Origin of the sequence: Arthrobacter sp. YAF34, from assembly GCF_052113245.1 — a bacterium.
Taxonomy (GTDB): domain Bacteria; phylum Actinomycetota; class Actinomycetes; order Actinomycetales; family Micrococcaceae; genus Arthrobacter.
In genome coordinates this window covers 114,243-226,687 of sequence record NZ_JBFRCV010000009.1, presented here as the reverse complement: position 1 = coordinate 226,687, position 112,445 = coordinate 114,243, and the positions used below count along the sequence as shown (strand labels likewise).

97 protein-coding genes and 1 tRNA gene (1 of these 98 only partly in view) are annotated in these 112,445 nt (G+C 67.6%); 64 read left to right on the top strand and 34 right to left on the bottom strand.

Annotated features, from left to right (window positions below; all coding sequences use genetic code 11):
- On the top strand, positions 1 to 561 hold a 561-nt coding region (locus tag AB4Y72_RS13145; RefSeq protein WP_441426589.1), incomplete at its 5' end, for an HNH endonuclease signature motif containing protein.
- 136 nt (positions 562 to 697) lie between these two features.
- Here the strand turns inward: AB4Y72_RS13145 and AB4Y72_RS13140 are convergent.
- The gene (locus tag AB4Y72_RS13140) at positions 698 to 1,006 is read right to left on the bottom strand and encodes a hypothetical protein (RefSeq protein ID WP_441426588.1); all 309 of its coding nucleotides are present in this window, start codon (positions 1,004 to 1,006) and stop codon (positions 698 to 700) included.
- Between the two features lie 50 nt (positions 1,007 to 1,056).
- Here AB4Y72_RS13140 and AB4Y72_RS13135 point away from each other — a divergent pair, with 50 nt between their 5' ends.
- The 4 genes from AB4Y72_RS13135 to AB4Y72_RS13120 all read left to right on the top strand — a co-directional run bounded on the left by AB4Y72_RS13135 (position 1,057) and on the right by AB4Y72_RS13120 (position 3,519).
- Positions 1,057 to 1,254, top strand: coding sequence for a sigma factor-like helix-turn-helix DNA-binding protein (locus AB4Y72_RS13135; protein ID WP_441426587.1), 198 nt, complete (start codon positions 1,057 to 1,059; stop codon positions 1,252 to 1,254).
- Positions 1,255 to 1,377: 123 nt separating this feature from the next.
- On the top strand, positions 1,378 to 1,896 hold the full coding sequence (locus AB4Y72_RS13130) for a hypothetical protein (protein WP_441426586.1): 519 nt from the start codon (positions 1,378 to 1,380) through the stop codon (positions 1,894 to 1,896).
- 36 nt (positions 1,897 to 1,932) lie between these two features.
- Positions 1,933 to 2,463, top strand: a complete 531-nt coding sequence (locus AB4Y72_RS13125) for an 8-oxo-dGTP diphosphatase (RefSeq protein ID WP_441426585.1) — start codon at positions 1,933 to 1,935, stop codon at positions 2,461 to 2,463.
- A gap of 135 nt (positions 2,464 to 2,598) precedes the next feature.
- Positions 2,599 to 3,519 carry a hypothetical protein gene (locus tag AB4Y72_RS13120; RefSeq protein ID WP_441426584.1) on the top strand — a complete coding sequence of 307 codons (921 nt, stop codon included), beginning with the start codon at positions 2,599 to 2,601 and terminating at the stop codon, positions 3,517 to 3,519.
- Positions 3,520 to 3,600: 81 nt separating this feature from the next.
- Here the strand turns inward: AB4Y72_RS13120 and AB4Y72_RS13115 are convergent, their stop codons facing one another.
- The 4 genes from AB4Y72_RS13115 to AB4Y72_RS13100 all read right to left on the bottom strand — a co-directional run bounded on the left by AB4Y72_RS13115 (position 3,601) and on the right by AB4Y72_RS13100 (position 7,876).
- Complete coding sequence (locus AB4Y72_RS13115) at positions 3,601 to 4,740, bottom strand: bifunctional 2-methylcitrate synthase/citrate synthase (protein WP_441426583.1); 1,140 nt, start codon at positions 4,738 to 4,740, stop codon at positions 3,601 to 3,603.
- 61 nt (positions 4,741 to 4,801) lie between these two features.
- Positions 4,802 to 5,704, bottom strand: coding sequence for a methylisocitrate lyase (prpB, locus tag AB4Y72_RS13110; RefSeq protein WP_441426582.1), 903 nt, complete (start codon positions 5,702 to 5,704; stop codon positions 4,802 to 4,804).
- A complete protein-coding gene (locus tag AB4Y72_RS13105) occupies positions 5,704 to 7,224 on the bottom strand; it encodes an MmgE/PrpD family protein (protein WP_441426581.1) in 1,521 nt (506 codons plus the stop codon). The genes prpB and AB4Y72_RS13105 overlap by 1 nt, the downstream gene beginning before the upstream one ends.
- A gap of 10 nt (positions 7,225 to 7,234) precedes the next feature.
- A complete protein-coding gene (locus tag AB4Y72_RS13100) occupies positions 7,235 to 7,876 on the bottom strand; it encodes a GntR family transcriptional regulator (protein ID WP_441426600.1) in 642 nt (213 codons plus the stop codon).
- 187 nt (positions 7,877 to 8,063) lie between these two features.
- On the opposite strand from AB4Y72_RS13100, the gene AB4Y72_RS13095 reads away from it, so the two are divergent.
- A complete protein-coding gene (locus tag AB4Y72_RS13095) occupies positions 8,064 to 9,974 on the top strand; it encodes an AMP-binding protein (RefSeq protein ID WP_441426580.1) in 1,911 nt (636 codons plus the stop codon).
- A gap of 186 nt (positions 9,975 to 10,160) precedes the next feature.
- Here the strand turns inward: AB4Y72_RS13095 and AB4Y72_RS13090 are convergent, their stop codons facing one another.
- Positions 10,161 to 10,880 carry a response regulator gene (locus tag AB4Y72_RS13090; protein WP_441426579.1) on the bottom strand — a complete coding sequence of 240 codons (720 nt, stop codon included), beginning with the start codon at positions 10,878 to 10,880 and terminating at the stop codon, positions 10,161 to 10,163.
- Positions 10,877 to 12,658, bottom strand: a complete 1,782-nt coding sequence (locus tag AB4Y72_RS13085) for a sensor histidine kinase (RefSeq protein WP_441426578.1) — start codon at positions 12,656 to 12,658, stop codon at positions 10,877 to 10,879. Before AB4Y72_RS13085 ends, AB4Y72_RS13090 begins: the two co-directional genes overlap by 4 nt.
- A gap of 136 nt (positions 12,659 to 12,794) precedes the next feature.
- Here AB4Y72_RS13085 and AB4Y72_RS13080 point away from each other — a divergent pair, with 136 nt between their 5' ends.
- The 10 genes from AB4Y72_RS13080 (at position 12,795) to AB4Y72_RS13035 (ending at position 22,734) form a co-directional block, all read left to right on the top strand.
- Positions 12,795 to 14,153 carry a cation:dicarboxylate symporter family transporter gene (locus tag AB4Y72_RS13080; RefSeq protein ID WP_441426577.1) on the top strand — a complete coding sequence of 453 codons (1,359 nt, stop codon included), beginning with the start codon at positions 12,795 to 12,797 and terminating at the stop codon, positions 14,151 to 14,153.
- Positions 14,154 to 14,477: 324 nt separating this feature from the next.
- Complete coding sequence (locus tag AB4Y72_RS13075) at positions 14,478 to 15,377, top strand: ParA family protein (RefSeq protein ID WP_441426576.1); 900 nt, start codon at positions 14,478 to 14,480, stop codon at positions 15,375 to 15,377.
- An 8-nt stretch (positions 15,378 to 15,385) separates the two neighbouring features.
- Positions 15,386 to 16,252 (top strand): segregation and condensation protein A, encoded by an 867-nt coding sequence (locus AB4Y72_RS13070; protein WP_441426575.1) that lies wholly within the window; start codon positions 15,386 to 15,388, stop codon positions 16,250 to 16,252.
- Between the two features lie 41 nt (positions 16,253 to 16,293).
- The gene (gene scpB, locus AB4Y72_RS13065; protein WP_441426599.1) at positions 16,294 to 16,947 is read left to right on the top strand and encodes an SMC-Scp complex subunit ScpB; all 654 of its coding nucleotides are present in this window, start codon (positions 16,294 to 16,296) and stop codon (positions 16,945 to 16,947) included.
- A gap of 130 nt (positions 16,948 to 17,077) precedes the next feature.
- Positions 17,078 to 18,316: a pseudouridine synthase gene (locus AB4Y72_RS13060; RefSeq protein ID WP_441426574.1), complete on the top strand. Its 1,239-nt coding sequence runs from the start codon at positions 17,078 to 17,080 to the stop codon at positions 18,314 to 18,316.
- Between the two features lie 2 nt (positions 18,317 to 18,318).
- Positions 18,319 to 19,425 carry a prephenate dehydrogenase gene (locus tag AB4Y72_RS13055; RefSeq protein ID WP_441426573.1) on the top strand — a complete coding sequence of 369 codons (1,107 nt, stop codon included), beginning with the start codon at positions 18,319 to 18,321 and terminating at the stop codon, positions 19,423 to 19,425.
- Positions 19,425 to 20,213 carry a (d)CMP kinase gene (cmk, locus tag AB4Y72_RS13050; protein WP_441426572.1) on the top strand — a complete coding sequence of 263 codons (789 nt, stop codon included), beginning with the start codon at positions 19,425 to 19,427 and terminating at the stop codon, positions 20,211 to 20,213. Before AB4Y72_RS13055 ends, cmk begins: the two co-directional genes overlap by 1 nt.
- A gap of 67 nt (positions 20,214 to 20,280) precedes the next feature.
- Positions 20,281 to 20,961: a lysophospholipid acyltransferase family protein gene (locus AB4Y72_RS13045; protein ID WP_441426598.1), complete on the top strand. Its 681-nt coding sequence runs from the start codon at positions 20,281 to 20,283 to the stop codon at positions 20,959 to 20,961.
- On the top strand, positions 20,958 to 22,508 hold the full coding sequence (gene der, locus AB4Y72_RS13040) for a ribosome biogenesis GTPase Der (RefSeq protein WP_028275909.1): 1,551 nt from the start codon (positions 20,958 to 20,960) through the stop codon (positions 22,506 to 22,508). Before AB4Y72_RS13045 ends, der begins: the two co-directional genes overlap by 4 nt.
- Before the next feature lie 149 nt (positions 22,509 to 22,657).
- Positions 22,658 to 22,734 (top strand) — tRNA-Pro (locus AB4Y72_RS13035).
- An 87-nt stretch (positions 22,735 to 22,821) separates the two neighbouring features.
- Here AB4Y72_RS13035 and AB4Y72_RS13030 read toward each other — a convergent pair.
- Positions 22,822 to 23,691, bottom strand: a complete 870-nt coding sequence (locus AB4Y72_RS13030; RefSeq protein ID WP_441426571.1) for an Fpg/Nei family DNA glycosylase — start codon at positions 23,689 to 23,691, stop codon at positions 22,822 to 22,824.
- 194 nt (positions 23,692 to 23,885) lie between these two features.
- Between AB4Y72_RS13030 and gcvH the strand changes: the two genes are divergently transcribed.
- The 5 genes from gcvH (at position 23,886) to AB4Y72_RS13005 (ending at position 27,110) form a co-directional block, all read left to right on the top strand.
- Positions 23,886 to 24,272 carry a glycine cleavage system protein GcvH gene (gene gcvH, locus AB4Y72_RS13025; RefSeq protein ID WP_441426570.1) on the top strand — a complete coding sequence of 129 codons (387 nt, stop codon included), beginning with the start codon at positions 23,886 to 23,888 and terminating at the stop codon, positions 24,270 to 24,272.
- A gap of 158 nt (positions 24,273 to 24,430) precedes the next feature.
- Entirely contained in the window at positions 24,431 to 24,907 is a 477-nt protein-coding gene (locus AB4Y72_RS13020; RefSeq protein ID WP_120954889.1) for an FHA domain-containing protein, read from the top strand.
- Between the two features lie 17 nt (positions 24,908 to 24,924).
- Positions 24,925 to 25,647 (top strand): transcriptional regulator FtsR, encoded by a 723-nt coding sequence (gene ftsR / locus AB4Y72_RS13015; protein ID WP_441426569.1) that lies wholly within the window; start codon positions 24,925 to 24,927, stop codon positions 25,645 to 25,647.
- Entirely contained in the window at positions 25,647 to 26,150 is a 504-nt protein-coding gene (locus AB4Y72_RS13010; protein ID WP_120954887.1) for a bifunctional nuclease family protein, read from the top strand. Before ftsR ends, AB4Y72_RS13010 begins: the two co-directional genes overlap by 1 nt.
- Before the next feature lie 363 nt (positions 26,151 to 26,513).
- Positions 26,514 to 27,110: a MerR family transcriptional regulator gene (locus AB4Y72_RS13005; protein WP_441426568.1), complete on the top strand. Its 597-nt coding sequence runs from the start codon at positions 26,514 to 26,516 to the stop codon at positions 27,108 to 27,110.
- Positions 27,111 to 27,252: 142 nt separating this feature from the next.
- Here the strand turns inward: AB4Y72_RS13005 and AB4Y72_RS13000 are convergent, their stop codons facing one another.
- The gene (locus AB4Y72_RS13000) at positions 27,253 to 28,131 is read right to left on the bottom strand and encodes a ParA family protein (protein WP_441426567.1); all 879 of its coding nucleotides are present in this window, start codon (positions 28,129 to 28,131) and stop codon (positions 27,253 to 27,255) included.
- 333 nt (positions 28,132 to 28,464) lie between these two features.
- Here AB4Y72_RS13000 and AB4Y72_RS12995 point away from each other — a divergent pair, with 333 nt between their 5' ends.
- Positions 28,465 to 31,860 carry a pyruvate carboxylase gene (locus AB4Y72_RS12995; protein ID WP_441426566.1) on the top strand — a complete coding sequence of 1,132 codons (3,396 nt, stop codon included), beginning with the start codon at positions 28,465 to 28,467 and terminating at the stop codon, positions 31,858 to 31,860.
- Between the two features lie 115 nt (positions 31,861 to 31,975).
- Here AB4Y72_RS12995 and AB4Y72_RS12990 read toward each other — a convergent pair whose 3' ends face one another.
- Positions 31,976 to 33,796 (bottom strand): AMP-dependent synthetase/ligase, encoded by a 1,821-nt coding sequence (locus AB4Y72_RS12990; protein WP_441426565.1) that lies wholly within the window; start codon positions 33,794 to 33,796, stop codon positions 31,976 to 31,978.
- Positions 33,797 to 34,030: 234 nt separating this feature from the next.
- Here AB4Y72_RS12990 and AB4Y72_RS12985 point away from each other — a divergent pair, with 234 nt between their 5' ends.
- Positions 34,031 to 35,122, top strand: a complete 1,092-nt coding sequence (locus tag AB4Y72_RS12985) for an ROK family glucokinase (RefSeq protein WP_441426564.1) — start codon at positions 34,031 to 34,033, stop codon at positions 35,120 to 35,122.
- A gap of 22 nt (positions 35,123 to 35,144) precedes the next feature.
- Here the strand turns inward: AB4Y72_RS12985 and AB4Y72_RS12980 are convergent, their stop codons facing one another.
- The 3 genes from AB4Y72_RS12980 to AB4Y72_RS12970 are packed head-to-tail and all read right to left on the bottom strand — an operon-like array spanning position 35,145 to position 37,574.
- Complete coding sequence (locus AB4Y72_RS12980; RefSeq protein WP_441426563.1) at positions 35,145 to 35,975, bottom strand: hypothetical protein; 831 nt, start codon at positions 35,973 to 35,975, stop codon at positions 35,145 to 35,147.
- Positions 35,968 to 36,762 carry an alpha/beta hydrolase gene (locus AB4Y72_RS12975; RefSeq protein ID WP_441426562.1) on the bottom strand — a complete coding sequence of 265 codons (795 nt, stop codon included), beginning with the start codon at positions 36,760 to 36,762 and terminating at the stop codon, positions 35,968 to 35,970. The genes AB4Y72_RS12980 and AB4Y72_RS12975 overlap by 8 nt, the downstream gene beginning before the upstream one ends.
- The gene (locus tag AB4Y72_RS12970; protein ID WP_441426561.1) at positions 36,759 to 37,574 is read right to left on the bottom strand and encodes an alpha/beta hydrolase; all 816 of its coding nucleotides are present in this window, start codon (positions 37,572 to 37,574) and stop codon (positions 36,759 to 36,761) included. Before AB4Y72_RS12970 ends, AB4Y72_RS12975 begins: the two co-directional genes overlap by 4 nt.
- A 113-nt stretch (positions 37,575 to 37,687) precedes the next feature.
- Between AB4Y72_RS12970 and AB4Y72_RS12965 the strand changes: the two genes are divergently transcribed.
- Together AB4Y72_RS12965 and AB4Y72_RS12960 are read left to right on the top strand one after the other, a co-directional pair.
- Complete coding sequence (locus tag AB4Y72_RS12965) at positions 37,688 to 38,434, top strand: lysophospholipid acyltransferase family protein (protein WP_441426560.1); 747 nt, start codon at positions 37,688 to 37,690, stop codon at positions 38,432 to 38,434.
- Positions 38,435 to 38,522: 88 nt separating this feature from the next.
- On the top strand, positions 38,523 to 39,914 hold the full coding sequence (locus AB4Y72_RS12960; RefSeq protein ID WP_441426559.1) for a class II 3-deoxy-7-phosphoheptulonate synthase: 1,392 nt from the start codon (positions 38,523 to 38,525) through the stop codon (positions 39,912 to 39,914).
- Positions 39,915 to 40,062: 148 nt separating this feature from the next.
- Here AB4Y72_RS12960 and AB4Y72_RS12955 read toward each other — a convergent pair whose 3' ends face one another.
- Both AB4Y72_RS12955 and AB4Y72_RS12950 read right to left on the bottom strand, forming a co-directional pair.
- Complete coding sequence (locus AB4Y72_RS12955; protein WP_441426558.1) at positions 40,063 to 42,234, bottom strand: protein kinase domain-containing protein; 2,172 nt, start codon at positions 42,232 to 42,234, stop codon at positions 40,063 to 40,065.
- Positions 42,235 to 42,364: 130 nt separating this feature from the next.
- A complete protein-coding gene (locus tag AB4Y72_RS12950) occupies positions 42,365 to 43,765 on the bottom strand; it encodes a LysM peptidoglycan-binding domain-containing protein (RefSeq protein WP_441426557.1) in 1,401 nt (466 codons plus the stop codon).
- 305 nt (positions 43,766 to 44,070) lie between these two features.
- On the opposite strand from AB4Y72_RS12950, the gene AB4Y72_RS12945 reads away from it, so the two are divergent.
- Complete coding sequence (locus AB4Y72_RS12945; RefSeq protein WP_441426556.1) at positions 44,071 to 44,424, top strand: Rv2175c family DNA-binding protein; 354 nt, start codon at positions 44,071 to 44,073, stop codon at positions 44,422 to 44,424.
- 200 nt (positions 44,425 to 44,624) lie between these two features.
- On the opposite strand, the gene AB4Y72_RS12940 is transcribed toward AB4Y72_RS12945, so the two are convergent.
- A complete protein-coding gene (locus AB4Y72_RS12940) occupies positions 44,625 to 45,719 on the bottom strand; it encodes a polyprenyl synthetase family protein (protein WP_441426555.1) in 1,095 nt (364 codons plus the stop codon).
- Positions 45,716 to 46,243 (bottom strand): hypothetical protein, encoded by a 528-nt coding sequence (locus AB4Y72_RS12935; protein WP_441426554.1) that lies wholly within the window; start codon positions 46,241 to 46,243, stop codon positions 45,716 to 45,718. Before AB4Y72_RS12935 ends, AB4Y72_RS12940 begins: the two co-directional genes overlap by 4 nt.
- Before the next feature lie 247 nt (positions 46,244 to 46,490).
- Here AB4Y72_RS12935 and dinB point away from each other — a divergent pair, with 247 nt between their 5' ends.
- The 23 genes from dinB (at position 46,491) to dnaE (ending at position 74,446) form a co-directional block, all read left to right on the top strand.
- A complete protein-coding gene (gene dinB / locus AB4Y72_RS12930) occupies positions 46,491 to 47,717 on the top strand; it encodes a DNA polymerase IV (RefSeq protein WP_441426597.1) in 1,227 nt (408 codons plus the stop codon).
- A 316-nt stretch (positions 47,718 to 48,033) separates the two neighbouring features.
- The gene (locus AB4Y72_RS12925; RefSeq protein ID WP_441426596.1) at positions 48,034 to 48,402 is read left to right on the top strand and encodes a DUF3040 domain-containing protein; all 369 of its coding nucleotides are present in this window, start codon (positions 48,034 to 48,036) and stop codon (positions 48,400 to 48,402) included.
- Positions 48,403 to 48,805: 403 nt separating this feature from the next.
- Entirely contained in the window at positions 48,806 to 49,234 is a 429-nt protein-coding gene (mraZ, locus tag AB4Y72_RS12920) for a division/cell wall cluster transcriptional repressor MraZ (RefSeq protein WP_090956633.1), read from the top strand.
- Positions 49,235 to 49,432: 198 nt separating this feature from the next.
- The gene (gene rsmH, locus AB4Y72_RS12915) at positions 49,433 to 50,431 is read left to right on the top strand and encodes a 16S rRNA (cytosine(1402)-N(4))-methyltransferase RsmH (RefSeq protein WP_441426553.1); all 999 of its coding nucleotides are present in this window, start codon (positions 49,433 to 49,435) and stop codon (positions 50,429 to 50,431) included.
- A complete protein-coding gene (locus tag AB4Y72_RS12910; protein ID WP_441426552.1) occupies positions 50,428 to 51,135 on the top strand; it encodes a hypothetical protein in 708 nt (235 codons plus the stop codon). The genes rsmH and AB4Y72_RS12910 overlap by 4 nt, the downstream gene beginning before the upstream one ends.
- Before the next feature lie 45 nt (positions 51,136 to 51,180).
- Positions 51,181 to 52,983, top strand: a complete 1,803-nt coding sequence (locus AB4Y72_RS12905; RefSeq protein WP_441426551.1) for a peptidoglycan D,D-transpeptidase FtsI family protein — start codon at positions 51,181 to 51,183, stop codon at positions 52,981 to 52,983.
- A 161-nt stretch (positions 52,984 to 53,144) separates the two neighbouring features.
- On the top strand, positions 53,145 to 54,815 hold the full coding sequence (locus AB4Y72_RS12900) for a UDP-N-acetylmuramoyl-L-alanyl-D-glutamate--2,6-diaminopimelate ligase (RefSeq protein WP_441426550.1): 1,671 nt from the start codon (positions 53,145 to 53,147) through the stop codon (positions 54,813 to 54,815).
- A 6-nt stretch (positions 54,816 to 54,821) separates the two neighbouring features.
- Entirely contained in the window at positions 54,822 to 56,417 is a 1,596-nt protein-coding gene (locus tag AB4Y72_RS12895; protein WP_441426549.1) for a UDP-N-acetylmuramoyl-tripeptide--D-alanyl-D-alanine ligase, read from the top strand.
- Positions 56,414 to 57,523: a phospho-N-acetylmuramoyl-pentapeptide-transferase gene (gene mraY, locus AB4Y72_RS12890; protein WP_441426548.1), complete on the top strand. Its 1,110-nt coding sequence runs from the start codon at positions 56,414 to 56,416 to the stop codon at positions 57,521 to 57,523. The genes AB4Y72_RS12895 and mraY overlap by 4 nt, the downstream gene beginning before the upstream one ends.
- Complete coding sequence (gene murD / locus AB4Y72_RS12885) at positions 57,505 to 59,106, top strand: UDP-N-acetylmuramoyl-L-alanine--D-glutamate ligase (protein ID WP_441426547.1); 1,602 nt, start codon at positions 57,505 to 57,507, stop codon at positions 59,104 to 59,106. Before mraY ends, murD begins: the two co-directional genes overlap by 19 nt.
- Positions 59,107 to 59,108: 2 nt before the next feature.
- On the top strand, positions 59,109 to 60,623 hold the full coding sequence (gene ftsW, locus AB4Y72_RS12880; protein ID WP_441426546.1) for a putative lipid II flippase FtsW: 1,515 nt from the start codon (positions 59,109 to 59,111) through the stop codon (positions 60,621 to 60,623).
- Positions 60,624 to 60,633: 10 nt separating this feature from the next.
- Complete coding sequence (locus tag AB4Y72_RS12875; protein WP_441426545.1) at positions 60,634 to 61,803, top strand: UDP-N-acetylglucosamine--N-acetylmuramyl-(pentapeptide) pyrophosphoryl-undecaprenol N-acetylglucosamine transferase; 1,170 nt, start codon at positions 60,634 to 60,636, stop codon at positions 61,801 to 61,803.
- A gap of 4 nt (positions 61,804 to 61,807) precedes the next feature.
- The gene (gene murC / locus AB4Y72_RS12870) at positions 61,808 to 63,208 is read left to right on the top strand and encodes a UDP-N-acetylmuramate--L-alanine ligase (RefSeq protein WP_441426544.1); all 1,401 of its coding nucleotides are present in this window, start codon (positions 61,808 to 61,810) and stop codon (positions 63,206 to 63,208) included.
- Complete coding sequence (locus AB4Y72_RS12865) at positions 63,201 to 64,097, top strand: cell division protein FtsQ/DivIB (RefSeq protein WP_441426543.1); 897 nt, start codon at positions 63,201 to 63,203, stop codon at positions 64,095 to 64,097. The genes murC and AB4Y72_RS12865 overlap by 8 nt, the downstream gene beginning before the upstream one ends.
- Positions 64,098 to 64,418: 321 nt before the next feature.
- Positions 64,419 to 65,636 (top strand): cell division protein FtsZ, encoded by a 1,218-nt coding sequence (ftsZ, locus tag AB4Y72_RS12860; RefSeq protein WP_120954863.1) that lies wholly within the window; start codon positions 64,419 to 64,421, stop codon positions 65,634 to 65,636.
- A 126-nt stretch (positions 65,637 to 65,762) separates the two neighbouring features.
- Positions 65,763 to 66,515: a polyphenol oxidase family protein gene (locus AB4Y72_RS12855; RefSeq protein WP_441426542.1), complete on the top strand. Its 753-nt coding sequence runs from the start codon at positions 65,763 to 65,765 to the stop codon at positions 66,513 to 66,515.
- On the top strand, positions 66,508 to 67,233 hold the full coding sequence (locus AB4Y72_RS12850; protein WP_441426541.1) for a YggS family pyridoxal phosphate-dependent enzyme: 726 nt from the start codon (positions 66,508 to 66,510) through the stop codon (positions 67,231 to 67,233). Before AB4Y72_RS12855 ends, AB4Y72_RS12850 begins: the two co-directional genes overlap by 8 nt.
- Before the next feature lie 87 nt (positions 67,234 to 67,320).
- A complete protein-coding gene (locus tag AB4Y72_RS12845) occupies positions 67,321 to 67,851 on the top strand; it encodes a cell division protein SepF (protein WP_441426540.1) in 531 nt (176 codons plus the stop codon).
- 137 nt (positions 67,852 to 67,988) lie between these two features.
- Positions 67,989 to 68,297, top strand: coding sequence for a YggT family protein (locus tag AB4Y72_RS12840; protein WP_441426539.1), 309 nt, complete (start codon positions 67,989 to 67,991; stop codon positions 68,295 to 68,297).
- Between the two features lie 162 nt (positions 68,298 to 68,459).
- Positions 68,460 to 69,155: a DivIVA domain-containing protein gene (locus AB4Y72_RS12835; RefSeq protein ID WP_441426538.1), complete on the top strand. Its 696-nt coding sequence runs from the start codon at positions 68,460 to 68,462 to the stop codon at positions 69,153 to 69,155.
- 138 nt (positions 69,156 to 69,293) lie between these two features.
- On the top strand, positions 69,294 to 69,872 hold the full coding sequence (gene lspA, locus AB4Y72_RS12830) for a signal peptidase II (protein WP_441426537.1): 579 nt from the start codon (positions 69,294 to 69,296) through the stop codon (positions 69,870 to 69,872).
- Positions 69,865 to 70,839, top strand: a complete 975-nt coding sequence (locus AB4Y72_RS12825) for an RluA family pseudouridine synthase (protein WP_441426536.1) — start codon at positions 69,865 to 69,867, stop codon at positions 70,837 to 70,839. Before lspA ends, AB4Y72_RS12825 begins: the two co-directional genes overlap by 8 nt.
- Before the next feature lie 49 nt (positions 70,840 to 70,888).
- Positions 70,889 to 74,446 (top strand): DNA polymerase III subunit alpha, encoded by a 3,558-nt coding sequence (dnaE, locus tag AB4Y72_RS12820; protein ID WP_441426535.1) that lies wholly within the window; start codon positions 70,889 to 70,891, stop codon positions 74,444 to 74,446.
- A 102-nt stretch (positions 74,447 to 74,548) separates the two neighbouring features.
- Here the strand turns inward: dnaE and AB4Y72_RS12815 are convergent, their stop codons facing one another.
- Entirely contained in the window at positions 74,549 to 75,007 is a 459-nt protein-coding gene (locus AB4Y72_RS12815) for a flavin reductase family protein (RefSeq protein WP_441426595.1), read from the bottom strand.
- Positions 75,008 to 75,205: 198 nt separating this feature from the next.
- On the opposite strand from AB4Y72_RS12815, the gene AB4Y72_RS12810 reads away from it, so the two are divergent.
- The 3 genes from AB4Y72_RS12810 to nrdR all read left to right on the top strand — a co-directional run bounded on the left by AB4Y72_RS12810 (position 75,206) and on the right by nrdR (position 77,923).
- Positions 75,206 to 75,802, top strand: coding sequence for a hypothetical protein (locus tag AB4Y72_RS12810; protein WP_441426534.1), 597 nt, complete (start codon positions 75,206 to 75,208; stop codon positions 75,800 to 75,802).
- A gap of 104 nt (positions 75,803 to 75,906) precedes the next feature.
- Positions 75,907 to 77,292: a histidinol dehydrogenase gene (gene hisD, locus AB4Y72_RS12805; protein WP_441426533.1), complete on the top strand. Its 1,386-nt coding sequence runs from the start codon at positions 75,907 to 75,909 to the stop codon at positions 77,290 to 77,292.
- A 127-nt stretch (positions 77,293 to 77,419) separates the two neighbouring features.
- Entirely contained in the window at positions 77,420 to 77,923 is a 504-nt protein-coding gene (gene nrdR / locus AB4Y72_RS12800) for a transcriptional regulator NrdR (protein WP_441426532.1), read from the top strand.
- A gap of 205 nt (positions 77,924 to 78,128) precedes the next feature.
- Here the strand turns inward: nrdR and ppgK are convergent, their stop codons facing one another.
- Entirely contained in the window at positions 78,129 to 78,932 is an 804-nt protein-coding gene (ppgK, locus tag AB4Y72_RS12795; RefSeq protein ID WP_441426531.1) for a polyphosphate--glucose phosphotransferase, read from the bottom strand.
- Positions 78,933 to 79,037: 105 nt separating this feature from the next.
- Entirely contained in the window at positions 79,038 to 79,916 is an 879-nt protein-coding gene (gene map / locus AB4Y72_RS12790; RefSeq protein WP_441426530.1) for a type I methionyl aminopeptidase, read from the bottom strand.
- 117 nt (positions 79,917 to 80,033) lie between these two features.
- Here map and AB4Y72_RS12785 point away from each other — a divergent pair, with 117 nt between their 5' ends.
- Together AB4Y72_RS12785 and AB4Y72_RS12780 are read left to right on the top strand one after the other, a co-directional pair.
- Positions 80,034 to 80,198: an SPOR domain-containing protein gene (locus AB4Y72_RS12785; protein ID WP_441426529.1), complete on the top strand. Its 165-nt coding sequence runs from the start codon at positions 80,034 to 80,036 to the stop codon at positions 80,196 to 80,198.
- A gap of 172 nt (positions 80,199 to 80,370) precedes the next feature.
- A complete protein-coding gene (locus AB4Y72_RS12780; protein ID WP_441426528.1) occupies positions 80,371 to 82,404 on the top strand; it encodes an alkaline phosphatase family protein in 2,034 nt (677 codons plus the stop codon).
- A gap of 51 nt (positions 82,405 to 82,455) precedes the next feature.
- Here AB4Y72_RS12780 and AB4Y72_RS12775 read toward each other — a convergent pair whose 3' ends face one another.
- From AB4Y72_RS12775 to panB, 3 genes are all read right to left on the bottom strand, one after another.
- Entirely contained in the window at positions 82,456 to 83,214 is a 759-nt protein-coding gene (locus AB4Y72_RS12775; RefSeq protein WP_441426527.1) for an MBL fold metallo-hydrolase, read from the bottom strand.
- 22 nt (positions 83,215 to 83,236) lie between these two features.
- Complete coding sequence (locus AB4Y72_RS12770; RefSeq protein ID WP_441426526.1) at positions 83,237 to 83,626, bottom strand: PLDc N-terminal domain-containing protein; 390 nt, start codon at positions 83,624 to 83,626, stop codon at positions 83,237 to 83,239.
- Positions 83,627 to 83,911: 285 nt separating this feature from the next.
- Positions 83,912 to 84,862 (bottom strand): 3-methyl-2-oxobutanoate hydroxymethyltransferase, encoded by a 951-nt coding sequence (gene panB / locus AB4Y72_RS12765; RefSeq protein WP_441426525.1) that lies wholly within the window; start codon positions 84,860 to 84,862, stop codon positions 83,912 to 83,914.
- A 261-nt stretch (positions 84,863 to 85,123) separates the two neighbouring features.
- Between panB and glnA (AB4Y72_RS12760) the strand changes: the two genes are divergently transcribed.
- The 5 genes from glnA (AB4Y72_RS12760) to AB4Y72_RS12740 all read left to right on the top strand — a co-directional run bounded on the left by glnA (AB4Y72_RS12760) (position 85,124) and on the right by AB4Y72_RS12740 (position 90,951).
- Positions 85,124 to 86,464 carry a type I glutamate--ammonia ligase gene (gene glnA, locus AB4Y72_RS12760; RefSeq protein ID WP_441426524.1) on the top strand — a complete coding sequence of 447 codons (1,341 nt, stop codon included), beginning with the start codon at positions 85,124 to 85,126 and terminating at the stop codon, positions 86,462 to 86,464.
- Between the two features lie 9 nt (positions 86,465 to 86,473).
- Entirely contained in the window at positions 86,474 to 89,485 is a 3,012-nt protein-coding gene (locus AB4Y72_RS12755; RefSeq protein WP_441426523.1) for a bifunctional [glutamine synthetase] adenylyltransferase/[glutamine synthetase]-adenylyl-L-tyrosine phosphorylase, read from the top strand.
- Between the two features lie 141 nt (positions 89,486 to 89,626).
- Positions 89,627 to 90,043, top strand: coding sequence for a VOC family protein (locus tag AB4Y72_RS12750; protein WP_441426522.1), 417 nt, complete (start codon positions 89,627 to 89,629; stop codon positions 90,041 to 90,043).
- A 49-nt stretch (positions 90,044 to 90,092) separates the two neighbouring features.
- On the top strand, positions 90,093 to 90,608 hold the full coding sequence (locus AB4Y72_RS12745; RefSeq protein WP_441426521.1) for a GNAT family N-acetyltransferase: 516 nt from the start codon (positions 90,093 to 90,095) through the stop codon (positions 90,606 to 90,608).
- Positions 90,609 to 90,750: 142 nt separating this feature from the next.
- Positions 90,751 to 90,951, top strand: a complete 201-nt coding sequence (locus tag AB4Y72_RS12740; RefSeq protein ID WP_441426520.1) for an AsnC family protein — start codon at positions 90,751 to 90,753, stop codon at positions 90,949 to 90,951.
- 126 nt (positions 90,952 to 91,077) lie between these two features.
- Here AB4Y72_RS12740 and glnA (AB4Y72_RS12735) read toward each other — a convergent pair whose 3' ends face one another.
- Positions 91,078 to 92,502: a type I glutamate--ammonia ligase gene (gene glnA / locus AB4Y72_RS12735; RefSeq protein WP_441426519.1), complete on the bottom strand. Its 1,425-nt coding sequence runs from the start codon at positions 92,500 to 92,502 to the stop codon at positions 91,078 to 91,080.
- A 283-nt stretch (positions 92,503 to 92,785) separates the two neighbouring features.
- Here glnA (AB4Y72_RS12735) and AB4Y72_RS12730 point away from each other — a divergent pair, with 283 nt between their 5' ends.
- Positions 92,786 to 93,223 carry an RDD family protein gene (locus tag AB4Y72_RS12730; protein WP_441426518.1) on the top strand — a complete coding sequence of 146 codons (438 nt, stop codon included), beginning with the start codon at positions 92,786 to 92,788 and terminating at the stop codon, positions 93,221 to 93,223.
- A gap of 447 nt (positions 93,224 to 93,670) precedes the next feature.
- On the opposite strand, the gene AB4Y72_RS12725 is transcribed toward AB4Y72_RS12730, so the two are convergent.
- From AB4Y72_RS12725 to lipB, 4 genes are all read right to left on the bottom strand, one after another.
- Positions 93,671 to 94,033 carry a DUF3817 domain-containing protein gene (locus AB4Y72_RS12725; RefSeq protein WP_441426517.1) on the bottom strand — a complete coding sequence of 121 codons (363 nt, stop codon included), beginning with the start codon at positions 94,031 to 94,033 and terminating at the stop codon, positions 93,671 to 93,673.
- 260 nt (positions 94,034 to 94,293) lie between these two features.
- On the bottom strand, positions 94,294 to 95,043 hold the full coding sequence (locus tag AB4Y72_RS12720; protein WP_441426516.1) for a DUF4191 domain-containing protein: 750 nt from the start codon (positions 95,041 to 95,043) through the stop codon (positions 94,294 to 94,296).
- 90 nt (positions 95,044 to 95,133) lie between these two features.
- Positions 95,134 to 96,141 carry a lipoyl synthase gene (gene lipA / locus AB4Y72_RS12715; RefSeq protein WP_441426515.1) on the bottom strand — a complete coding sequence of 336 codons (1,008 nt, stop codon included), beginning with the start codon at positions 96,139 to 96,141 and terminating at the stop codon, positions 95,134 to 95,136.
- On the bottom strand, positions 96,138 to 96,806 hold the full coding sequence (gene lipB / locus AB4Y72_RS12710; RefSeq protein ID WP_441426514.1) for a lipoyl(octanoyl) transferase LipB: 669 nt from the start codon (positions 96,804 to 96,806) through the stop codon (positions 96,138 to 96,140). Before lipB ends, lipA begins: the two co-directional genes overlap by 4 nt.
- Positions 96,807 to 96,913: 107 nt before the next feature.
- Between lipB and AB4Y72_RS12705 the strand changes: the two genes are divergently transcribed.
- Positions 96,914 to 98,929, top strand: coding sequence for a protein kinase domain-containing protein (locus AB4Y72_RS12705; protein ID WP_441426513.1), 2,016 nt, complete (start codon positions 96,914 to 96,916; stop codon positions 98,927 to 98,929).
- Here the strand turns inward: AB4Y72_RS12705 and AB4Y72_RS12700 are convergent.
- On the bottom strand, positions 98,926 to 99,819 hold the full coding sequence (locus AB4Y72_RS12700) for a TIGR01777 family oxidoreductase (RefSeq protein WP_441426512.1): 894 nt from the start codon (positions 99,817 to 99,819) through the stop codon (positions 98,926 to 98,928). The genes AB4Y72_RS12705 and AB4Y72_RS12700 overlap by 4 nt on opposite strands.
- Before the next feature lie 74 nt (positions 99,820 to 99,893).
- On the opposite strand from AB4Y72_RS12700, the gene AB4Y72_RS12695 reads away from it, so the two are divergent.
- Complete coding sequence (locus AB4Y72_RS12695; protein WP_441426511.1) at positions 99,894 to 103,487, top strand: S41 family peptidase; 3,594 nt, start codon at positions 99,894 to 99,896, stop codon at positions 103,485 to 103,487.
- 177 nt (positions 103,488 to 103,664) lie between these two features.
- On the opposite strand, the gene AB4Y72_RS12690 is transcribed toward AB4Y72_RS12695, so the two are convergent.
- The 5 genes from AB4Y72_RS12690 to AB4Y72_RS12670 all read right to left on the bottom strand — a co-directional run bounded on the left by AB4Y72_RS12690 (position 103,665) and on the right by AB4Y72_RS12670 (position 109,825).
- Complete coding sequence (locus tag AB4Y72_RS12690; RefSeq protein WP_441426510.1) at positions 103,665 to 104,093, bottom strand: OsmC family protein; 429 nt, start codon at positions 104,091 to 104,093, stop codon at positions 103,665 to 103,667.
- 236 nt (positions 104,094 to 104,329) lie between these two features.
- Entirely contained in the window at positions 104,330 to 104,680 is a 351-nt protein-coding gene (locus AB4Y72_RS12685) for a hypothetical protein (RefSeq protein ID WP_091256485.1), read from the bottom strand.
- Between the two features lie 100 nt (positions 104,681 to 104,780).
- Positions 104,781 to 106,514: a 2-oxoglutarate dehydrogenase, E2 component, dihydrolipoamide succinyltransferase gene (sucB, locus tag AB4Y72_RS12680; protein WP_441426509.1), complete on the bottom strand. Its 1,734-nt coding sequence runs from the start codon at positions 106,512 to 106,514 to the stop codon at positions 104,781 to 104,783.
- A gap of 125 nt (positions 106,515 to 106,639) precedes the next feature.
- Positions 106,640 to 108,025 carry a dihydrolipoyl dehydrogenase gene (gene lpdA, locus AB4Y72_RS12675; protein ID WP_441426508.1) on the bottom strand — a complete coding sequence of 462 codons (1,386 nt, stop codon included), beginning with the start codon at positions 108,023 to 108,025 and terminating at the stop codon, positions 106,640 to 106,642.
- 273 nt (positions 108,026 to 108,298) lie between these two features.
- A complete protein-coding gene (locus AB4Y72_RS12670) occupies positions 108,299 to 109,825 on the bottom strand; it encodes a leucyl aminopeptidase (RefSeq protein ID WP_441426507.1) in 1,527 nt (508 codons plus the stop codon).
- Between the two features lie 361 nt (positions 109,826 to 110,186).
- On the opposite strand from AB4Y72_RS12670, the gene AB4Y72_RS12665 reads away from it, so the two are divergent.
- A complete protein-coding gene (locus AB4Y72_RS12665) occupies positions 110,187 to 111,122 on the top strand; it encodes a proteasome assembly chaperone family protein (protein WP_441426506.1) in 936 nt (311 codons plus the stop codon).
- Positions 111,123 to 111,160: 38 nt separating this feature from the next.
- Positions 111,161 to 112,445: the 5' portion of an MFS transporter gene (locus AB4Y72_RS12660; protein ID WP_441426505.1), read on the top strand. It continues 47 nt past the right edge of the window; the window shows 1,285 of its 1,332 coding nt (coding positions 1-1,285); the start codon lies at positions 111,161 to 111,163; the stop codon falls past the right edge of the window.

Below are 112,445 nucleotides of genomic sequence, written 5' to 3'. Positions count from 1 at the left end.
ATCGGCCGGACCCGCTACCGCCTCACCACAGCCCTGCGGCAGTGGCTCCGGCTCCGCGACGGCCGATGCCCGTTCCCCGGCTGCAACAACCCCTCCCTGGACAACGACGCGGACCACCTCCTGGCCTGGGCCGACGGCGGCACCACCGGAATCACCAACCTCGCCCAGCCCTGCCGCAAACACCACAGGCTCAAACACTCCTCCGCCTGGACACCCACCGGAGCCAGCAAGAACCACCCGCCCGGCTGGATTTCACCCTCCGGGCGGCACTACCGCAGCGAACACCAGGACTGGGAACCACCCCACTGGCCCGATCTCCTCACGGAACCGGACACCGACCCGGACCCAGGACGGCCCGCAGACCCGGGACACGACGGCGAACCGGAGCCGCCGCCCGCGGATCCCGGACCTCATCCCGACCTGCCCCTGCCGCCGGACCCCTTCCCCAACTGGCACCACTTCACCGCAGGCCACCCATTCCCCGCCGCTGACGCCGGCGGCCCGGACGGGCTAGCGGCGCTGGACACCTCGTTGGAAGAGTGCCCGCTCCAACCGGTCTGATCGATCACTGTTGTAAGCCGGGGAGAGCTGGCCCGCGCAAGAGATGCCTATTAGGACATCCGGCCAGCTTCCTCGCTCCGGTAAATATTCTTTGGCCGCGGGTGTAAGAAAAAACCCTGACCGGGACACTTGGTCTTCAGGAAGAAGTCATCCGATGTTCGGGGGAAGCACCATGTTGGCTGCCAAAGAGCAAGCGTTCATTGATCTGCACACTCAGCACTCCACGGGGGTATACCGCTACATTGCCTACCGAATCAGTGACCAGCACCGTGCCGAGGAACTGGCTGCGGACCTTTTCCGGATCGCCTGGGAAAAACAGTTGACGGAGCCCCCCGGCATCGGCTGGCTGCCGGCAACCGCCCGGAACGTGCTGGGCAATGAGTTCAAACGCCGTCGCCGCCGCCAGGAACTCGTTGAACGGCTGCAGGACGAGGCCCGCAACCATGCCCCGGCCCCGGCCCCGGGCCCGAGCCCGAGAATGAGGATCGCGGCGCCGTGGCGGACGTCCTGGCCCGGCTCCGGGAGCGGGACCGCGAGGTCCTCATGCTCAGCTACTGGGACGAGCTGACCACCGCTGAACTTGCCCAGACTTTGGGATGTTCTTCTTCCGCCGCTGCGGTGCGACTGCACCGGGCACGCCGGGCATTCGCGAAAGCCGCACCGGCCCATCTCATGCCCGAACGGAAGGACTAGCCATGGACCGCATCGAACAGCTCATGAAGGACGCTAAACCGCGGGTCGGCGCGCTGGGCACAGCACCGGGAAGCGAGTCCGCCCGCTCGATTGTCTTTTCCGCGGGATCCGAACGTAGTCCGGATGGCGGGGCGCGCTCCGGCGCCGCGCAATACTGTGCGCCGGGCCTACTCCGAGTTCCTCAGGCACCCCAACGGCCTCTTCCGCGCCGGCGACGCCCGCTCCGGCAACAACCGCGGCCGCAGCCTTGAGCACCGGCGGCGTCGCGTGGCCATGGCCAACGTCGACCAGCAATTCAACGACCAGGTACGGGCGATCAAGGCGGAACCCGCCGCCGAACGGCACTATTACACGGTGCTGGGCTGTGCCGACGGATGGCTCGCCTACTCAATTTCCGATGAAGGCATCCGGGCGCCCAAGCTCGACGGCGGCAATGGCTGGTACAAGATTGCCAAGCTGCAGAACGGCCGTTTCCTCTGCGATGTCCGGCAGGAGTGGGCCTACGTCTTCAACTGGGAGTTCCAGGCGACGAACAATCAGGGACTCACTGCGCAGCAGGCGATGGACAAGGAATTCGCGGCAAGGGGGATTCCGGTCAAACTCCGGCCCCAGCTGGTGGGCGACCGGCCGGCAGCCCAGTAGGTCCGGCGTGAGGCGGCAGCTATTAAGGTGGAACACATGAACCTCACCCCAGTCACTCTCTGCTTCCCGCTCCGTGACGCAGAGACAGGCACCGAGGTACTGCTTGGCCTGAAAAGGACCGGCTTCGGCTTCGGCAAGATCGTTGGCATCGGCGGCCACGTGGAGCCGGGGGAGAGCGACGCCGAGGCCGTGGTCCGCGAGGTCTGGGAAGAGGCCGGCATCGTGGTGCTCCAAGAGGACCTGGCCCACGCCGGCGTCGTCGAGTTCATCTTTCCCGCGCGGCCCGACTGGAACATGTCGTGCCGGCTCTTCACCACCCGGCGATGGGAAGGTGAACCCGCCGAGAGCCCGGAAATCACCCCCGAATGGTTCGCAGCCGCATCGCTTCCGCTGGAGCGGATGTGGCAGGATGCGGGGCACTGGCTGCCCCCGGCGCTGGCAGGCGAAACGATCGACGTCGTCGTGGTCCTCAACGAGGACAACGAGACCGTGGCGTCGGTCCGGATCCCTCGACGCCGAAGTGGGCGCGGCTTCCGCGCCGCTGACTTCCGCGAGTCGAAATCGTGATGGCGGGAATGCCAGGAATACCGGGAATGCCGCGGCCTGGCCAGTAACCTATGGTTTGGAACATCGAGCCGCGGCAATCCACGCACGTCCATCGCACACCGGCGAGCGGCACTCGGGCCATACTGGGGGCACGGCATGAACGCAAACAATTACGACCTTCCGGGCGGGGATCCTTCGGGCGACCGGCCGTCTACGGGCAGCGGGGCACGCCGGCGCTGGCCGTGGGCGGCCGCACTCGTCGCCCTCGCCGTTGCGGCCGTGGCCGGTGGCGTTGCCGTAGCCGGAAACATGGGGCCCGCGAACCCGGCCCCCGCAGCGGCCTCGACGGCCTCAGCGCTGGCGCCGTCCGAGTCCGCTGCCCCCACGACGTCGATCGTTGCGACGTCCGCGGCCGCGTCACCGACGGCAGAGTCGCCTTCGCCGTCCGCTTCCGCGTCGACCTCCCCAACGGCCGATCCGGCGACTCCGGCGCCTTCCGCCGGGGCCTGGCGGACCTTTACCAGCGCCAATGCGAAGGTCAGTTTCGACTACCCGGCCACCTGGCGTGCCTCCGAGGCAGCGGCCGGGGCTCCTGGTTACGAGGGCATCGCTGTTGACGTTGCCGACGAAGCCGGAGTGGTGGTGGCGTCCTTAAACTTCGGTCCCTCCGGGGGAATCGGCGGCGCGTGCCAAGGCGAGGTTCCCTACGCGGTGCTTGACTCCGTTGAGGTCAACCTCCCGCACCAGGCTGCAAAGGGCTCTGTCACGCCGAGGTTCGCCTTCCGTGCCCTCCAGGAAGCGGGCCACGTTACGGCGTCGTTCGGACTGACGGATACCCCGGCCGGGCGCAACGGCACCACCTGCATGTTCTACAACGTCGTCACCGGGCCGCCCGAGTCGCCGCTCTACTCCTTCGCCGATGCCTTCCAGGTCAACGTCGGAAGCAGGGAGGACGACCCCAAGCGCAGGGGAGCCAAGACGTTCCCCTCCATGGACGCGGCCCGGGCCTATATGCAGACCCCGGAATACCTGAACGCTAAGCGCATGATCACCTCGCTGAAATTCAACGAGGACTAGCAGGCCACGACCAGGCAGCAAACAAGCGCGGGCCGTCCACCTTTCCCAAGGTGGACGGCCCGAGTTTGTTGCTGGCAGCTACTACGGCAGGTGCCGTTCCTCCACGCCGTTGTACTCGCTCAGCGGGCGGATCAGGGAGTTCGATTCCAGCTGCTCCATGATGTGCGCCGTCCAGCCGGTGATGCGGCTGGCGACGAACAGCGGGGTGAAGGTGGGGGTGTCAAAGCCCATGAGGTGGTAGGTCGGCCCGGCCGGGTAGTCAAGGTTTGGCTTGATCGCCTTGGCCTCGTCCATCGCCGTTTCCAGGCCGTTGTAGAGGCCCAGCAGCTCCGGTCGGCCGTAGTGCGCGATCATCTTGTCCAGGGCGGCCTTCATTGTGGGAACCCGCGAGTCGCCGTGCTTGTAGACACGGTGGCCGAAGCCCATGACCTTCTTCTTGTGGGCCAGGGCGTCTTCCATCCAGGCCTTGGCCCGTGTGTGGGCCTCCTCGAGCGATTCCTCCTGCCGGATGCCGATCTCGTCGAACGTGTGCATGACGGCCTCGTTCGCGCCGCCGTGCAGCGGTCCCTTGAGCGCACCGATCGCCCCGGTCACAGCCGAGTGCAGGTCCGAGAGGGTGGACGTGATGACCCGGGCCGTGAAGGTCGAGGCGTTGAACGAGTGTTCGGCGTAGAGGATCATCGAGACGTTAAACGCCTCCACGACCTCCTGTACCGGTTCCTCGCCAAACGCCATCCAGAGGAAGTTCGCCGAGTAGCCCAGGTCATCGCGGGGCGGCACGGCTTCCTGGCCGTGCCGGCGTCGCTGGTCGTAGGCCACGATTGCCGGCATGGCCGCGAACAGGTCAATCGCCTTGGCCATGTTGGCCTCCCGCGAGGAGTCCTCGGCGAGCGGGTGCCGTGCGCCCATGACGGAGGCCGCAGTCCGGCAGACATCCATCGGGTGGGAGGTGGTGGGCAACGCGTCGACAACCTGTTTGACCACCGGGTCGATCGCGCGGCCGGCGCGTTCGCGTGCCGTGAACTCTGCCAACTGCTCCGCGGTGGGCAGCTCGCCGTTCCAGAGCAGGTAAGCGACTTCCTCGAAACTGCACTTGGCGGCCAGCTCCTGGACGGGATAGCCGCGGTAGAGCAGCGAGTTGGTGTCCGGGTTGACCTTTGATACCGCGGTGTAGTCCACCACGACGCCGGCGAGGCCCTTCTTAATGTCCTGTTCAGCCATGCTGAAACTCCTTTTTCCTAACGCCTGTATACCGGCACGTGCCGGGGGTTCCATGCGGGGCTTACTGACCTGGGATCTGGAAATTAAAGACTCCGGTGTCAAAGCGGTTGTAAGCCTCATAATCAACGAGATCGTACAAACGCGCACGGGTCAGCATGCTCCCGACCTGTGCCTCTTGAGTTCCGTCGGCCTTAATCGATTCCAGAGTACGCTCCGCAGCCCCCATGGCACTACGGAGCAGCGTCACCGGATAGATCACTATATTGACCCCGACGCCGGCGAGCTCATCCACCGTGAACAGGGCACTCTGGCCGAATTCGGTCATGTTGGCCAGGATGGGGACGTCGACGGCGTCGCGGATCGCCTGGAACTCGCTCAGGTCCTTCATCGCCTCGGGGAAGATCGCGTCCGCGCCGGCCTCCACTAGCGCCCTGGCCCGGTCCTGGGCGGCCTGGAGACCGTCCGTTGCCCGGATATCGGTCCGGGCCATGATCAGGAAGTTCGGGTCGCGCCGGGCGTCCGCCGCCGCACGGATCCGCTTCGTGGCGGTCTCGAGGTCCACCACATTCTTGCCGTCGAGGTGGCCGCAGCGCTTCGGGTTGAACTGGTCCTCGATATGGCAGCCGGCCAGGCCGGCGTTCTCAAGTTCCTGGATGCTGCGGGCCACGTTCATCGGTTCGCCGAAGCCTGTGTCAGCGTCCACAATCGACGGCAGATCGGTCATCCGGGCGATCTGCCCGGCTCTGGTGGCCACCTCGGTCAGTGTGGTCAGCCCGATGTCGGGCAGGCCGAGGTCGTTGGCCAGGACGGCGCCGGAGATGTACACCCCGGCGAAGCCCTTTTCCTCGATCAGCCGCGCGGAGAGCGGGTTGAACGCGCCCGGGAATTGCTGGATGGTGCCGGAGGCCAGGAGCTCGCGGAACCGGATCCGCTTCTGCTCCGGCGTGGTCTTCGAATACAGCATTAGAAGAGTCCCTTCGGTGCTGCGGCGAGGTCGATCACGCCGTCGGCGGCCTGGATGTTCAGCTGGTCCAGCTCGCCGGCCGCGAGCTCGGGGAGCCGGGCAGCCGCGGCGAGGAACCGCTCGATTTCCTCGTCCGCCACGAGGCCGGCGGCGAGGGTGCGGAATTTGTTGATGTACTGCTCGCGCGCGAACGGCCGGGCGCCCAGCGGGTGCGCGTCGGCGACGGCGATCGACTCGGTGATGACGGTGCCGTCCTTCAGTGTGATCACCACGGTGCCGCCGAACGCCTTCTCGGCGATGTCCAGGGAGTGGTACCGCCGGGTCCACTCGGGATCCTCCACCGTGGTGACCTTGTGCCACAACTCCACGGTGTCCGGGCGGCCGGCGCGTTCCGGGGCGTAGGAATCGACGTGGTGCCAGGCGCCGTCCTGCAGGGCGACGGTGAAGATGTACGGGATGGAGTGGTCCAGGGTTTCGCGGCTGGCCGTGGGGCTGTACTTCTGCGGGTCGTTGGCGCCGGAGCCGATCACGTAGTGCGTGTGGTGGCTCGTCTTGATCAGCACGGATTCGACGTTGGCGGGGTCCGTGACCTCGGGGTGTTCGCCGTGCAGCTTCCGGGCCAGGTCGATCCACGCCTGTGCCTGGTACTCGGCCGAGTGCTCCTTGGTGTAGGTATCCAAGATGGCGCGCTTGGCCTCGCCGGCCTCAGGCAGCGGCACCATGTAGGAAGCTTCGGGGCCGTCCAGCATCCACGCGATCACGCCGTCTTCGCCCTCGTAGATCGGCACGGGGGAGGTCTGGCCGCGCATGGCGCGGTCCGCGGATTCGACCGCCATCTTGCCGGCGAACGCCGGGGCGTGGGCCTTCCAGGTCGAGATTTCGCCCTTGCGGGACTGCCGGGTGGCGGTGGTGGTGTGCAGGGCCTGGCCGACGGACTGGAAGATCGTCTCGACGTCGAGACCCAGCAGGGTGCCGATGCCGGCGGCCGCGGACGGGCCGAGGTGCGCCACGTGGTCGATCTTGTGCTTGTGCAGGCAGATGGCCTTGACCAGGTTGACCTGGATTTCGTAGCCGGTGGCGATCCCGCGGACCAGGTCCTGGCCGCTGGCGCCGACGTGCTGGGCGACGGCGAGGATCGGGGGAATGTTGTCCCCCGGGTGGGAGTAGTCCGCGGCGAGGAAGGTGTCGTGGTAGTCGAGCTCGCGGACCGCGACGCCGTTGGCCCAGGCGGCCCATTCGGGGGAGACCCGCTCCTCGATGCCGAAGACCTTCGAGCCCTTGCCGCCGGTGGTGGGGCCGTGGGTGAGGGCCTGGGCGCGGGCGGCGACGATCGGGGCGCGGTTCAGCGAGGCGATCGCCACGGAGGCGTTGTCGATAACGCGGTTGATCACCATGTCGGTGACCTCAGCGGTGACGTCCACAGGATCCGCGGCAACTTTGGCGATCTTGTAGGCGAGCTGGTCCTCGCGGGGCAGGTTTTCCTCGCTCTTGTAAACGCGGACGTGGTGTTCCTTGACCATGGTGCTCCTTCTAGTGAGGTGTATGCGTGGCTTTGACGTGGGAAAGGCTGCGGTGCAGGTGAAGTGTGGTGGCGGCCTCGGCCAGTCGCGGGTTGCCGGCGGCGATCGCCTCGGCGATGGCCGCGTGCTCGGCGGCGGCGGCGGTGAGCCGGGCGGCGTCGTCGGCGGCGAGGCGCCGGACGCGTACGAGGTGGACGCGAAGGCTGCGCATGGCCTGAACGAGGTACGCGTTGGAGATCGCGGCGTCGATGGCCGTATCGAGCCGCCCCACCAGCTCGTAGTAGTCGTGCAGGGCCGGCTCCTGCCCGCCGATCAGTTCCGGGGCCCGGAGCAGCTCGCACCGGAGCGCCTCGAAGGTCGCCGGGTCGCCGCGCTCGGCGGCCAGGGCGGCGGCCTTCCCTTCGAGGGTTTCGCGGAGTTCGAACAATTCATCGATGTCGTCGAGGGAAATGTCGGTCACGACGACGCCGCGTCCGCCCGCCGTCGTCGTCAGTCCCTCGGCCGTGAGCCGGCTCAGTGCCTCCCGCAGCGGAGTGCGGGAGATGCCCAGACGCTCCGACTGTTCAACTTCGGCAAGAACTGTTCCGGGCAGCAGGCGCCACTCGATGATGTCGTCGCGCAAGGCCCTGTAGGCCTTGTCACTGGCGCGCATGCTGCCTCCTTCGATGGCGGCCCGGTAGTGGTAACTATCAATCAGTGTATACACGCAGGGGCGCCTTGCCCAGCACCGCGCGGCTTCAGTGCAGAAAAGGGGCACTTGTGTATACAGAGGCCTTGTCGTTGCGGTCGGCCGCGGTCTACCATGGGGGCATCACACCGTCGTGGACAGGATGCATGTCATGGTCAGCAAGAGCTACCGGCCCACCTACGAACGTAGCCTGGAACAGCCCGCAGAATTTTGGCTGGAGGCCGCACGCGGAATCTCCTGGTCCGCCCCGCCCCGCCAGGCCCTCGATGCCAGCCGGGCGCCGCTCTACGACTGGTTTCCCGACGGCGTCCTGAACACGTGCTACAACGCCCTTGACCGGCATGTGGCCGAGGGCCGGGGCGCGCAGGACGCCCTGATTTACGACTCCGCGATGCTGGGCGTTCAGCAACGCTTCAGCTATGCCGAACTCACGGAGCTCGTGGCCCGGTTCGCCGGGGTGCTGCGCCGGGCCGGTGTCGGCCGGGGTGACCGCGTAGTGATCTACATGCCGATGATCCCCGAGGCCGCGATCGCGATGTTGGCCACCGCCCGGCTCGGCGCCGTGCACTCCGTGGTCTTCGGCGGCTTTGCCCCCAAGGAGCTCGCCGCCCGCATCCGGGACGCCGCTCCCGCCGCGGTAGTGACCGCGTCCGGCGGCATCGAGCCGTCCCGCCGGATTGAATACCTGCCCGCCGTCGCTGAGGCCCTCGGCATCGCCGGTGCCCCGGACACCCCCGTGCTGGTCAAGGCCAGGGACGGCTTCGCCTCGACGGTGGCCTCCATGGCGGCCGAACACCCCGGATGGCTCGACTGGGACGCCGAGATGGCCTCCGCGGAGCCCGCAGCGCCGGTGGACGTCAAGGCCACGGATCCGCTGTACATCCTTTACACCTCGGGCACCACCGGCTCGCCGAAGGGCGTGGTGCGGGACAACGGCGGCCATGCCGTGGCCCTGAAATGGACCATGGAAAACATCTACGACGTCGCGCCCGGAGACGTCATGTGGACCGCCTCGGACGTCGGCTGGGTGGTGGGGCACTCCTACATCGTGTACGGGCCGCTGCTGGCTGGCGCCACCACGGTGCTGTACGAAGGCAAACCCGTGGGGACTCCCGACGCCGGCGCGTTCTGGCGGGTGATCCAGGACCACAAGGTCAACGTCTTGTTCACGGCTCCCACCGCGCTGCGTGCCATCCGGAAAGCCGACCCCGAGGCGGAACTGCTCGGCAAGAACGACGTCTCCAGCCTGCGGACGCTGTTCGCGGCCGGCGAGCGGCTGGACACCGACACCTTCCACTGGGCTTCCCGGGTCCTGGGTGTCCCGGTGGTTGACCACTGGTGGCAGACCGAGACAGGCTGGGCCATCTGTGCCAACCCCCGTGGCCTCGACGGGCTGCCGATCAAGGCAGGCTCGCCCAGCGTCCCGATGCCCGGGTTCCGGCTCACCATCGTGGACGGAGCGGGCGAGGAGGTCGAGGCCGGCACCGAGGGCAACATCGTCCTAGGCCTGCCGCTGCCGCCCGGTACCCTGACAACGCTCTGGCGCAACGACGAACGCTACATTTCCTCGTACCTGCAGGCGTTCGAAGGCTACTACGCCACCGGAGACTCCGGCTACCGGGACGGCGACGGCTACGTCTTCGTCATGGGCCGCACCGACGACATCATCAACGTCGCTGGACACCGGCTCTCCACCGGCGCCATGGAACAGGTGATCGGCCAGCATCCGGCCGTCGCCGAATGCGCCGTGATTGGCCTCGCCGACCCGCTCAAGGGCCAGCGTCCCAGCGGGTACGTGGTCCTCAAATCCGGGGTGGACGTGCCCGAGGACATCCTGGTCAAGGACCTGGTCGCCTTGGTCCGGCGCGACATCGGCGCCGTGGCGGACTTCAAGCACGTCACGGTCGTGGAGGCCCTGCCCAAGACGCGGTCCGGCAAGATCCTGCGCAAGACCATGCGCCAGATCGCCGACGGCGAGAACTACGTGGTGCCGTCCACGATCGAGGACGCCGGCGTGATCGACCGGCTGCTCGGAACCCTTCGCCCCACCGCCACGGAGTGACCGGGTCCGCCTGACCGGCCGGCAGGGTCAGCCGCGGCGTCACGCACGGCAGGCTTTTGGATCCCGGTGCCGGTCGCGACGCCGTGAGTCCGCCGGCGGTGCGCTGGGTCCGTCCCGAAACTCTGCGTTGCGTGACGCCGTGCGGGTCGGTGGCGGGGGAGTGCGGCCCGCATCTGGGGCCGGAGTTTACGACGGCGGCCGGTTCCAGCGGTATTCGTTCTCCGGCCGCCCGGGCGTGCCGTAGCGCGCCGCGCGGGAGACTGTTCCGGCGTCGGCGAGGTGCTCGAGGTAGCGCCGGGCCGTGACCCGGGACATGCCGAGGGCCGTCATGACCTCGGTGGCCGACACCGCCCCCGCCTGCCGTTTGATGAAGTCCTGGACGGATTCCAGGGTGGACTCCGCCAGGCCCTTGGGCAGCGACACTTCGGAGGGGGCCCGCAGGCTTGCGAATGCCTGATCCACGTCCCTTTGCGAGGCGCCGGCTCCCGCCGGTCCGGTCCGGGGAGACGCCAGCTGCTCGCGGAACTGCCGATAGCTGGCGAGCTTGTCCGCGAACGTGGCATACGTGAACGGCTTGATCAGGTATTGGACGACGCCGGTGGACACCGCGCTGCGGACGATGTTCAGTTCCCGCACGGCGGTGATGGCGATGATGTCGGCGAAGAGTCCGGCCGCCCGCATGCGGCGTGCGATGTCCAGGCCGTGCAGGTCCGGAAGGTTCATGTCCAGCAGGACCAGCTCCACCGGATTGCCTGCTGCGGAGAATTCCGAAAGGAGGCGAAGCGCGGACTGCCCGTCGGGGGCGGAGCCGGCCAAGGTGAAACCCTCAAGCCTGCCGATGTACGCGGCGTGCGCCGCGGCGGCGATGGGCTCGTCCTCGACGACGAGCACCCGGATGTCGCTCATGGCTGTTCCTCTGGTGTGACGGGCAGTGTTGTGACCGGCAGTGGTGTGACCGGCAGTGTGACACGGAACAGTGCCCCGGCCGGGCTCGTGATTGTCATGGTACCGCCCAAGCGCTGCACCGCCTGGCGGACCAGGGCCAGTCCCAGGCCCCGCCCGAACGGGCCCGGGGCCTTCGTGCTGAAGCCGTGGCGGAACACGTCCTCCACGGCCCCCGGGTCGATGCCGGGGCCGCTGTCCTCCACCGTGATCTCGAGGGCGGACCCTGTGGTCTCGACGGTCAGCTCCACGAGCCGCGGCGGCGGCGCCTCGGCCGCTGCGTCGATCGCGTTGTCCAGCAGGTTCCCGAGGATCGCCACGAGGTCCTGCACGGCCAGACCCGTCACGGCCGTGGAGCCTGACGTGTTCAGGCTCAGTTCGACGCCGCGCTCATGGGCTTCGGCGGCCTTGCCCATGATCAGGGCGCCGAGTACCGGCTCCTCAATGGAGCGGACGAGGTCGTCCGTCAGCCGTTGGCTTAGTTCCAGATCCTTGGTGGCGAAGTCCAGCGCCTCTGGTGCCCGGCCCAGTTCCATGAGCGAGACGATCGTGTGGAGCCGGTTGGCGTGTTCATGGGTCTGGGCGCGCAGAGCGTCCGAAAGCGTGCGCATGGTTTCCAGTTCGCTGCCGAGCGATTCGATTTCGGTGCGGTCCCTGATGGTGGCCACCGTGCCATAGACAGGAGTGCCATAGACAGGAGCGCCCCGGACGGAAGTGCCGGCGCGAGTGCTGTCGGCGGGAGTGCCGGCGGCGGGGGCGGAAGCCGCTCCCCGCTGGCGGGTTCCGGCAGAGGGAGGCCCCACCGCCGGGCCCTGGTTGACCACCAGGATCCGGGAACCGGTCAGATGAATCTCATCGAGCGCGGTCCGCCCGGATTCGAAGAGTTCCTTGAGGCTGGGTGGCAGCGGCAACGCTGCAAGGGACGGTGCGTTCCGGCGCCTGCCTGCCGTGGCGCCCGGGGCTTCCGTGCCGGCAGCCGGTCCGCCGTCCGAGGACTGCTTCGGCAACCCCAGGAGTTCGGCGGCCTGGTCGTTGTACATCACCACGTTGCCCTTGGGGTCGATGAGGATCACGCCCTCGCGCACCGAATGCAGGACCGATTCGTAGTAGGCGAATAGCTGGCCCAGTTCCTCGGGTCCCCAGCCCCGGGTCACCCGGCGCAGGTACCTGCCCAGGAGCCAGGATGCCGCCCAGCCGGCCGCCAGGAGCGTCAGGGCGATAGCCAGCAGCGCCGGCAGCCTGCCGGAGACCGCGACATCCACGGTCCTGACCGTGACGCCCGCGGCCACGAGGGCGCGTACTTTTCCGTTCGCGTCCTTGACCGGGGCGATGGTGCGCACCGACGGGCCGAGAGTGCCGGCCACGACCTCCGTAAACACCTGTCCGTTGAGGGCCTCATTGATCGAGCCGATGTACGGCTTGCCCAGTTCCTCGTTGCGGGGATGGGTCCACCGCGTCCGGTCCGGGGCCATGATCGTGATGAAGTCCGCGCCGGCATCCTTCGTGATCTTCAGGGCATAGGGCTGGAGCAGGGGCGACGGGTCGGCGGCGCTCGCCGCCTGCAGCACAAAGGGAGCGTCGGCTACGGCGGTGGCAATGCCCGCCATCCGGCGGCCGGCCTCGTCATAGGCGCGGTCGCGAGCGTCCACGAACGCGGCCGTGCCGACAATGGCGGTCAGGGCCACCATGAACAGCAGCTGGGCCACAAACAGCCTGCGGGCGATGCTCCAGCGGTGGATCATCAACACCTTTCCATGACCAATATGAACGCAAGGGTGATGCGCGTCACCCCGTCATCAATGATGGGGGTACACACAAGAACGGACATTGATGGGGCCCTCGGCCGCATCAATGTCCAGCCTATCCAAGGAGAACACCATGGCCTCTCAACGAGGAGAGTCAGCGGCACCGGCCGTGGCGCCGGTCAAGAAGCGCAAGGGGCTGGACAAGTCCCACTACCTTTACATCGCAGTCATCGTTGCCGTGATCGCAGGCGCCCTCGTCGGGCTGCTCTTCCCCGAGCTCGGCAAGTCCCTCAAACCGCTGGGCGACGGGTTCATCAAACTCATCAAGATGATGATCGGGCCGGTGATCTTCTGCACCATCGTCCTGGGCATCGGCTCCATCGCCAAGGCAGCCACCGTCGGCAAGGTCGGCGGCCTGGCCCTCATCTACTTCATGGTGATGTCCACCTTCGCCCTGGCCATGGGCCTGGTCGTCGGTAACCTGATCCATCCGGGGGAGGGCCTCAACCTGGCCCCCTACGATCCGAACAAGAAGGCGGCTGCCGACAGCACCGTCGATTTCCTGCTTGGCATCATCCCGGGCGACATTCCCGTCCTGCCGACACTCCTCGCCGCGATCCTGGTCGGCTTCGCCCTGCAGAAGATGGGCCCGCAGGGAACCCCGATCCTCAAGGCCGTCGGTTACGGACAGGCCCTGGTGTTCCGCATCCTCATCATGATCATGTGGCTGGCCCCCGTCGGCGCCTTCGGTGCGATTGCCGCCGTCGTCGGTGCCACCGGCGTGCAGGCCATCTTCAGCATGTTCACCCTGATGGCCGCCTTCTACATCACCTGCGCCCTGTTCATCGTCGTGATCCTCGGCGGCCTGCTCAAGGTGGTCTCCGGCGTCAGCATCTTCCGGCTCATGAACTACCTGGCCCGCGAATACCTGCTGATCTTCTCCACCTCCTCCTCCGAAGCGGCGCTGCCGCGCCTGATCGCGAAGATGGAACACCTCGGCGTGTCCAAGCCCGTCGTGGGCGTGACGGTCCCCACCGGCTACTCCTTCAACCTCGACGGCACGGCCATCTACCTGACCATGGCCTCGCTCTTCGTCGCCAACGCCATGGGCACGCCGCTGGACCTGGGCGCCCAGATTTCCCTGCTGATCTTCATGATCATCGCCTCCAAGGGTGCCGCCGGCGTCACCGGTGCCGGACTCGCAACCCTGGCCGCCGGACTCCAGTCGCACGCGCCGCAGCTCCTGGGCGGCGTAGGGATGATCGTCGGGATCGACCGCTTCATGTCGGAAGCGCGCGCCCTGACCAACTTCACCGGCAACGCCGTGGCCACGGTGCTGATCGGCACCTGGGTCAAGGAGATCGACGGCGGCCGGGTGGACCGTGTGCTCGCCGGCGCTGAGCCGTTCGACGAGGAGACCATGCTCGCCGCCCACAGCCCGGCCCGGGAGCCGCAAGCCGAACCGGCACCGGCCGCCCCCGCCTACGCATAAACGGGCCCGCCTGCCCCGAGAACCACCGAAGACCACGGAAGACTGCCCGGACGCCCGCCAGCGCCCGGGCAGTCTTGTGCCGGGCAGTCTTTTGCCGGGCACGGCAGTGCCCCCCAACACCCCGGTCTGCGGCATCCATTCCCTCGCCGGCCTCAACCTTCGACTTCTACCGGAAGGTCAAGGCTCAGATGACGGAGGTTGTCAAGGTCCGCCGAATACCGTGTCGGGCGCTGTAACCTTGGGAGGAAACACGCTCGGCTCCGGAGCCCAGCGGGAGCAACACCAGGCACGACAATCACCGTCATCGAAAGTGTGGATAGATACGTGAGCAGCGAACAGGGTTCAGCAACTCTGGAAGGCACCGAACTCGATCTGGAAGACGCCGTCATGGGCCCCACCGGGCGGCCCCATCACGACTTTCCGGAGCCTGCGCCGCTGTCCTCCCATGGTCCTGCACGGGTCATCGCCATGGTGAACCAGAAGGGCGGGGTGGGTAAGACCACGTCCACCATCAACCTCGCCGCAGCCCTGGCCGAATACGGCCGCCGCGTGCTTTTGGTCGACTTCGATCCGCAGGGCGCCCTGTCCGCCGGCCTCGGCACCAACCCGCACGAGCTCGACCTCACCGTGTACAACGTGCTGATGGACCGCAAGGTGGACATCCGCGACGCCATCCAGAAGACCGGCGTGGAGAACGTGGACCTGCTGCCGGCCAACATCGACCTCTCCGCCGCCGAGGTGCAGCTGGTCAACGAGGTGGCCCGCGAGCAAGTCCTGGACCGGGCGCTGAAGAAGGTCGAAGACGACTACGACGTCGTCCTGATCGACTGCCAGCCTTCCCTCGGCCTGCTTACGGTCAACGCCCTGACCGCCGCACACGGCGTCATCATCCCGTTGATCTGTGAATTCTTCGCCCTCCGGGCCGTGGCGCTCCTGGTCGAAACCATCGACAAAGTCCAGGACCGCCTCAACCCGCGGCTGCAGGTGGACGGCGTCCTCGCCACGATGTACGACGCCCGGACCCTGCACGGCCGGGAGGTCATCGCCCGCCTGGTGGAGGCCTTCGGCGACAAGGTCTTCGAGACCGTGATCAAGCGCTCCATCAAGTTTGCAGACGCCACGGTGGCCGCCGAACCCATCACCACCTACGCGGGCAACCACGTCGGTGCCGACGCGTACCGCCGACTGGCCAAAGAGCTGATTTCGCGCGGCGGCGCGCCCTAGGCAGGAGCGTGGCAGCCGCCTCCCCGCCGGTGGAGCTCGACGCACCTGCGGATCCCGCAGCCCGGGCCGGAAAGAAACCCGCATTCGAAGTGCGGCTGGCCAACTTCACCGGCCCGTTCGACCTCCTGCTCGGCCTCATCTCCAAGCATCAGCTGGACATCACCGAGGTGGCCCTGTCAACGGTCACTGACGAATTCATCAAGTACATCCGGGGCCTGCAGCAGCTGGGGGAGGAGTGGGCCCTGGACGAGGCCAGCGAATTCCTCGTGATTGCGGCGACGCTCCTGGACCTTAAGGCCGCCCGGCTGCTGCCCGCCGGCGAGGTAGAGGACGACGAGGACATTGCCCTGCTCGAAGCCCGCGACCTCCTGTTCGCCCGGCTGCTGCAGTACAAGGCGTTCAAGCACGTGGCCGGGATGATCGGTTCCACGCTCGGGCACGAAGCGCGGCGGTATCCACGGCAGGTTGCCCTGGAGGGGCACTTCGCGGCCCTGCTTCCGGAATTGCTCTGGCGGCATACCCCGGAGCAATTCGCATCCCTGGCCGAGAAGGCGCTCAAACCCAAGGAGGCGGCCCCCACGGAAGTGGGACTGGCGCACTTGCACTCCGCGCCGGTGAGCGTCAAGGAACAGGCCGAACTGCTGGGAAGCCGGTTGCGGCTGGGTCTGCCGCTGACGTTCCGGGCGCTGATCGCCGACGCCGAGTCCACCCAGGTGGTGGTGGCGCGGTTCCTGGCCCTGCTTGAGCTGTTCCGCGACCGCGCCGTCGGCTTTGACCAGCTGTTGCCGCTGGGGGACTTGACCGTGCGCTGGACGGCCGATACTCCTGAGTGGAGCTCCGACAACCTGAGTGAAGAATATGAGGACCAGCCGTGAACGACCCATGGCCTGACGCGCAGACCGGCGCTGAGCCCGGCCTGGCGGCACCTGCCGGCGAGGACACCGCACCGGACGTCTCCGGGTTGCCCGGCGGCGCCCGCGCGGCCCTCGAGGCCGTGCTGATGGTGATCGACGAACCTGCCACCGCCGCGGCCCTGGCAGCGGGGCTGAACCTGACGGTCGACGTCGTCGAGTCCCACCTGGCTGAACTGCAGCGGGAGTATAACGGCTATACTGTTAATGCCCCGGATGCGGACGTCGCCAGTTTCAACGGCAACAATGCCGCCCCCCGGGGTTTTGAATTGCGGAATATCGCCGGAGGCTGGCGTATCTATTCACGCGCGGAGTTTGCCGAGATTGTGGGCGGGTTCGTGCTGGAGGGACAGACAGCCAGGCTGACGCAGGCGGCGCTCGAAACGCTCGCCGTCATCGCTTACCGCCAGCCCGTTTCGAGGGCGCGGGTGTCTGCAATTCGAGGAGTCAATGTTGACTCTGTCGTGCGGACGCTGACGCAGCGGGGGCTGATCGAGGACTCGGGAACTGATCCCGAATCCGGTGCAATCCTCTACCGCACGACATCGTATTTCCTTGAGCGGATGGGGATCGGCTCGGTGGCTGAATTGCCGCAGCTTTCCCCCCACCTTCCAGGTCTGGAAGGCATCGAGGAATTTTACGACGCGGGAACAATGTAGGCAGTATTTAATGCAGAATCTGTGCAGGCACAACGTCTGCGCACGAGTATCCACCGGGCAGAACAAGTTGCCCGGCCGGCGGGTGTTGTCGGGAGACAGCGGCCGCAGGCCACCAACGTAAGGACGGGTCATGACACAGGCGGGACGCCAGGGTTCACCACGTAACGGTTCGGGACGCAACAGCGCCGGACAAAACTATGCCGGGAAAAACCCGGCGCAAAGCGGTTCAGGCCGTGGCGCGCAGGGCGGCAGCCGCGGCGCCCAGGGCGGCGCCGGCTACAAGGGCGGCGGAGACCGCCCCTTCAAGCACCCCAAGCCGCGCGAAGAGGCTTTCATCGATCCGGACCTTCAGGGTCCCGACGGCGCGCCGTCAACGGGCCGCCCGGCTTCGGGCGACTGGAAGTCCAAGGCGCCCTCCGGCAAGGAAGCTGCCCGCAAGGCGGCCGCCCGCAAGCCCGGCTTCGGCAAGGCCCCCGGCACGCCCGGCGCCCTCAAGCCCAAGCCGCGCACCGGCGCCGCCAAGTTCGCCGGTCCCCGCGCCTTCGGCAGCGAACGCTTCGGCCAGAACCTCGGACCGGTGCGCAAGCCCGCCCGTAACCGCGGACCGCGCCGCGAGGTGCCGCAGTCTGAGCTGCACGACGCCGACGGCATTCGCCTGCAGAAGGTCATGGCCTCGGCCGGCGTCGCCTCACGGCGCGTCTGCGAGGAAATGATCGCCGAAGGCCGCGTCGAGGTCGACGGCCAGGTTGTCACCGAGCTCGGTGTGCGCGTCGACCCGAAGACGGCCGTGATCCACGTCGACGGCCTGCGCATCCAGCTGGACGAAAACATGGTCTACATGGTCTTCAACAAGCCCAAGGGCGTCGTCTCCACCATGGAGGACCCGGACGGCCGCCCGTGCATCAGCGACTTTGTCCGCAACCACCACGGCGAACGCCTCTTCCACGTGGGCCGTCTCGATGTCGCCACGGAGGGGCTGCTGCTCCTGACGAACGACGGCGAGCTCGCCAACCGTCTGACCCACCCGTCCTACGAAGTCCCCAAGACCTACCTCGTGCAGGTCCGCGGGCCGTTCCCGCAGGGCGTTGGCGCCGAACTCAAGGCCGGCGTCGAACTCGAGGACGGGATCGCCTCGGTGGATTCCTTCAAGCTCGTCGACTCGACTCCCGGCCACGTGCTGATCGAGGTCGTGCTGCACTCGGGCAAGAACCGGATCGTCCGGCGCTTGTTCGACGCTGTCGGGTTCCCCGTGCTGCGCCTGGTTCGCGTCAAGGTTGGTCCCATCGGACTGGGCGACCAGCGCCAGGGCAGCATCCGCAACCTCGGCAAGCAGGAAGTCGGCCACCTGCTGGCATCCGTGGGCCTGTAACCATGTCCGCCTTTCGCACGCACGGCCGCGGCCACTTGAACGGGCCCGTGGTCATTGTGGGCTCCGGGCTCCTGGGCACCAGCATCGGGCTGGGGCTCCGGGGGCGCGGAGTGGCGGTGTTCCTCTCGGACCCCTCGCCGACCAACCAGGCCGTCGCGGTCGACATCGGCGCCGGCCTGCCCCTGGCGCGCCTCGAAGGCGAGCCGGAGCTCGTCGTCGTGGCTGCGCCGCCGGACGTCACGGCGGACGTCGTTGCCAAAGCGCTGCAGGATTACCCTGCCGCCGTCGTGGTGGACATCGCGAGCGTGAAAACAGCCATCCTGGCCGATCTGCGCAGCCGCGGCGCCGACCTGGGCCGATACGTGGGAACCCATCCGATGGCCGGGCGCGAGAAATCCGGCCCCGTGGCCGCCCGCGGCGAGCTGTTCACGTCCATGCCGTGGGTGGTGTGTCCGGCGGACGAGACTCTTCCCGAGTCCCTCCGGGTGGCGCGTGCGCTGGCCGGTGACCTCGGCGCCGTCGTGTCCGAGTTCGCCGCCGACGAACACGACGAGGCCGTGGCGCTGGTCTCGCACCTGCCTCAGGTGATGTCCTCGCTGGTGGCCAGCCGCCTGCAGGGCACGCCCCCGCATGCGCTGTCCCTGGCGGGCAACGGGCTGCGGGACGTAACCCGCATCGCCGCGAGTGATCCCACGCTCTGGGTCCAGATCCTGGGCGCGAACGCGGACAAGGTCGTGGAGATCCTGCACGGCGTCCGCGAGGACCTCAACCGGCTGATCGGCACCCTGGAAGCCCCGACCGCTCCCGGCGCGAGGCTGGACCTCGCCCAGCTGATCAGCGAAGGCAACGCCGGCCAGTCCCGGATTCCGGGCAAGCACGGCGGACCCCCGCAGGCCTACGCGTGGCTGACGGTCCTGGTGGATGACACACCGGGGCAGATCGCGAAGCTCCTGACCGAGATCGGCGAAATCGGCGTCAACGTCGAAGACCTCCGCCTCGATCACTCGTCGGGACAGAACGTAGGCATGGTGGAAATTTCCGTCCTGCCCAACAAACATGACCTCTTGATAGAGGCGCTCAACGACCGTGGATGGCGGGTACTCCAGTAATGACCCAAGAACTCATCGAAACGGTGGACGTGCTCCGCCCCGGGAAAAGCCTCGTCGTCGCCATCGACGGCCCTTCCGGTTCGGGCAAGTCCAGCGTCAGCAAGGAAGTGGCCCGCCGGCTGAAACTGGCCTACCTGGACACCGGCGCCATGTACCGCGCCCTGACGTGGTTCTGCGTGGAGAACGGCACGGACCTGGACGACGCAGCCGCCATCGAGGCCGCGTCCAAGGCGTTCCCGCTGGAAATCAGCACCAGCCCGGCGGATGAGTATGTCCGCGTCGCCGGGAACGACGTCACGCTGGCCATCCGGGAGCCCGCCATTTCCGCGGCCGTCAGCGCCGTCGCCACCGCCCTGGGCGCGCGCACGGAACTGATCCGCCGGCAGCGCGAACTGATCGAAAAGCACCACCGCCGCATGGTGGTGGAGGGCCGGGACATCACCACCGTCGTCGTGCCCGGGGCCGAGGTGCGGATGCTGCTGACCGCCAGTGAAGAGGCCCGGCTGCGCCGCCGCGGCATCCAGCTGGGCGGCAGCCAGAACGCAGAGCAGCTGGCAGCCCAGGTCACCCACCGCGACGCCAAAGACTCCACCGTGGTGAACTTCACCACGGCTGCGGACGGCGTCGTCACCCTCGACTCCTCGGAGCTGGACTTCGACGAGACAGTTCAGGCCGCCCTCGACATCGTGGACACCGTGATCAACCACACGGTTGGCCAGCAAGGCAGCCCGCAGCCGACCGCGGCGAAGCAGCCCACCCTCCAGCCCCGGGCCGCGCACGGTGACTGAAGGGCGCAGTCCGGAGCGGGTGCCGGCGTTGCATCCCGGCCGCTGGACCACCGCGTGGAGCCGGCCCGTGGGCTGGCTCCTGGACCACGTCGTCTACCGCACCTCCGTCAGCGGACGGTCCAATGTCCCGGCGGCCGGACCCGTGATCTTCGCGGGCAACCACATCAGCTTCCTCGACGGGCCCGTCATGTTCGGCGCCGCGCCCCGGCCCATGCACATCCTGGTCAAGCAGGAGATGTTCACCGGGTTCCTTGGCCGGGTACTCACGGCGTCGGGCCAGCTGCCGGTGGATCGCCGCGGCGACCGCAAGGCGCTGACGGCGGCCCGCAGCCTGCTCGACGCCGGACGGTGCGTCGGGATCCTGCCCGAAGGCACCCGGGGGAGCGGCTCGGCGGCCTCGATCAACAATGGGGTGGCGTGGCTGGCGCTCAACTCGGGCGCCACAGTGGTCCCCGTGGCCATCCTGGGCACCAGGGTCGGCGGGGAGCACCTGGACACGGTTCCCGCATTCCGCCGGCGGCTGCACGTCAGTTTCGGCGGGGCCATCAACGTCAGCCGCAGGCCCGGCGAGACCGGCCGTGTTTCAATGGACAGGGCGGGAACCGAAATCCGGGCCGCGCTGGCGCGCCACGTCCAGGACTCAGTCCAAAGAACCGGGCAGCCGCTGCCCCACGCGGAATCCCCGCACCAACGTCATAGAGCAGTAGCCGGGACGCCGGCAGATCACCACCTAAGGAAAGTGCAATGAGCGATACGACTCAAACCTCCGGCAATTTTGGCGCCGGCGAAGACGAATACACGCCCACCGGCACCGACCAGGTGGCTGAGAACCTTGCCGCCCTGGACGACGACGAGGCGGAGCTCCGCGCTGCGTCCCTTCGGGCCGGCCTGGACGACTACGAGCTGGACGAGGACGACGCCGCCCTGCTGAGCGGCCACTTCGACGACGAGGACTTCGACGGACCGGTCAAGCTGGATCCCGTCCTGGCCATCATCGGCCGGCCCAACGTGGGCAAGTCCACCCTGGTCAACAGGATCCTGGGCCGCCGAGAGGCAGTGGTCGAGGACACCCCCGGCGTCACCCGCGACCGCGTCATGTACTCGGCGAACTGGAACGGCCGCAACTTCACCGTGGTGGACACCGGCGGCTGGGAACACGATGCCCGCGGCATCCACGCCCGGGTGGCGGAGCAGGCCGAGATGGCCGTGGAGCTCGCGGACGCCGTCCTGTTCGTGGTCGACTCCGCCGTCGGCGCCACCGCCACCGACGAAGGCGTCATGAAGATGCTGCGCAAGTCGAAGAAACCGGTCATCATGGTCGCCAACAAGGTCGATGACTTTGCCCAGGAAGCCGACTCGGCGACCCTCTGGGGCCTGGGCTTCGGTGAGCCGTACCCCGTCTCGGCCCTGCACGGCCGCGGCGTGGCCGACCTCCTTGACCACGTCATGGACACGCTTCCGGAATACTCCCTGATCGAGGGCCTCGAGCGTTCCGGCGGTCCCCGCCGTATCGCCTTGATCGGCCGCCCGAACGTCGGCAAGTCCTCGCTGCTGAACAAGCTCGCCGGTTCCGAGCGCGTGGTGGTGGACAACACCGCCGGCACCACCCGGGACCCGGTCGACGAATTCATCGAACTCGGCGGACGCACGTGGCGCTTCGTGGACACCGCCGGCATCCGCCGCCGCCAGCACATGGCCCAGGGCGCAGACTTCTACGCCTCGCTGCGCACCCAGAGCGCGCTCGAAAAGGCCGAGGTCGCCGTCGTGCTTCTGGCCGTGGACGAAGTGCTCAGCGAGCAGGATGTCCGCATCCTGCAGCTCGCCGTCGAATCCGGCCGCGCGCTGGTCCTCGCGTTCAACAAGTGGGACCTCCTCGACGACGAGCGCCGCCGCTACCTGGAGCGCGAAATCGAGCAGGACCTTGCCCACGTGGCCTGGGCGCCGCGGGTGAACATCTCGGCCAAGACCGGCTGGCACAAGGACCGGCTCGTCCCGGCCCTGGACACCGCCTTGGAAAGCTGGGACAAGCGCATCCCCACGGGACGCCTCAACGCGTTCCTGGGCGAACTCGTGGCCGCGCACCCGCACCCGGTCCGCGGCGGCAAGCAGCCCCGCATCCTGTTCGGCACGCAGGCGTCCAGCCGGCCGCCGAAGTTCGTCCTCTTCACCACCGGGTTCCTGGATCCGGGATACCGGCGCTTCATTACCCGCCGGCTCCGGGAGACCTTCGGTTTTGAAGGCACCCCGATCGAAGTCAACATGCGTGTACGCGAAAAGCGCGGCAAGAAACGTTAATTCCGACACACCGTGGCGGTGACAGCATGAAATTGTCACAGGCACCCTCCGGAATCGTGTAAGCTTTTGGAGGTGGTTCGGCCGGACTGCTTGGAAGAAAGCCTGGAGAGAAACCAGGACGACTTACCAGCGGAGAACGGCGGAACCAGCGGGCTGTAGCGCAGCTTGGTAGCGCACTTGACTGGGGGTCAAGGGGTCGCAGGTTCAAATCCTGTCAGCCCGACCAACAGAAAGTACCCCGCCATTCCTGATCAGGGAATGGCGGGGTTTTCTGTTTCGGCGCCTATGTCAAAAGCGGCTATGTCAAAAGTGCCTATTTCAAAAAGCGCGACGTCCGCCGGTCAGCCAGGATCTTTCCCTTGGTCTGACAGGTGGGACAGTACTGCAGGGCGGTGTCCGCGAAGGAAACCTCGCGAACGGTGTCGCCGCACACCGGGCACGCCTGGCCGGTCCGACCATGGACCCTCATCTGGCTCCGCTTGGTGTCCTTGAGCTGATTCGGCGCTTTGCCGTGGGCTTCCTCCACTGCCGTTCCCAGAACGGTGTGGATGGCGTCGTAGAGACGCTGGACCTCCGTCCGGTCCAGGGACTTGGCGAGGGCGAAGGGTGAAATCCTGGCGGCGTGCAGGATCTCGTCACTGTAGGCGTTGCCGACGCCGGCAATCACGCTCTGGGTTCTCAAGAGCCCCTTGACCTGCTGGGAACTGGACCCGAGGATGTCGGCCAGGGCATCGACGTCGAAGCCTGGACTGAACGGGTCCGGTCCGAGCGCCGCGATCCCGGGAACGTCGGACGGATCCCGGACCACATAGACGGCCAGGCCCTTCTTCGTGCCGGCCTCGGTCAGATCCAGGCCGCGCGGCCCGGGCCCGCCGGAAAAGTTCAGTCGCGCAGCTATGGGGCCGTGGCCCATCCGGAGTTGGATATCGGTGGGCGAGTCGGTGAAGCGGATCCATCCGGCTCTTGCCAGGTGGAAGACGAAATGCAGTCCGTCCGCGTCCAAGCTGATGAACTTGCCAAACCGCCGGACTCCGGTGACCACCTCGCCCTCAAGCCCGGAAAAGGGTGGATCCGCCGTCTTGAGCACCGCGAATGAAACGATCTGGACTTTCGTCACCACGGCACCGCGCAGCTGGGTGTCCAGAAACGCCGCCAGGGCCGCAAGCTCCGGGAGTTCGGGCATTGGCTAGCCCGCTTCCGCTGTGCCGCCGGGACTGCGGGTGACCCGTTTCCTGACCGGAGTCCGCGCATTTTCCGTCATCGGATCATCATTACAGACTCCTCCCGGGCCCGGCCGGATATGCCTATACTTTTCAGCGGCGGGCAGTTCGATTGGCCGCCGTTGACATTGGTGATTGACCCGATGAAAGGCCCATCATGAGCATCATTCCCGAAGAGCTGTCCTACACCGCGGAACACGAATGGGTTTCGGCCCCCAACGCCGACGGGGTTGTGCGCGTCGGCATCACCGATTTTGCCCAGGACGCCCTTGGGGATGTCGTTTACGCCCAGATGCCGGAGGTGGGTACCACCATCAAGGCCAACGACGTGGTCGGAGAGGTCGAGTCGACCAAGAGCGTCAGCGACATCTATGCCCCGGTTGCCGGTGAAGTGGTCTCCCGCAACGAGGCCCTGGACACCGATTCCGCCCTGATTAACTCGGATCCGTACGGTGAGGGCTGGCTGATCGAAATTAAGCTCGCGGAAGCCGACGCTGTCGAGTCGTTGCTCAGTGCATCCGAGTATGAACAACAGGTAGGCTAAAGGCAGAGGTCCTTGTGACCGGGTCGCTGGGGATTGTTGTTGGGATAAAAAAACAAAGCCGCGCCCGGGCGGAAGGATTTCTACCGGGACTGCGAGGCTTTTCCGGACGACATGCGTTGTTTGCAGGGGGGACACCTGCAGCGAATGAGGAGGACTCAATGTTTGGGCACGAACGGAACGACACCGGTGACGGTTACGGCACGGGTGGAGTGAAAGCTTCGGAGACCACGTCGATCAACCTCACTCCGGTGCGCGATGAACCCGACTTCACGCCGAAGCTCTCCACCGAGGAGCGGGCTGCTGTTGAGGCGCTTCCCTTCGGCTCGGCGCTGCTCGTCGCGCACAGCGGCCCCAACGCGGGCGCTCGGTTCCTGCTGGACTCCGACGTCACGACGGCGGGCCGGCACCCGGACGCCGACATCTTCCTCGACGACGTCACCGTGTCCCGCAGGCACGTTGAGTTCCGCCGCACCCCGCGCAGCTTCGAGGTAGTGGACACCGGGAGCCTCAACGGCACCTACGTCAACCACGACCGCGTCGATTCGGTGGAGCTGAAGTCCGGCAACGAGGTCCAGATCGGAAAGTTCCGCCTCACCTTCTACCTGAGCCCTGCCCGCGCAGCAGGCAACGTCTGATTCCGGGGTAGTTGCCTGTGGCCACGGCACATGCGGACCGGCGCGGACCCCAGGTTCTGAACATCGGGGAAGTCCTGGCTCAATTGAGCGACGACTTCCCCAGCATGACGGCGTCAAAAATCAGGTTCCTGGAGGAAAAGGGCCTCATTAACCCGCGCCGGACGCCTGCCGGCTACCGGCAGTATTCCGAGAACGACGTCGAGCGGTTGCGTTTCGTCCTGTCCCTGCAACGGGATCAGTACCTGCCGTTGAAGGTCATCAAGGACTACCTGGACGCGATCGACCGCGGCGAACGGCCGGAGAACCTGCCGGCCGGCGTCACGGTCTCCCCGCGGATCGTCTCCGAGGAACTCGCCACCGAGCTGCAGAACCGCGCGCGCCGGCTCAGCGAGGAACAGCTCCGGACTGAATCCGGGGCGAGCGTCCCGCTGCTGGAGTCGCTCCTGAGTTACGGCCTGATCGGCCACGTCAACGGCACGTTCGACGAACACGCCCTGCAGGTGGCGCGCGCGTGCGTCCAGCTGGAAAGCCATGGCCTGGAACCCCGTCACCTGCGGCCCTTCCAGGCGGCCGCCGACCGGGAATTCGGACTCGTGGAACGCGCCGTGGCCACGCTGACCTCGCGCAAGGACGCAGCCTCCCATGCCCGCGCCGCCGAGGCGGCCCGGGAAATCAGCGACCTCTGCCTGTCCCTGCACCAGGCGCTGGTCCACGACCGCATCTCAAGGATGGACATCTGATGATTGAGGTGGAGATTGTGGGCGTGCGGATCGAGCTGCCGTCCAACCAGCCGCTGGTCCTGCTCAAGGAAATACATGGTGAGCGGCACGTGCCGATCTGGATCGGGACGCCGGAAGCCAGTGCCATCGCCCTGGCCCAGCAGGGGGTCGTCCCGCCCCGGCCGATGACCCACGACCTCCTGGTGGACGTCGTCGAGGCCCTTGGCCACACCATCGTCAGCGTCAACATCGTGGCGGTGGAGGACAACATCTTCTACGGGCAGCTGCAGTTCGAGAACGGCACGACCGTCAGCTCCCGGGCCTCGGACGCCCTGGCTCTGGCACTGCGCGCCAAGTGCCGGATCTGGTGTGCCGATGCCGTCATGGACGAGGCCGGCGTGCGGATCACCGAGCACGACGAGGGCGAGGACACCCACCCGGGGCCGGCAGTGGATGAAGAAGGGGAACTGCGGCGCTTCCGCGAGTTCCTCGACGACGTCGAACCCGAAGATTTCGCGGGCTGAACCGCGACCGGCGTGACTGGTGTCACTGAGGCAGCTGAGGTGGCTGAGGCCGCCGGGGAACCTGTGCCACGTGGGGTTTTTGAGGCGTCCGTGACCGTTGAGGCAGCGCCAAAGGTTAAAGCGGAGAATGAAACTTTCGACACGCCCCCGGAATAGCCCCAACGTCTTTGACCTTGGGCCCCGGCAGGCCTAACGTCGGAGGTACAAGTTCCCATTGCATACGGTAGCCGCGCAAGTCACACTGGAAAGTGCAGCCCCGGCTGAATTACACGGGTGGAGTCTTCCTCCCGAGTCATGCAGCCACTCACATACATTGCTGCCGATGCAACTAACTCAGGGGAACTCACGACAAGGAGGGTCCACGTGAGTCCGAAAGGCGAAGCAGGCGAGCTCAAGCAAGCCGTGACGGCTGGCGTGGCTGTGCCCGCCAGCGGTGCCCAGGGCCTGCTGTTCACCGAGGATCTTCCCGTTCTGGACGAAGACGCGGGCTACCGCGGCCCTACGGCCTGTAAGGCGGCGGGTATCACGTACCGCCAACTCGACTACTGGGCCCGCACCGGACTCGTGGAGCCCGCAGTCCGCGGCGCGGCCGGCTCCGGCTCGCAGCGGCTCTACGGCTTCCGGGACATCCTGGTCCTCAAGGTGGTCAAGCGGCTTCTGGACACGGGCGTGTCCCTGCAGCAGATCCGCACCGCTGTTGAGCACCTGCGGGAACGCGGAGTCGAGGACCTTGCCCAGATCACGCTCATGAGCGACGGGGCAAGCGTCTACGAGTGCACCTCGGCGGACGAAGTAATCGACCTTGTCCAGGGCGGCCAGGGGGTGTTCGGCATCGCCGTCGGCCGTGTGTGGCGCGAGGTGGAAGGCAGCCTCGCAGCCCTACCCAGCGAACACGCCGCGGACCAGTCCTTTCCGGACGACGAACTGAGCAAGCGCCGCGCAGCCCGCAAGATCAGCTAGCGCAGACACCACCAGGAATCCTGGCCCTGCCACAGGCTCCTGCCATTGCAAACAACGCGGGGTCACTTAAAGCCCATATTCCCCTTCGGGACGGGCGCTAAGTGACCCCGCGTTGTTGTATGCGGGCCCGGGAGCGGGCGGCTTAGCGCTGGCTGCGGTTCCGGACCGAGCCCGCCGGAACCAGGCCGCCGGGGTTCAACAGGTTCTGCAGCAGGGCATCGAACAACGCGGCTGCGTTCTTGGCGGAGTCTCCCGGCCAGTGGTGGATGGAGTGCGCGGCGCCCTGGATCTGCTGCCAGTTCGCTTGCTCCGGAATGTGCGGACTGAGCAGCAGCTGGCCGAACATGGATTCCATCTCCGCGAGCCGGAACGTGTGCTCCGCGGAGCCGCTGCGCACGCGGTTGGCGACGATGCCGGCGGGGGACAGCCGGGGGGCAAATTCCTGCCGGAACAGCTGGATGGCACGCATGGTGCGCTCCGTTCCGGCGACGGAGAAGAGCCCGGGCTCGGCCACCAGGGTCACCTTGTCGCTCGCGGACCACGCCATCCGGGTGAGGCCGTTCAGCGAAGGCGGGCAATCAACCAGGACCAGCTCATAGTTCTCGGCACCGGCCAGGACCGTGGAGAGCCGGCGTAGGTCACGGCGGCCGAGGTCGGGCCGGTCATAGATGCCGGTGTAGGCAGAACCCACGGCGACATCGAGAACGGCGGGTGCGGAGGCCGGCGTTGCGCTGCCCGGGCGCGTCGTGCCGTGCGCGCCGCCGTTGGTCCGGGCATGTTCCACCCAGCCGCTCGGAACCACATTGTCCGCCAGATGGGCGCGCCGGGGCGACCTCAGCATCCTGCCGATATCGAGCTGTTCGTCCGGGCTTACGCCCAGGGCGGTGCTGGCATCTGCGTGGGGGTCAAGGTCGACGACGAGGGTGGGGATGCCTGCGGCCAGTGCCGCCGACGCCAGTCCGGTGGTTACGGATGTCTTGCCGACACCGCCTTTGAGGCTGCTGATGCTCACTACTTGCACTTGAAAAACCAATACCTAACGCCGGTTGCCGAGACGGGGTCGTGCCGGCTCCTGCGTTCTTCGGAGCCGGGGCGTGCGTGCGCCACCCATCCCTCATCATATGTTGATGCTCCGGCGAAACCTGTTTCATCCCGCGCCGGGGCGGGAGAACGTCGCCAACCGGACAAGCCAACCGGACAAGGCGGGGGCCGCACGCCAAGCCGGAGACACTCCCCATCGCCGCGTCCGTGACGGATAATGCTGTGACGGTGGCCACAATGATTTGTGTTTCCCCACACGGGTCTTAGACACTGTGAGCACTTACCGATACGCCCGCGATGATGCAGGAGAAGTATGTTTTCTAAGATACTGGTGGCCAACCGCGGTGAAATCGCGATTCGCGCGTTCCGAGCGGGCTACGAACTGGGCGCCAAGACCGTCGCGGTGTTTCCCCATGAGGACCGCAACTCGATCCACCGCCAGAAGGCCGACGAAGCATATCTGATCGGCGATGAAGGACACCCGGTCCGTGCGTACCTCGACGTTGACGAGGTAGTGCGCGTAGCCAAGGAGGCCGGGGCGGACGCGATCTACCCCGGCTACGGCTTCCTCTCCGAGAACCCGCGCCTGGCGCGGGCCGCGAAGGAGGCCGGCATCACCTTCGTCGGCCCGCCGGCGGAAGTCCTGGAACTCGCGGGCAACAAGGTCGCCGCCCTCGAAGCCGCGCGCAAGGCCGGCGTCCCCGTGCTCAAGTCCAGCCAGCCCTCCAAGGACCTGGACGAACTGATCGCGGCTGCGGACGAGATTGGCTTCCCGATCTTCGCCAAGGCCGTCGCCGGCGGCGGCGGGCGCGGCATGCGCCGCGTGGACACCCGCGAAGCGCTGCCCGACGCGCTGCAGGCTGCCATGCGCGAAGCCGACGCCGCGTTCGGGGACCCCACGATGTTCCTCGAGCAGGCTGTCCTGCGCCCGCGGCACATCGAGGTCCAGATCCTGGCCGACGCCGAGGGCAACATCATGCACCTCTTCGAGCGTGACTGCTCCATCCAGCGCCGCCACCAGAAGGTAGTGGAGATCGCACCGGCCCCGAACCTCGACGAAGGCATCCGGCAGGCACTGTACCGGGACGCGGTGAAGTTCGCGAAGGCGCTCAACTACGTCAACGCCGGCACCGTCGAATTCCTTGTCGACACGGTCGGGGAGCGCGCCGGCCAGCACGTGTTCATCGAAATGAACCCGCGCATCCAGGTCGAGCACACCGTCACCGAGGAAGTCACCGACGTCGACCTTGTCCAGGCGCAGCTGCGCATCGCCTCAGGCGAAACGCTCGCGGACCTGGGCCTCTCGCAGGACAGCGTCCAGCTCAAGGGCGCTGCGCTGCAGTGCCGCATCACCACGGAGGATCCGGCCAACGGCTTCCGGCCCGACGTCGGCAAGATCACCGGCTACCGCTCTGCCGGCGGCGCCGGCGTGCGGCTCGACGGCGGAACCGTCTACTCGGGCGCGGAGATCAGCCCGCACTTCGACTCCATGCTGGTCAAGCTGACCTGCCGGGGCCGCGACTACCCGGCCGCCGTCGCCCGTGCCCGCCGTGCCCTCGCCGAATTCCGCATCCGCGGCGTGTCCACCAACATCTCCTTCCTGCAGGCGGTCCTGGACGATCCCGACTTCGTCGCCGGGAATGTTGCCACCTCGTTTATCGACGAACGGCCCCAGCTGCTGAGCGCGCGGGTCTCCGCGGACCGCGGCACCAAGCTGCTGACCTGGCTCGCCGAGGTCACGGTCAACAAGCCCAACGGCGAACTGACGGTCCACACGGACCCGGCGGACAAGCTTCCGGCCCTCGATAGCGCCGAGGCCCGGCCGGGGTCCCGGCAGCGGCTCCTGGAACTCGGACCGGAACGGTTCGCCCAAGCCCTCCGGGCGCAGGACGCCGTGGCCGTCACTGACACCACGTTCCGTGACGCGCACCAGTCCCTGCTCGCCACCCGTGTGCGCACCCGCGACCTGGTCGCGGCCGGACCGGCCGTATCGAAGCTGCTCCCGGAGTTGCTGTCGGTGGAGGCCTGGGGCGGGGCGACCTACGACGTCGCCCTGCGTTTCCTCGGCGAAGACCCGTGGGACCGGCTGGCGGCGCTGCGCAAGGCACTGCCGAACCTCTGCCTGCAGATGCTCCTCCGCGGCCGCAACACGGTCGGCTACACGCCCTACCCGGAAGAGGTCACGGTGGCGTTCGTCAACGAGGCCGCCGCCACGGGCATCGACATATTCCGCATCTTCGACGCCCTCAACGACGTCAACCAGATGGCCCCGGCCATCCGGGCCGTCCGCGAGACGGGTACCGCCGTCGCCGAGGTTGCCCTCTGCTACACCGCGGACATGCTGGATCCGGAGGAGACGCTCTACACCCTGGACTACTACCTGGAGCTGGCGCAAAAGATCGTCGACGCCGGGGCGCACATCCTCGCGATCAAGGACATGGCCGGTCTGCTGCGCCCTGCCGCCGCAGCGCGGCTCGTCACAGCCCTGCGTGAGCGGTTCGACCTTCCCGTCCACCTGCACACCCACGACACCGCAGGCGGCCAGCTGGCCACTCTGCTCGCGGCCGTGGACGCCGGCGTGGATGCGGTGGACGTGGCCTCGGCCTCCCTGGCCGGAACCACCAGCCAGCCCTCGGCCTCCGCCCTGGTCGCCGCGCTGGCCCACACGCCGCGCGACACGGGACTCAGCCTCGCGAATGTCTGTGCCCTCGAGCCGTACTGGGAAGCCGTCCGCCGGGTCTACGCACCGTTCGAATCAGGACTCCCCGGCCCCACGGGCCGGGTCTACCAGCACGAGATCCCCGGCGGCCAGCTATCCAACCTGCGCCAGCAGGCGATGGCGCTGGGCCTTGGCGAGCGTTTCGAGGCGATCGAGGACATGTACACCGCGGCGGACCGCATCCTCGGCCGGCTCGTGAAGGTCACGCCGTCGTCCAAGGTGGTCGGCGACCTCGCGCTGCACCTCGTGGGACTCAACGCCGATCCCGCGGACTTCAATGAGAACCCGCAGAAGTACGACGTCCCGGACTCCGTCATCGGGTTCCTCTCCGGTGAGCTCGGCGACCCGCCCGGCGGCTGGCCCGAGCCCTTCCGCACCAAGGCGCTGCAGGGCCGGACCGTCAAGGTCCGCGACGTCGAGCTCAGCGCCGAGGACAGCGCCGCGCTCCAAGGTGATTCCAAAACCCGTCAGCGCACCCTCAACCGCCTGCTGTTCGCCGGTCCCACGAAGGACTACCTGAAGAGTGTGGAGTCCTACGGCAACCTTTCGGTGCTGGACACGCGCGACTACCTCTTCGGGCTGCAGCGCGGGGCGGAACACGAGATCGAGCTCGAGAAGGGTGTCCGGCTGATCGCCTCGCTTGAGGCCGTCTCGGAGCCGGACGAGAAGGGCATGCGCACCGTCATGTGCACGCTCAACGGCCAGTCCCGGCCCGTGGTGGTCCGCGACCGTTCCGTGGTGAGCAACGTCAAGGCCGCCGAGCGTGCGGATGCTTCCCAGCCGGGCCAGGTGGCCGCCCCGTTCGCCGGAGCCGTCACGCTGACAGTCAAGACCGGTGACACGGTCAAGGCCGGCGACACGGTCGCCACGATCGAGGCGATGAAGATGGAAGCGTCCATCACGACGCCCGTGGCCGGGACCGTGGCGCGCCTCGCCGTCGGCGCGATCGAACAGGTCCAGGGCGGGGATCTGCTGCTCGTCATCGAATAGCAAAACGGCAGCGTCTGATAGCTGTCCTTCACCAGCAACGCGGGGTCACTTCCGGCCCATCAGGCTTTCTCTGATGGGCGCGGAGTGACCCCGCGTTGGTTTAAGCGCGGGTGCTTCAGGCGAGGGTGGGGCGCTTGGCGCTGTACATTTCCTCGATCACCGTCTCGAAGTCCTTCAGCACTTGGGCGCGCTTGACCTTCATGGAGGGGGTCAGGTGCCCGGAGGCCTCAGTGAAGTCGGCCGGCACGATCCGGAACGACTTGATCGCCTCGGCCTGGGACACGGACTGGTTCGCGTGGTTGATGAGCTCCTGTACCGCAGCCTTGACAGCCGGGTGTTCCGCGGCCTCGGCCAGCGACGTCGATCCCGGGAGCCCGTGGCGGCCCAGCCAGCCGGGGAGCGCCTCTTCGTCCAGCGTGACCAGGGCGCCGATGAACGGGCGGTTGTCGCCGACCACCAGCACCTGTGAGACGAGCGCGTCCGCCCGGATCTGGTCCTCCAGCAGGGCAGGGACCACGTTCTTGCCGCCCGCGGTGACAATGATTTCCTTCTTGCGCCCGGTGATGGTCAGGAACCCCTGCTCATCCAGCTGGCCGATGTCGCCGGTACGGAACCAGCCGTCGGCAAAGGCATCGGCGGAGAGGTCATCGCGCTTGTAGTAGCCGCGCATGACGCACACGCCCTTGGCGAGGATCTCGCCGTCGTCCGCGATCCTGACGGCGTTGCCGGGAATCGGGGCACCGACGGTGCCGATCCTGATCAGATCCGGGGTGTTGACCGTGACGGGGGCCGTGGTTTCGGTCAGGCCGTAGCCTTCCAGGATCTGCAGGCCAATGCCCTGGAAGAAGTGGCCCAGCCGTTCGCCGAGCGGGCCGCCGCCGGAAACGGCATGCGAGATGTGACCGCCCATGGCGTCCCGCAGCTTGCCGTACACGAGCTTGTCGAACACCATGTGCTTGAGCTTCAGCACCGGCCCGACCTTGCCGGCCTGCCGGGCCCGGGAGTATTCGATGGCGGTGTCCGCGGCGCGGTGGAAGATGGCGCCCTTGCCGCCGTCCTCGGCCTTGGTCAGGGCGGAGTTGTAGACCTTCTCGAAGACGCGCGGCACGGCGAGGATGAAGGTCGGTTGGTAGCTTTGCAGATCCGGCAGCAGGTTCTTGATGTCGGGGGTGTGTGCCACGGTGACGCCGGCGGCGACCGCCAGCACGGAGATGAAGCGTGCGAAGACGTGGGCCAGCGGCAGGAACATGATGGTCCTGGCCTGCTCGTGGACGATGGTGCCCAGCGACGTGGCCAGGGCGTTCTCGGACAGCTCCACAAAGTTGCCGTGGGTCAGCTCGCAGCCCTTGGGCCGGCCGGTGGTTCCCGAGGTGTAGATAATCGTGGCGGTATCCGTCAGGGACGCCTGCGCGCGCCTGACCTCCAGCTCGGCGTCGCTAATGCCGGCTCCCGCCGAGCGGACCTCGTCCAGGCCGTTGCCCTCCAGCTGCCAGACATGCCGCAGGGCCGTGAGACCTTCGGAAGTGGCCGCCTGCCGGATGATGTCCTCGTGGTGCGCGGATTCGCCGAACGCGGCCACGGCACCCGAGTCGCCGAGGTTCCAGGCGACCTGCGAGGGGGAGGACGTCTCGTAGATCGGGACGGAGATGGCGCCGGCAAACCAGATCGCGAAGTCGATCAGCGCCCACTCGTAGCGGGTCCGGGACATGATGCCCACGCGGTCGCCGGCAGCCACGCCACTGGCCATGAGGCCCTTCGCGAGGGCGGAGACGTCGGCCAGGAAATCCGTGGCGCTGACGTCCTGCCACCGGCCCGCCGCGTCGAGCCGCGAGAACAGCGCCGGGTTGGAGGCCTTGGCCGCCTGGCGCACCACGAGGTCGGTGACGTTGGTGTCCGGATCGGCATTCACCAGGGGCGGGACAATGATTTCTCGCACGACAGCTCCTTTGGTATCCATAGGCCCGCAACGGGTAGGGCTAAGCCTAGTCTGCGGTCCCGCGAAGGTGTGTTCTGCGACACCTACTGGCCAGTAACTTTACGGTCGGGCCCGCCGTTCCGCCAGTCGGACCGCCGGAGGCGCCCGCGGCGGGGCATCATTCGGGGCCGTCGTGCGGGGTCATGCTGCCGGCCTTCGCGGCAGCGCCGGTCCCGGCTAATAGAATGGGGGATCATGCAGACACCAACACCCGGCCGGCAGCCCGGTTTGCGCCGCCGCGCCGCCGCCTGGCGGAGCAGGACCCTCGCCGGAGCGTCGGCCGGCTCGGCCGGGCATGACATTCGTTCGCAGCTCCGGCTGGGCCGCAAGGGCCTGGCAATCGGGGTCGACATCGGCGGAACCAAGGTTGCCGCCGGGGTGGTCGATGCGGAGGGACGGATCCTCAGCCAGGCGAAACGCTCCACCCCGGGCAGCGACCCGCGAGCCGTGGAGCAGGTCATTGTCGAACTGGTCGAAGAACTGGGTGCCGGGCACCGGATCTGGTCCGTAGGGATCGGCGCCGCCGGCTGGATGGACCTCGACGGCGCCACCGTCCTCTTCAGCCCGCACCTGGCGTGGCGCAATGAACCCCTGCGTGATAATTTGCAGCGGCTGCTGCGCCGCCCCGTCCTGCTGACCAACGACGCCGACGCCGCCGGCTGGGCGGAATGGCGGTTCGGCGCCGGGCAGGGACAGAGCCGGCTGGTCTGCATCACCCTCGGCACGGGGATCGGCGGCGCCATGGTGATGGACGGGCGGCTCGAGCGGGGGCGCTTTGGTGTGGCAGGGGAGTTCGGCCACCAGATCATCATGCCTGGCGGTCAACGCTGCGAGTGCGGCAACCGTGGCTGCTGGGAGCAATACGCCTCCGGGAATGCGCTGGGCCGCGAGGCCAGGGAACTGGCTGCCGCGAACTCCCCGGTGGCCCAAGAGCTGCTCAAGGCTGTGGACGGCGACGTAGGACGCATCACGGGCACGATTGTCACGGAGCTGGCCAAGGCCGGCGACCCGACCTCTCGCGAACTCCTCGAGGACGTCGGGGAATGGCTTGGCCTGGGCCTGGCGAACCTTGCGGCGGCGCTGGATCCCGGGAAATTCGTGATCGGCGGCGGACTCTGCGACGCCGGCGAGCTCCTCGTGGGCCCCGCCCGGAAGTCCTTCGCGCGGAACCTCACCGGCCGCGGCTTCCGGCCCGCGGCGGAAATCGAACTCGCGGCCCTCGGGCCCAACGCGGGACTGATCGGCGCCGCCGACCTCTCCCGGGTCAGCAGCCGCATGCACACCTAGCGCCGGGGAACGTCCTTGGCAGCTAGACGCGCGCTCCGTCGTCGTTTTCGTCCTTCTCGCCCGGCAGTTTCATGATCAGGAACACCACGGAGGCGGCGAACGCGGCCACCATGGCAAGAATGGCCAGGAGCGGGGCTGACCGCCAGAACATCGCCGAGAGCACCAGCAGAATCGGCCCGCCCACGGCGCCGATCCAGGCAAGGACAGTCATCGGGTCCGCGCCCGCAAGGCTGGGAGGCTCCTCCGGGACGAACGCGCCGTCATCGTCGTCGGGCTCGTAGTCGCGGGGCCCGGGGGTGGTGTCCGGTACTTCGTTGCCGCCCCCCGCCGGCCTCCCGGCGGCGGGGGAGAGCCGTTCCTCGGCGGAGAGCTCGATCGGCGCGGTACCGGCGAGACCCAGCGGATCGAAATCACTGAACGTCCAGGCGGCCGGTGCGCCGCGGGCACCGTCTGTACCGCGGGCACTGTCTGTACCGCGGGCACTGTCTGTACCGCGGGCACTGTCTGAATCGAGGGCACTGTCTGCGCCCTCCGGCCCGGCGGCCGGGCCGCCCCGGGGTGTCTCGTATCCGGCTGTCCCCACCTCTTCCAGCCGGGCGACAAGGTCCAGCCAGACGGCGTCGTCATTGGCGGACAGCGCGTCCGCAGCGGGCGTCTCATCGGACTCCTGGTGCTGGGAGTCCTGGGGTTGGGAGTTATGGTGCTGGGAGTCGTGGGGCTGGGGCCCGTGCTGCGGGAGGTCGCCGGAGGCAGGGGCGGGGGCGCCCGCCGCGGGGAGGTCGGGTGAGGCATCGCCTGCGAGGTCCGGATCCGGTGTTTCAGGGTCCGGGACAGTGGGCTCGGGCTTAGTCATTGGCCGTGTCCTTCCGGTCCGCCTTGCGGCCGGCCGCGGCCGCCGCGGACCGGACAAACTCGGCGGTGCCGCTGAAGATCTCGGCCGCGTCGTTATCCATGGTGGCCACGTGGTAGCTGTTTTCCAGCGAGACCACCTCCAGCGGGGCCTTGGTCAACCCGCGGCGCAGCGCCACCATGCTGGACTCGGACACCACGTGGTCCACCGAGGACCGGTACACCCGCACGGGGGCGGTAATGCGGGGCAGCAGGCGCACGGTGTCCTTGAACATCTTGTTGAGCTGATAGGCCGCGGCCACCGGAGTCCGCGGATACGCGCCCTCATCCATGTCCGGTTTGAGGATGTCATTGGCGATCGCCGGGGTGCTCTTGAGGACGTATTTCAAGATGCCGGCCAGCGGGGCGCGCCGGTCATCGATGACCAGCCCGGGGTTGACCGCCACCACTCCTGCCACGCGCCGGGTCGCCGCGATCCGCAAGGCCAGGGTGCCGCCCATGGACAGGCCGGCCACGACCACGACGTCGCATTCCTCCGCCAGCTCAAGATAGGCCGCGTCCAGGGCCGCGTGCCAGTCCTGCCAGCGGGTCCCGGCCAGCTCCTGCCAGCTGGTTCCGTGCCCGGGCAGGAGGGGCAGCCGGACGGCGTATCCGGCGCCGGCCAGCGACCGTGCCCACTCCCGCACGCTGTGCGGGCTGCCGGTGAAGCCGTGGGAGACCACGACGCCGGTCCGGAGGCCGGATCCGGTGAACGGGCTGCTGAACGGCGAGTGGTCCGGGAGGATGCTCATAAGGTCTCCAAGGGGGCGGTGGGCGGCATGCTGGACCGTGTGTGAGTGGAGTTGGCGTGCTCAAGGAAGAAGCGGACTGATTCCTCAAAGAGTAGCGGCGCATCGGCGTCCAGCGTGGCAACGTGCCCGCTGCGGGGAAGGCTGACCACCCTGAGATCCCGCGATCCGAGGCGGCTACGCAGGAGCTCCAACGACGACGGCGGGACCACGGCGTCGATGTCCGACTTGAAAACGAGGGCCGGTGCCTGCACGGCCGGCAATTCCCGCAGGGTCGCGGCGAACAGCCGGCGCAGCTGGTGGACGGCCGCCAGCGGCGTCAGGGAATAGTCGCCGTCGTCGGTGGCTGGCACGCTCGAGTTCTCTTCTTGGATCGGTGTGGTGGTGCGCTGGAAATACTTCAGCAGTCCGACCACCCGGACCCTGCGGTCGTAGAAGCTCAGGCCCGGGTTTACTACTGCCACGCCGGCCACCGTGTGGCGGGCCGCGGTGCGCAGGGCTATGGTGCCGCCCATGGACAGCCCGGCGACGTAGCAGTGGCTGGTCCGGTCGGCCAGATCCAGGTACGCCGTCTCAAAGCTCGCGTACCAGTCCTGCCAGCGCTGCCGGGCGAGGTCGCGCCAGTGGGTGCCGTGCCCGGGAAGCAGCGGCACCGACACCGCGAAGCCCTGGTCGGCAAGGTGTCGGGCCCACGGCAGGACGCTGAGCGGGCTCCCCGTGAAGCCATGGCAGATGGCCACGCCGGTCCGGGCATTGGCGCCGTGACCGGGGTAGCTGAAAGCGGCGGGCGCCGGGGAAGTATGGCTTTCCGTCATGAGCCCATCGTGTCACCCTTAGCGGCAAAACTCACTAGAGTAAGGTGTCCATTGAAGTCCTGGCCGGACCCGTTTTGGGCGGCCGGCCAGCCGCCTTCCGGAGAGGTCACCGAGTGTTCTATTGGTTCATGAAGACGTTTGTCCTGGGGCCGGTGTTGAAGCTGCTGTTCCGGCCCTGGGTCAAGGGCCTCGACAACGTCCCGGCCGAGGGCGCCGCGATCCTGGCTTCGAACCATCTCTCCTTTTCTGATTCGATCTTCATGCCGGTCATGGTGCCGCGGCCGGTCGTGTTCCTGGCGAAATCCGAGTACTTCACCGGCACCGGAATCAAGGGCAGGCTGACGGCGGCCTTCTTCCGGCTCACCAACCAGCTCCCCATGGACCGGTCAGGGGGCGCGGCATCCGCGCAGTCCCTGGACGCGGGCATGGGCGTACTCAAGAACGGCTCGCTCCTGGGCATCTATCCGGAGGGGACACGCAGCCCTGACGCACGCCTCTACCGCGGCAAGGTGGGCGTTGCCCGCCTCGCGCTGCAGGCCCGTGTGCCGGTCATTCCGGTGGCGATGATCGGAACGGACAAAGTACAGCCGATCGGCAAGCGCGTGCCCAACATCCGACGCATCGGCATCATCTTCGGTGAACCGCTCGACTTCGGCCGCTACTACGGCATGGAGGATGACCGGCTGATTCAGCGTTCGGTGACCGACGAGATCATGTATGAACTCATGCGCCTGTCCGGTCAGGAATACGTTGACGAGTACGCCTCGGTGGTGAAACTCCGACAGACGGGTAAAGCCCAGGAGGCGGACAGGCCGACGGCGGCAGGGGAGGACGGCCCGGACGCTCCGGAGAGCGCCTGACGTGTTGCGCGGGTGCCATGTGACGGGATCCGGGCTGTCAATGACAGGCGGGGCCGCCGAACCCGGACGGGACAACTATCCTTAGAAGGTGACCGAGCTATCTGAGAAACCAGTTTCCCCGCTGACCAGCACCGCCCAGAGCGGCGCCGCCAACTATCCCGGACTGGACAACTGGCGTGAACTCCCGGCGTCGCAGCAACCCACGTGGTCCGACCCGGCGGTCTTCGAGGCATCCGTCAAGGAACTGTCCGTCCTGCCGCCGCTCGTGTTCGCCGGCGAAGTGGACATTCTGCGCGAACGGCTTGCCGCCGCCGCGCAGGGCAAAGCGTTCCTGCTCCAGGGCGGCGACTGCGCCGAGACCTTCGAGGCCGCCACGGCGGACAAGATCAGCGCGCGCGTGCGCACCATCCTGCAGATGGCCGTGGTCCTTACCTACGGTGCGGCCATGCCGGTCATCAAGATGGGCCGGATGGCGGGCCAGTTCGCCAAGCCGCGTTCCTCCAACGACGAAACCCGGGACGGCGTTACCCTCCCGGCGTACCGCGGAGACATCGTCAACGGCTACGACTTCACGCCCGAGTCCCGTGCGCATGATGCCGGCCGGATGCTGAAGGCCTACCACACCTCTGCTTCCACCCTGAACCTGATCCGGGCCTTCACGCAGGGCGGCTTCGCGGACCTGCGCCTGGTGCACCAGTGGAACAAGGGCTTCACCGAGAACCCGGCGCACGCCCGCTACGAGTCGCTGGCCCGTGACATCGACCGGGCCATCAAGTTCATGTCCTCCTGCGGCGCCGACTTCGAGGCCCTCAAACGCGTGGAGTTCTACGCGAGCCACGAGGCGCTGCTGCTGGACTACGAACGGGCCCTGACCCGCATCGATTCGCGCACCGGGCTGCCGTATGACACCTCGGCCCACTTCCTGTGGATCGGGGAACGGACCCGCGAACTGGACCACGCGCATGTTGATTTCCTCTCCCGCGTCCGCAACCCGATCGGCGTCAAGCTGGGACCGTCGACGAGCGGGGACGACGCCCTGCGCCTGATCGACAAGCTGGACCCGGAGCGGGAGCCCGGCCGGCTCACCTTCATTACCCGCATGGGTGCCGGGAACATCCGCGAGAAGCTTCCTGCGATTGTCGAGCGCGTCACCGCCTCCGGGGCGCAGGTCCTTTGGGTCACCGACCCCATGCACGGCAACACGGTCACGTCGCCAAACGGCTACAAGACCCGCAATTTCGACGACGTCATCGACGAAGTGCGCGGATTCTTCGAAGTCCACCACGCGCTCGGTACCGTTCCCGGTGGCCTGCACGTGGAGATGACGGGCGACGACGTCGCCGAATGCCTCGGCGGGGCAGACCCGATCGACCAGGAAGCTTTCCTGGACCGCTACGAATCAGTCTGCGATCCGCGCCTGAACCACATGCAGTCGCTGGAGATGGCGTTCCTCGTGGCCGGCGCCCTCTCCAAGCGCTGAGGCCCGTTGCCCTGACTGAAGCCCTGAACAAAAAAGCTCTGCCCGGCGGTACCCGCCGGGCAGAGCTTTTTTGTGCAGCAACCCGGTCCTGGGCACAGTGACGGGTCCCGGCAGAGCCCCGGGAGAGCCCCGGCAGCGCGGGGAAGGGTCAGACCACGGTGAGCGTGATGACCGATCCCTCCGGCACATTCGTGTCTACCGGATCCTGGGCGCGGACTGTCCCGAAGAAACCGCCCAGGATGTTGTCTACCTGGACCTTGAACCCGAGGTCCTTCAGGGCCTTCTGGGCTTCCGAGGACTGTTTGCCGATGAAACTTGGCACGTGGATGAGCTTCGGGCCCTTGGAGATGATGAGGGTGACCGATCCGCCCTTGGTCAGGTTGCCGGAGGCAGGATCCTGGGCCACCACCGAGCCTTCCGGGACCTTGGGGTCATTGACTGGGTTGGGGGACACCGCGGCTTTCAGCCCGGCGGCCTCGAGGGCATCGACGGCGGCACCCTGCTCCTGGCCGCGGACATCCGGAACCGGAATGGGGTGGGGGCCCTTCGAGACCGTCAGTCCCACCGGCGTGCCGTGCTTCGCCGGGTTTCCGCTGCGGGGAGCCTGGCCGAGGACAGTGCCGGCGGGGGCCGATTCATCGAACTTCCCGGCGACCGGGCCGAGAGCCATCTTGGCGCCGTTGAGGGACTTCTTGGCCTCGTCCAGGGTCTTGCCCGTGAGATCCGGCAGCGGAAACAGCTCCGGGCCCTTGGAGACGGCAAGTGACACCGGCTGGAACTTTCGGATGACCTCACCGGCGGTCGGGTCGGATCGGACCACGTGGCCCGGCGAGACGTCGTCGTCGTAGACATCCTTGACCGTCGACTGGAACCCGGCAGTGCGGAGCAGATCCTGGGCCTCCGCAACTGTCTTGTTGGCCACCGGCGGCACCGTTCCGGGCGATCCCGGCCCCATGCCGAAGAACCAGCCGGCGACGGCGGCCAGCAGCGCCGCGACCACGAGCAGGACAATCCACAGCACCCCGCGGCGTCGTGGGTTTCCTGCGTGGAGGGTCCTGGTGGGCGTGGCGGCGGCCCGTTGGCGCGCTTTCTCTTCGTCCCGGTCCAGTTTGCGCTGGGCGCGTTTGCTGGGGGCGGCCGCCATTTCCCCGTCCCCGTACCCAACCTGGCCCGGGTAGGCCGCCTCCTCCGGCGCGGACAACGGACCGTACGCGGGACGCTGCGGGGCATTGGACATCACGGTGGTCGGGTTGGAACCCTCGCGGGCAATCATCTCGGTGGGCTGCTGCAGGCTGCCGTACGTTTCCGTCGGCTGCTGGAGCCTGCCGTACGCTTCCGTGGGCCGTTCCGACGCGGCCGGCACGTACGCCGTCTCCTGTGCGCCCGAGGCCGGGCTTCCCGGGGGCCGGACCGGCCGGGCGGCCACGGCCGGCAGCGCGCTGATGATGGCCGCAGGCGGCTGAAGGTCCAGTTCGGCGTCGTTGAGGTTTGTTCTGATGTGCCGGAGTTCGGACAGGAGCGCGTTCCCGTCGACGGGGCGCTTGTCCGGGTCCCTGTCCGTGCACCATTGGACGAGTTCGTCGATCTCCGCGGCCAGCCCGGGCACCTCCACCGACGGAGCATCCACGGTGGAGTTGACGTGCTGGTAGGCGACCTGGATGGGCACGTCACCGTCGAACGGCTGGCGGCCGGTGATCATTTCGTAAAGCATGATCCCCACCGAGTAGATGTCGCTGCGGGCATCTGCCTGCTTGCCCAGGACGAGCTCGGGGGAGAGGTAGGCGACGGTCCCGATCAGGGCGCCGGTGCTCGTGGAGGTTGAGATAGCGCGGGCCAGGCCGAAATCGCCCAGCTTGATCCGCCCGTCGTCGGCGATCAGGACATTCTCCGGTTTGATGTCCCGGTGGATCATGCCTGCGGCATGCGCGGCGCCCAGGCCCTCGACGACCGGATCGATCAGCGCCAGGGCCAGGCGCGGGGAAAGGGCGCCCTTGTCGTTGAGGACGTCCCGCAGAGTGTGTCCCTTGATGTACTCCATGACGAGGTAGGCGAGGCGGCCGTCCTCGCCCTGGTCCAGGACGCCCACCACATGGGGGTGGGACAACCTGGCCGCGGCTTTGGCTTCGCGTCCCAGCCGGTCCAGGAACTGCGGGTCATCGGCCAGATGGGGATGGAGCACCTTCAGCGCGACGTCACGCTCGAGGCGCTGGTCCGTGGCGAGGTACACCGTGGACATTCCGCCGCGGGCAAGCCTGGATTGAACCCGGTAGCGGTTGTCCACCAGGTTCCCGACGAGAGCGTCCGACACGTATTCCTGCACCTTACAATCGTAGTCGCTGGACGGAAACGGGCCCGAATCGACATGCGATCCGGGCCCGTAGCCCCACACCCCCAGGACGGGAGTGCGTGCAGGAGTCAATGCGGGCGGCGCCGCCGCTGCGCGCGGGAGGTCAGCTGAACAGCCGCTTGTTGGCCTTGATGGCGGCAACGTACGCCTTCGTGTCATCAAACATGCCGTTCTTGCTGACCGAGTACTGGCCCTGGTAGTAGCCGGCAACAGCGTGGTCGAGGTCGGAGCACGTGCGGACCAGCTGGCGGATGATCGCGATGCCGGCCGTGGCGTTGTCGTACGGGTCCAGCAGGTTCAGCTTGCGGCCCACGAGGTCCGAGGCCCACTCACCGGAGGACGGGATCACCTGCATGGTGCCGATCGCGTTGGCCGGTGACACGGCGCGCTGGTTGAAGCCCGATTCCTGCAGGGCAAAGGCCAGCGCCAGGCTGGCGTCCACGCCCATGCGGCGTGCCGTGTCGGCCACGATCGACTTCATCTGTTCGCGGGTGGGAACCGGGGAAGCGTTGAGCAGCGCCTTGTTCTGGTTGGCCGAGCTGACCACGGCTGCCGGGTAGCTGAACCCGAGGAACGTGCTGGGCACGAGCGGCGTGGTGGCGGCAGGCGAAGTCGAGGCCGGCGCGATCGTCAGCGCGCCGGGAATGACGAGCTTCTGCCCCGGGTAGATGATGCTGGACATCGTCAGCCGGTTGGCGGACAGGACGTCCGAGAGCCTGACGCCGTTGCGCGCCGCGATGCCCGAAAGGGTGTCGCCGGACTTGATGGTGTAGGAGCCCGATTTCGCCGGCGTTGCGGGCACTGCGGTGGCGGCCGGTTTTGCGGCCGGGGCGGAGGGAGCGGACGTGCTGGCCCCGCCCACCTTGACCTTCTGGCCGGGGTAGATGATGGAGCCCATGGTGAGCCCGTTCCATTTGAGGACCTGGGAAAGCCCGACGCCGTGGCGTGCGGCGATCGCGCCCAGGGTGTCGCCTGACTTGACGATGTAGACGCTCCCGCCTGAGGCGGAACTAGCAGGGGCGGGAACAACGGGCGCGGGCTTAGCGGCAGCGGGCCGGGCGGCCGGCGCGGCCGTCGCCGGACCGGTGAGCCTGATCTTCTGGCCCGGATAGATGATGGTGTTGGCCCGCAGCTTGTTCAGCTTGAGGACGGCATTGGTGTCCAGGCCGTACCGCCGGGCCACGGCGCCGACGGTGTCGCCGCGGGCGATCGTGTAGACGGCGGGAGCAGCCGGCTTCGCCGGGCGCAACGCGCTTGGCACGGTTGCCGGGACGGAGGCTGCGGGGATCAGGGCCGCATTGAGGGAGGCTGCCACTTCCGCCTTTGCCTGGGCCCGCATGGCCGCTGCAAGGGTTGCCGGGACGGCGCGCGCCCGCGGCTCGGCCGCGGCAGGCTGGGCGATCGCCAGCGAGGACAGGACGACGGCGGGCAGCGCCGCCGTCGTCGCCGCGATCAGCGGCAGGCTGGGCCGCGCGTGGTGCTGTGGCGAACGTGACGTTGTCATTCGAAAGATCCTCTTCTCAGCGGCAACGCTGCGGTCTGGCCGGTACAACTGGTGTTACCAGTGTGACAAAAGTTATAGCTGTTACAAATGTGATCTATGTGAATCTCTCATGAATTGGGAATTAGTACAAGAACTGTTTGGCATTCCGCAATCCCGATTTCGGCAGAATGCCTGCCCGCGGGCGCGCCGGGGGAGTGCCCGGTAGGCCGGTGCGGGCCCCGCGGGACCGAATGACTGCGGCCGCGGCCGTCATCTCTCCGGCCGTCGACTAGGCGGCGGGGCACCGCGCGTGGCAATCTTTATCCGTGAGTAATGTAGAAAGCCTCGTGGGCGAATGGCTGCCCCTGCCCGATGTTGCACAGCTTCTTAACGCATCTATTACCAAGGTCCATGCCCTCCTGGACGAGCGTGCGCTGGCGGCCATCAGAATCGGGGACCGACGCATCCGTTCCGTACCGGCGGCTTTCATCCAGGACGGCCACGCAGTGGAGAGCCTTAAGGGCACCATCATTGTTCTCTCGGACGCCGGATACTCGGACGAGGAACTGATCACCTGGCTCTTCACCCCGGACGAGTCCCTGCGCGGCCGGCCGATCGACGCCCTGCGGGAAGGGCGCAAGACCGAAATCCGGCGCAGGGCACAGTCCTTGGCCTGGTAGGGGCCGGCCGCCAGCATCCTCTAGCCGGCCGCACCCCCTTGGGACGTGCCGTTGCGGGCCGTGTACAGCGTTTGTCGCCGTGCACGGCCCGCGGCGTATGGTCCGGCTACCGGATCTCCCGTGCGGCTGCGGGTGGCCGGTCTCTTCGGCCTCCGGGACCCTGTCCGGGCCCCTGGGGATGGGCTCAGCGGGTGGTGGGCTCAGGCGGCGCGGCTGACAGTGGCCTCCGCCAGCTTGCGGAGCGCCGTCTTGGGCAGCTCCTCCAGCGGCAGCAGGTCCAGGGCGGCGTAGGCCGCCTTGCCGAACTCGTCAATGAGCACTTCCGTCGCCTGGAGCGCGCCGCACTCCACGATGATGCGGCGGATCTCCGCGATGTCGGAGTCGCTCAGATCGGGGCTGCCGAGCTTGGCGTCGATGAACTCCGATTCTGCCGGCGAGGCCTGGTCCAGGGCGAACGCCACCAGGACCGTGCGCTTGCCTTCACGGAGATCGTCCCCGGCAGGTTTTCCGGTGGTGACGGGGTCGCCGAAGACGCCAAGGACGTCGTCGCGCAGCTGGAACGCCTCGCCCAGCGGCAGGGCAAAGGCGGAGTAGCCGCGGAGCAGCTCGTCGCCGGCGCCGGCCAGGGCTCCGCCCAGCGCCAGTGGGTGCTCCGTGGAGTACTTGGCGGACTTAAACCTGATGATGGACTGTGCCCGGCTGACCGCACCGGCCCGGTCCCGCCGGGGCCCGGCAACTTCTTCCAGGATGTCCAGATACTGCCCTGCCATCACTTCGGCCCGCATGAGGTTGAAGATCAGCCGCGCCGGGCTGCCGGAAGCGGCACGGTGTCCGATTTCAGTGAAGGATTCCTCGCTGAAGGACAAGCAGAGGTCACCTGTAAGGATGGCGGCCGCGTGGCCAAACCGCTCACTGTCCAGCGCCCAGCCCTGGGTCTCGTGCAGTTCGCTGAAGCGGCGGTGCACGCTGGGGCCGCCCCTGCGGGTATCCGAACGGTCAATGATGTCGTCATGGATCAGGGCTGCGGCCTGGAACAGCTCCAGGGCCGAGCCCGCCGTCACCACCTCGGCCGCCCCGGCCTCCCCGCCGGCGCCGCGCCAGCCCCAGTAGCACATGAGGGCCCGGAGGCGCTTACCGCCCGTGACCAGATTCGAGATCGAACCCATCAGCGGATCGATGTCCTGTGAGATTGCGGACATGACGGCCTGGCGGCTGGTCAGGAAATCCGTGAGCTTGCCGGCGACTGAGGCGACGAAGTCCGCCTGCTCGAGCCGCAGCTGTTCGGCGAGGGTCACTTGACGGACTCGGCAGCGACGTTCGCGCCGATCGTGAACGTGGACAGGCCGCCGGTATCCATGACCGAGATGTTGACTGTCTCGTTGTCCCCGCGCAGGAAGTCCTTCGAGGGAAGGGTGCCCACGGATTCGCCGGGGACGGCCTTGAAGCCCTGTGCCTTAAGCCCCTTCGTGTAGAACGCCAGCACGTCGGCCGCGGGGGCGGAGATGCTGCCGACCAGGGCCACGGTGGCGGGCACCGTGGTCTTGTCAAAGCTGCTGGACACCAGTTTGGCTCCGGGCATGACAGGCAGCAGCTTCTGCGGGAAACCGGGAACCAGGGCGCCGACCGTGGCCGAGGTGCCGGGCTGCGCGGAAGGGCTTGGCTGCGCCGTCGTGGAGGACTGCGGCGATGCTGCCGACGTCGATACCGACGACGCCGCCGAGGCTCCGGGGCCGGCAGGCGTGCATGCGGTCAACGCCAGTAACGTGCCCGCCGCCGCGATGGCCGCTGCGGCACGTTTGTGCTGTCCAAATACCTTCACAGGGATTTTCCTCCTGGTGTTGATGCGGAATCAGCCTCCAGTTTAGTCAGTCCCCGGGCATAGGATTGAAGGCGTGGGGACGGATGCAGACAAACAGCAGGGCGAAGAGAGCAGAGAACCGTACAGAAGACCGGGCACAGAACCGTACCGAGAACAGCACAGAGCGCAGCCGGTTGTGCGCCCTAATGTACAGCCCCGGACACCAGCTCAGGCCCATGCCCAGGCTCAGCTCCCGTCGACCCGCCAACTGGATCTCCCGTCCTATGGACGACTCAGCGAGGACGCGCTGCGCGAACTGCGGCGCAGCAGCATCCTGCACGTGGACATGGACGCGTTCTTCGTCTCGGTGGAGCTGCGCAGCCGTCCGGAGCTAAAAGGAAAGCCCGTCATTGTGGGGTACCCGGCAGACCGGTCGGTGGTGCTGTCAGCGTCCTACGAGGCCCGGGCCTTCGGCGTCAGATCGGCGATGCCCATGGTGGTTGCGGCACGCATGTGTCCGTCGGCGGTCATCATCGAGCCCCGCCATAAGCTCTACTACGAAGTTTCCGGACAGATCATGGGCATTTTCGGGTCCATCACCGACCTCGTGGAGCCGCTCAGCGTCGATGAGGCGTTCCTTGACGTCGGGGGAGCCATCCGGCGTCTCGGTCCGCCGCGGGAGATCGGCGAGCTGATCCGGGCCCGCGTTTCGCGGGAACTCGGGATCACGGCCTCGGTGGGAATCGCCGCGAGCAAATTCGTGGCCAAGATCGCGTCCACCCGATGCAAACCCGATGGGCTGCTGCTGATCCGGCCCGAGGATACCGTTGCCTACCTGCACAGCCTTCCCGTCGGCGCCTTGTGGGGAGTGGGCGGCAAGACCGTGGACGTTCTGGCCCGGAGGGGGATCCGGACGGTGGCGGATGTCGCGGCCTCGCCCCTGCCCTCTCTGCGCAAGCTCCTCGGCGCCGCCGGGGAGCACGTCTACCGGCTGTCCTGGGGCATCGATCCGCGGCCCGTGACTCCGGTCCGGCTGGAAAAGAGCATCGGGGCCGAGGAGACCTTCGCTACGGATACCGCGGATGAAGCCCTGCTCCATCGGGAACTGCTGCGGCTTTCGCACCGGACGGCGGAGCGCCTCCGCGGCGCCGGCATGCACGCCCGCACGGTGGCGCTCAAGCTGCGGTACGCGGACTTTTCCACCATCACCCGCAGCCGCACCGTGAGCACCCCGATCGACAGCGCCCAGCTGCTCTACGCCGTCGCGGTCCAGCTCTTGGAATCCGTGGGCGACCGGCCCATGCCGGTCAGGCTCGTGGGCATCCGGGCGGAACAGCTGGAAGTGGCCGCCGACGCCCCGCTCCAACTCAGCCTGGACCGCCGGGACGACAACTGGCGGGCCGCTGAACAAGCCCTCGATGCGGTCACCCGCAAATTCGGCAACAAATCAGTTCTGCCCGCACGGCTCCTGGATCCCGGGAACACCCTCGAATAGGCCGCCCGGCTCTCAGCAGCGCCTCCAACCAAGGCTCTCATTAACGCCTCGTTAAGGTCCGCCGGGGCGCGACAGGGCCTTAAGACTGTCTTTCAGAACGGGCCCCGACAATCTATCCTTATTAATACCTAGGTTTAGGACGACTGGATCGACCGCACAGGCAACGACCTGGCCAACTGACGACCGGCACGGGACTCATGAATTGCCCCTTTTCGCCAATGGCGGCGATGGGGAACCACTTCGGAATCCCGGGCGTTATGGGAATAGGGCAATGGCCACGTCACGGTACGGCGATGGCAGACTTGAGGAGGTCGTGATGCCGCTCTCGGAGCACGAACAGAAGTTGCTGGAGCAACTAGAGAAGCAGCTGCATGAAGATGATCCCAAGTTCGCCAGCTCCATGGGATCGGTCCCGGGGCGTTCCTGGTCCACCCGCCACCTTGTCATCGGAGTGCTCGCCACTCTCGCAGGTGTGCTGCTGTTGCTGGTGGGCGTGTCCATGCAGAACGTCTTTGTCGGGGTCCTGGGCTTCGTCGTCATGGGCGCCGGCGTGTATTTCGCCACGATGCGCAGTTCGGCAGTCCGCAAGGCCAAGGCCCGTGGCCGCAAGCAGGGGAAGCCACGGAGTTCGTTCATGAGCAACCTCGAGCAGCGCTGGGACGAACGGCACCGGGGCGAACCCTAAGCCGCCCCGAGCAAGGGGTCTGGGGCCCCCACTTTCCACCACCGGTTCACCGGGTGGCGGCGCGAGACCCGCTTCGGCGGGTCTTTCGCCATTTAATGAGGCATTTCCCGGGGCCTGGGACGCAAAAAGGCCACGCCGCGGATTTCTTTCGCGCCGGCGTCGGGCCTTCTGCCCGCATTGGCCGCGTCGACCGCGGCAAGGACGTAAAAACCGCTCCACTTTCCCCCACCTGTCCCGACTCCTTGCAAATGCAGGGAAGAAAGGGGATAAACATCCGCAAATTTGTCCAAACATCCCGGGCGTGTCGTTGACTGTGGAGCGATGTGGAGTAATGTGGAGGACGTAAGAGGGTAGTGGCAGCACAGGGGACGTTGGACTTCCTAGAACAGACAGGCGGTGGGCCGTGTTTCTCGGCACACATTCGCCGCGTCTGGACGAAAAGGGTCGAATTATCCTCCCAGCGAAGTTCCGCGAGGAGCTTGCCAGCGGCCTGGTTCTCACAAGGGGCCAGGAACGTTGCATCTACGTCTTCAGTGAGGCGGAATTCGGCCGGGTTCACGAGCAGATGCGGGAGGCTCCAATTTCCTCCAAGCAGGCACGTGACTACATCCGTGTTTTCCTCTCTGGAGCCTCGGACGAGGTACCTGACAAGCAGGGGCGCGTGACGATTCCGCCGGCGCTCCGGGAGTATGCAGGTCTTGGCCGGGAACTCGCCGTCATTGGCGCAGGATCCCGGGCGGAGATCTGGGACGCCCAAGCCTGGAGTGAGTACCTGGCCGAGAAGGAAACCGCCTTCTCGGAAACCGACGACGCCATCCCGGGGATTCTCTGAGTCCCCAGTAACCCAGCAGCACACCACGTTCCTTGATCGAGATCTCCAGCCGCCCATCCGGTTGCTGTCCTGGCTCACTTCCCCGGAGCCAGGCCGGCGAAGGGTAGGCGCGGATGGGGATCTGGACCAAGGAACGTTGCGTAAGTACAGCAACCAGCACCGCGCAACCAACACACTCGCGAACGGAAGGACGAAGGCATGACCGATCCCGACCAGGCGAAGCCTACGTCCGAACGCCATGTACCGGTCCTCAAGGACCGGTGCATCAATTTGTTGGCCCCGGGGTTCGAGGCCGCCCGCAGCCGCGGCGAGACCCCGGTGGTCATTGACGCGACGCTTGGCATGGGCGGGCACTCCGAAGCCCTTCTCCAGCGCTTTCCGGACCTTCACCTGATCGGCATCGACCGCGACGAGGAAGCACTGGCCCTGGCGGGGGAGCGGCTGGCGCCCTACGCGAACCGGACCGACCTCGTTCACGCCGTCTACGACGAAATTCCGGACGTCCTCGAAGATCTGGGCTTCACCGAGGTGCACGGCGTGCTCATGGACCTCGGTGTCTCGTCCCTTCAACTGGACGAGCGGGAGCGGGGCTTCGCCTACTCCTTCGATGCGCCGCTGGACATGCGGATGGACACGAGCCGTGGCCAGACCGCCGCCGACGTCGTCAACAACTACAGCGAAGAGGACCTCGTCCGGATCATCCGGAAGTGGGGCGAGGAAAAGTTTGCCGGCCGCATCGCGAACAGAATCGTGGCCGCGCGCGCCGAGAAGCCCTTCGCCACCACCGGCGAGCTCGTGGAACAGATCCGCTCGGTGGTGCCCGCCGGGGCCGCCAAGTCCGGCGGCCACCCGGCGAAGCGCACCTTCCAGGCACTCCGGATCGAAGTCAACGAGGAACTGGACGTCCTGGAACGCGCCATCCCGGCCGCCATCGAGGCCATCGCACTGGGCGGCCGCGTCGTCGTCATGTCCTACCACTCGCTGGAGGACAAGATCGTGAAGGGCTTCTTCCAGGCCGGATCGAAGTCCTCGGCCCCGCTCGGCTTCCCGGTCGAGCTCGAAGAGCACAAAGCCGAACTCAAAACCTTGACGAAGGGCACCGAGGTGCCTACCGCCGCTGAAATCGCCGAAAACCCCCGCGCAGCTTCCGCCCGGCTGCGCGCCGTCGAACGCATCAAAGCCAGGAGAGCAGCATGAGCAACGCCGCAGTCACCAGCTACCCCGTTGCCCAGGGCGCCACTGCCCGCGCCCTGCCCGGCATCAGCCCGGGGCACCGCCCCGGCATAGACCAGCCGCGGAAGTCACGCACCCCGCTGTCGCTGGTCCGCTCGGTGCCGCGCAAGCGCCGCGCGCCGTTCGTCGTCCTCTGCTTCGGCCTCCTGGCGATTGCCCTCATGGCCGTGCTGGTCCTGAACATTTCGGTTTCGTCCGCGCAGTACCAGCTGGTCCAGCTCCGCAGCGAGCAGACCACCCTGACGAAGCAGAACCAGGACCTGACCCAGCAGGTGCAGAACTTCGGGGCCCCGCAGAATCTCGCCGCCAAAGCCACGGAACTGGGCATGGTGCCCTCGCTCGCCAAGGGCCAGATCGACCTTTCGACCCTGAGCGTCACGGGCAAGGCCAAGCCGGCGGTCAAGGACGACGCCCCGGGCTCCGTCATCGCTGCGCCGGCCGTCGCCGGCGAGCTCACCGTTGTTCCGCCGGCGTCGGCGAACGATCCGGCCGCCGAGCGCAAGCCGGCGGACACCCAGGCCGACGCCGTGCCGGCCCCGGCGGCTGCGGCTGCGGAGCATGCAGCCAGTGCGGCGGCGGCCAAACCCGCGCCCCCCGCGGCAGCCGCTGCCGCGGAGCTCCACGGCGGCACGGTTCCCGCCCCCGCGCAAAAGGTTCCCGGGCAGTAACCTCCACTGACCAACCCCCAGCACAGCAAGCAGCAAGGACTCATCGTGGCGAAGAACTCCGGCAAGGCCAGCAAGGCGAAAGCCCCAAACGCCACCCGGCGCCTCCGCTGGGGGCTGGGCATCATGCTGACGCTCCTGCTGGTAGTCGGCGGCAAGCTGTTCATGGTCCAGGGCCTGGACGTCGGGGGCATGGCAGAGGCCGCCCTCAACAACAGGCTCACGCCCATCGTGCTGCCCGCAGAGCGCGGCAGCATCCTCGATTCCTCGGGCACGGTCCTGGCCAGCAGCGTCATCCGCTACAACATCGTGGTGGACCAGACCGTCAACACCAAGACCGAAACCTTCCCCCGGCTGGAGACGGTGAACGGCAAGGACGTGATCGTCAAGGTCAGCCGGGACCAGGGCATCGCCGAGCTGGCCGCCGTGCTTGGCATGGACCGGGACGCGTTGCGCAATGCCTTGACCGGCACCCAGCGCTACTACATCGTGGCCAAGGACTTGAAACCGGACGTCGAGGACCGGGTGTCCAAGCTGCAGATCCCGGGCATCGTCAGTGAGGGCACCAGCAAGCGGGTCTATCCCAACGGCTCAGTGGCCGGCGGGATTGTGGGTTTCCTCAAGGACGGGACCACCGGGCAGGCAGGGCTGGAACAGACCCAGGACGGGATCCTCAAAGGCACCGACGGCAAGCGCGTTTTCGAAATCGGCGCCGACGGCCTGCGCATCCCCGTGGGCGTGGACCAGCTGACACCGGCGGTCAACGGCAAGGACGTCAAGCTCACCCTGAACTCGGACCTGCAGTACTTCTCCCAGCAGGCGATCCAGAGCCAGAAGGACAAACTTGGCGCCGAATGGGGTGTGATCGTGGTCTCGGACGTCAAGACCGGCAACATCATCGCCATGGCGGACACCGATGCCCCGGATCCCAACGATCCCGGCAAGGTTGCCGCCCAGGACCGCGGCGTCCGGGCCGTCACCGCCGCCTACGAGCCAGGGTCGGTGGAGAAGATGATCACCGCCGCGGCCGTGATCCAGGAGGGGAAGGCCAAGCCGCTGGATGCCTTCACCATTCCACCCACCTACACCGTGGACGGCCAGACCTTCAGTGACGCGTTCGAGCACGGCACCGAGCAAAGGACGCTGGCGGGCATCGTCGGCTTCTCCATGAATACCGGCACGGTCATGGTGGGCCAGCGACTGAGCAAGGACCAGCGCTACGGCTGGCTGCGGAAGTTCGGCATCGGCGAGGCCCCTGACATCGGCCTCCCGGCCGAATCGAAGGGCATCCTGACCCCGGCTGACCAATGGGATGGCCGCCAGCAGTACACCGTGCTCTTCGGCCAGGGCGTTGCCCAATCCACCCTCCAGACCGTCCGGGCCTACCAGAGCATCGCCAACAACGGCGTGATGCTCCAGCCGCGGCTGATTGACAGCTACATCGACCCGGACGGGACCGAGGAAAAAGTTCCGGCGAAAGACCCGCAACAGGTCGTCTCCAAGGACACCGCCAAGCAGGTGCGGGACATCCTGGAGAGCGCCGTGACCGAAGGCGAGATCAAGGAAGCCGCCATTGACGGGTACCGGGTTGGCGCCAAGACGGGAACGTCCGAATCACCGTGCGACGACGGCAAATCCGGGTTCTGCGGCTACACGGCCTCGATCATCGGAATGGCGCCCATGGACGATCCGCGGTTTATTGTGGAGGTGGTCCTGCAACGGCCCAAGGGAAGCATCTACGGAATCACCAACGGACCGGTGTTCCGTTCGGTGATGAGCCAGACGCTGCGCACGTACAACGTCGAGCCCTCCACCGGCGCACCCGTCCGGCTGCCGCAGTTCGCCAAATAGCCCCCGTCCTACCCGGCACCGGAAGTCACAAACCGGCGCCGCACCAAGTGCCTGCGGGCCGGAGCCTGTCTCCGTGCGCAGTGCCCACATAGCAGCGCCCGATCCACAAAGCGCCCGATCCACAGAGCGCCCGATCCACTAGCACCGCAACGGAGATCCATTTGTCTGAGCTCACCGCCCCCGACGCGTCCGCGCCGTCCGGCCGCGACTCCACCCCGGGCTTCCGGCCCACTGCGGTTGCCGCAGTGCCGCTGGGAGCCATCGGTGAGTCGATCGGCGTCGCCGTTCCCGGGGCTTCCGGTTCCGTCCCGGTCACCGGGATCTCCCTGAACTCCCGGGCAGTCCACCCGGGGGACCTGTATGTCGCCCTGCCGGGCGCCGCGCGGCACGGGGCGGACTTCGTCTCCCAAGCCGTCGACGCCGGTGCCGTGGCAGTGCTGACGGACGACGCCGGCGCGCGCCTGCTGGCGCTCTCCAACGACATCCCCGTCCCGGTGCTGCTCGCCGCAGAGCCGCGCAGCGTGGTCGGCCGGCTATCGGCGCTGATTTACCAGAGCCGGCCCGAAGGCGCCGCGGCGCCCGCCCTGTTCGGTGTGACAGGCACCAACGGCAAGACCACCACCACCTACTTCATCAATTCACTGTTGCGGGCGCTGGGCAAACGCACCGGACTGATCGGAACCATAGAGATCCTGGCCGGCGGCGAACCGATCCCCAGCCTGCTCACGACGCCCGAATCCACGGACGTGCACGCCCTGCTGGCGCTCATGCGCGAACGCGGGCTTGATGCGGCGTCCATGGAGGTCTCCTCGCACGCCATTGCCTTCCACCGCGTGGACGCCGTGGTGTTCGACGTCGCCGGGTTCACGAACCTCACCCAAGACCACCTGGACCTGCACGGAACCATGGAGGAGTACTTCCAGACCAAGGCCGGGCTGTTCACCCCGGAACGCGCCCGCGCCGCCGTCGTGACCGTGGACGATGCCTGGGGACAGAAGCTTGCCGCGGACACCGGCATCCCCGTCACGACCCTCGCCACGAGCGGCGACGCCACCGGACGCGACGGCGCGGGCCGGACGTCGGCCCCGGCCGCCGACTGGACAGTGGTCCGGACAACCCCGCGGGGGCTGGGAACCGACTTCGTGCTCCGCCACCAGGACGGCGCCGAGCTGCGCGTCCATTCCGGCCTGCCGGGAAGCTTCAACGTCGCCAACGCCGCCCTGGCCACCGTCATGGTGCTGGCCGGCGGGCACACCCCGTCCGCCGTGCAGGCCGCCCTCGACGCCGCGGATCCGTTTACCGTTGCCGTGCCGGGCCGGATGCAGCTCGTGTCCACGGCCCCGGCGGCGGTGGTGGACTTCGCCCACAACCCCGACGCCCTGGCACGGGCCCTCGAAGCGGTCCGCCCCGCGGATGCCGGGTCCAAGGTGATCATCGTCTTCGGTGCCACCGGGCAGCGTGACCAGGGCAAGCGTCCCGCCATGGGCGCCATCGCGGCGCGGCTGGCGGACACCGTGATTGTCAGCGACGACGACCCCCACGACGAGGACTCGGCGGCGATCCGTTCGGACGTCCTTGCCGGCGCCTTGGCGGCCAAAGACAGCGAAGGCCTGGACTGCACGGTCCTGGAGGTCTTCCCGCGCGACGCCGCCATCCTGAAGGCCGTAGAGCTCGCAGCCCCGGAGGACGTCATCCTGGTGGCCGGCCGCGGCCACGAGGTGTGGCAGGAGGTCAAGGGAGTCAACCTGGCCCTTGACGACCGGGTGGAGCTCCGGAACGCCTTGACAGCACGGGGATTCACCGTTCTCGAAGACCACCGGATAGAGTCCTAAACCGAGATGATTGCATTTACAGCGGCGGAAATCGCCGACATAACCAACGGCCGGCTGGCCGCGGAACCGGGCATCAGCCCCGCATCCGTGGTGACCGACTCCCGCGAGGCCACGGCGGGTTCCCTCTATGTGGCCAAACCGGGGGAGAGCGCCGACGGACACGACTTCGTGGCCGCGGCCTTTGCCCGGGGCGCCGTCCTGGCACTCGTAGAGCACGAGGTCGCCGACGCGGCCGGGATGAACTACCCCGCAGTCGTCGTCGAGGACGCTGTCCTCGCCATGGGCGCGCTGGCCGCCGAATCGGTCCGCCGGATCCGCGCCCGCCGCGCAGCCGACGGCACCGCGTTCACCGTGATCGGCATCACCGGGTCCGCGGGAAAGACCACCACGAAGGACCTGCTGGCCGGCATCTTCACCGCGGCCGGCGCCGAAGGGGCCACCGTTGCCCCTCAGGGGTCCTACAACGGCGAGGTCGGCGTCCCGCTCACCGTCTTCAAAGCCGACTACGACACCCGCTACCTCGTCATCGAGATGGGTGCCACGGGCATCGGCCACATCCGGTACCTCGCGGACATGGTCCGGCCGGAGATCGGCGTCGTGCTCGGTGTCGGCTCCGCCCATGCAGGTGAATTCGGCGGCATCGAGAACATTGCCGTTGCCAAGGGTGAACTCGTCGAGGCGCTCCCCGCCGGGGGCACCGCCGTGCTGAACCTGGACGACGCCCGGGTCGCCGCCATGGCAGCGCGCACCAAGGCCCGGGTGCTCGGTTACACCTCGCGCCCGGCCGGCACAGACCAGGACAACAGCGGCCACGCCGATCTGGTGAGGGCCGTGGGCGTGGAACTGAACGCCGCCGGCCATCCCGAATTTGAGCTGTACCTGCCCGGTGACACGGCCCCGCAGGGAATACAACAGCAGGGAACACAAGAGCACGGGACGCCACAGCAGGGAACGGCTCCGTACCATGTTGCCGCGAAGTTGATCGGGGCCCATCACCTCGCCAACCTCCTCGCAGCCGCGGCCGCCGCGCACGCGGCCGGCATTCCCGGGGCGCAGATTGCGGCCTCCCTCAGTGCCCAGGCCCCGGCCAGCCGCTGGCGGATGGAGCGCACGGAGCGCCCCGACGGCGTGACCGTCATCAACGACGCCTACAACGCCAACCCGGAGTCCATGCGGGCGGCGCTGCGGACGCTGGCCGAACTGGGCCAGGGCCGCCGCACCTGGGCGGTCCTGGGCGCCATGCTCGAACTGGGCCCGGATTCCATCCGTGAGCATATGGCCGTCGGCACCCAGGTGGTGCGCCTGAACATCTCCCGCCTGGTTGTGGTGGGCCGGGAGGCCCGCTCGCTGTATGTCTCCGCCGTTAACGAGGGCTCGTGGGGCGATGAATGTGTGTTCGCCGAGACCGCGGACGAGGCCTACGAGCTGCTCCGGGCCGAGCTCCTGCCCGGCGACCTGGTCCTGTTCAAGTCCTCGAATGGCATCGGGCTGCGTCATCTGGGGGATCGGATAGCATTACCCCCACAAGCCCCCAAGACCTCCCCCGAGCGACCTGCTGAGGGACCTGCCGCAACCGCCACCGAAGGGAGTGCACAGCTGTGATTGCACTGCTGATGGGCGCCGGAATGGCGCTGCTCCTCGCGTTCGCGGGCACCCCGTTGTTCATTCGGTTCCTGGTCCGCAAGGGCTACGGACAATTCATCCGGGACGACGGACCCACCTCCCACCACACCAAGCGCGGCACGCCCACGATGGGCGGCGCGGTGGTGGTCCTGGCGGTCGTCGTCAGCTACTTTCTCACCCACCTGTTCATGTGGATGATGAACCCGCATTCCCCGGGGCCGAGCGCCTCCGGGCTGCTGCTGTTGTTCCTCATGGTGGGCATGGGGCTGGTCGGTTTCCTGGACGACTTCATCAAGATCTCCAAGCAGCGCAGCCTGGGACTGAACGCCAAGGCCAAACTGATCCTCCAGGCCGCCGTCGGCATTATCTTTGCCGTCCTGGCGCTGCAGTTCCCGAACTCCGCGGGACTGACGCCGGCGTCGACCCAGATCTCCCTGGTGCGCGACATCCCGTGGCTGAACCTGGCCTTTGCCGGCACCGTGCTCGGTGCCATCCTCTTCGTCCTGTGGTCAAACCTGATTGTCACCGCCGCAACCAACGGCGTGAACCTCACGGACGGCCTCGACGGCCTGGCCGCCGGCGCTTCGGTCATGGTGTTCGGGGCCTACACGCTCATGGGCATCTGGCAAAGCAACCAGGCGTGCGGGTCTCCGCGGCAGGCCGGCGGCGGCTGCTATTCGGTCCGCGACCCGCTGGACCTCGCCTTGCTGGCCGCCATCCTTAGCGCGGCGATGGTCGGGTTCCTCTGGTGGAACACCTCACCCGCAAAGATCTTCATGGGCGACACCGGTTCCCTGGCGATCGGCGGCGCCGTCGCGGCGTTCGCCATCCTGTCCCGCACCGAACTGCTGCTGGCGTTCATCGGCGGCCTTTTCGTCCTCATCACGCTCTCGGTCATCATCCAGGTGGGCTACTTCAAACTCACCAAGGGCAAGCGGTTCTTCAAGATGGCACCGCTGCAGCACCACTTTGAGCTCAAGGGCTGGGCCGAGGTGACGGTGGTGGTCCGGTTCTGGATCCTGTGCGGACTGTTCGTCGCCGCAGGCCTGGGCATCTTCTACGCCGAATGGGTGGTACTCCTGTGACCGGATCCATCCCCGCCCCGCTCACCACCTCGGCCCGGCTGCAGGGGCTCACCACCTGGGACTCCGACTGGTCCGGGCTGCGCGTCGTGGTCACCGGCATCGGCGTCTCCGGATTCGCCGCCGCCGATACGCTGATCGAACTTGGCGCCCGGGTGGTGGTGGTTGACAGCGCCACGAGCGCCAGGGCACTCGCCCAGGCCGACACCCTGCGGATCGTCGGCGCGGCCGACGTCCTGCTCGGCGAAGAGGCCGTGGAGACAATGCCAAAGATCGACGGGCAGAAGCCGGACCTCGTGGTCACGTCGCCGGGCTGGCGCCCGGACCAGGCCCTGCTCGCCGCCGCGGCGCGGGCGCACATCCCGGTGTGGGGCGACGTCGAACTCGCCTGGCGGCTCCGCGAACGCCAAGGCCGCAAGACGGCCGACTGGCTGACCATCACCGGCACCAACGGCAAGACCACCACGGTGGGCCTGACCGAGTCCATGCTTCAGGCTGCCGGACTCAAGGCCATCGCGGTGGGCAACGTCGGGACCCCCATCCTGGACGCCCTGCGCGACCCCGTGGACTACGACGTGTTCGCGGTGGAACTCTCCAGCTTCCAGCTGCACTGGAGCCACTCCGTGTCACCGGTGGCCAGCGTGTGCCTCAACGTCGCCGAAGACCACGTGGACTGGCACGGCTCCTATGCCTCCTACCTGGCCGACAAGGCCAAGGTCTACGCGAACACGCAAAAGGCGTGCATCTACAACGCCGAGCAGATCGAGACCGAACGCATGGTCGAAGACGCGGACGTGGTGGAGGGCTGCCGGGCCGTGGGCTTCACCACCCTCTCCCCGGCGGTGAGCATGCTCGGCGTCGTGGAGGGACTGCTGGTGGACCGCGCGTTCATCGCCGAACGCAAGGACAGCGCGGCCGAACTGGCCTCGATCGCTGACCTGGGGTCGGCGGCACCCCGGCACATGGTGGCCAACGCGCTGGCCGCGGCTGCCCTGGTCCGCGCCTACGGGGTGGAGGCGTCCGCGGTCCGCACCGGCCTGCTGAACTATCTCCCCGGAGACCACCGGATCCAGCCGGTGGCCCGGCATGAGGGCGTGCTTTGGGTCAACGACTCCAAGGCCACCAACCCGCACGCCGCCTCGGCGGCACTGTCGGCGTTCCAGCACGTGGTGTGGATCGCCGGAGGACTGTCCAAGGGCGTGAACTACGACTCCCTGATCCAGGAACACGCCCACCGGCTCAAGGCCGTCGTCCTGATCGGCGCGGACTCCAGCGAACTGCTGGCCGCGCTGGAGCGACACGCACCGGATGTCCCCGTGATCGGGCAGGCGAAGGGCCAGACTGAAGACGTGCAGACTGCCGGACCGGCCCAAGCCGCCGCAGGCCCCTCGCCGATCTTCAGCGAGACCGTGATGGCCGAGGCCGTCGCCTCGGCGGCGCAGCTGGCCGCCTCCGGGGACACCGTGCTGCTGGCCCCGGCAGCTGCTTCCATGGATCAGTTCTCTTCCTACGCTCACCGTGGCGATGCCTTCATCGAAGCTGTCCGCGAGCTCGTGGAAGGGCAGGCTCAGACCAGCGAGGAGTAACAATGGTCAGCACGCCCACACGTACGACGGCGGCCCGACCCGCCGCAGGCGGGGCCACCAGTGGCAACGCCGCCGGGGGCAAGACTGCCGGGGGTAAAGTACAGCCACCATCCGCATCGGCGCCGTGGAAGCCCCGCGGCACGCCCGCGGCGACAGTGCGGGCCTGGGGGCGCGGATTCTGGTCCGCGCTGGAAGGCACCGGCAAATCGCGCAACGGCTCCACCTATTACCTGATCCTCGGGTCCACGCTGGCCCTGACGGCGATCGGGATCATGATGGTCCTCTCCGCCTCCAGTGTCGAAGCCATCGCCGCGGGGGAGTCGCCGTACTCCGCCGCCCTCAAGCAGGGTGGATTCGCTGCGATCGGGGTCTTCGCGATGTTTGTCCTCTCCCGCGTCAACGTCGTGTGGCTCAGGCGCTTTGCCTGGCCCGTGATGTTCCTGGCCGTTGCGCTGCTGGGCCTGGTCCTCTTGGTGGGGCGCAGCGCGCTGGGCAACCAGAACTGGATCGACGTCGGCCCGTTCACCTTCCAGCCCTCCGAAGCGGCGAAGCTTGCCCTCGCTCTCTGGATGGCCACGGTGCTTGCCCGCAAGGAGAAGCTCCTCCACGAGTGGCGCCATGCGCTCATTCCCGTCGTGGTTCCCGGTGCCGCTGTGGTTCTGGGGCTTATTCTCGCCGGCAACGACCTCGGCACGGCGATGATCGTGATGGTGATCGTCGCGGCCGCGCTGTTCTTCGCCGGTGTCCGGCTGGCTTTCTTCACGATTTCCGGGGCGGTCCTGGCCGTCGGCACGACCATCCTCGCCGTCACGAGCCCCAACCGGATGTGCCGCATCCTCTCATGGACCGGCCAGACCTGCGCCGACGGCTCCGACCTGAACTACCAGTCCACCAACGGGCTGTACGGGCTCGCGTCCGGAGGCTGGTTCGGCGTCGGACTGGGCCAGAGCCGGCAGAAGTACAGCTGGATCCCGGAAGCGCACAACGACTTCATTTTCGCGATCATCGGCGAGGAACTCGGACTGGTCGGCACGCTCGTCGTCCTGGTCCTGTTCGCCATCCTCGGCGCCGCCATCTACCGGGTGGTCGTCGCGCAGCATGATGTCTTCCACCGCGTCCTGGCCGGCAGCATCATGGTCTGGCTTCTGGGCCAGGCCAGCGTCAACATGGCCGTGGTCACCGGGCTGGCGCCGGTGATCGGTGTCCCGCTGCCGTTCATCTCCTATGGCGGGTCGGCCCTGCTGATGTCGCTGTGTGCGGTCGGCGTCGTCCTGTCCCTGGCCCGGGCGCAGATGGACCCGGGGATGCAGCCGAAGAAGATGCTCAAGTTCGGCCCGGCTGCCTTCGCGAATTCGGTGCGGCGCGCCCGGGCCGCGCGGGCCGCCCGGGCGGCCGGCAAGCCTGCGGGCCAGTCCGCCGGCCGCCCCGCCGCAAACCCGGGCAGGACTCCGACGCGACCTGCCGCCCACAAGCCTGCGGCCACAAACCCCGCATCCAAGAACCGCACGAAAGCGTAAACAGTCCCTTATGAACACCGAGTCGCCTTTGTACGTGGTCCTTGCCGGCGGCGGAACCGCCGGACACATCAGCCCGCTCCTGGCCATTGCCGGTGCCCTGCGGCAGTCGCTGCCCGGAGTGCAGCTCCTGGCAGTGGGCACCCCGGGCGGGATGGAAGCCCGGCTGGTTCCGGCCGCCGGGCTGGATCTGGCCACCATCAGCCGGGTCCCGCTCCCGCGCAGGCCCTCCGTGGACCTCCTCCGGCTCCCCGGCCGGATGGCCGGTGCAGTAAAGCAGGCCGGTTCCATCCTGGACGAGACCGGAGCCGACGTCCTGGTGGGCGTCGGCGGCTATGTGTGCACCCCGATGTACCTTGCCGCCCGGCGCCGGAAGATCCCGATCGTGGTCCACGAGGCCAACACCCGCCCGGGCCTGGCAAACCGTGTCGGCGCCCGCCTCGGCGGCCACGTGGCCGTCGCCTTCGCCGCGACCAAACTCGGCCGCGCGCGGCATGTGGGCATGCCCATGCGGCCGGAAATCTCGGGCCTGGACCGCGACGCAGCCCGGGCCGGCGCGCGGCAGGCGCTCGGCCTGGACCCGGACAAACCCGCACTGATCGTCACCGGCGGCTCCTCGGGCGCCCAGAGCATCAACCGGTCCCTCGCCGCGGCGGTGGGAACGCTTGCCGACGCCGGGGTGCAGACCCTGCACATCACCGGCCGCGGCAAGTCCGTGCACGACGCGGACGGCAAGCCGCTCGCCGCGCCGGGCTACCGGCAGGTGGAGTACGTGGACGGCATGGAAACCGTCTACGCCGCGGCGGACCTGCTGCTGGCACGGGCCGGTGCCGCCACTGTCTGCGAGGTGGCTGCGGTAGGCGTGCCCGCCGTCTTTGTCCCGCTGCCCATCGGCAACGGCGAACAGGCGCTGAACGCAGGCGGCCTCGTCGCCGCCGGGGGAGCACTGCTCGTGGATGACAACGACTTCTCCGCGGACTGGATCCGCGACAACCTCATCCCGCTGCTGCTGGACAAGGACAAGCTGGCCCGGATGGCCGCAAGTTCCGAACACCTCGGCATCCGCAACGCGGACCGGCGGATGGCCGATCTCATCCTCGAGGTCGCGGCTTCAGGCCAGAACAGCAGAAAACAGGACAGCAGAAAACAGCACAGCAGGACCCAGCACGGCAGGAAGCAGTAAAGCCATGACCCAGTCCCCAGACTCCACCCGTTCCCTGGCCTCCCTTGGCCGCGTGCACTTCATCGGCATCGGCGGCGTCGGCATGTCCGCCGTCGCCCGCATCATGGTGGCGCGCGGCATCCCGGTGAGCGGGTCCGATGCCAAGGCTCTGCCGGTCATGACAGACCTCGCGGCGGCCGGGGCAACGATCGCCGTCGGGTACGGGCCGGAGAACCTTGGCGCCGCCCAGACGGTGGTTGCCGGCTCCGCGATCCGGGCGGACAACCCCGAACTCGTAGCGGCCCGCGCCGCCGGGCTCGCGGTGCTGCACCGCTCCGAGGCCCTGGCCGCCACCATGGCCGATGACACCGTGGTGGCCGTCGCCGGAACGCACGGCAAGTCCACCACCACCTCGATGATCACGGTGCTTCTGCAGGGCGCCGGGCTGGACCCGTCCTTCGCCATCGGCGCCAACGTTCCGGCCCTCGGCGTCAATGCGGCCCACGGCACCTCGGGGATCTTCGTCGCCGAAGCTGACGAATCGGACGGCTCTTTCCTGAATTACCGGCCCGCGATCGCCGTGGTGACCAACGTCGAGCCGGACCACCTGGACTTCTACGGCACCGCCGACGCCGTGTATGCCTCCTTTGACAGCTTCACGGCCCTGCTCCCGGCAGATGGGGTCCTGGTGGCTTGCGCGGACGACCCCGGGGCCAGGGCCCTCGCAGAGCGCACCCTGGCCCGCGGCAACACCCGCGTGGTTCTTTACGGCACTGCGGCCGACGCCGCCATCCGGCTGCATGACGAAGGACCCGGCCGGACGGGGATCTCGACGGCGGCGGGCACCTTCGGGCTGGACCTCCAGGTCCCGGGCCGGCACAACGCGCTCAACGCGGCTGCCGCGTTTGCCGTCGCGGTCGAACTCGGCGTCGCGCCGGAGACCGCGGCCGCGGCGCTGGCGCATTTCTCCGGCGCCTCGCGCCGGTTCGAATTCAAGGGCGAAGGACGCGGCATCCGCGTCTACGACGATTACGCCCATCACCCCACGGAGGTCCGCGCCGCCTTGTCCGCCGCACGGGCCGTCGCCGGGCAGCGCAAGGTGCACGTGCTCTTCCAGCCGCACCTGTTTTCGCGCACCCGCGAATTCGCCCGCGAGTTCGCCGAGGCCCTCAACACCGCGGACACCGCCCTGGTCCTGGACATCTATCCGGCCCGCGAAGACCCCATTCCCGGTGTCACGAGCGGGCTGATCGCCGAGCACCTCGGACCCGGCGGCAGCCTTGTCGGCCCGGGCGAGCAAGCGGTGCAGGCCCTCCTGGCCGCCGCCGCGCCCGGGGACATCGTGCTGACCGCAGGCGCGGGCGACGTCACAGCCTACGGTCCCCGGATCGTCGACGCCCTGACGGTCGAGGCCGCCGGTGGCTAGCGGGCGCCCTCCCTACCGCGGCGGAACCAACGCCTCCGGGGCCGGCGTCGGCTCCCGGCCACCGGCCGGCAGGGCCGGGACGGACGTCATTTCGGCGTCCAAGAACGCCCCGGAGGCGGCGAACGGCCCGTCCCGGAACGGGCCGGGGACACCCGCCACCCCGGCCGGCAATGTGCTGTCCTTCCCCGAGCCCAAAGCCAAACGCCGCAAACGCATCCTGCTCAGCACCGTCGGCATTGTTGCCGTGCTGATCGCGGGGATCGTCGCGGCGGCCGTGTACTCGCCGGTCCTCGCCTTGCGGACCGTCGCCGTGCAGGGCACCAAGATCGTCAAACCTGACAAGGTTCAGGCCGCCCTGGCGCCGCTGCAGGGCAAGCCGCTGCCGCAGATCAGCGAGGAGGACGTCAGGGCGCTCCTGAAGCCGCTGGTCCAGGTCAAGGACGTCACCGCGAAGGCGCTGCCGCCCTCCACCTTGCAGGTGCATATCACCGAGCGCGTCCCCGTGGCGCTGGTCAAGCAGGGCGCAACGTTCCAGTTGGTGGACGTCGACGGCGTCCAGCTCAGCACCACCACAAACGCCGCCTCGGTCCCGCTCCCGGTCATCGACGGCGGCAGCGGGACGCTGCCCAAGGACCTGTTCCACGCCATTACGGCGGTGCTGGGGGCGCTGCCGGCAGACGTCCTCGCGCGGCTGTCCAACGCTTCCGCAGCCTCCGCCGACGCCGTCGAACTCAAACTCGTCGACGGGCAGTCGATCGTGTGGGGCAACGCGGGGGAGAGGGAACTCAAGGCCCGTGTCCTCGCGGCTCTCCTGAAGGTTCCGGCCGACCCGAAGAATCCGGTGAACGTTTACGACGTCAGCGTGCCGCGGCACCCCGTCACCCGGTAATGTGGGGTCAGTTCGCCGCGGTCCGGCGGGGCGGCCGGCGCGGCGCTGATGACCGGACGTCGCGACGGGAACCGCCCGGGCGGCCCCGGGAGGACCTCCGGCGGCCCGACGGGCCCGATACGGGGCTATTTGACCGGTATTCCCGCGACACGCGGCGCCGGTTATTGAATGTCCCCGGCATAGGAAATACCGTCACAGACATGAGTTACTTGACATAACTATAACTTTCAAGTCGAAGGTTAAGGTTCAGGGCTTCAAGTCAAAGTTTCAAGCACGACTCGATAAGTTTTCGCATTAGTACACGAACAAGGGACACGTAACGTGGCAGCTCCGCAGAATTACTTGGCCGTCATCAAGGTCGTCGGCATCGGCGGCGGTGGCGTGAACGCAGTCAACCGCATGATCGAGGTCGGTCTTCGCGGCGTCGAATTCATCGCCATCAATACCGATGCCCAGGCATTGTTGATGAGCGATGCCGACGTCAAGCTCGACGTCGGGCGTGAGCTGACCCGTGGACTCGGTGCTGGCGCGAACCCCGAGGTGGGCCGTCAGGCCGCGGAGGACCACGCCGATGAAATCGAAGAGGTCATCCGCGGCGCGGACATGGTCTTCGTCACCGCCGGCGAAGGCGGCGGCACCGGCACCGGCGGCGCGCCCGTCGTGGCCCGCATCGCTCGCTCCCTTGGCGCCCTGACGATCGGCGTCGTGACGCGCCCCTTCACCTTCGAGGGCCGCCGCCGCGCGGGGTCCGCCGAGGCCGGCATCGATGCCCTGCGCGATGAAGTCGACACCCTGATCGTGATTCCGAACGACCGTCTGCTCTCCATCAGCGACCGCAACGTATCGGTCCTGGATGCATTCCGCTCCGCCGACCAGGTCCTGCTGTCCGGTGTCCAGGGCATCACCGACCTCATCACCACGCCGGGCCTGATCAACCTCGACTTCGCCGACGTAAAGTCCGTCATGCAGGGCGCCGGTTCAGCGCTCATGGGCATCGGTTCGGCCCGCGGCGAGGACCGGGCCGTCAAGGCCGCGGAACTCGCCATCGCCTCGCCGCTGCTGGAGGCATCCATCGACGGCGCGCACGGTGTCCTGCTCTCCATCCAGGGCGGCTCGGACCTCGGCCTCTTCGAAATCAACGAGGCGGCCCGCCTGGTCCAGGAAGTCGCCCACCCGGAGGCCAACATCATCTTCGGCGCTGTGATTGATGACGCCCTCGGCGACGAGGCACGCGTCACCGTCATTGCCGCCGGCTTCGACGACGTCAAGGCCACCTCGCCGTCCATGGACCAGTCCCTGCCGGCCGCCCCGCAGCGTCCGGCGTCGGCAGCCCCGGCCCCGGCGCAGGCCCCCGCCTCCGCCCAGGTCCAGCCGCTGCACGCCGCCGTGGGAGCCTCCGGCTACGGCGGCTGGGGCCAGCAGCGGCCCTCCGCTGTACCGGCCGACTCCGGCTTCGACGTCGACCTGCCGGCCGTCGTGGAACCGGACCTGTCCGGCCGTCACTCCGATGACCTGGACGTTCCCGACTTCCTGAAGTAACTCCCGGCGTCAATCGTTCGCTTTCAGCATGGCACCGCCGTCCGGCGGTGCCATGCTGCTTTGCGGCGGGATACGGTGGATCGTATGAACGCAAGAATTCCTGACATGTCGACGGCGGTGGTGTGATTGTTTTCCTGGCGGGCTGAAGTCCGGCCCGGCGTGTGGGTGGCGTTCACCGACGCCGGGGCCGGCAACCTGGCACTGCACGTCGATGACGACCCGGACGCGGTGCGCCGCCGCCGCGCGGAGCTCGACGCGGCCGCGGGACTCGGCAGCCGCTCCTTCCGGTACATGAACCAGGTCCACGGCGCGGAGGTCGCAACTGTCAGTAGCCGGTCCGCGGCCACCCAGGCACTGGCCGGTGTCCCGGCCGCCCCGACCGCCGACGCCATGGTGACCCTGACCGAGCCGCTGGCCGTCATGGTGGCAGACTGCGTGCCGGTGGTGCTGGTCGGTGACGGCCCGGCCGGTTCCCCGGTGCTTGGTGTCGTCCACGCCGGAAGGCCCGGTGTGTCCGCCGGCGTGGTGCCGGCCGCCGTCGCGCGCCTGCGGGAACTGGGCGCGCACCGCCTAAGCGCCTGGGTGGGACCGTCCGTCTGCGGGCGCTGCTACGAGGTGCCCGAGGGCCTGCGTGCGGACGTTGCCGCGGCTGTCCCGGCCACCTGGTGCACCACGTCCACCGGCACACCCGGGCTGGACCTGCCGGCCGGCGTGCGGAGCCAGCTTGAAGCGGAGGGCGTCGTGATCGAATACTCCGGAGGTTGCACCGTCGAGGACGACACCCTGTTCTCCTACCGCCGGGACGGCCGGACCGGCCGCTTCGCCGGCCTCGTGTGGACGACGGCCCCGGACGGCGCGGACGTGCCCGGCCATGACTGACCCGGACCCCCGGCTGGCGCAGCTGGACGCGAACCTGGCAGCAGTCCGGCGCAGGATCGACGCGGCCGTCACCGCCGCCGGCCGGGATGCCGCCCCGCCCCGGCTGATCGTCGTCACGAAATTCCACCCCGCCCAAGACATCCGGCGGCTCGCATCGCTGGGCGTCGCCGACGTCGGGGAAAACCGGGACCAGGAGGCTGCGGAAAAAGCGGTGCAGCTTGAGGACCTCGGCCTGCGCTGGCACTTCATCGGCCAGCTCCAAAGCAACAAGGCCAAATCCGTGGTGAAGTACGCCCACGCCGTACACTCCGTGGACCGGCCGGCCCTGGCGGCCGCCCTCGCCAAGGCAATGGCAGTAGAAACCGACCGCACCGGGCGGCCACCCTTGGAGTGCTTTATTCAGGTCAACCTGGACGACGGCGCCGGCGCGCACCGGGGCGGTGCCGCCCCCGACGAGGTCCTGGGCCTGGCCGAACAACTCGCCGGTGCTGCCGGGCTCCGGCTCGCGGGGGTCATGGCGGTTGCGCCGCTCGGCGGGGATCCGGCGGGCGCATTCGGGAAACTCGCGGGCATTTCCGCGCAACTGGCCGCACAATTCCCGGCGGCCACGGGAATATCGGCCGGCATGAGCCAGGACCTGGAAGAAGCCGTGCGCTGCGGAGCGACACACCTGCGCATTGGCTCCGATATTCTCGGTCCGCGTCCGGCGCTGCGGTAAGTTCGACGTATTGGAAGGTAATGGCGGGGATTCCAAGGCTGTCTAGTCACTAAGCGGCCCGCTTACGGACACGATTAGGAGTCGACCATGGCTGGCGCTCTGCGCAAGACAATGATCTATCTTGGGCTCGCCGACGGCGACGAACACTACGAGTCTGAGCACCCCACACCGCACAAGGACGAGGACGAACCCATGGAGCAGGACCACGAGGAACGACGTGCCCCGGCGCCCGTCCGCGAGGTCCCCAGGGAAGAGCCCCACGCCGCCGAAGAGGAATATCGCGCACCTGTGACACCCATCAAGCGTGCGGCATCGAGCCGCGAAGAGACCACCGGACTCCGGCAAATCACCACCATCCATCCGCGCTCATACAATGACGCCAAGCTCATCGGCGAAAGCTTCCGCGATGGCATCCCCGTCATCATGAACGTCACCGACATGGGAGAAGCAGACGCCAAGCGCCTCGTGGACTTCTCCGCGGGCCTTGTTTTCGGCCTCCGCGGCAGCATCGAACGGGTAACGAACAAGGTCTTCCTGCTGTCGCCGTCGTACATCGAGGTCATCGGCGACGACAAGAAGGTCAGCGAGACACAGGCGAGTTTCTTCAACCAAAGCTAGAGGCGTAAATTCCGCACGGCTGCCAGGCGGGGAGACCCGCCTGGCAGCCGTGCGGAATTATCCGTGTTGAAATAGAAGCAACACTTTCCGCAGGACACTGCGGTATCCGGAATGAACATGGAGATATGAGTTAGCTCATGGGAATTGTTTTTGGGCTCGTCTATATCGTTCTGTTGCTTTTTTTCGTGGCACTGATCATCCGCCTGGTCTTCGACTGGGTGCAGATGTTTGCCCGGAGCTGGCGGCCGCGCGGAATGGCACTCGTGGCCGCCCACGCTGTGTATTCGGTCACGGACAAGCCACTGAAGCTGCTCCGCCGGCTCATCCCGCCGCTGCGGCTGGGCGGAATGTCGCTCGACGTCGGCTTCCTGCTGCTGTTTGTGGCCGTCAGCGTAGCCATGTGGATCGTCAAGGGACTGGTGTATTCCCAGTCCGTCGCAGCGTGAGCGGCCGCAGTCGGCAAACGCGTGACCCGGGCCGATGCCCCAACCGATAGAAACTCCGGTTTGACACTGCGGTGTTGAATTAGAGGAACCAGACCATATTTAGGTACCGTAGTTTTGACGGCCGGAAGGCCTACTGACTAACTAGACCAACGAGGTGACCAGATGGCTTTGACGCCAGAAGACGTTGTCAACAAGCGCTTTCAGCCGACCAAGTTCCGCGAAGGCTACGACCAGGATGAAGTTGATGACTTCCTGGACGAGATCGTCGTGGAACTGCGACGCCTGAACCAGGAGAACGACGAGCTGCGCAAGAAGCTCGCCGAACTCGGCGCCGGCACGCCTGCCAGCTCCACCGCCGCGGCCCCCGTCGTGGAGAAGGTGCCGGCACCCGTCAAGGCCGAGAAGGAAGACGCCGCCAAGGCCGAGGCCGAGGCAAAGGCAAAGGCGGCCGCAGAAGCTGCCAAGAAGAAGGAAGCCGAGCAGGCCGCCAAGGCAGCCCAGGCCGTCGAGCCGGCACGCGCCGCGGCCACCCCGGCGTCCGAGTCCGCCGCCGGCCTGCTCGCCATGGCGCAGCAGATGCACGACAAGCACATCGCCGACGGCGAGCAGCAGCGTGACAAGATCATCGCTGAGGCCCAGATCGAGGCCAGCAGCCTGGTCAACGATGCGCAGGAAAAGTCCCGCAAGATCCTTGGTGCCCTCGAGCAGCAGCGCTCGGTCCTGGAACGGAAGGTGGAGCAGCTGCGCGGCTTCGAGCGCGACTACCGCTCACGCCTGAAGGCCTACATCGAAGGCCAGCTCCGCGACCTCGACGCCCGCGGCTCCGTTGCCGCCCCCGAGGTTGGCGAAGCCAGCTAGGCATAAAGCAAGTATTCTGAAAGCCGGTGGCTGAGGACTCCTCGGCCGCCGGCTTTTCGTTTTTCCCGCACCGTATTTTTCCGCACGGCGCCGGACACCCATCCCCGGTCTTCGTACTGGCTCCCGATCGAAAGCACTATGACTGACGCACCATCACCAGACGCCATGCAGCCCGCCGAGGCGGCCCAGCCCGTCCATGCCCGGCCCCGCCGGGCGGCGCTGTATGTCCTGTTCGCTGCCTTCGCCGTGTTCGCCTATGTGTTCGACCAGCTGACCAAGCTCTGGGTCACGAGCACCATGACCGAGGGCGAGCGGATACCCGTGATTCCGCCGCTGCTGCACTGGTTCTACATCCGCAACTCCGGAGCGGCGTTCTCGATCGGCGAAAACGTCACCTGGGTGTTCACCATCATCATGGCGGCAGTGTCCGTCGCCATCCTGCTGCAGCTGCGCAAGCTTGGCTCACTCTGGTGGGCGCTGGCGCTCGGGCTGCTGCTCGGCGGCGCACTCGGCAACCTGACCGACCGGCTGTTCCGCGAGCCGTCCTTCGCGATGGGCCACGTGGTGGACTTCATCCAGCTACCGAACTTCGCGATCTTCAACATTGCCGACTCGGCCGTCGTCTCCGCCGTCGTCATCATCTGCCTGCTCACGCTCCGTGGAATCTCCCTCGACGGCTCGCGCCACACGAAGGAAACGGTCGCCAAAGATGTCTGAGAATGCGGAAGTGTCCGGCGAAGCCGGCGATGCGACTGCGGAACACCGGCGCTTCACCGTCCCGGAAGACCTTGCCGGCTCGCGCGTGGACGCCGGCCTGTCCAAGCTGATGGAGATTTCCCGCTCCCAGGCGGCCGTCCTGATCGCCGAAGGCAACGTCAGCAGCAACGCCAAGAGTGTCGGGAAATCCCTCAAGCTGGCCGCCGGCATGGTGCTGGACGTCGTGGTGCCCGGCCGCCGGGACCCCCTGGAAATCGTGGAGGAAGTCGTGGAAGGCTTGAAGGTCCTGCTGGACGATGACGAGTTCGTGGTCATCGACAAACCCGTCGGCGTGGCGGCCCACCCCTCGCCCGGCTGGGTGGGACCGACGGTGGTCGGCGGCCTCGCCGGCCTCGGGTACCGGATTTCGACGTCGGGCGCCCCGGAACGTGCCGGCATCGTCCACCGGCTCGACGTCGGGACCTCCGGCGTCATGGTGGTCGCCAAGACCGAAAACGCGTACACCGTGCTCAAGCGGGCCTTCAAGGAACGCACCGTGGACAAGGTCTACCACGCCGTCGTCCAGGGACTTCCCGATCCGCTGGCCGGCACCATCGACGCGCCCATCGGCCGCCACCCGGGCCATGACTGGCGGTTCGCCGTGATTGAAGACGGCCGGGATTCCGTCACGCACTACGAAGTCCTGGAGGCTTTCGGCAAAGCCTCCCTCGTGGAGGTGCACCTTGAAACCGGCCGCACCCACCAGATCCGCGTGCACTTTGCGGCCCTGCGCCACCCCTGCGCCGGTGACCTGACCTACGGCGCGGACCCGCGGCTCGCCGCGACCCTGGGACTGACCCGGCAGTGGCTGCACGCCCGCGAACTGTCCTTCGACCACCCGCGCACGGGGGAGCGGGTCACCGTCACCAGCGAGTACCCGCAGGACCTGGTCTACGCCCTGGAGGTCCTGGCGTCCGGAGACGCCTGATCCGTCGTGGCTGCGCGCCAGCGTCGCCGCACGGCACTAGAATGGTCCGGTGACTTCCAGCAACGACTCGTTTGTCCACCTCCACAACCACACCGAGTACTCGATGCTGGACGGTGCCGCCCGGCTCGGTGAGCTGTTCGACGAGACCGAGCGGCTCGGCATGCCGGCCCTGGCCACGACGGACCACGGCTACCTGTTCGGCGCCTTCGACTTCTGGAAGCGGGCCACCGACCAGGGCATCAGGCCCATCATCGGCGTCGAAGCCTATGTGACGCCCGGGACCGCCCGCACGGACAAGACCCGCGTGCGCTGGGGCGAGGAGCACCAGCGCAAGGATGACATTTCCGGCGGTGGCTCCTACACGCACATGACGCTGCTCAGCTACAACAACGTGGGCATGCGGAACCTCTTCCGGGCCTCCTCGATCGCCTCGCTGGACTCCGTCTTCGGCAAATGGCCCCGGCTGGACCGTGAGCTGCTGAACACCTACTCGGAAGGGCTCATCGCCACCACCGGCTGCCCGTCCGGCGAGGTCCAGACCCGGCTGCGGCTGGGCCAGTACCGCGAAGCGCTGGAGGCCGCTGCCGAGTTCCGTGACATCTTCGGCGCGGAGAACTACTTCTGCGAGCTCATGGACCACGGCCTGGACATCGAACGGCGGGTCACGGGCGACCTCCTGCGCCTGGCCAAGGACCTGAACCTGCCGCTGGTGGCCACCAACGACCTGCACTACACGCACGAGCACGACGCCAAGGCCCATGAGGCGCTGCTGGCCATCCAGTCCGGTTCCACCCTCCTGGAGCCGACCTACGACAACGGCGGGTCCCGCTTTGCCTTCTCCGGCAGCGGCTACTACCTGAAGTCACCGCAGGAAATGCGGGAACTGTTCCGCGACCACCCGGAGGCGTGCGACAACACGCTCCTGATCGCCGAGCGCTGCGAAGTGTCGTTCAACACCGGCGCCAACTACATGCCCCGGTTCCCCTGCCCGGAGGGGGAGGACGAGACGTCGTGGCTGGTCAAGGAGGTCGACAAGGGTCTCCAGTACCGGTACCCCCAGGGCATCCCGGACAAGGTCCGCAAGCAGGCGGACTACGAGCTGGAGGTCATCACCTCCATGGGCTTCCCCGGCTACTTCCTCGTGGTGGCTGACTTCATCAACTGGGCCAAGAACAACGGCATCCGGGTGGGTCCCGGGCGTGGCTCCGGTGCCGGCTCCATGGTGGCGTATGCCATGCGCATCACCGACCTCGATCCGCTGCACCATGGCCTGATCTTCGAGCGCTTCCTGAACCCGGACCGCGTCTCCATGCCTGACTTCGACGTCGACTTCGATGACCGGCGCCGCTCCGAAGTGATCGACTACGTCACGCGCAAATACGGCGATGAACGTGTCGCCATGATCGTCACCTATGGCACCATCAAGACCAAGCAGGCCCTCAAAGACTCGTCGCGCGTGCTGGGCTACCCGTTCAGCATGGGCGAGCAGTTGACCAAGGCGCTGCCGCCGGCGGTGATGGCCAAGGACATTCCGCTGGCCGACATTCAGAACCCCCAGTCCAAGCGCTACAGCGAGGCCGGCGACTTCCGCCAGCTGATCAGCACGGACCCGGAAGCTGCCAAGGTCTTCGAGACGGCACTGGGCATCGAGGGCCTGAAGCGGCAATGGGGCGTGCACGCCGCCGGCGTCATCATGTCCTCGGACCCCATCATCGACGTCATCCCGATCATGCGCCGTTTCCAGGACGGCCAGGTCATCACCCAGTTCGACTACCCGACCTCCGAGGGCCTCGGCCTGATCAAGATGGACTTCCTCGGGCTGCGAAACCTGACGATCATTTCCGATGCCCTGGAAAACATCAAGATGAACCGCGGCATCGACCTCGACCTCGAAACCCTCGAGCTCGATGACGTGGCGTCCTACGAGCTGCTGGCCCGGGGAGACACGCTGGGCGTCTTCCAGCTCGACGGCGGGCCCATGCGCTCCCTGCTAAAGCTGATGAAGCCCGACAACTTCGAAGACATCTCCGCGGTGCTGGCCCTCTACCGGCCCGGTCCCATGGGCGCCAACGCGCACACCGACTACGCGCTGCGCAAGAACAAGATCCAGGAGGTCATCCCGATCCACCCCGAGCTCGAGGAACCGCTCTCCGAGATCCTGGGTGGCACCTACGGGCTGATCGTGTATCAGGAGCAGGTCATGGCCGTGGCGCAGAAACTCGCCGGCTATACCCTGGGCCAGGCCGACATCCTGCGCCGCGCCATGGGCAAGAAGAAGAAGTCGGAGCTGGACAAGCAGTTCGCCGGCTTCTCGCAGGGCATGCAGGACAACGGGTACTCCATGGCCGCGGTCAAAACCCTGTGGGACATCCTGCTGCCGTTCTCCGACTACGCGTTCAACAAGGCGCACTCGGCCGCCTACGGCGTCATCTCCTACTGGACCGCGTACCTGAAGGCGCACTATGCGCCGGAGTACATGGCGGCCCTGCTGACGTCCGTGGGCGACGACAAGGACAAGTCGGCCATCTACCTCAACGAATGCCGGCGGATGGGCATCACCGTGCTGCCGCCCGATGTCAATGAGTCGGCCCTGAACTTCACCCCCGTTGGCAACGACATCCGCTTCGGCATGGGCGCGATCCGCAACGTCGGCGTGAACGCAGTCGAAGCCATGGTGGCGGCGCGCGAAAAAGAAGGCGCCTATGCCTCCTTCAAGGACTACCTCCTGAAGGTCCCCGCGGTAGTCTGCAACAAGCGCACCATCGAGTCCCTGATCAAGGCCGGCGCCTTCGACTCGCTGGGCCATCACCGGCGCGCCCTGGCCATGATCCACGAAGAAGCCATCGACTCGGTCATCACCCTCAAGCGGAACGAGGCGATCGGCCAGTTCGACCTCTTCGCCGGCTTTGAGGACCAGGAGCCCGAGGCCTCGCTGAGCACGGAAATCCCCGACCTCCCGGAATGGGAGAAAAAGGACAAGCTGGCGTTCGAGCGCGACATGCTCGGCCTCTACGTCTCCGACCACCCGCTGCAAGGGCTGGAAGGTCTCCTGAGCCAGCACGCGGACCGGTCGATCACCTCGATCATCGCCGAGGACGGCCCCCAGGACGGCGCGATCGTGACCATCGCCGGCATGATCACCTCCCTTAGCCGGCGGATCGCCAAGGCCAGCGGCAACGCCTACGCCCGCGCCGAAATCGAGGACCTCGCCGGTTCCATGGAGGTCATGTTCTTCGGCCAGGTCTACGGCCCCATCGCCTCGGTGCTGGCAGAGGACCTGATCGTGGTGGTCAAGGGCCGCCTGCAAAGGCGCGACGACGGCGCCGTCACCTTGAACTGCATGGAACTGTCCGTCCCGGACCTCAGCGACAGCCAAAACGGGCCCGTGGTGATCACCATGGCCACGCACAAAGCCACCGAGGCAGTCGTCACCGAGCTGGGCGATGTCCTGCGCACACACCGGGGGAACTCCGAGGTCCGGCTGCACCTGCAGGGCGACACCCGGGTGGAGGTGATGGGTCTGCCCGTGCATCTGCGCGTCAACCCGAGCCCGTCGCTGTTTGGCGACCTGAAGGTGCTGCTCGGCCCGACGTGCCTGGACAGCTAAGTCGACGAGGCGGCTGATGCGATAAGGCGGCTGACCGGATAAGGCATACTGACGCAGCAGCACTGGCGCGGCAGCGCTAATGAATAGCAGCTGCCGGCGTGCTCAGATCTCGTAGTCCAGCGGGGCAGACCGGCTGTACGCCCCGGAGTAGTAGAGCAGGGGAGCGCCGTCCTCACCGACCTGGCCCTCCACCACCTCGACCACCACAACGGCGTTGTTCTCGAACGACAGCCGCATCTGCACCTTGCCGATCAGCCAGCCGGTGACGCCCTTCAGGACGGGCACCTCGTAGGGTCCGAGTTCCCAGTGGTCGCCGTCGAACCGGTTGCCGGCCCGGGCGAAGCGGTCGGCAAGCTCCTGGTTGTCCAGTCCGAGCATGTGCACGCCGATGTAGGTGGTGTTCGCCACGGCCGGCCACGAGCTTGAGGTCCTGGCCATGTTGAAGGTGAAGCGCGGCGGCTTGGCGGACAGTGACGCCACCGAGGTCGCCGTAAATCCGAACGGGACGCCGTTGGAGTTGGCGGTAATGATGGCTACGCCCGCCGCATGCCGGCGGAACATTTCCCTGAAAGTCCCCTCGGAGATTCCCTCATCTGTGGCCACTGCGATCCAACTCCCTGCTGCGCATGCGTGTCATGGTTCCTACCCTGCCAGCGTATTCCGCTTGCCAGCCGTAGGGGCGCTTTTGTTCAGGCTGCCGCCATGTCGGCTGGCGGCGTTTCGTGCGGAGCCGGCGGAATCCTTGTTACCGTTTGTTGCATGACACACCCCGCAGTAGACGGCCCTGTCCGGCACACCGCAGAGCCGGCAGACCCCGGCGAGCCCGCGCAGCTTGAGAAGCCCGCGCAGCTTGAGAAGCCCGCGCACCCTGAGCAACCCGTACCCGGCAGAACCCCGTGGCGGACGGCTGCGGTCATCGCGGCCGCCGGCGTCCCGGTAGGGCTCCTGTGGTGGCTTTTGTCGCCGTCGGGCCTGAACCTGCTGACGGGAGACCCGGACCTCGCCGCCGGAACCAACACCGCAACCTGGCTGCCCAGGGACCTCGTGCTGGCAGGACTGTGCCTGCTTGCCGGCTGCATTGCGGGGTCGTTCGTCGCCGGCACCAAACACGAACAGCCGCGGCCCGGCACCGTCCTCCTGGTGGTCCTTGCCGGCGTTGCCGGCTCGCTCATCGCGTGGGGAACCGGCATGCTCAGCGCGCAATGGTGGGGAGCGCCGGCCGATACGTCGGCCAACGCCAGCGTCGCCTTCTCACTGCGGTCCTATGCGGTCCTTGCCATTTGGCCCGCGGCGATCGCCCTGGCCATCTTCCTGAACACCCTCTTCCCGGGCTCCGGCGGCAAATCCCGCACCTGACGCCGGACTTCGCGGGGGACCTCCGTGCCGGCAGCCGAGGCAGGGCCGCGCCGCGACCGGGTCACAGCGTCGGCCCGCCGCGGCCGGGCACGTAAAATGGTCGGGTGAGCCTAACTCCTGACAGCACCGTGCCCCCGATTCCCGCCGCCCTCAACTTCCGTACGGTGGACGTACGCGGCCGGCACCTGTCCCTCGCCGGACTGCGCGCCGCCGTCCCCCGGGCACAGTCCGGCACCGTGGCCGACGCCGAGGACAAGGTTCTGGACATCATTTCCGCCGTCCGCACGCGGGGCTTTGCCGGCCTGCGGGACCTCGCGCTGTCCTTCGACGGCGTCGAGCAGACCCACCCCCGGGTCCCGGCCGAGGCGTTGCGCGCGGCGTTGGCGGACCTTGATCCCGCGGTGCGAGCGGCACTTGAGGAGTCCATCCGGCGGGCCCGCCGCTTCGCCGACGCCCAGCGTCCGGCGAACATCGACGTCGAGCTCGGCGAGGGCGCCGTCGTCAGTCAAAACTGGGTACCCGTGGCACGCGTGGGACTCTACGTTCCCGGCGGACTGGCCGTGTACCCGTCCTCGGTGATCATGAACGTGGTCCCGGCGCTGGCCGCCGGCGTCGAATCCATTGCGCTTGCGTCGCCGCCGCAAAAGAACTTCGGCGGCCTGCCGCACCCCACCATTCTGGCGGCGGCCTGCCTGCTGGGCATCGAGGAGGTCTACGCGATCGGCGGGGCCCAGGCCATCGCCACCTTTGCTTACGGCATCCCCGCCGATTCGTCCGGCCCCGACAGCCTGCCCGGGATCGAGCCCGTGGATGTGGTGACCGGCCCGGGCAACATCTTCGTCGCCACCGCCAAACGGCTGGTCAAGGGGGTCGTGGGAATCGATTCCGAGGCCGGCACCACCGAGATTGCGATCCTCGCCGACTCCACCGCCAGCGCCGCTCTCGTTGCCGCCGATCTCATCAGCCAGGCCGAGCACGACCCCAAGGCGGCATCGGTCCTCTTCACCGACTCTGAGACCCTCGCGGCCGACGTTCGTGGGGAACTCGAGCGGCAGGCTGCGGCAACCAAACACTCCGGCCGCGTCCTGGAGGCACTCTCCGGCCCGCAGTCCGGCGTCGTCCTGGTCGAGGATCTGGAACAGGGCATCGCCGCGTGCGACGCGTACGCCGCGGAACACCTTGAAATCATGACCGCCGATGCCGCCCGGGTGGCAAGCCGCATCCGCAGCGCCGGCGCCATCTTTGTGGGGGACTACAGCCCCGTGAGCCTGGGGGATTACTGCGCCGGCTCGAACCACGTGCTGCCCACCAGCGGCACTGCGGCCTTCTCTTCCGGACTGAACGTGACCACCTTCCTGCGCGCCATCCAGGTGGTCAACTACAGCCGCTCGGCGTTGGAGCAGGTCAGCGGGCACATCGTCAGCCTCTCCGGCGCGGAGGACCTGCCCGCTCACGGCGAGGCCGTCACGGCGCGGTTCACCGCCCGCTAATGCCCAGGCGCCGACCACTACATGTAGTAATTACAGGCTTGTTATTCAGCTACATCTAGTCGTAAACTGATCCCGGAGGCACACCGCGCTGTGCCCCGTTCAGGCTTGCGACAGGGGAGGAACCGACGTGTATTGCCCGTTCTGCCGAAACCCTGACTCGCGCGTGGTGGACAGCCGGATCGCCGACGACGGCTCCGCCATCAGGCGCCGCCGGCAGTGCCCCGAATGCGGCCGCCGCTTCACCACCGTGGAAACCACCAGCCTGACCGTCATCAAGCGCTCGGGCGTCGGCGAGCCCTTCAGCCGCAGCAAGGTCATTAACGGCGTCCGGAAGGCCTGCCAGGGGCGCCCGGTCACCGAAGACGACCTGGCGCTGCTCGCCCAGGAAGTCGAGGAGGCGATCCGGGGATCCGGTGCCGCCGAAATCGAAGCCCACGAAGTCGGGCTGGCGATCCTGGAGCCGCTGCAACGCCTCGACGAGGTTGCCTACCTGCGTTTCGCCAGCGTCTACCAGGCGTTCGAATCGCTGGAGGACTTCGAATCCGCGATTTCCCTGCTTCGCCATGAGGCCGAAACCAAGGGCCGGGACGGCAAGAACCCGCAGAAGAGTCCGCTCCAGGCGCCGTCGTAAATCTTGCTTGTGGCCAAGCCCAGTGCGGGCTAGTGCAGTTTATGGGATCCACCGCAGACTCCGGTGGTGGCAGCGGAGGGGAAGCCGCAGCCACCACCGGCTCCACTTAAAGGCACTTAAACGGATGAGCTATCAGTCCGGGTCGTTCCCAACGATGGGAACGACCCGGACTGATAGCTCATGTGGCTAGGTGTCTAGCTGCGGGCTATTTGGCCAGCTTGTGCTTCAGCGCGATTTCGATGGCAGCGCCCACGATGCCGGCGTCGTTCTTCAGCTCGGCCGGGACGATCGGGGTGCGGAGCTTCATGTGCGGCAGGTACTCGTCGGCGCGCTTGGAGATGCCGCCGCCCACGATGAACAGTTCCGGAGAAAACAGGAACTCCACGTGCGAGAAGTAGCGCTGCAGCAGCACGCTGTACTGTTCCCAGGTGAGCCCATCGCGCTCCCGGGCCACAGCGGAGGCCTTGGTCTCGGCGTCGAAGCCGTCGATTTCCAGGTGGCCGAGTTCGGCGTTGGGGACCAGCTTGCCGTTGAAGATGAAGGCCGAACCGATGCCGGTGCCGAGGGTGATCACCAGGACGGTGCCGGCAACACCTTCGCCGGCACCAAAGCGGGCCTCGGCGAGACCGGCAGCGTCGGCGTCGTTGATGACCTCCACGGGGCGGCCAAGACGCGCGGTGAGCATGCCATCGATGTCAGCCTCCAGCCATGACTTGTCCACGTTGGCGGCCGAGTGGACCACGCCATGCTGAATGATGCCCGGGAAGGTGACCCCGACGGGGCTGTTGGCGTCAGGGGCGTCGGGCCGGGCCGAGAGCTCCGCGACAACCTGGGCGACGACCTCGGTCACGGACTCGGGGGTGGAGGGCTGCGGCGTGGGGAAGCGCACGCGGTCACCGATCATCTTCCCCTTCTTCAGGTCCACGATGCCGCCCTTGATACCGGTGCCGCCGATGTCAATGCCGATCAGGGGGGCGTTCTTCTTCGACTTCTCGTCCTTCTTGGCCAATATCGTTCCGTTCGTGGCAGGGGCGGGCTGTGGGGACCGGCCGGGGCCGGAGGGGGTATCAGGTGAAAACCGGGATCTACCGGGAATGCCGTGTGGAGCGGGATGTCAGGGCAGCGTGAGGACCTCAGCGCCGGACTCCGTGACCAGCAGGGTGTGCTCGAACTGTGCGGTGCGCTTGCGGTCGCGGGTCACGACGGTCCAGTCATCGGCCCACATGTCCCAATCAACGGTGCCCAGGGTCAGCATCGGCTCGATCGTGAACACCATACCCGTTTCCATGACGGTGTTGTACGCGGGCGCGGCGTCATAGTGCGGAATGATCAGCCCGGTGTGGAAGGCCTCGCCGACGCCGTGCCCGGTAAAGTCGCGGACCACGCCGTAGCCGAAGCGCTTGGCGTAGGACTCAATGGTCCGGCCGATCACGTTGATCTCGCGTCCCGGCGCGACCGCGCGGATGGCACGGTTCAAGGACTCCTTGGTGCGTTCGACGAGGAGCCGGGATTCCTCGTCGACATCGCCGACCAGGAAGGTGTAGTTGGTGTCGCCATGCACCCCGCCGATGAAGGCCGTGATGTCGATATTCAGGATGTCGCCGTCCTGGACAACGGTGGTGTCCGGGATCCCGTGGCAGATGACCTCATTGAGCGAGGAACAAAGAGACTTCGGAAAGCCACGGTAGCCGAGGGTGGAAGGGTACGCGTGGTGGTCCAGCAGGAACTCGTGGCCCACCCGGTCCAGTTGGTCCGTGGTGACGCCGGGTTCGATGTGCTTGCCGACCTCCACAATGGCCTGGGCCGCGATCCTGGAGGCGATCCGGATCTTCTCGATGGTCTCAGCCGACTTGACCTCGGATCCGGTGAATTTGGCCGGGCCGGGCTTGCCCACATATTCCGGGCGCGGGATAGACGGCGGTACGGCAAGCTGCGGGCTCACTGTTCCCGGGACAAGCGTGCCGATGGGTGCAGTCGAGGCTAGAGAAGGCATAGATTGATCATATAAGCCCCCGGGCACAGCCCGGAAAACAGAGCCCGGAAAACACAGCCCGGAAAACACGCCCCGACGAATGCAGCCCGGAACACCTCGGCCCACAAAGGAGCATCAATGCCCGAATACTGGTACAACGTCAACACGCACGAGATCGAAGAGGACGCGATGTCCGACTGGAGCCAGTTGATCGGGCCGTACAAAACCCGTGAGGAAGCCCAGCACGCGCTCGAAAAGGTCAAGGCGCGCAACGAAGCGTGGGACAAGGACGAGGACGACTAGACCGATTCCGCCGGCCCGGGGCTGCGCGGCCGGATCGCGGGGCCGGTACCGTCGCGGTTAATGTTGACGGGGACTGACAACGGCAACTGACAGCGCTGGCTGATTTTTCTCCCTGTCATTCTCACCCTGTGAGGGTGAGTGCCAGCCGCTCCGCGCCAGCCATACTGGGAAAATGCCGACGAGCGTCACCCGCACCCGCGGCGTCCGAGCCACCGACCTCGCCAGGCTCGGCGCTGCCTGGGCTGCCTCGACTGTAGCCCTGATCATCACCGGCGCGCTCTTGCCGGGGTTCTCGGCAACCAGTTGGTGGACCTACGCCGCCGTGGCCGCGGCGGCCGGCGTCGTGGGCCTGGTCTTCCGCCCCGTCCTGGTGGAGATCTCGGCCAGGGTGGGCTGGGTGGCGGTGCTTCTCACCGCTCTGATCGGACAGGCCCTGATCATGTACGTCGCCATCCGTCTGGTGCCAGGCATCGAGTCGACGGTATGGACCGCCGTGGCCGCAACCTGGGTCAGTGCCGTCGTCGGCACGCTCATCGCATGGGCTGCCACCGCCGGAACGGATGACGGCCTGGTCACCTCGCTGGCCGGAAGGGCACGACGGCGGGAAACGGTGACCGATCCGGAGGTTGACGGCGTGCTGTTCGTGCAGCTCGACGGTGTCCCCTTCCCCGTGCTGCAGTGGGCCGTCCGGTCCGGGGCAGTGCCCCATATCCGGCGCTGGCTGACCTCGGGGGAGTACACGTACCGCGAGTGGACCCCGCAACTGCCGTGCACCACCCCGGCCAGCCAGCTGGGCATCCTGCACGGCACCGTAGACGGGGTTCCCGCCTTCCGGTGGTACGACCGTGAGCTCAACCGGCTCCTGGTGGCCAACCGCCCGGCCGACGCGCGGGTGATAGAGGAGAGGCACAGCACCGGCCAAGGCCTTCTGTGCGACGACGGCGTCTCTATTTCGAACCTGTTCACCGGCGACGCGCCCCGATCACTCATGACCATGAGCCGGGTGGAGGTCGGGCGCGGCTCCACCCGGACCCGTCGCGCGTTTGCCTGGTTTGTGGCCTCGCCGAACGGGTTCATGCGTAGCCTCACGCGGACTGTCGGGGAGATTCTCAAGGAGCGGTGGCAGGCCCGCAGACAGGTCAAACGCGACCTCAACCCGCGGGTGCATCGGGACTGGACCTTCGCCCTGCTGCGGGCGGTCACCAACAGTCTGCTGCGCGACCTGAACACGGCCCTGGTCGCAGAGGAGCTGCGGCGCGGCACGAAGAGCATCTATGTCGACTACGTTGACTACGACGAGATCGCCCACCACGCAGGCATGTTCCGGCCCGAATCGCTCGCCGCCCTGGACGGCCTGGACCGCACCCTGGCTTCCCTGGCCCAGCTCGCCGAGGCCGCTCCCCGCCGCTATCGGCTGGTGGTGCTCTCGGACCACGGCCAGTCCCAGGGCACCCCGTTCGCCGACCAATACGGCCAGACGCTCGGCGACCTGTGTGCGGAACTCATCCACGAACAGGTCCAGAACGTGGATGCTTCCGTCGAAGGGCTGGGGCGCGCGGACTCCATCGCCGGCGACATCGCGAGTGGCGGGATGACCGGGAAAATCGCCGTGCGTGCGGACCACGTGCTCACCAAGGCGCAGCAGACTCCGGCAGCCGGCCCCGACGCCGAGGAACCGGTTGTGGTGGTGGGCTCGGGCAACCTGGGCCTAGTCTACGTGCGCGGGGACCGGCGCTGGACGCTCCAGGCTCTCGACAGGGAGTGGCCGGCCCTGATTCCCGGTCTGGCGAAGCATCCCGGCGTGGGCTTCGTCGCCGGCATCGATGAAGACGGCCGGCCGTGGGCGATCGGCAGCGGCGGCCGCATCAACATTGCAAGCGGTGCGGCGGAGGGAACCGACCCGCTGGCCCGCTACGGTGCCCATGCCGCGCGGGTGCTCCGACGCGCGCTGATGCTCCCGGAGGCGCCCGATCTCTACGTCAACAGTACGGTTGATCCGGTGACGGACGACGTCGCGGCGTTCGAAGGCTTGGTCGGGTCCCACGGGGGCCTCGGCGGCTGGCAGGACCGCGCGGTGCTGCTCGGCCCGGCCGATCTCATGGCGGGACTGCCCGTGCGGATAGAAGGCGCCGGCGAACTCCACCGGGTGCTGGTGGCGATGCTCGAGACCTGTGGCCAGCGCGCCACGACCAAGTCCCGAGGTTGAGCGACCGCACTGTCAGGGCTGCCCTTGGATAGGCGGCGTCCAGCGGCCGGCTCACTCGGGCGCAGCCCACGACTGGCCGGGGGCGAGGACCACCGCCGTGCAGCCAGGCGCCTGCTCCGCCACGGCGTCAGCAAACCGGCGTCCCGGCTGCTCGAGCCAGCTCCGGGCAAAGTGTGTGACGAATGGGGGGTGCAGCGTCCCCCAGTGCACCGGCACGGCGAACCGCGCGTCGGCCATCGCGACGGCCCGGGCAGCGGTCTCCGGATTCAGATGTCCTGCCGAGAGCCTCGGCCCCCACCCCCAGACCGGTACCAGGGCGACATCGATGGTCCCTCCCGCCATGGCGGGGAGCGCGGCCATCGCCGGAAACAACCCCGTGTCCCCGGCGATCCACGTGATCCCCGAGGGGCCGCGAACGAGCTGGCCGTTGGCGTCGTTGGGACGGTGCGGCATGGGGCGGCTTCGATGCTCTGCGGGGACCTGGCGGATCTCGACCCCGCCGCCCACCGGAGTCCAGCCGTCTCCCAGGGAGACTGTGTGCATTAACTTCCGGCGCCTCAGCCAGGCAACGTTTGCCGGGGCGCTCATCAGGGTTGCCCCGCCCAGCATCCGCAGGGAACGCAACTCTGCGTGGTCGTGGTGCAGGTGGGAGAGGAGCACAACGTCCGGCCCGCTCCACGACGCCGGGTCCGGCCGCGGTGCCAGGCGGCGAAGCAGCCCGGCATGAGGACGGAGCAGCGGATCGGTCACTACCCGAATCCCGTCGATATCAAGGACCACCGAGGAGTGACCGAGCCAGATGAGCCTCATGCCGGGCGCGCCCGCCGATGCGTCAGGCCATGGCCTTTGCCTTGAGGGAGTCAAACTCGGTCTGATTGATGGCCCCGGAATCGAGCAGTGCCTTGGCGTCGGCGATCTGGGCGGCCGGGGTGGAAGTTGTGCCTGCGGCCTGCTTGATGTACTCCGTTTGCGCGGCCTGCTGCTGGGCCACCCGGGCCATCTGCCGCTCGGCCATGCTGCGGCCCCGGGCGATCAGGTAGATGAAGGCGCCGAGCCAGGGCACGAAGATCATCAATAACGCCCAGCCGGCCTTGGCCCAGCCGCTGAGCTCGTGGTCGCTGAACATGTCAAACAAGCAGCGGAAATACACCGTCAGTGCGGCGATCCAGATGAAGAACCAGAAACTCCACACCAAGATGTCCCAGAAGCTAGTCGTGCCCATCGCTACTCCTTCAATCGTGTCCGCCGGAGCCTGACCCAGAGCACTTCGCGCATGAATCAGTCCGGACCGGCGGAACATCTGCCGGGGCCCTGTTGCAGGCCTTAATGGTCAGCCTGCCCGGACGCGGGGCCCAACGCATCCCCCGTGAAGGATGAGGTGTCGCCCCAGTTCAGGGTCTAACCGTCATTACCGAACGCCCCGCGGCACGCCACAGTTGCCACGCCGACGGGCTGCTTCCCCTCCCTGGGACCGGAGGGCGACACGTCACTGAGAAGGGGCGGGTGCCTAGAAGGAGTGCTCGGGGCCGGGGAAGTGGCCCGAGCGCACGTCCTCCCCGTAGGCTTTCGCGGCGTTGCTGAGCGAGGTCCGGAGATCCGCGTACTGTTTGACGAATTTCGCCATCTTTCCGCCGCGGAGGCCCGCCATGTCCTGCCAGACCAGCACCTGTCCGGTAGTCGCGTTCCCGGCGCCGATGCCGACGGTGGGGACGTCGACGGCGGCATCGACGGCCGCCGCCGTCGTGGCCGGGACCATTTCCATCAGCACGCAAAACGCGCCCGCGTCGGCCAGCGCGACGGCGTCGTCGATCAACCGCGAGGCGTCATCGCCACGGCCCTGCACCCGGTAGCCGCCGAGGGCGTGCTCGCTCTGCGGGGTGAAACCGATGTGCGCCATGACCGGGATGCCGGCCTGGACCATGGCGCGGACGGTGTCGGCATAGAATTGCCCGCCTTCGATCTTGACGGCGTGGGCCAGGCCCTCCTTCAGGAAGCGCACGCCGGTGGCGACCGCCTGCTGGGCGGAGACTTCGTAGCTGCCGAAAGGCAGGTCCGCGACCACCAGGGCCCGCCGCGCGGAGCGGGCAACGGCCCTGCACAGCGGCAGGAGCTCGTCCACCGTGACGGGGAGGCTGGTCTCGTTGCCGAAGACGTTGTTGGAGGCCGAGTCGCCCACCAGGAGCACCTCGATGCCGGCCTGGTCGAAGATCTCGGCCGTGTACTGGTCGTAGGCGGTGAGCATGGCGAAGTGCTCGCCCCTGACCTTCGCCTGGTGGAGATGATGGGTGCGGATCCTGGCGGCAGGTTTCGGGGACGCCGCCGTCCCATCACTGTTCAAGGCGCCGGAGGCGCCGGAGGCGCCGGCGGCGCTTGCTGCGCCGGCCGCGGCCGGGCCGTTACCGTAGGGGGCCGCAAGTTCGGCGGGCGTGCTGGAATCGGGGCTGTTGCTGGTGGCCATGCCACGAGCGTAGTGCGGTACCGGCCGCAACAGCTACCGGGGAACCGGCCCAAGCCGGTGAATCACGTCACACGCGCGGCGTCTCCGGTTGCCCGATGCCGCCGGAGAGCGCAATTTCCTCCGCCTTTGTGTTAACGGTGTGTTACGCGGAGGTCCGGCTTCAGCAATCGGTGCCAATGATTAGTAAAGTGAACCGTGAGCAGCCCCGGGCCCAGGCAAGTCGGGCCCGGGGACGGATGGAAGAACCGGAAAGAGGCCAGTATGGACCGCCAGCAAGAGTTTGTCCTGCGGACGATCGAAGAGCGCGATGTGCGGTTCGTGCGGTTGTGGTTCACCGACGTCGTGGGGTCGCTCAAGTCTGTGGCTCTTGCCCCGGCGGAGGTGGAAGGCGCCTTCGAAGAAGGACTCGGGTTTGACGGGTCCTCGATTGAGGGCCTGGCCCGCGTCTTTGAATCCGACATGCTCGCCCAGCCGGATCCGGCCACGTTCCAGATCCTGCCGTGGCGCGGCGAGACCGAAGCGACCTCGCGCATGTTCTGCGACATCCTGACGCCCGACGGCGAACCCTCCGCAGCCGATCCCCGGAACGTCCTCAAGCGCACGCTCGCGAAAGCGGCGGACATGGGCTTCACCTGCTACACCCACCCCGAAATCGAGTTCTACCTGCTCAAGTCCCAGGAGCCCGGCCCCGACGGGTCGCCCGTGCCCGTGGATGAGGGCGGCTACTTCGACCACGTCCCGGGCGGCGTGGCCCAGGACTTCCGCCGGACCGCCGTGACCATGCTCGAATCCGTGGGCATCTCCGTGGAATTCAGCCACCATGAAGCCGGCCCGGGCCAGAACGAGATCGACCTGCGGTACGCGGACGCATTGCAGACCGCGGACAACATCATGACGTTCCGCACGGTAATCAAGGAAGTGGCGCTGCAGCAGGGCACCTACGCCACCTTCATGCCCAAGCCCTTCACGGCCCACCCGGGCTCCGGCATGCACACGCACTTCTCGCTGTTTGAAGGAGACACCAACGCCTTCTACGAGGCCGGGGCGGAGTTCCAGCTCTCGGAGACGGCGCGTCAGTTCATTGCCGGCATCCTCAAGCACGCGCCCGAATTCACGGCCGTCACCAACCAGTTCGTGAACTCGTACAAGCGGCTCTGGGGCGGGGGAGAGGCGCCGAGCTACCTGAGCTGGGGCCACAACAACCGCTCCGCGCTGGTCCGCGTCCCGCTGTACAAGCCGGGCAAGGGCCAGTCCGCGCGGATCGAGTACCGCGGCATCGACTCCGCCGCCAACCCCTACCTGGCCTACGCCGTGCTCCTCGGTGCCGGCCTCAAGGGCATCGAGGAAGGCTACCAGCTCCCCGCGGCGGCGGAGGACGACATCTGGTCGCTGAGCACGGCCGAACGCCGCGCCATGGGGCACGACCCGCTGCCGGCGAGCCTGCACGACGCCATCCGGACCATGGAGGAGTCTGAACTGATGCCGCAGATCCTCGGCGAGCAGGTGTTCGAGCACTTCCTGCGCAACAAGCGGGCAGAATGGCAGGACTACCGGCTTCAGGTGACGCCCTACGAGCTGCAGCGCAACCTCGGCATTCTGTAGGCGGCCCCGGTGAGCCTGGCACGACGCCTGATTGCCGCCGGCTTCAGTGACCTCGACAAGGGCGAACGGTTCCTGGCTGCTCGGGAACTGGAGGGGCTGGACCAGGATGCCCTCTTTGCCGGGCTGCAGCTGGCGGCAAACCCGGACGCGGCCCTCCAGTCTTTGGTGCGGCTGATCGAGAAGCATCCGGCCCTGCGCACGCGGGCCGTCGCGGACCCCGAAATCAGCGAGCCGCTGTACCGGGTCCTGGGCGCCTCGGAGGCGCTCGGCGAATTCCTGATCCGCCACCCCGAACACCTCGATGCCTTCGACGTCCACCCCAGCCCGGAACCGCGGGCCGCGGACGCGGCGGCCCTGCGGGCCCGGCTGCTGAAGTCGGTGCATGCCGAGCCAAAGTCTGCCCGGCCGGTGGCTGGACTCACCGGGCAGGAGGCCTACGCCGCCCTGCGGACCGCCTACCGGCGCGGGCTCGTGGAACTCGCCATCAAGGACCTTTGCGCGGCCGATCCGCTGGACTTCATGCCGGCTGCCGGCGCGGAACTGGCCGACCTCGCCGGCGCGGCCCTTGAAGCGGCCCTCGCCGTGTCCCGGGCCGAGGCGGCGGAAAAGTTCGACGCCGCGGAGGTTGCCGACGTCGGGCTCGCCGTCATCGGCATGGGCAAATGCGGCGCCCGCGAACTGAACTACATTTCCGACGTCGACGTCATCTACGTGATCGATTCCGGCACGCTGGAGGACGTCCGCGCCACCACGATCGGCACCGCCCTCGCCTCCGGGATCTCCAGGGCGATCATGTCCACGAGCCGCGAACCCGGGCTCTGGGAAGTCGACGCGAACCTGCGGCCCGAGGGCAAATCCGGGCCGCTCGTCCGGACCCTGGCCTCGCATGAGAGCTACTACGCGCGCTGGGCCGAAAGCTGGGAGTTCCAAGCCCTGCTGAAGGCCCGCACGATCGCCGGTGACACCGCCCTGGGGGCACGCTACGAGGCGGCCGTGACGCCGCTGATCTGGTCCTCGGCGGGCCGGGAGGGGTTCGTCGAATCCGTCCGCGCCATGCGCCGCCGCGTCACCGAGCATATTCCGGCCGATGAGGAACAGCGGCAGATCAAACTGGGCCGTGGCGGACTGCGCGACGTCGAATTCACTGTCCAGCTGCTCCAGTTAGTGCACGGCAAGTCCGATGAATCGCTGCGCTGCCGGGACACCACCTCGGCCATCGCGGCGCTCTCGGCCGGCGGGTACATCGGCCGCTCGGACGCCGCGGAGTTCGACCGCGACTACCGCTACCTGCGGCTGCTCGAGCACCGGATCCAGCTGTTCCAACTGCGCCGGACACACCTCATGCCGGTGAACGAAGCGTCGCTGCGCTCCCTTGCCAAGGCCGTCCTGGGGCCGTTTTCCGCGGAGCGGCCCAAGCCGGACGCCCTGGTCGCCGCATGGCGAAAGACCAAGCGCTCCGTCCGCGAACTCCACGAACGCATTTTCTACCGCCCCCTGCTCAACACCGTCGCGACCCTCAGCAGCGAAGAGGCGCGCCTGACTCCGGAGGCCGCGCAGGGCCGCCTCGCCGCCCTCGGCTACCTCGATCCCCGCGGCGCCATGCGGCACATCGAGGCCCTCACCGCCGGGGTCAGCCGCCGCGCGGCACTCCAGCGCCAACTCCTGCCGATCCTGCTGGACTGGCTCGCCGACGGTGTGGACCCCGACGCCGGGCTGCTCGCCTTCCGGCGCGTCAGCGAGGCCCTCGGCACGACGCACTGGTACCTGGGCATGCTCCGGGATTCGACGGCGGCGGCCGAGCGGCTCTGCCACGTGCTCGCCAACTCGCGGCTGATCTCGGACCTGCTGGAAGTTTCGCCCGAATCCGTGGCGTGGCTCGGCACGGACAAGGAACTGGTCCCGCTCAGCTTCGAATCTCAGTGGCTCGAGATCACCTCGAAGATGTCACGGCACGCGGACCCCGAGAGCGCCATGCGGCTGATCCGGCTGATCCGGCGCCGGGAAATCCTCCGGGTCGCCATCGCGGACAGTGCCGGGCTGCTGGACCAAGACCAGGTGGGAGAGGCCCTCGCCGACACGGACCGGGCAGCCGTTCTGGGAGCTCTGCGCGTCGCGGAGACGATCATCACCGCCGAGGAACCGCTCAAGACCCATGTGCTGGTGGTGGCCATGGGCCGGCAGGGCGGCCGGGAGATCGGCTACGGCTCGGACGCGGATGTCATGTATGTCCACCGCGGACTCCCCGGTGTGCCGGATGAGGAAGCGCAGGCCCAGGCCCTCCAGATAGTAGGCAAGCTCTCCAGCCTGCTGACCCAGCCGCTGAAGCCGGCGATTCTGGCCGAACGGGTCTTGTCAGTGGACGCGGACCTTCGCCCCGAGGGCAAGAGCGGACCCATGGTGCGGTCCCTGGAGTCCTTTGCCGAGTACTACCGCCGATGGTCCCTCGTCTGGGAGGCGCAGGCACTGCTGCGGGCACGCCCGATGGCCGGCGACGACGCACTGGCGGCGGACTTTATGGCCCTGATCGATCCGATCCGGTACCCGGAGGCACTCTCGGACCAGGACGTGCGCGAGGTCCGGCGGGTCAAGGCCAGGGTGGAAGCGGAACGCCTGCCGCGCGGCGCCGATCCCGCCAGACACCTGAAGCTGGGCCGCGGCGGCCTGAGCGACGTCGAATGGCTGGCCCAGCTGCTCCAGCTCCGCTACGCCGGCCAGCACCCTGAACTCAGGACCACGTCCACCGTGGAGGCCCTCGAGGCAGCTGCCACCCTGGACCTGATTGACGCCGGGGACGTCGTGATTCTGCTCCGGGCCTGGCGGCTGGCGAGCCGGATCCGTTCGGCCAATGTCATCTGGACCGGCCGCGCCTCGGATCTGCTGCCCTCCTCCCGCCGCGACCTGGAAGCCGTCGCCCGCTGGTGCGGCTACGGGCAGGGGAATGCCGCGGCGCTGGAGGAGGACTACCTGCGCCTGAGCCGGCGCGCCCGGGCTGTTTTTGAACGTGTCTTTTACGGGCAGTGACACCAGCTGGGTCCCGTCCGGCTGCTGACAGGACCCTACTGCGGCCCAGCTGGCACAGGCCCTCCTGGCACAGGCCTACTGACACAGGCCTACTGACACGGGCCTACTGACACAGACAGAGTGCGGTGCTACCTTGGGCGGATGGCCAGGCAACTCTTTGTGAACCTCCCCGTCAGCAACCTCGACAGAACCGTTGAATTCTTCACGGCGCTGGGATTCTCCTTCAACCCGGACTTCACCGATGAGAATGCGACCTGCATGATCGTCAACGACGGCGCGTACGTGATGCTGTTGGTGGAGTCCTACTTCAAAACCTTCACCGCCAAGTCTGTGGCCTCCACGACGGCCAGCGCGGAGGTCATCATGTCTTTCTCGCTGGAGAGCAGGGAAGCCGTGGACCAGGCCATCCGCACCGCCCTGACCTCCGGGGGCAGGGCATCGGAAGAGGCCCAGGACTTCGGCTTCATGTACACGCACAGCTTCCAGGACCCGGACGGGCACCTCTGGGAAGTCTTCTGGATGGACCCGGCCGGGCCGCCCAAGGACGCGGCGCTGTAACCGCGGTACCCCATCGGGGCCCTGCGGCTGGCGCGGGTACGCTGTCTACATGTCTGGACATGTTTGGCTGCTGCCCCTGAAGAACCTCGACGACGACGCCCGGGCCGTCAAGCTGGGGGAGATCGCGCTGCTGGAGCTCGGGGAGGGGCAGGACAAGTTCGTCGGCGAACCGCTGCGGATGGTGCTCATTGCCCTCGAGGAAGACTCCCGCTATCCGTTCGCCGTGGACTCCGACGGGGCCGCCGTCGGCGTGTGCACCCTCCAGTCCGGGGCGGCCACCCTGGCCGGTTGGCCCGACGAGGACTCCGCGTGGCTCCTGCGCGGCTTCCTGATCGACCGCAGGCAGCAGGGAAGGGGGCTGGGCACCCTCGCCGCCGACGCCGCAGCGCGGGAGGCGGCCAAACTGACGGCGGGGCTGGGCAGCGGGCAGGCCGGCGTCGTCCTCTCCGTCAACGAACTGAACCCCGGCGGCCTGGCTGCCTACCGCAAGGCCGGGTTCGAGGACCGCGGCCGCTACGAGGGCGGCGACGCCGGTCCGCAGCGCATCATGTACCGGGCGTTCTAGAGCCTGCGTTCCTAACCCGGCGTCGTGGACCGGGGTCGAGGACCCCGGGTCGCGGTCATCGTCCGTTCCCGTCGGCGGGGCCGTCAATTTTCATTGACGCCGATTGTGCGCGTCAACTAGGGTTGACGCCAGGAGGTGCGGCATGAAGACACTGATTGGTTCGATGGACGGCAGGGGCCCGGCCGAGGCACTCTACGCGGTCGCGGAGCTTCGCAAGGAACTGGCGCGCACGGAGACGGAGGTCGTGCTGCGGGCCCGGCAGGCCGGGCTCTCGTGGGAGGCGATCGCGGTGTGCCTTGGCGTCAGCAAGCAGGCGGTGCACAAAAAGTACGGAAAGCGCTGAGGCGAGCCTCGCGCGGACCGCCGCAACAGAAAGGCCGGTCACGGGGTGATCCCCGTGGCCGGCCCTCTGTTTGGAAAATCCTGCGGATTGGTTGCGGACTACGCCGCGCTTGGCCGCATGGTCCGGCTAGACGCCGTAGTAGAGCTCGAACTCGTAGGGGTTCGGGCGCAGTGACAGAGGACGGATCTCGTTCTCGTACTTGTACTCGATCCACGTGTCGATCAGGTCCTGGGTGAAGACGCCGCCGGCCTGCAGGAACTCGTTGTCCTCGGCCAGTGCCTCCAAGGCCTCCTCGAGGGTGCCCGGAGCCTTGGGGATGTCCTTGGCTTCTTCGGCGGGGAGCTCGTAGAGGTCCTTGTCGATCGGAGCCGGGGGTTCGATGCGGTTGCGGATGCCGTCGATGCCGGCCATCAGCTGGGCGGCGAACGCCAGGTACGGGTTGGAGGAGGGGTCCGGAGCGCGGAACTCGATGCGCTTGGCCTTCGGGTTGGATCCGGTGATCGGGATACGGATACCGGCGGAGCGGTTGCCCTGCGAGTAGACCATGTTGACCGGAGCTTCGAAGCCCTTGACCAGGCGGCGGTAGGAGTTCACCGTCGGGTTGGTGAAAGCCAGGACGGCGGAGGAGTGCTTCAGCAGGCCGCCGATGTACCAGCGGGCGGTGTCGGAGAGGCCGGCGTAGCCCTTTTCGTCGTAGAACAGCGGCTCGCCACCGTTCCACAGGGACTGGTGGCAGTGCATGCCCGAACCGTTGTCACCGAAGACCGGCTTCGGCATGAAGGTCACCGATTTGCCCCAAGCATCGGCGGTGTTCTTGATGACGTACTTGAACTTCTGCAGGTCATCAGCCGCGTGGGTCAGGGTGGTGAATTTGTAGTTGATTTCTGCCTGGCCGGCGGAACCGACTTCGTGGTGGCTGCGCTCAACCTCAAGGCCGGCCTCGTCCAGGGCGACGCACATGGCGTCGCGCAGGTCTACCTGCTTGTCGGTGGGGGAGACGGGGAAGTAGCCGCCCTTGACCGGGGTCTTGTAGCCGAGGTTTCCGCCCTCTTCCTCGCGGCCGGTATTCCAGTGGGCTTCTTCGGAGTCGATCTTGTAGAAGCTGCCCTGCGGGGAGGACTGGTACTGGACGTTGTCGAAGACGAAGAATTCGGCCTCGGGGGCGAAGAACGCGGTGTCTGCGATGCCGGTGGAGGCAAGGTAGGCCTCTGCCTTCTCGGCCACGCCGCGGGGGTCGCGGTGGTAGGGATCGCCGGTGCGCGGGTTCACGATCGAGAAGTTCAGCGCGAGGGTCTTCTCCATGCGGAACGTGTCGATGAATGCCGTGGTCACATCCGGGATGAGCTGCATGTCAGACTCGGCGATGCCCTGGAAGCCGCGGATCGATGATCCGTCGAAAAGCTGGCCATTGACGAAGAAGTCGGCGTCAACGCTCTTGGCGGGCACGTTGAAGTGCTGCTGAACGCCAGGAAGATCGGTGAAGCGGATATCGACGAATTTGATGTCTTCGTCCTTGATGAACTTGAGGACTTCGTCCGCAGTCTTGAACATCTATGCTCCTTACGCATATGAAAAATCTGGCCGTCAGGCACATTGGTCCAGGGCAGTCCAACAGCGGGAAAGCAAAAAGCATCCCCGCTCTTAAGCCGCTAGCAACTGTTACCACCCTAAGGACACGGGATTTCCCCGCAGTGTCCGTATTGTTTCGGGGAGGTTACAGAATGCCCTGACACGTAAACGCTAGTCGCCGGTCCACAGTGTGACCTATCGGGTCCCACAGTGTGACACAGGACTGCCCACACTGTGGACGGGTCTAAGCGGATAAGCTTGGATGGTGGTAGATCGCAAAGACATCGGTTCATGGCTCAGCGGGCCGGACACATCCGGCATCTCCCGGTACCCGGGCCAGCGGCTTGGCTTGCCCGAGGCCGGGCCCGGGTCGATCGCCCGTGCCGGACGCCGCTTCCTGGCGATCTGCATCGACTGGGGCATCGCGCTGTTGATCAGTAATTTCGCCTTCGCCGGCGACTCATGGGCCACGCTGGCCGTGTTTGCCATCGAGCAGCTCCTGCTGATCGGCACCCTCGGTTACAGCATCGGCCACCGGATCGCAGGAATCCACGTCGTGCGGCTGGGCGGCGGCCCGGCGGGCCCGCTCGCGGCCTTGGTGCGCACCCTGCTCCTCTGCCTGGTCATCCCCGCCGTCATCTTCGACCCGGACCAGCGCGGCCTCCACGACAAGGCCATGAATACGGTGCTCGTCCGGATGTAGTCCCTGCCCGTTCCGACGGCGTGCCACGCAACCATGGGCGGCGGTTCCTCGTCCGTTTGCCACGAATGGCCGCTAATCTCCTCTGCATAGCGGCCATGTGCGTCAGATCGGCGCGGCGACGTAGCCCGGGCGCGGCGGGCACATCGCCCGTTTGCCACGCATGGCCGCTAACCGCCCGTTTGGCAGCGGTTCTTCGGCGGTTTGCCACGCATGGCCGCTAACCGCCCCGTTTGGCAGCGGTTCTTCGGCGGTTTGCCACGCATGGCCGCTAAGCGCGCCACATAGCGGCCATGTGCGTCAGATCGGCGCAGCGACGTAGCCCGGGCGCGGGGGCCCATCGTCTGTTCGCCACGGATGGCCGCTGACCTCCCCGTATAGCGGCCGTTTGCGTCAGATGGGCACCGCGACGTGGCCGTGGCGCACAGAAACCCGTGGTCCTGAGCGGAGCTAGACGCCCGCCGTCTCCTGGGTCGGCACCGGCGCAGCTTCTCCGGACCGTGCCGTCAGGTAGCCGTGGCGGCCGGCCCAGCGTTCAAACCAGACGGTCGCGAACGGGAAGACGGCGGAGAGCCCTGAGAGCAAGGCGACCCGGAACGGCCAGCGGAGCTTCGCCCACAGGCTCAACGCCGCGATCGCGTAGCCGATGAAGAACGCGCCGTGGATCGGACCGGCAATCTCCACGCCGAGTTCCGTCGTCCGGGTGACCCATTTGAGCACCATACCGAGCAGCAAGGCAGCCCAACTGAAGGCTTCGGCGATCGCCAGCCCCCGGAAAATGCGGATCAGGATGGGGGTCGAGGGAAAATTCATGCGTGTCTCCAGCGTTCTTGGGTTTGTTGTCCTGCTGTTCCGGTGTCTGGTGTCCGGCCCAGCCTCGCCCGCGGGTTCCGTCCCGGCTCGACGTCTCGAAACCACGGCGGCGACCGGAGCCGGCGACCGGAACCCGCGATTGGACGGACCGACGTCGGGCTGTAACAAAAACGCCCCGGCTGGCGGCCTGACATGGCCGTGAACCGGGGCGATTCTGTAATGCGTGTGGTTCTGAAATGCGCGGGCGCTGCCGGCGGGGGCTAGCGGCCGCGGGTCGGGCGGGCCTTGTAGGGGTCGATGCCCTTCGGGATCGGGAGGCGGCCGCCGAGCGAGGAGATCCGCTTGGACACGGCGCTGACCTCGGTTTTGGTCAGTTCGCCCTTGAGTTTGTTCATCTTCCTGGCGATCTGGCTGAGCGGGACCTGGCCCTCGCCGCGGCCGCTCTCAATCACGTGGATGGTGACGTTGGGCAGGATGCGAGCGAGCCGCTTGCGTTCGGCGTCGACCAGCGGCTTGACCCGGTTGCTCGGGCCCTCGCTGACAAGCACGACGCCGGGCCGGCCGATGGCGCGGAAGACCGCGTCCTGCGTGCGCGGGTTGACGGCGACCGGCTGGTCCTCGGTGATCCAGCCGCGCTTGAGCGTGCCCAGGGCGGCGCCGGAGGCACCCGGCTGGCCCTCGATCTGCGCGAACGCGGCGCGCTCGGCGCGGCGGGACAGGATCAGTGTGGCGGCGATGGCGCCCAACGCGATGCCGATGATCAGGCCGGTGACCCAGTTATCGAGCAGGAAGCCAACCAGGAGGCTGACGGCGACAACACCCAGGAACGCCAGCAACATGAGCCACGGAACCATGGGATCGTGGCGGCGGGTCATCTGGAAGACCTCGCCGATCTGCTTCAGCCGGCTCGGCTTCTTGGCCTTTGCTTCCTTGGGCTTACGGGAGAAAAGACCGCGCTTCGGAGCATCGGAAGCCGGGCTGGAGTTGCTGGAATCAGGGGAATTCGCCATAGTTCCTTAATTCTACGTGATTGACGGCTAAGGGCCGGACGCCGGAATGATCCGGTGCCGGCCCCTAGGTGGAAGGGTTTTGCAGCTAGGTCAGGAATGCGCTGCGAGCAGCGAGCTGGCTTCCTGTCGGGTGCTGCCCGAGCTTTCGATGTGGGCGAGCTGGGCCGGGATTTCCCAGCCCTTCTTGCGCATCGCGGTGGCCCAGAGCCGGCCGGCGCGGTAGGACGAACGCACCAGGGGGCCGCTCATGACGCCGAGGAAGCCGATCTCGGCGGCCTCCTGCTGAAGGTCAACGAACTCCTGCGGCTTGACCCAGCGGTCCACCGGAAGGTGGCGCTCGGACGGGCGGAGGTACTGGGTGATGGTGATCAGGTCACAGCCGGCCTCGTGCAGGTCCCGCAGAGCGTCCGAGATCTCCTCACGGGTCTCGCCCATGCCCAGGATCAGGTTGGACTTCGTCACCATGCCGAGCTTGCGGCCTTGGGTGATGACGTCCAGGGAGCGCTCGTAGCGGAACGCCGGACGGATCCGCTTGAAGATCCGGGGCACGGTTTCCACGTTGTGGGCGAAGACCTCGGGCTTGGAGTCGCAGATGGCCTCAATGTGCTCCGGCTTGCCGGAGAAGTCGGGAATGAGGAGTTCGACGCCGGTGCCCGGGTTCAGCTCGTGGATCTTGCGGACCGTCTCGGCATAGAGCCAGACGCCTTCGTCGGCGAGGTCGTCACGGGCCACACCGGTCACGGTGGCGTAGCGGAGCTGCATGGCCTGCACCGAGCGGGCCACCTTGGTGGGCTCGAACATGTCCACGGGCGAGGGCTTGCCGGTGTCAATCTGGCAGAAGTCGCAGCGGCGGGTGCATTCGGAGCCGCCGATCAGGAAGGTGGCTTCCTTGTCTTCCCAGCATTCGAAGATGTTAGGACAGCCGGCCTCTTCACACACCGTGTGAAGGCCCTCCTTCTTGACGAGGTTCTTGAGCTGGACGAACTCCGGGCCCATCTGGACCTTGGCCTTGATCCATTCCGGCTTACGTTCCACCGGTGTGGCCGCGTTTCGCTGCTCAATGCGCAGCATCTTCCGGCCTTCTGGTGCCAGTGTCACAGTAGAGCTCCTTCTGAGGTTGCAACTAGGGCTTCTTCATTGTTGCGCAGTTCTTCGGTGATCCGCGACACGAGGTCCGCCGGGGTGACGTCCTTGCCGAGTTCCTCGGCGATGGTGGTGGTTCCGGCGTCCGTGATGCCGCAGGCAATGATCTGGCCGTAGGGGGCCAGATCGTTGTTGCAGTTGATCGCGAAGCCGTGCATGGTGACGCCCTCGTGGACGCGGATGCCGATGGCTGCGATTTTCCGGTCCGGGCCCTTCGCGTCCTGCTCGATCCAGACACCGGCGCGGCCCTTGATGCGGACGGCCTCGATGCCGTAGTCCGCCAGGACCGCAATGATCACCGCTTCCAGGCGCTCGACGTAGTCGCGGATGCCTGCCTTGTTCTTCAGCTTGATGATCGGGTATCCCACCAGCTGGCCGGGGCCGTGCCAGGTGAGCTTGCCGCCTCTGTCCACAGCCACGACGGGGGTCCCGTCAAAGGGCCGTTCGTGGTCTTCGGTGCGCTTGCCGGCGGTGTAGACGGCCGAGTGTTCGAGCAGCAGTACAGTGCTGGGAGCGGTGCCGGCGAGGACTTTTTCGTGCAGTTCGCGCTGGATCTCCCAGCCGCGGGTGTAATCGATAAAGTCCGGGGCGAGACCCAGCTGGTTGAACTCAAGAGTCATGGCATCAAGCTTAGACCCCGCGCGGCGTCGTTCCCGCTTGTGTGCTTAAGCTCTCACGCCTGTGGATAACTTCTGCACGATTCGGCGCAATCCGCTATTTCTTGGGTATGGACGTTCTCCGAGACGAAGACTGCACCGCCCCCGAGGTTCCCGGGTACGACGTCGGACGCCTCCTGGGGCGCGGCGGCACGGCCGCCGTGTGGCTGGTGACCGAGCGGGCCATCGGCCGGGAGTTCGCCCTCAAGTGCTTCGACTCCAGCGGTGACGCAACGGAGGAAGACGGCGGGGCCCGGGCGCTGGAGGCCGAAGAAGCCTTGCGGCGGGAGGTCCGTATCCTCTCGGCACTGGACCACGAGCATCTGCTTAAGGCCCACACCGTGCTGCGCTTTCGCGGGCCGGGGTCCGGGCCGGAAGCGGGGGACGCCCTGGGGCTGGTGCTGGAATACGCGCCCGGGGGATCAGTCGCTGAGCTCGTGGCGGGCCGCGGCCGGCTTGCCGCGGGCGAGACCGTGACGGTCCTGACCCCGATCGCGCAGGCTCTTGAGTACCTGCACTCACGCGGCTTCACCCACGGCGACGTCTCACCGGGAAACGTGTTGTTCACCGCGCATGGGAAGCCGCTGCTTGCTGATGTGGGTGTGGCCCGGATGGTGGCCGACGCCGGATCAGCCGGGGGCGCCGGCACCGAGGGGTTCTCCGATCCTGCCCCGGTGGATGCCGTCCGCGCGGGCCTCCAGCCCGAACGCGACGTGTATTCGCTGGCGGCCCTCGGCTGGTATTGCCTGACGGGCCGGCCGCCGGTCCCGGGTGCCCGGCGGCCGCCGCTGCCGATCCTGGTACCCGCCGTCCCGCCGGCGCTGGCCAGGGCACTGGAGGCCGGGCTCGACGAGGACCGGCGGCGGCGCCCCACAGCCGCGGAGCTGGCGGCCGCGGTTTATCGCAGCACTGCGGCGGAGCCGGTGGACCTCTCCGTCACCGCGCACCCCACGGTGGTTCCGCAGTTGCTGACCCGCCGCGCGGTGCCGCGGAATGCCCGGGAACGCCGGGCCGAGCGGCTCCACGGGTGGCTCCGCCGGTGGCCCCGGGTGCGCCAGGCATCAATGCAGAAACGCGCTGCCGGAGCCGCTACGATCCTTGGCCCTGGTGCCGCGCCGGACCCGGGTCATCTGCCCGGCGCGGGGCCGTTCGGGGCAACCGGCGGCGCCGCGGATACGGCCCTGGACGGGGCGCCTCCTCCCATGACGGTTCCGGGGGCGCATTCCAAGACGTCCCCGGTCGCGGCCCGACATGCCGCCACCCGAGGAACGGCCAGGCACTCGGCCGCCGGCCCGTGGCCCGGCTCCCGTTCGGATCGAACCGCCGACGCAGGGCACCCCGGCGTGGACCCCGGCGTGGACGACGCATGGAACGGGACCCGGGAGGCGACCCGGCACGGCGCCGCGGACGGTAGCCGGCAGAACGCCGGTCGCGGCGTCCGGCAGGTGGCGGGACCCGTCGGCCGGAGAGGCACCCTGGTGCCCGGGCGCCGTCGGGGTCGCCGGAAGCTGTGGGCCGGTCCGGCAATCGCGGTGGTCTTGCTCGCTGTTCTCGGCGTGGCGCGATTGCCCGGGGGAGCGGGCCTCCTGGAGTTGTTCGCTGGATCTCACCCGTCTGCGTCGGCGGCTCTGGCAACGCCCGGGGCCGGCGCGGACGCCATCCCGGCCGGTCTCCGGGACAGCCTGGGATCGGCCGACCCGGCAGAAGCGGTGCGGGGCCTTGCCGCGCTGCGTTCACAGGCTTTCCGCTCGGGGAAATTGGGGCTGCTGGCGGAAGTGAACGTCCCGGGGTCCGACGCCGCCGCCGCGGACGCCCGGATCGCCGCCCCGCTGGCGAAGACCGGGCACGTCCTGTCCGGATTCGAGACAGTGCTGACAAGCGTCCAGGCAGCCCCGGAGGCCAGCCCTGGCCGGACCGTTGTGGCGGTCACGGCCTCGTCCCCGGCATATCAGGAACGGGATGCTGCCGGGGCGGTGGTAGCGGAAGGCCCGGCCGACGGAGAAACCCGGCTTCGCCTGGTCCTGGTCAGCGTCGACGGACGGTGGCGGATTGCGGAGATCCTTGCCGGCAGTCCCGGATCCGGCTAGTCCCGGTTCACCACCCATGCCGCGGCCTCGGTCAGGGAGGGGTGCTGCCATTGGAAGCCGTTGGCGGCCAGGACCGCCGGTTCGAGCCTCTGGCTTGCCAGGAGCAGTTCGTCGGCGAGCTGGCCCATGACGAGCCGCAGCACCGGAGCGGGGACCCTTAGTACCGCCGGCCGGTGCAACGCCCCGGCCAGCCGGGCAATCAGCGAGTTCACGTCGGCGCTTTCGGGCGCGCAGACATTGACCGGCCCGGACACCGGGGCCGAGAGCAGGAAGGAGAAGGCGCCGGTCACGTCCGGCAGGGTGACCCACGGCCAGTACTGCCTGCCGTTGCCGAGCGGGCCGCCGACGCCGAGGCGCAGCAGCGGCATCAGCCGGCCCAGTGCGCCGCCGGAGCGGCTCAGGACGACCCCGGTGCGGGTGGTGACGACGCGGACGCCGGCGGGCGCCTCATGCGCCGCGGCCTCCCACTCCGCGCAGATCCGGGCCAGCGTACCGGAGCCGGCAGGCGCGTTCTCCCGAAGCACCGCCGGGCCGGCGTTGCCGTAGTAGCCCGATGCCGACTGGCTCAGGAACACCGCCGGAGGCGTGTCCGTGCGCGCGATGGCGCCCGTCAGGGTCTGCGTCGCCCCCAGCCGGGAGCTGCGGAGTTCCTCGATTCGTGCCCGGGTCCAGGGCCGGTCGCCGATTCCGGCGCCGGAGAGGTTGACCACCGCGTCCGCGCCCTTCAGTGCGGTGTCGTCGATCCGGCCCGCGGCAGGGTCCCACTGGAACTCGGCTGGCGACGACGGGGCACGCCGGACCAGGGCCACGACGTCGTGCCCTTCGCTGCGCAGTGCGTGGGAAAGGGCAGTTCCGATCAGCCCGGAGGCCCCGGCAATAAGGATTCGCATGATCCATCTCACCACGCCCGGCACGGCGGCGAAACCTGCCCGGCCGCAGGGGCCGTTGTGGCTATGATCGAACGATGACCCCCTCGAGTTACTTCCGTTTCCCGCACCTCCACGGCGATCTGGTCACCTTCGTGGCCGAGGACGACGTGTGGATTGCACCCGTGGACGGGGGCCGTGCCTGGCGCGTCTCCTCCCTTCAACTGCCGGTCCGCAATCCCCGCTTCACCCCCGACGGCCAGCGCCTCGTCTGGACCGTTGTCCAGGGAACGGCCCCCGAGGTGGTCACCGCGGATGTCGACGGCGGCGGCTACCGCCAGCTGAGCTACTTCGGTCACAGCTCCACCCGGGTCAAGGGCTTCACCCCCGACGGCGACGTCCTGGTCACGAGCGCGTTCCGCCAGTCAGACAGCCGCCTCACCCATGCCTACAGTCTTCCCGTCACCGGCGGCTGGGCCCAGGAACTCCCGTTCGGGCCGGTCGAGTCGGTGGCCTTCGGTCCGGTGGTGGGCGACGAACGCCCCGTGGTGCTCGCCAGTGTGCTCTCGCGTGAGCCCGCCTGGTGGAAGCGTTACCGCGGCGGCGCGGCCGGCAAGCTATGGATCGACACAGACGGAAACGGCGAATTCGATCGTCTTGCCCCCGGGCTGGACGGCAACCTCACGGACCCCCTGTGGGTCAAGGGACGGATTGCATTCCTGTCCGATCACGAGGGCTACGGCAACCTCTATTCCGTGCTGCCCAACGGCAGCGACCTGCGGCGCCACACGGACCATGAGGACTTCTACGTGCGCCACGCCGCCACCGACGGCGAACGCGTCATCTTCGAATCGGCCGGGGAACTCTGGCTGGTGCCGAGCCTCGACGCGGAGGCGGTCAAACTCGACATTTCGCTGGGCTCCGCCTCACAGGCGCGCCGCCCGGCCCCGCTCAAGCCCTCACGGCACCTCGGCGACGTCATCCCGGACCGCACCGGTGCGTCCAGCGCCGTCGAATCCCACGGAACCGTCCACTGGCTGCGGCACAAGGACGGCCCCTCCCGCGTCATCGAAGCCACGCCGGGCGTCCGGGCGCGGCTGCCCCGGCCCTTCGGCGAGGGCCGGATCGCCTATGTCGCCGACCACGACGGCGTCGATGCCCTCTACCTGAAAGCCATTGCCGCGCCGCTGGCCGGCACCGCCATGGCAGCCCCCAAGGCGTCGCAGCCGGCCGCGCAGGCCGCTGCGGAGTCCGCAGCTCCGTCCGACGACGCCGGCATGCAGTTGCCGAAGCCGGTGTCCGCCGCCGCGCTGACCGGCTCAGGATCAACCCCCGCAGCGGCAGGCAATTCCGTGTCCAGTACGGTCACGGCAGTCCCTGACACGGCTGGCACTGACACGGCTGGCATTGACGCATCCGGCTCCCAGGCCGGGCACGCCGACCGGGCCGGTGCGGGCACTGTCGTGGAGGAGGCGCCTGCCTCCAGCGGGCTCACCCGGATCGACTTCCCCAAGCCCAGCCGGGCCAGCGCCATCGAGGCCAGCCCCGACGGGCGCTGGCTCGCCGTTGGCACCTCGTTCGGTGACATCTACCTTGCGGACACCCGCACGGGCACGATGTCGCAGCTCAGCAGCATCGGCGAGGGCAGCATTGACGGCTTCAGCTGGTCCCCGGATTCCGCGTGGCTCGGCTGGTCCGAGCCGGTGACGTCCTTCGGCTCCCGCAGCCGGCTCCGGATCACCAGGGTCGACGGCGGCTCAGGCACGGAGATCATTGACGTCACCGACGGCCGGTTCCGCGACGAATCGCCGTCGTTCACCCCGGACGGCAAGTACCTCGCGTTCCTCTCCAACCGCAGTTTCGATCCGGTCTACGACGGCCACTCTTTCGATCTTTCCTTCCCGAGCCCCATCAAGCCGTACCTGGTTGCCCTCACCGCAGACACCACGTCCCCGTTCGGCCCGAGCGTCGCCCTGCAGTTCGACGCCGAAGCCGACGCCGACGACGGGGCAGTTGACGCCGGCGTCGCCGGGACAGCGTCCGCCGGGACGCCGGAGCCTGCGGTGCGGGTCGACGCCGAGGGCCTGGCCCACCGCGTCATCGGCATCCCGGTGCCGCAGGGAAACTATTCGTCACTGACGGCCACTGCCGGCGCCCTGCTCTGGCTGGACAGCGAACTCTCCGGCACTACCGGTGAAGGCCGCGCGAGCCTCGAGGACAAGAACGCCGCGCCGAGCCTGATCCGCTACGATTTCGCCAAGCGCCGCACCTCCACCATCGTGGAGGCGCTGGACAGCTACCGGGTCTCCGGCGACGGAGAGAAGGTCGTGTTCGTCCAGGACAAGCAGATCCGGGTTACCCCGGCCGGCGCGAAGGCCGACGACGACTCCGGCCAGCTCATCAAGGTGGACCTCGGCCGCATCCGGGTGCAGCTGGACCCGATCAGCGTCTGGGGCCAGGCCTTCGACGAGGCATGGCGGCTGCAGCGGGACTTCTTCTGGACCGCGGACATGGCCGGCCAGGACTGGGAATCCGTCCACGCCCGCTACCGCCCGGTGGTGGCACGCCTCGGCTCCCATGATGATCTCGTGGACCTGCTGTGGGAGCTGCACGGCGAACTGGGCACCTCCCACGCCTACGTCCGGCCGATGGCCGTGGCCGAGAACGGCGGCAGCCCGCAGGGACGCCTCGGCGCGGACCTGGAGTTCACCGGCGAGGGCTGGAAGATCACCCGCATCCTGGCGGGGGAGTCCTCCGACCCCCTGGCCACCTCGCCGCTGACCCGGCCAGGCGCGGACGCCAAGCCCGGTGACGTCCTGTTGGCCATCGACGGCGTCGAACTCACGGACTCATTGACTCCGGCCATGCAACTGATCGGTGCGGCCGGCCGCGCCGTAGAGCTGACCCTGCGCAACGGTCCCGGCCACGGCACGGCCGCGGGCGCCCACCGCCGCGTGGCCGTGGTCCCGGTCAAGGACGAGGAACGGCTGCGCTACCAGGAATGGGTCGCCGGCAACCGGCGGACCGTCCGGGAGGCTTCCAATGGGACGTTCGGCTACCTCCACATCCCGGACATGATGGCCAACGGCTGGGCCCAGCTGCACCGGGACCTTGACACCGAAACGGCCCTGGACGGGCTGATCGTCGATGTCCGCCGCAACCGCGGCGGCCACACCTCCCAGCTCGTGGCCGAACTCATCGGACGCAAGGTGACCGGCTGGTCCATGCCGCGCGGGGAAAAGCCGCGGACGTACCCGCACCACGCACCCCGCGGACCGGTCATCATCCTCACGGACGAGTTCGCCGGTTCCGACGGCGACATCATCACCCAGGTCGCGAAGCTGCGGGGGATCGGCCCCGTGATCGGCACCCGCACGTGGGGCGGCGTCGTCGGCATCGACAACCGGTTCGCGCTGGCCGACGGAACGGGCGTCACCCAGCCGCGCTATGCCACCTGGTTCGCCGGTGGCGTGGGCTGGGGCGTGGAGAACTTCGGAGTCACCCCGGATATCGAGGTGACCTTCCCGCCGCACGCCTACGCAGCCGGGACGGACCCGCAACTCGAGTACGGCATCGGGGCGTTGAAGGAAATGATCCAGGAACTGCCCACGGACCGTCCGCCGCTGCGTGAGGGCTACCGTCGGGTCCGGCCCGCCCCGCTGCCGGCACGGCAGCAGGCCGGCCAGGCCTAAGGCAAATCCGGGGCCTTCGCCGGCTACCTGCGGCGAAGGACCGCTCGAAAGGCGCGAACCGAAGGCCCATAGTAAAGGTCCACAGCAAAGGCCCCCGCCGTCCTGGAAATTTCAGGGCGGCGGGGGCCTTTGTCGTACTCCGGGCTGGGCGCTCCGGGCACTACGCTGCAGGCAGAGCTAGGAGGCCAGGGTGGCGTCCAGGGTGATCTTGATGCCGGTCAGGGCTGCGGAAACGGGGCAGCCGGTCTTGGCTTCATCGGCCAGCCGCTGGAAATCCTCAGCGGAAATGCCGGGGACCCGGGCCACGAGCGTGAGGTGGCTGCCGGTGATCCCGGTGCCAGGCTGGAACGTGACATCGGACTTGGTGTTGATTTCCTCGGCGGTGTGGCCGGCCTGGGCCAGTGCGTTGCTGAACGCCATGGAGAAGCAGGCGGAGTGTGCCGCGGCGATGAGTTCCTCGGGGCTGGTCTTGCCCTCGGCGGCCTCGGCGCGCGCCTTCCAGGTGACGTCGAAGTTGCCCAGCCCGGAGCTGTCCAGCGTGGTGTTGCCGGCGCCCGACATCAGGTCGCCATTCCATACAGTGTGTGCGGTGCGTGTTGTTGCCATGTCCACTCCTCGACGTCGATGTGAATCAGCGATCCGGCGAACTGCCGGATCCTGCCGTGTTCAATCCTAGGGATTCTGCGCGGCCGCCGCACGGGGGTTCTGCTGTCAGAGGATTGTGGCCCGGCGTGGCGCGCCGTCCACCGGCAGGCCAAACGGCGACGTCGCGTCAAACGACGGCGGCGCCGCACCCCGGAATAGGGGTGCGGCGCCGCCGCTGACGAAGACGCCGGAGACTGCTAGTTCCAGAGGGTGGCGACGGCGATGTTGATCAATGCCATGCCGCCGACGGCGTGCGCCAGGCCCTTGGGGACCTCAGCGCCGGAAGCAGCCTTCCGGTACCCGATGATGGCGGCCACAAGAACAACGATGGCGATCACCAATTTGACGGTGATCTTGAAGTAGTTGACCGGTTCGTGGGTGGCCCCCAGGATCCCTACCAGCGCCAGCCCTGTGACCAGCTGGGCAATTGCGCCGTACAGCTGCACCGGCAGGACGGTGGGCTTCTTGAAGGTGGCGAACCAGCCGCCGACGATCGCGGCGGCGCCCAAGACGTGCAGGAAGATCAGAATGTATTTAAGAATGTCCATGGCACCAGCTTAGCGACAATCTGTCGGCAAACGCCGGAGGGCACCTTCCCTCAGGGAAGGTGCCCTCCGGCTCACCGTGTTTCAGGCGGGTTGTTGCTCTTTAGAGGCCCAGGTCTGCTTCGAACGCGCCTTCTTCGAGGCGTGCCTTCAGCGTCTGCAGGAAGCGTCCCGCGTCGGCGCCGTCCACCAGGCGGTGGTCGTACGTCAGGGAGAGGTACATCATGGAGCGAATGGCCAGCGAGTCATCGCCGTTCTCGTCCGCGACCACCACGGCGCGCTTGACGATGGCGCCGGTGCCCAGGATGGCCACCTGGGGCTGGTTGATGATCGGGGTGTCGAACAGCGCGCCCACGGAACCGATGTTGGTGATGCTGAAGGTTCCGCCGGAGAGCTCGTCCGGGCCGATCTTGCCGTTGCGGGTGCGGTCGGCGACGTCGGCAATCTTGCCGGCCAGACCGGCCAGGTTCAGGTTGCCGGCGTCGGCGATGACCGGAACCAGCAGGCCCTTGTCCGTGTCCACCGCAATCGCCAGGTGCTCGGCGTTGTGGTAGGTGATCTCCTGCTTGTCCTCGTCGTAGGAGGCGTTGACCTTCGGGTGCTGCTTCAGGGCCTCGGCAACCGCCTTGGCGATGAAGGGCAGGAAGGTCAGCTTGGACCCGTTCTGGGCCTGGAAGGAGTTCTTGGCCTTGGCGCGCAGCTTGGCCACCTTGGTCATGTCGACCTCGTGGACCTGCGTCAGCTGGGTGGAGATGTCCAAGGACTCGCGCATGCGCCGGGCGATGACCTGGCGGATGCGGGGCGCCTTCTGCACGGTGCCCCGAAGCGAGGACACTGCACCTGCGGCCGGCGCAGTTGACGGCGCGGCAGTGGACGCCGCCGGGGCGGCCGCGGCCGGAGCCGGGGCGGCCTTGGCCTCTGCGGCAGCCAGGACGTCCTGCTTGCGGATGCGGCCGCCGACGCCGGTGCCGGTCAGGGTCGCGATGTCGACACCCTGCTGGTTGGCCAGTTTGCGGACCAGGGGAGTGACGTAGCCGGACTCCGCCGATGCGGCGGCTTCCGTCTTTTCCGCTGCTGCGGGAGCCGGTGCTGCGGGGGCCGGTGCGGCTGCGGGGGGCGCGGCCGGGGCCGGAGCTTCCTGCTTGGGCGCCTCGGGTGCGGCGGCCGGTGCCGGTGCGGCGGGGGCTGCGGCGGCGGGGGCTGCTGCCGCCGATCCGATCACGGCCAGGACGGATCCGACCTCCGTGGTCTCGTCCTCGTTGACCCGGATTTCCAGCAGGGTTCCGGCAACCGGGGAGGGGATTTCGGTGTCGACCTTGTCGGTGGATACCTCGAGCAGGGGCTCGTCGACCTCCACGGAATCGCCGACGCTCTTCAGCCAGCGGGTGACGGTGCCTTCGGTGACGCTTTCGCCCAAGGCCGGAAGCGTGACGTCGTGTCCTTCGCCGGCAGCAGCGGGGGCCTCAGCAGCAGCGGGAGTCTCGGCGGCAGCGGGGGTCTCAGCCTCGGGGGCCGGTGCCTCGGCGGCGGACGGGGATTCCGCCGGGGGCTCCTCGGCGGGTGCGGCGGACGGTGCTTCGGCGGCGGCAGGGGCGGCTTCGCCGCTACCGATGCGCACCAGCGGTGCGCCGACCTCGGCGGTCTCGTCTTCGGCGACGAGGATTTCCTCGATAACGCCGGCAATCGGAGAGGGGATTTCGGTGTCTACTTTGTCGGTGGAGACTTCGAGCAGCGGCTCGTCCACCTCTACCCGGTCACCGACCTGCTTGAGCCAGCGGGTGACGGTTCCTTCGGTGACGCTCTCACCGAGGGCGGGCAAGTTAACGGATTCAGACATGTCGTCCCCGTTCTCCTTATTGATTTTAGTGCGGATGATTGCTGCCTTGTTCGAGCTTAGTGCACCCGGCATTTCGTGCCGGGCGCACTAAGCCCTGTTGTCTTGCGGTGGTGCGGGCGGAGCTGCTAGCCGTGCAGGGGCTTGCCGGCCAGCGCCAGGTGCGCCTCGCCCAGGGATTCGTTCTGGGTCGGGTGGGCGTGAACCAGCTGGGCCACGTCCTCGGGGTACGCTTCCCAGTTCACGATCAGCTGGGCCTCGCCGATCTGCTCACCCATGCGGGCGCCGATCATGTGGACGCCGACGACGGGGCCGTCCTTCTGGCGGACCAGCTTGACGATGCCGCTGGTGCCCAGGATGGAGCTCTTGCCGTTGCCGGCAAGGTTGTATTCCTGGGTTTCGACCTGGTCATCGCCGAACTTGGCCTTGGCGGCCTTCTCGGTGTAGCCGACCGTCGCGATTTCCGGTTCGGAGTACGTGACCTTGGGGATGTTGACGTCCTCGACGACCACGGGCTTGAGGCCGGCGATTTCTTCGGCGACGAAAATGCCCTGCTGGTAGCCGCGGTGGGCCAGCTGGACGCCCGGGACGATGTCGCCCACGGCGTAGATGTTGCCGACGCCGGTGTGCAGGCGCTCGTTGGTGATCACGAAGCCGCGGTCGATGGTCAGCCCGGCTTCTTCGTAGCCGAGGTTGGCCGTGACCGGGCCGCGGCCCACGGCCACGAGCAGAAGGTCGGCCTCGAAGGTCTTGCCGTCCACGAGGGTGACCTTGACGCCGTCGTCGTTCTGCTCCACGCCCTGGAAGAACACACCGGTGGAGAACTTGATGCCGCGCTTCTTGAAGGCGCGCTCAAAGTTCTTCACGATCGTGGCGTCCTCGTTCGGGACGAGGGAGGGCAGGCCTTCGACGATGGTGACGTCGACGCCGAAGGACTTCCAGACTGAAGCGAACTCGACGCCGATCACGCCGCCGCCCAGGATGATCGCGCTCTTGGGAATGTAATCCATGGTGAGGGCTTCGTCGGAGGTGATGACCTTGCCGCCGATTTCCAGACCCGGCAGCGTGCGGGAGTAGGAGCCGGTCGCGAGGACAATGTTCTTGCCCTTGTACGCGGTACCGTTCACGACGACGGTGTCGGTGCCCTGAAGCTTGCCTTCACCCTCAATGACGGTGATGCCCTTCTTGCCCTTGATCAGACCCTGCAGGCCCTTGAACTTGCCGGCGATGATGCCGTCCTTGTAAGCGTTGACAGCGTTGATGTCGATGCTGTCAAGGGTCACGTTGACGCCGTACTTGGCCGAGTCGCGGGCGTGGTCGGCCAGCTCTGCCGAGTGCAGCAGGGCTTTGGTCGGGATGCAGCCGTTGTGCAGGCACGTGCCGCCGAGCTTGCCCTTTTCGATGAGGCCGACGGTGAGGCCCAGCTGAACGGCACGCAGAGCGGTGGCGTAACCGCCGCTGCCGCCGCCGAGTACCAGGATGTCGAATTCTTGCGCAGTTGCCTGATCGGCCACTAAAACGCTCCCTCGCGTGAACGATGACGCGAGAGTACGCATCATCTGGTCTTGAAACCTGCCTGCCGAGATTTTGCCGGCCGGCCTGTTCCCTTTCATTGGTGACTACTTTTGGGGTGTGCTTCGTTGAAACAAGGTTCACCTTAGCGAACCACTAATACATGCTCCACCTTGTCGGGGCGTTTGTGGAGCGCTTGTGTCCAGTGTCACGCGGCTTTGTGGCCGGGGCGTCAGGGCCCCSGCCACAAAGCCGCGGGAGTGCGGACGGCCGGGTCAGACGGCTGCGGCGAGGAGGTCTTCGACGTAAGCCACCAGGGTGCGGACGGTGCAGCCCGTGCCCTGCTTGTGGTTGTAGCCGTAGGGGCTGCCGTTGTTGAACGACGGTCCGGCGATGTCGATGTGGGCCCATGGGATCTGCTCGCCGTCCTTGCCCTTGCCGACGAATTCGCGCAGGAACACGGCGGCCGTCATCATGCCGCCGTGGCGTTCGCCGATGTTGGCGATGTCCGCGACCTGCGAGTCCAGGCTGGGACGCAGTTCCTCGGGCAGCGGCATCGGCCAGACAAGCTCGCCGGCGCGGTCCGCGGCGGCCTTGAGGGCGCCGGTGACGGAGTCGGAACCCATGACGCCGGCCGTGCGGTCGCCGAGGGCGATCAGCTGCGCGCCGGTGAGGGTGGCGACGTCGATGATCGCGTCCGGGTACTCCTGGCTGGCGGCGACGATGCCGTCGGCCATGACGAGCCGGCCCTCGGCGTCGGTGTTCAGGACCTCGACGGTCTTGCCGCCGAAGATGGTCATCACGTCGGCGGGACGCTGGGCTGCGCCGGAAGGCATGTTCTCGGCGATGCACAGCCAGGCGGTCGCCTTGACCGGAAGGCCAAGTTCGGCGAGGGCCAGGACGGTATTCAGTACGACGGCGGCGCCGGCCATGTCGCTCTTCATCTCGCCCATGCCCAGATGCGGCTTCAGCGAGATTCCGCCGGTGTCGAAGGTAATGCCCTTGCCGACGAGTGCGATCTTGGCGGTGGCCTTCGCAGGTGCGTATTCGACCTTGACCAGGCGCGGCTGCCGGGTTGAGCCCTTGCCGACGCCGAGGATGCCGCCGAAACCGTCCTTCTCCAGACGCTTCTCGTCCCAGACGGTCACCTTGACCGGCAGTCCCTTGGCCAGTTCCTTGGCGGCTTCCGCGAACGTCTCGGGGTAGAGGTGGCTCGGCGGCTGGTTGACCAGCGTGCGGGTTGCATTGACGGCCGTGCCGATCAGGGACGCCCGCCGCAGGATCGGCTGGAGCCCCTTGTCAGCCGCAAAGTCCGTCAGGATGGCGACGTTCTTGACCGGATCCTTCAGCCCGTCAACGGAGGTGCGGAACTCCGTGTAGGAGTAGGCCCCCATCGCGGCGCCTTCGGCGACCGCCGCGACGTCGGCCAGGGACGTCGTCGGAAGCGCCAGCGTCACCGTCGTCACACCGGCCAGCTGGCGGACTGCCGAGCCGGCGGCGCGCCGAAGTGCCTCCTCGGAGAGCGGCTGCTTTGCGGAGACCTTGCCGACGCCTGCGAGCAACAGAATGGTCGCCCCCGCCTCGGGCAGTCCGGGGAGCCGGTGGGCCTGGTCGGCTGCGCCGGTGATGCCAAGAACGTTCAGGGACTCAGCCAGGGCCTCTGCGGCTTTGGCCGTCAGCGGATTGTCGAGCAGGACGGGGCCGTCCGGGCCCTGCCCGACGCCGATGACGAGGGCATCGCTGGGGGACTTCAGCTGAACCCCGGCGACTGCACTAAGTTTGACTTCACTATTCTTGACCACGAGGACAGTCCTCAATTCTCTGTGATGGTTCTCGATGATATTCGGCAGGAACTGCATGTTCGGCGCCCTGCCGCGGATCCCGGGCCGCCGTCGTTCTGGGACGCAACCCGGTGTTTGCAAGCAAGCCCAGGGGCCAGTTCCGATCGTAGTCTCTCCGCAGCCCGGAAATTCAATTGAATGAGAGCTGGAGCACACGCCGGGCAGGAATTAGCCCGAGCGACGGGGCGTTGTACTGTTAGCGGCGCTGCCGTGCGGCTGGTGCCTCTCCGGGACTGGCAGTGAGGCAGGATCTGCCTGGCCCCGTCCGGACGGCGGACCGCGCCCAGGAACTCCGCCGCCGCTATCGTGAAAGGAACACGCCGTGCTTGAACGGATTTCCGGCTCTTTGCTGGACCCCCAATCGCTCTACATCCGTGATGCCGCACTGTTCTCCAGCCCCGAACTGCGCGGACTCAACCTCGTCATGGGGTTCACCGGCTTCGCCGACGCCGGCCATGTGGTCCGGCAGATCACCGCTGAACTGCTGGACACGCTCGACGCCGAGATGATCGCGGAGTTCGACGCCGACCAGCTGATCGACTACCGGTCCCGCCGGCCGCAGGTCAGTTTTGTCGAGGACCACCTGCAGGACTATCAGGCGCCGAGCCTGGCACTGTACCGGCTGGTCGACGGGCTGGGCAGCCCGTTCCTGCTCCTTGCCGGGTTCGAACCGGACCTGCAGTGGGAGCGGTTCGCGCGCGCCGTCGTCGGCATCGTGGCGGAACTCGACGTCAACCTGGTCACCTGGATCCATTCGATCCCGATGCCCGTGCCCCACACCAGGCCGGTCGGTGTGACCGTGCACGGCAACCGGCCGGAACTGATCGAGGGCATCTCCGTCTGGAAACCCACCGTTGAGGTTCCCGCGGCCGTGGGCCACATCCTGGAGCTGAGGCTGACGGAGGCGGACCGGAACATCGCCGGCTACGTCATCCATGTGCCGCACTACCTCGCCGAGGCCGAATACCCGACGGCCGCCGTGGCCGGCCTGGAGTACCTGGGCGCCGCGACGTCCCTCATGCTGCCGACCGACCGTCTTCGCGAGGCGGGACGCGAGGTGGGCCGGCAGATCGCCGAGCAGATCGAGGCCTCCGAGGAAGTCCAGCAGGTGGTCTCGCGGCTGGAAACCCGGTACGACGAAAAGGCCGAGGGGACGGTCCGTCGATCCCTGCTGGCCGATGAGAACGACCAAATCCCCAACGCCGATGCCCTCGGCGCCGCCGTGGAGGCGTACCTCGCCCGTAAAGAACCAGGCTAATAAATACTATTTATCAGGAGGCCGGGCATAATGGGGGAGTGACCTCTCCCCGCGCCTGGCTGATCTGGATCGTCGGGATCTTTGCGTATCTGGTGGCGGTCAGCCAGCGCACCTCGTTCGGGGTGGTCGGTCTGGAGGCGACGGAACGCTTCCACGCCAGCGCGGCTGAGATCTCCTTCTTCACCGTGCTGCAACTGCTGGTGTACGCCGCGCTGCAGATTCCGGTGGGCGTCCTGGTGGACCGGTTCGGTTCCCGTGCCATGCTGGCCGGCGGCGGGCTGCTGATGGGACTCGGCCAGCTTCAACTGGCGTTTGCCGACGGCATCCCCGGCGGCGTGCTCGGACGCGTCCTGGTGGGGGCCGGCGACGCCATGACGTTCATCTCCGTGATCCGGCTCATTCCCCTCTGGTTCGCCGCGGCGCGCGTGCCGCTGCTGACCCAATTGACCGGCATGTCCGGGCAGTTGGGCCAGCTTTTTTCCGTCGTGCCGTTCGCCCTGATCCTGCACTCCGCGGGGTGGACCCCGGCCTTCCTGACGCTCGCCGCGATGTCCGGCCTCGCCGTCGTCCTTGTCCTGCTCTTGCTCCAGGACCACCCGCCCGGGCATCCCGCTGCGGCAACGTCGCAGGGTCTGCGCGCCACCGGGATTTCGCTGGCGCACGCCTGGCGGCAGCCCGGAACCCGGCTGGGGCTGTGGAGCCACTTCACCGTCCAGTTCAGCGGCACGGTATTTGCCATGACATGGGGCTACCCCTTCCTGATATCCGCCGAGGGGCTGGACCGCGGAACCGTCTCCGCGCTCATGGCGCTGTACGTGGCCGCGGCGATCGCCGCCGGGCCCTTGATGGGCAGGTTCGTGGCCCGGCATCCGCTCCGGCGTTCCACCATGGTGCTCCTCATCTCCGGGTGTACCGCCGTCGCCTGGGCGTCCGTTCTGCTGCTGCCGGGACGCGCTCCGCTCTGGCTGCTGGCGGTTCTCGTCGTGACACTGGCCGTCGGTGGCCCCGGCTCGATGATCGGGTTCGACTTCGCCCGGACGTTCAACCCGGCCCACCGGCTCGGCACGGCCACCGGGATTGTCAACGTGGGCGGCTTCATCGCCGCGTTGGTGTCCATCTACCTCATTGGGCTGGTGCTGGACCTCCTGCACTCGAGCGGGTTCTCCCAAGGCGAGCTCTACGCCCTTGATCCCTTCCGGATCGCCCTCAGCGTGCAATTCCTGCTGCTCGCCGGCGGGGCCGCGGCCATCATCGCCAGCCGGCGGAAAGTCCGGCGCCAGATGGCGGCCCAGGGCGTCACGGTTCCGCCGCTGCTCAAGGCCC

Coding starts and splice junctions, on each gene's coding strand:
- lipB (WP_441426514.1), bottom strand. CDS start 96,806: ATGACTCTTGAGTTCAACCAGCTGGGTCTCGCCCCGGACTTTATCGAT.
- AB4Y72_RS13080 (WP_441426577.1), top strand. CDS start 12,795: ATGGCCTCTCAACGAGGAGAGTCAGCGGCACCGGCCGTGGCGCCGGTC.
- der (WP_028275909.1), top strand. CDS start 20,958: ATGAGCGATACGACTCAAACCTCCGGCAATTTTGGCGCCGGCGAAGAC.
- AB4Y72_RS12840 (WP_441426539.1), top strand. CDS start 67,989: ATGGGAATTGTTTTTGGGCTCGTCTATATCGTTCTGTTGCTTTTTTTC.
- AB4Y72_RS12700 (WP_441426512.1), bottom strand. CDS start 99,819: ATGCGAATCCTTATTGCCGGGGCCTCCGGGCTGATCGGAACTGCCCTT.
- glnA (WP_441426519.1), bottom strand. CDS start 92,502: ATGTTCAAGACTGCGGACGAAGTCCTCAAGTTCATCAAGGACGAAGAC.
- AB4Y72_RS13010 (WP_120954887.1), top strand. CDS start 25,647: ATGATTGAGGTGGAGATTGTGGGCGTGCGGATCGAGCTGCCGTCCAAC.
- AB4Y72_RS13030 (WP_441426571.1), bottom strand. CDS start 23,691: ATGCCCGAACTCCCGGAGCTTGCGGCCCTGGCGGCGTTTCTGGACACC.
- AB4Y72_RS12810 (WP_441426534.1), top strand. CDS start 75,206: ATGACACACCCCGCAGTAGACGGCCCTGTCCGGCACACCGCAGAGCCG.
- AB4Y72_RS12845 (WP_441426540.1), top strand. CDS start 67,321: ATGGCTGGCGCTCTGCGCAAGACAATGATCTATCTTGGGCTCGCCGAC.
- AB4Y72_RS13055 (WP_441426573.1), top strand. CDS start 18,319: ATGTCCGCCTTTCGCACGCACGGCCGCGGCCACTTGAACGGGCCCGTG.
- AB4Y72_RS13115 (WP_441426583.1), bottom strand. CDS start 4,740: ATGGCTGAACAGGACATTAAGAAGGGCCTCGCCGGCGTCGTGGTGGAC.
- AB4Y72_RS12875 (WP_441426545.1), top strand. CDS start 60,634: ATGAACACCGAGTCGCCTTTGTACGTGGTCCTTGCCGGCGGCGGAACC.
- AB4Y72_RS12725 (WP_441426517.1), bottom strand. CDS start 94,033: ATGAATTTTCCCTCGACCCCCATCCTGATCCGCATTTTCCGGGGGCTG.
- prpB (WP_441426582.1), bottom strand. CDS start 5,704: ATGCTGTATTCGAAGACCACGCCGGAGCAGAAGCGGATCCGGTTCCGC.
- AB4Y72_RS12750 (WP_441426522.1), top strand. CDS start 89,627: ATGGCCAGGCAACTCTTTGTGAACCTCCCCGTCAGCAACCTCGACAGA.
- AB4Y72_RS12950 (WP_441426557.1), bottom strand. CDS start 43,765: ATGACAACGTCACGTTCGCCACAGCACCACGCGCGGCCCAGCCTGCCG.
- rsmH (WP_441426553.1), top strand. CDS start 49,433: ATGACCGATCCCGACCAGGCGAAGCCTACGTCCGAACGCCATGTACCG.
- AB4Y72_RS13020 (WP_120954889.1), top strand. CDS start 24,431: ATGTTTGGGCACGAACGGAACGACACCGGTGACGGTTACGGCACGGGT.
- AB4Y72_RS13125 (WP_441426585.1), top strand. CDS start 1,933: ATGAACCTCACCCCAGTCACTCTCTGCTTCCCGCTCCGTGACGCAGAG.
- lspA (WP_441426537.1), top strand. CDS start 69,294: ATGACTGACGCACCATCACCAGACGCCATGCAGCCCGCCGAGGCGGCC.
- sucB (WP_441426509.1), bottom strand. CDS start 106,514: ATGTCTGAATCCGTTAACTTGCCCGCCCTCGGTGAGAGCGTCACCGAA.
- AB4Y72_RS12690 (WP_441426510.1), bottom strand. CDS start 104,093: ATGGCAACAACACGCACCGCACACACTGTATGGAATGGCGACCTGATG.
- AB4Y72_RS12980 (WP_441426563.1), bottom strand. CDS start 35,975: ATGACTAAGCCCGAGCCCACTGTCCCGGACCCTGAAACACCGGATCCG.
- AB4Y72_RS13085 (WP_441426578.1), bottom strand. CDS start 12,658: ATGATCCACCGCTGGAGCATCGCCCGCAGGCTGTTTGTGGCCCAGCTG.
- AB4Y72_RS12925 (WP_441426596.1), top strand. CDS start 48,034: ATGCCGCTCTCGGAGCACGAACAGAAGTTGCTGGAGCAACTAGAGAAG.
- cmk (WP_441426572.1), top strand. CDS start 19,425: ATGACCCAAGAACTCATCGAAACGGTGGACGTGCTCCGCCCCGGGAAA.
- AB4Y72_RS12895 (WP_441426549.1), top strand. CDS start 54,822: ATGATTGCATTTACAGCGGCGGAAATCGCCGACATAACCAACGGCCGG.
- AB4Y72_RS12720 (WP_441426516.1), bottom strand. CDS start 95,043: ATGGCGAATTCCCCTGATTCCAGCAACTCCAGCCCGGCTTCCGATGCT.
- AB4Y72_RS12975 (WP_441426562.1), bottom strand. CDS start 36,762: ATGAGCATCCTCCCGGACCACTCGCCGTTCAGCAGCCCGTTCACCGGA.
- AB4Y72_RS12910 (WP_441426552.1), top strand. CDS start 50,428: ATGAGCAACGCCGCAGTCACCAGCTACCCCGTTGCCCAGGGCGCCACT.
- AB4Y72_RS12850 (WP_441426541.1), top strand. CDS start 66,508: ATGACTGACCCGGACCCCCGGCTGGCGCAGCTGGACGCGAACCTGGCA.
- AB4Y72_RS13060 (WP_441426574.1), top strand. CDS start 17,078: ATGACACAGGCGGGACGCCAGGGTTCACCACGTAACGGTTCGGGACGC.
- AB4Y72_RS12785 (WP_441426529.1), top strand. CDS start 80,034: ATGCCCGAATACTGGTACAACGTCAACACGCACGAGATCGAAGAGGAC.
- AB4Y72_RS12695 (WP_441426511.1), top strand. CDS start 99,894: ATGACCCCCTCGAGTTACTTCCGTTTCCCGCACCTCCACGGCGATCTG.
- AB4Y72_RS12705 (WP_441426513.1), top strand. CDS start 96,914: ATGGACGTTCTCCGAGACGAAGACTGCACCGCCCCCGAGGTTCCCGGG.
- AB4Y72_RS12745 (WP_441426521.1), top strand. CDS start 90,093: ATGTCTGGACATGTTTGGCTGCTGCCCCTGAAGAACCTCGACGACGAC.
- AB4Y72_RS12815 (WP_441426595.1), bottom strand. CDS start 75,007: ATGTTCCGCCGGCATGCGGCGGGCGTAGCCATCATTACCGCCAACTCC.
- AB4Y72_RS12835 (WP_441426538.1), top strand. CDS start 68,460: ATGGCTTTGACGCCAGAAGACGTTGTCAACAAGCGCTTTCAGCCGACC.
- AB4Y72_RS12775 (WP_441426527.1), bottom strand. CDS start 83,214: ATGAGGCTCATCTGGCTCGGTCACTCCTCGGTGGTCCTTGATATCGAC.
- AB4Y72_RS12770 (WP_441426526.1), bottom strand. CDS start 83,626: ATGGGCACGACTAGCTTCTGGGACATCTTGGTGTGGAGTTTCTGGTTC.
- murD (WP_441426547.1), top strand. CDS start 57,505: ATGGGTGGTACTCCTGTGACCGGATCCATCCCCGCCCCGCTCACCACC.
- AB4Y72_RS12995 (WP_441426566.1), top strand. CDS start 28,465: ATGTTTTCTAAGATACTGGTGGCCAACCGCGGTGAAATCGCGATTCGC.
- map (WP_441426530.1), bottom strand. CDS start 79,916: ATGCCTTCTCTAGCCTCGACTGCACCCATCGGCACGCTTGTCCCGGGA.
- AB4Y72_RS13130 (WP_441426586.1), top strand. CDS start 1,378: ATGGCGGGGCGCGCTCCGGCGCCGCGCAATACTGTGCGCCGGGCCTAC.
- AB4Y72_RS13100 (WP_441426600.1), bottom strand. CDS start 7,876: ATGCGCGCCAGTGACAAGGCCTACAGGGCCTTGCGCGACGACATCATC.
- AB4Y72_RS13120 (WP_441426584.1), top strand. CDS start 2,599: ATGAACGCAAACAATTACGACCTTCCGGGCGGGGATCCTTCGGGCGAC.
- panB (WP_441426525.1), bottom strand. CDS start 84,862: ATGGCCACCAGCAACAGCCCCGATTCCAGCACGCCCGCCGAACTTGCG.
- AB4Y72_RS13140 (WP_441426588.1), bottom strand. CDS start 1,006: ATGGTTGCGGGCCTCGTCCTGCAGCCGTTCAACGAGTTCCTGGCGGCG.
- AB4Y72_RS13105 (WP_441426581.1), bottom strand. CDS start 7,224: ATGGTCAAGGAACACCACGTCCGCGTTTACAAGAGCGAGGAAAACCTG.
- AB4Y72_RS12825 (WP_441426536.1), top strand. CDS start 69,865: ATGTCTGAGAATGCGGAAGTGTCCGGCGAAGCCGGCGATGCGACTGCG.
- AB4Y72_RS12985 (WP_441426564.1), top strand. CDS start 34,031: ATGCAGACACCAACACCCGGCCGGCAGCCCGGTTTGCGCCGCCGCGCC.
- AB4Y72_RS13090 (WP_441426579.1), bottom strand. CDS start 10,880: ATGAGCGACATCCGGGTGCTCGTCGTCGAGGACGAGCCCATCGCCGCC.
- AB4Y72_RS12780 (WP_441426528.1), top strand. CDS start 80,371: ATGCCGACGAGCGTCACCCGCACCCGCGGCGTCCGAGCCACCGACCTC.
- gcvH (WP_441426570.1), top strand. CDS start 23,886: ATGAGCATCATTCCCGAAGAGCTGTCCTACACCGCGGAACACGAATGG.
- AB4Y72_RS13095 (WP_441426580.1), top strand. CDS start 8,064: ATGGTCAGCAAGAGCTACCGGCCCACCTACGAACGTAGCCTGGAACAG.
- glnA (WP_441426524.1), top strand. CDS start 85,124: ATGGACCGCCAGCAAGAGTTTGTCCTGCGGACGATCGAAGAGCGCGAT.
- murC (WP_441426544.1), top strand. CDS start 61,808: ATGACCCAGTCCCCAGACTCCACCCGTTCCCTGGCCTCCCTTGGCCGC.
- ftsW (WP_441426546.1), top strand. CDS start 59,109: ATGGTCAGCACGCCCACACGTACGACGGCGGCCCGACCCGCCGCAGGC.
- AB4Y72_RS12685 (WP_091256485.1), bottom strand. CDS start 104,680: ATGGACATTCTTAAATACATTCTGATCTTCCTGCACGTCTTGGGCGCC.
- AB4Y72_RS12970 (WP_441426561.1), bottom strand. CDS start 37,574: ATGACGGAAAGCCATACTTCCCCGGCGCCCGCCGCTTTCAGCTACCCC.
- AB4Y72_RS12740 (WP_441426520.1), top strand. CDS start 90,751: ATGAAGACACTGATTGGTTCGATGGACGGCAGGGGCCCGGCCGAGGCA.